Origin of the sequence: Bdellovibrio sp. HCB2-146 (genome assembly GCF_047345725.1) — a bacterium.
GTDB lineage: Bacteria > Bdellovibrionota > Bdellovibrionia > Bdellovibrionales > Bdellovibrionaceae > Bdellovibrio.
In genome coordinates this window covers 514,409-629,751 of record NZ_JBLEQP010000002.1, presented here as the reverse complement: position 1 = coordinate 629,751, position 115,343 = coordinate 514,409, and the positions used below count along the sequence as shown (strand labels likewise).

At 44.9% G+C, this 115,343-nt stretch carries 105 protein-coding genes (2 of these 105 running past the window's edge); 61 read left to right on the top strand and 44 right to left on the bottom strand.

The features are described from left to right. Nucleotides 1-549, top strand: partial view of an AgmX/PglI C-terminal domain-containing protein gene (locus ACLWOR_RS13930; protein ID WP_413941368.1) — the 3' portion only. It extends 147 nt beyond the left edge of the window; only the last 549 of its 696 coding nucleotides appear in the window; the start codon falls outside the window, past its left edge; it ends in the stop codon at nucleotides 547-549. A 59-nt stretch (nucleotides 550-608) separates the two neighbouring features. Here ACLWOR_RS13930 and ACLWOR_RS13925 read toward each other — a convergent pair whose 3' ends face one another. From ACLWOR_RS13925 to gspC, 11 genes are all read right to left on the bottom strand, one after another. Next, complete coding sequence (locus tag ACLWOR_RS13925) at nucleotides 609-1,895, bottom strand: beta-sandwich domain-containing protein (protein WP_413941367.1); 1,287 nt, start codon at nucleotides 1,893-1,895, stop codon at nucleotides 609-611. A 200-nt stretch (nucleotides 1,896-2,095) separates the two neighbouring features. After that, on the bottom strand, nucleotides 2,096-3,373 hold the full coding sequence (locus ACLWOR_RS13920) for a general secretion pathway protein GspK (protein WP_413941366.1): 1,278 nt from the start codon (nucleotides 3,371-3,373) through the stop codon (nucleotides 2,096-2,098). Continuing rightward, on the bottom strand, nucleotides 3,330-4,193 hold the full coding sequence (locus tag ACLWOR_RS13915; protein WP_413941365.1) for a type II secretion system protein GspJ: 864 nt from the start codon (nucleotides 4,191-4,193) through the stop codon (nucleotides 3,330-3,332). The genes ACLWOR_RS13920 and ACLWOR_RS13915 overlap by 44 nt, the downstream gene beginning before the upstream one ends. Further along, on the bottom strand, nucleotides 4,193-4,699 hold the full coding sequence (locus tag ACLWOR_RS13910) for a type II secretion system protein (protein ID WP_413941364.1): 507 nt from the start codon (nucleotides 4,697-4,699) through the stop codon (nucleotides 4,193-4,195). Before ACLWOR_RS13910 ends, ACLWOR_RS13915 begins: the two co-directional genes overlap by 1 nt. After that, on the bottom strand, nucleotides 4,696-5,283 hold the full coding sequence (locus tag ACLWOR_RS13905) for a Tfp pilus assembly protein FimT/FimU (protein ID WP_413941363.1): 588 nt from the start codon (nucleotides 5,281-5,283) through the stop codon (nucleotides 4,696-4,698). The genes ACLWOR_RS13910 and ACLWOR_RS13905 overlap by 4 nt, the downstream gene beginning before the upstream one ends. Before the next feature lie 5 nt (nucleotides 5,284-5,288). After that, a complete protein-coding gene (gspG, locus tag ACLWOR_RS13900) occupies nucleotides 5,289-5,702 on the bottom strand; it encodes a type II secretion system major pseudopilin GspG (RefSeq protein ID WP_413941361.1) in 414 nt (137 codons plus the stop codon). Nucleotides 5,703-5,973: 271 nt separating this feature from the next. Continuing rightward, nucleotides 5,974-6,921: an HNH endonuclease gene (locus ACLWOR_RS13895; RefSeq protein ID WP_413941360.1), complete on the bottom strand. Its 948-nt coding sequence runs from the start codon at nucleotides 6,919-6,921 to the stop codon at nucleotides 5,974-5,976. Nucleotides 6,922-7,221: 300 nt separating this feature from the next. After that, a complete protein-coding gene (gspF, locus tag ACLWOR_RS13890; RefSeq protein WP_413941358.1) occupies nucleotides 7,222-8,439 on the bottom strand; it encodes a type II secretion system inner membrane protein GspF in 1,218 nt (405 codons plus the stop codon). A gap of 3 nt (nucleotides 8,440-8,442) precedes the next feature. Further along, nucleotides 8,443-10,134, bottom strand: coding sequence for a type II secretion system ATPase GspE (gene gspE, locus ACLWOR_RS13885; protein WP_413941356.1), 1,692 nt, complete (start codon nucleotides 10,132-10,134; stop codon nucleotides 8,443-8,445). 5 nt (nucleotides 10,135-10,139) lie between these two features. Then, nucleotides 10,140-12,407 carry a type II secretion system secretin GspD gene (gspD, locus tag ACLWOR_RS13880; protein ID WP_413941355.1) on the bottom strand — a complete coding sequence of 756 codons (2,268 nt, stop codon included), beginning with the start codon at nucleotides 12,405-12,407 and terminating at the stop codon, nucleotides 10,140-10,142. Nucleotides 12,408-12,429: 22 nt separating this feature from the next. Continuing rightward, a complete protein-coding gene (gene gspC / locus ACLWOR_RS13875; RefSeq protein ID WP_413941354.1) occupies nucleotides 12,430-13,347 on the bottom strand; it encodes a type II secretion system protein GspC in 918 nt (305 codons plus the stop codon). 157 nt (nucleotides 13,348-13,504) lie between these two features. On the opposite strand from gspC, the gene ACLWOR_RS13870 reads away from it, so the two are divergent. Both ACLWOR_RS13870 and ACLWOR_RS13865 read left to right on the top strand, forming a co-directional pair. Beyond that, complete coding sequence (locus ACLWOR_RS13870; protein WP_413941353.1) at nucleotides 13,505-14,077, top strand: hypothetical protein; 573 nt, start codon at nucleotides 13,505-13,507, stop codon at nucleotides 14,075-14,077. A 33-nt stretch (nucleotides 14,078-14,110) separates the two neighbouring features. Next, nucleotides 14,111-14,932, top strand: a complete 822-nt coding sequence (locus ACLWOR_RS13865) for a class II glutamine amidotransferase (RefSeq protein WP_413941352.1) — start codon at nucleotides 14,111-14,113, stop codon at nucleotides 14,930-14,932. Here ACLWOR_RS13865 and ACLWOR_RS13860 read toward each other — a convergent pair. After that, nucleotides 14,929-15,681, bottom strand: coding sequence for a substrate-binding periplasmic protein (locus tag ACLWOR_RS13860; RefSeq protein ID WP_413941351.1), 753 nt, complete (start codon nucleotides 15,679-15,681; stop codon nucleotides 14,929-14,931). The two genes, ACLWOR_RS13865 and ACLWOR_RS13860, sit on opposite strands and share 4 nt — an antisense overlap. A 191-nt stretch (nucleotides 15,682-15,872) precedes the next feature. Between ACLWOR_RS13860 and ACLWOR_RS13855 the strand changes: the two genes are divergently transcribed. After that, entirely contained in the window at nucleotides 15,873-17,273 is a 1,401-nt protein-coding gene (locus tag ACLWOR_RS13855; protein ID WP_413941350.1) for a hypothetical protein, read from the top strand. An 87-nt stretch (nucleotides 17,274-17,360) separates the two neighbouring features. On the opposite strand, the gene ACLWOR_RS13850 is transcribed toward ACLWOR_RS13855, so the two are convergent. Beyond that, nucleotides 17,361-17,933, bottom strand: a complete 573-nt coding sequence (locus ACLWOR_RS13850) for a hemerythrin domain-containing protein (RefSeq protein ID WP_413941349.1) — start codon at nucleotides 17,931-17,933, stop codon at nucleotides 17,361-17,363. A gap of 331 nt (nucleotides 17,934-18,264) precedes the next feature. Here ACLWOR_RS13850 and ACLWOR_RS13845 point away from each other — a divergent pair, with 331 nt between their 5' ends. The 3 genes from ACLWOR_RS13845 to ACLWOR_RS13835 are packed head-to-tail and all read left to right on the top strand — an operon-like array spanning nucleotide 18,265 to nucleotide 22,248. Then, nucleotides 18,265-18,675, top strand: a complete 411-nt coding sequence (locus ACLWOR_RS13845) for a hypothetical protein (RefSeq protein ID WP_413941348.1) — start codon at nucleotides 18,265-18,267, stop codon at nucleotides 18,673-18,675. A 37-nt stretch (nucleotides 18,676-18,712) separates the two neighbouring features. Further along, nucleotides 18,713-21,400 (top strand): cyanophycin synthetase, encoded by a 2,688-nt coding sequence (gene cphA, locus ACLWOR_RS13840; protein ID WP_413941347.1) that lies wholly within the window; start codon nucleotides 18,713-18,715, stop codon nucleotides 21,398-21,400. Beyond that, nucleotides 21,397-22,248 (top strand): cyanophycinase, encoded by an 852-nt coding sequence (locus tag ACLWOR_RS13835; RefSeq protein WP_413941345.1) that lies wholly within the window; start codon nucleotides 21,397-21,399, stop codon nucleotides 22,246-22,248. Before cphA ends, ACLWOR_RS13835 begins: the two co-directional genes overlap by 4 nt. Here the strand turns inward: ACLWOR_RS13835 and ACLWOR_RS13830 are convergent. The 3 genes from ACLWOR_RS13830 to ACLWOR_RS13820 form a co-directional block, all read right to left on the bottom strand. Beyond that, a complete protein-coding gene (locus ACLWOR_RS13830) occupies nucleotides 22,219-23,103 on the bottom strand; it encodes an MBL fold metallo-hydrolase (protein WP_413941344.1) in 885 nt (294 codons plus the stop codon). The two genes, ACLWOR_RS13835 and ACLWOR_RS13830, sit on opposite strands and share 30 nt — an antisense overlap. A gap of 133 nt (nucleotides 23,104-23,236) precedes the next feature. Beyond that, nucleotides 23,237-24,364 carry a hypothetical protein gene (locus tag ACLWOR_RS13825; RefSeq protein ID WP_413941343.1) on the bottom strand — a complete coding sequence of 376 codons (1,128 nt, stop codon included), beginning with the start codon at nucleotides 24,362-24,364 and terminating at the stop codon, nucleotides 23,237-23,239. Further along, the gene (locus tag ACLWOR_RS13820) at nucleotides 24,361-24,942 is read right to left on the bottom strand and encodes a cob(I)yrinic acid a,c-diamide adenosyltransferase (RefSeq protein WP_413941341.1); all 582 of its coding nucleotides are present in this window, start codon (nucleotides 24,940-24,942) and stop codon (nucleotides 24,361-24,363) included. The genes ACLWOR_RS13825 and ACLWOR_RS13820 overlap by 4 nt, the downstream gene beginning before the upstream one ends. Before the next feature lie 59 nt (nucleotides 24,943-25,001). Here ACLWOR_RS13820 and ACLWOR_RS13815 point away from each other — a divergent pair, with 59 nt between their 5' ends. From ACLWOR_RS13815 to ACLWOR_RS13765, 11 genes are all read left to right on the top strand, one after another. After that, the gene (locus tag ACLWOR_RS13815) at nucleotides 25,002-25,811 is read left to right on the top strand and encodes an N-formylglutamate amidohydrolase (protein ID WP_413941340.1); all 810 of its coding nucleotides are present in this window, start codon (nucleotides 25,002-25,004) and stop codon (nucleotides 25,809-25,811) included. 83 nt (nucleotides 25,812-25,894) lie between these two features. After that, nucleotides 25,895-27,292, top strand: coding sequence for a cytochrome c biogenesis protein ResB (locus ACLWOR_RS13810; protein ID WP_413941339.1), 1,398 nt, complete (start codon nucleotides 25,895-25,897; stop codon nucleotides 27,290-27,292). Beyond that, nucleotides 27,289-28,920 carry a cytochrome c biogenesis protein gene (locus ACLWOR_RS13805; RefSeq protein WP_413941338.1) on the top strand — a complete coding sequence of 544 codons (1,632 nt, stop codon included), beginning with the start codon at nucleotides 27,289-27,291 and terminating at the stop codon, nucleotides 28,918-28,920. The genes ACLWOR_RS13810 and ACLWOR_RS13805 overlap by 4 nt, the downstream gene beginning before the upstream one ends. A gap of 193 nt (nucleotides 28,921-29,113) precedes the next feature. After that, nucleotides 29,114-29,653, top strand: a complete 540-nt coding sequence (locus tag ACLWOR_RS13800) for a cytochrome c3 family protein (RefSeq protein WP_413941337.1) — start codon at nucleotides 29,114-29,116, stop codon at nucleotides 29,651-29,653. Between the two features lie 18 nt (nucleotides 29,654-29,671). Next, nucleotides 29,672-32,806, top strand: a complete 3,135-nt coding sequence (locus ACLWOR_RS13795) for a TAT-variant-translocated molybdopterin oxidoreductase (RefSeq protein WP_413941336.1) — start codon at nucleotides 29,672-29,674, stop codon at nucleotides 32,804-32,806. Beyond that, nucleotides 32,803-34,164 (top strand): NrfD/PsrC family molybdoenzyme membrane anchor subunit, encoded by a 1,362-nt coding sequence (nrfD, locus tag ACLWOR_RS13790; RefSeq protein ID WP_413941335.1) that lies wholly within the window; start codon nucleotides 32,803-32,805, stop codon nucleotides 34,162-34,164. Before ACLWOR_RS13795 ends, nrfD begins: the two co-directional genes overlap by 4 nt. Beyond that, nucleotides 34,164-34,685, top strand: coding sequence for a DUF3341 domain-containing protein (locus ACLWOR_RS13785; protein ID WP_413941334.1), 522 nt, complete (start codon nucleotides 34,164-34,166; stop codon nucleotides 34,683-34,685). Before nrfD ends, ACLWOR_RS13785 begins: the two co-directional genes overlap by 1 nt. Nucleotide 34,686: 1 nt before the next feature. After that, nucleotides 34,687-35,268: a c-type cytochrome gene (locus ACLWOR_RS13780; RefSeq protein ID WP_413941333.1), complete on the top strand. Its 582-nt coding sequence runs from the start codon at nucleotides 34,687-34,689 to the stop codon at nucleotides 35,266-35,268. A gap of 8 nt (nucleotides 35,269-35,276) precedes the next feature. After that, entirely contained in the window at nucleotides 35,277-36,479 is a 1,203-nt protein-coding gene (locus ACLWOR_RS13775) for a molybdopterin oxidoreductase (protein WP_413941332.1), read from the top strand. Nucleotides 36,480-36,663: 184 nt separating this feature from the next. Continuing rightward, a complete protein-coding gene (locus ACLWOR_RS13770) occupies nucleotides 36,664-37,629 on the top strand; it encodes a MerR family transcriptional regulator (RefSeq protein WP_413941331.1) in 966 nt (321 codons plus the stop codon). 168 nt (nucleotides 37,630-37,797) lie between these two features. Next, nucleotides 37,798-40,038 carry a DUF748 domain-containing protein gene (locus ACLWOR_RS13765; RefSeq protein ID WP_413941330.1) on the top strand — a complete coding sequence of 747 codons (2,241 nt, stop codon included), beginning with the start codon at nucleotides 37,798-37,800 and terminating at the stop codon, nucleotides 40,036-40,038. Nucleotides 40,039-40,041: 3 nt separating this feature from the next. Here the strand turns inward: ACLWOR_RS13765 and ACLWOR_RS13760 are convergent, their stop codons facing one another. The 3 genes from ACLWOR_RS13760 to ACLWOR_RS13750 all read right to left on the bottom strand — a co-directional run bounded on the left by ACLWOR_RS13760 (nucleotide 40,042) and on the right by ACLWOR_RS13750 (nucleotide 42,221). Next, the gene (locus ACLWOR_RS13760; protein ID WP_413941329.1) at nucleotides 40,042-40,725 is read right to left on the bottom strand and encodes a hypothetical protein; all 684 of its coding nucleotides are present in this window, start codon (nucleotides 40,723-40,725) and stop codon (nucleotides 40,042-40,044) included. 243 nt (nucleotides 40,726-40,968) lie between these two features. Continuing rightward, nucleotides 40,969-41,280, bottom strand: coding sequence for a hypothetical protein (locus ACLWOR_RS13755; protein WP_413941328.1), 312 nt, complete (start codon nucleotides 41,278-41,280; stop codon nucleotides 40,969-40,971). 113 nt (nucleotides 41,281-41,393) lie between these two features. Beyond that, on the bottom strand, nucleotides 41,394-42,221 hold the full coding sequence (locus ACLWOR_RS13750; protein ID WP_413941327.1) for a PPK2 family polyphosphate kinase: 828 nt from the start codon (nucleotides 42,219-42,221) through the stop codon (nucleotides 41,394-41,396). A gap of 137 nt (nucleotides 42,222-42,358) precedes the next feature. Between ACLWOR_RS13750 and ACLWOR_RS13745 the strand changes: the two genes are divergently transcribed. The 5 genes from ACLWOR_RS13745 to katG all read left to right on the top strand — a co-directional run bounded on the left by ACLWOR_RS13745 (nucleotide 42,359) and on the right by katG (nucleotide 48,894). Further along, entirely contained in the window at nucleotides 42,359-42,940 is a 582-nt protein-coding gene (locus ACLWOR_RS13745) for a hypothetical protein (protein ID WP_413941326.1), read from the top strand. Nucleotides 42,941-43,097: 157 nt separating this feature from the next. Further along, the gene (locus ACLWOR_RS13740; RefSeq protein ID WP_413941325.1) at nucleotides 43,098-43,778 is read left to right on the top strand and encodes a PilZ domain-containing protein; all 681 of its coding nucleotides are present in this window, start codon (nucleotides 43,098-43,100) and stop codon (nucleotides 43,776-43,778) included. A gap of 109 nt (nucleotides 43,779-43,887) precedes the next feature. Beyond that, nucleotides 43,888-45,852 carry a threonine--tRNA ligase gene (gene thrS / locus ACLWOR_RS13735; RefSeq protein ID WP_413941324.1) on the top strand — a complete coding sequence of 655 codons (1,965 nt, stop codon included), beginning with the start codon at nucleotides 43,888-43,890 and terminating at the stop codon, nucleotides 45,850-45,852. Between the two features lie 106 nt (nucleotides 45,853-45,958). Further along, nucleotides 45,959-46,549: a translation initiation factor IF-3 gene (gene infC / locus ACLWOR_RS13730; protein WP_413941323.1), complete on the top strand. Its 591-nt coding sequence runs from the start codon at nucleotides 45,959-45,961 to the stop codon at nucleotides 46,547-46,549. Between the two features lie 143 nt (nucleotides 46,550-46,692). Beyond that, complete coding sequence (katG, locus tag ACLWOR_RS13725) at nucleotides 46,693-48,894, top strand: catalase/peroxidase HPI (RefSeq protein WP_413941322.1); 2,202 nt, start codon at nucleotides 46,693-46,695, stop codon at nucleotides 48,892-48,894. 59 nt (nucleotides 48,895-48,953) lie between these two features. Here katG and ACLWOR_RS13720 read toward each other — a convergent pair whose 3' ends face one another. The 3 genes from ACLWOR_RS13720 to ACLWOR_RS13710 form a co-directional block, all read right to left on the bottom strand. After that, entirely contained in the window at nucleotides 48,954-49,550 is a 597-nt protein-coding gene (locus tag ACLWOR_RS13720) for a hypothetical protein (protein ID WP_413941321.1), read from the bottom strand. 414 nt (nucleotides 49,551-49,964) lie between these two features. After that, nucleotides 49,965-51,200, bottom strand: a complete 1,236-nt coding sequence (locus tag ACLWOR_RS13715) for a beta-sandwich domain-containing protein (RefSeq protein ID WP_413941320.1) — start codon at nucleotides 51,198-51,200, stop codon at nucleotides 49,965-49,967. A 112-nt stretch (nucleotides 51,201-51,312) separates the two neighbouring features. Beyond that, nucleotides 51,313-51,714: a hypothetical protein gene (locus ACLWOR_RS13710; RefSeq protein ID WP_413941319.1), complete on the bottom strand. Its 402-nt coding sequence runs from the start codon at nucleotides 51,712-51,714 to the stop codon at nucleotides 51,313-51,315. Nucleotides 51,715-51,891: 177 nt separating this feature from the next. On the opposite strand from ACLWOR_RS13710, the gene ACLWOR_RS13705 reads away from it, so the two are divergent. The 10 genes from ACLWOR_RS13705 to ACLWOR_RS13660 all read left to right on the top strand — a co-directional run bounded on the left by ACLWOR_RS13705 (nucleotide 51,892) and on the right by ACLWOR_RS13660 (nucleotide 60,485). Next, a complete protein-coding gene (locus ACLWOR_RS13705; protein WP_413941318.1) occupies nucleotides 51,892-52,635 on the top strand; it encodes a hypothetical protein in 744 nt (247 codons plus the stop codon). Nucleotides 52,636-52,645: 10 nt separating this feature from the next. Beyond that, the gene (locus ACLWOR_RS13700; protein WP_413941317.1) at nucleotides 52,646-53,719 is read left to right on the top strand and encodes a hypothetical protein; all 1,074 of its coding nucleotides are present in this window, start codon (nucleotides 52,646-52,648) and stop codon (nucleotides 53,717-53,719) included. Between the two features lie 189 nt (nucleotides 53,720-53,908). Further along, entirely contained in the window at nucleotides 53,909-54,100 is a 192-nt protein-coding gene (rpmI, locus tag ACLWOR_RS13695; protein ID WP_011164102.1) for a 50S ribosomal protein L35, read from the top strand. A 35-nt stretch (nucleotides 54,101-54,135) separates the two neighbouring features. Then, nucleotides 54,136-54,483 (top strand): 50S ribosomal protein L20, encoded by a 348-nt coding sequence (gene rplT / locus ACLWOR_RS13690; protein WP_413941315.1) that lies wholly within the window; start codon nucleotides 54,136-54,138, stop codon nucleotides 54,481-54,483. Nucleotides 54,484-54,528: 45 nt separating this feature from the next. Next, entirely contained in the window at nucleotides 54,529-55,572 is a 1,044-nt protein-coding gene (gene fni / locus ACLWOR_RS13685) for a type 2 isopentenyl-diphosphate Delta-isomerase (RefSeq protein WP_413941314.1), read from the top strand. Next, nucleotides 55,569-56,864: a hydroxymethylglutaryl-CoA reductase, degradative gene (locus tag ACLWOR_RS13680; protein WP_413941313.1), complete on the top strand. Its 1,296-nt coding sequence runs from the start codon at nucleotides 55,569-55,571 to the stop codon at nucleotides 56,862-56,864. Before fni ends, ACLWOR_RS13680 begins: the two co-directional genes overlap by 4 nt. Nucleotides 56,865-56,876: 12 nt before the next feature. Next, complete coding sequence (locus ACLWOR_RS13675) at nucleotides 56,877-57,782, top strand: hypothetical protein (protein ID WP_413941312.1); 906 nt, start codon at nucleotides 56,877-56,879, stop codon at nucleotides 57,780-57,782. Continuing rightward, nucleotides 57,779-58,759: a diphosphomevalonate decarboxylase gene (gene mvaD / locus ACLWOR_RS13670; protein ID WP_413941311.1), complete on the top strand. Its 981-nt coding sequence runs from the start codon at nucleotides 57,779-57,781 to the stop codon at nucleotides 58,757-58,759. The genes ACLWOR_RS13675 and mvaD overlap by 4 nt, the downstream gene beginning before the upstream one ends. Continuing rightward, entirely contained in the window at nucleotides 58,749-59,630 is an 882-nt protein-coding gene (locus tag ACLWOR_RS13665; RefSeq protein WP_413941310.1) for a mevalonate kinase, read from the top strand. Before mvaD ends, ACLWOR_RS13665 begins: the two co-directional genes overlap by 11 nt. A gap of 12 nt (nucleotides 59,631-59,642) precedes the next feature. Further along, nucleotides 59,643-60,485: a trypsin-like serine protease gene (locus ACLWOR_RS13660; protein WP_413941309.1), complete on the top strand. Its 843-nt coding sequence runs from the start codon at nucleotides 59,643-59,645 to the stop codon at nucleotides 60,483-60,485. A 61-nt stretch (nucleotides 60,486-60,546) separates the two neighbouring features. Here the strand turns inward: ACLWOR_RS13660 and ACLWOR_RS13655 are convergent, their stop codons facing one another. The 6 genes from ACLWOR_RS13655 to rsmG all read right to left on the bottom strand — a co-directional run bounded on the left by ACLWOR_RS13655 (nucleotide 60,547) and on the right by rsmG (nucleotide 66,314). Then, complete coding sequence (locus ACLWOR_RS13655; RefSeq protein WP_413941308.1) at nucleotides 60,547-61,236, bottom strand: DNA alkylation repair protein; 690 nt, start codon at nucleotides 61,234-61,236, stop codon at nucleotides 60,547-60,549. Between the two features lies 1 nt (nucleotide 61,237). Next, the gene (locus ACLWOR_RS13650) at nucleotides 61,238-61,987 is read right to left on the bottom strand and encodes a TrmH family RNA methyltransferase (RefSeq protein WP_413941307.1); all 750 of its coding nucleotides are present in this window, start codon (nucleotides 61,985-61,987) and stop codon (nucleotides 61,238-61,240) included. 65 nt (nucleotides 61,988-62,052) lie between these two features. Next, nucleotides 62,053-62,460: a hypothetical protein gene (locus ACLWOR_RS13645; RefSeq protein WP_413941306.1), complete on the bottom strand. Its 408-nt coding sequence runs from the start codon at nucleotides 62,458-62,460 to the stop codon at nucleotides 62,053-62,055. Continuing rightward, nucleotides 62,457-63,581 carry a winged helix-turn-helix domain-containing protein gene (locus ACLWOR_RS13640; RefSeq protein ID WP_413941305.1) on the bottom strand — a complete coding sequence of 375 codons (1,125 nt, stop codon included), beginning with the start codon at nucleotides 63,579-63,581 and terminating at the stop codon, nucleotides 62,457-62,459. The genes ACLWOR_RS13645 and ACLWOR_RS13640 overlap by 4 nt, the downstream gene beginning before the upstream one ends. An 80-nt stretch (nucleotides 63,582-63,661) precedes the next feature. Continuing rightward, nucleotides 63,662-65,350: a HEAT repeat domain-containing protein gene (locus ACLWOR_RS13635; protein ID WP_413941304.1), complete on the bottom strand. Its 1,689-nt coding sequence runs from the start codon at nucleotides 65,348-65,350 to the stop codon at nucleotides 63,662-63,664. Nucleotides 65,351-65,438: 88 nt separating this feature from the next. Beyond that, complete coding sequence (rsmG, locus tag ACLWOR_RS13630) at nucleotides 65,439-66,314, bottom strand: 16S rRNA (guanine(527)-N(7))-methyltransferase RsmG (protein WP_413941303.1); 876 nt, start codon at nucleotides 66,312-66,314, stop codon at nucleotides 65,439-65,441. 112 nt (nucleotides 66,315-66,426) lie between these two features. Between rsmG and pheS the strand changes: the two genes are divergently transcribed. The 5 genes from pheS to ACLWOR_RS13605 all read left to right on the top strand — a co-directional run bounded on the left by pheS (nucleotide 66,427) and on the right by ACLWOR_RS13605 (nucleotide 71,312). After that, on the top strand, nucleotides 66,427-67,452 hold the full coding sequence (pheS, locus tag ACLWOR_RS13625) for a phenylalanine--tRNA ligase subunit alpha (protein ID WP_413941302.1): 1,026 nt from the start codon (nucleotides 66,427-66,429) through the stop codon (nucleotides 67,450-67,452). Next, nucleotides 67,449-69,890, top strand: a complete 2,442-nt coding sequence (gene pheT, locus ACLWOR_RS13620; RefSeq protein WP_413941301.1) for a phenylalanine--tRNA ligase subunit beta — start codon at nucleotides 67,449-67,451, stop codon at nucleotides 69,888-69,890. Before pheS ends, pheT begins: the two co-directional genes overlap by 4 nt. A 104-nt stretch (nucleotides 69,891-69,994) precedes the next feature. Then, nucleotides 69,995-70,336 carry an integration host factor subunit alpha gene (locus ACLWOR_RS13615; RefSeq protein WP_413942173.1) on the top strand — a complete coding sequence of 114 codons (342 nt, stop codon included), beginning with the start codon at nucleotides 69,995-69,997 and terminating at the stop codon, nucleotides 70,334-70,336. Then, complete coding sequence (locus ACLWOR_RS13610; protein WP_413941300.1) at nucleotides 70,296-70,832, top strand: MerR family transcriptional regulator; 537 nt, start codon at nucleotides 70,296-70,298, stop codon at nucleotides 70,830-70,832. The genes ACLWOR_RS13615 and ACLWOR_RS13610 overlap by 41 nt, the downstream gene beginning before the upstream one ends. Before the next feature lie 186 nt (nucleotides 70,833-71,018). Next, on the top strand, nucleotides 71,019-71,312 hold the full coding sequence (locus ACLWOR_RS13605) for a hypothetical protein (protein ID WP_413941299.1): 294 nt from the start codon (nucleotides 71,019-71,021) through the stop codon (nucleotides 71,310-71,312). Nucleotides 71,313-71,371: 59 nt separating this feature from the next. Here ACLWOR_RS13605 and ACLWOR_RS13600 read toward each other — a convergent pair whose 3' ends face one another. From ACLWOR_RS13600 to ACLWOR_RS13590, 3 genes are all read right to left on the bottom strand, one after another. Further along, nucleotides 71,372-71,905, bottom strand: a complete 534-nt coding sequence (locus ACLWOR_RS13600; RefSeq protein WP_413941298.1) for a hypothetical protein — start codon at nucleotides 71,903-71,905, stop codon at nucleotides 71,372-71,374. A gap of 256 nt (nucleotides 71,906-72,161) precedes the next feature. Next, complete coding sequence (locus ACLWOR_RS13595; RefSeq protein ID WP_413941297.1) at nucleotides 72,162-72,689, bottom strand: adenylate kinase; 528 nt, start codon at nucleotides 72,687-72,689, stop codon at nucleotides 72,162-72,164. Between the two features lie 40 nt (nucleotides 72,690-72,729). Then, nucleotides 72,730-73,059, bottom strand: coding sequence for a TIGR00366 family protein (locus ACLWOR_RS13590; protein ID WP_413941296.1), 330 nt, complete (start codon nucleotides 73,057-73,059; stop codon nucleotides 72,730-72,732). Between the two features lie 251 nt (nucleotides 73,060-73,310). On the opposite strand from ACLWOR_RS13590, the gene ACLWOR_RS13585 reads away from it, so the two are divergent. Continuing rightward, nucleotides 73,311-74,051 carry a substrate-binding periplasmic protein gene (locus ACLWOR_RS13585; RefSeq protein ID WP_413941295.1) on the top strand — a complete coding sequence of 247 codons (741 nt, stop codon included), beginning with the start codon at nucleotides 73,311-73,313 and terminating at the stop codon, nucleotides 74,049-74,051. Here the strand turns inward: ACLWOR_RS13585 and ACLWOR_RS13580 are convergent. Beyond that, entirely contained in the window at nucleotides 74,048-74,794 is a 747-nt protein-coding gene (locus ACLWOR_RS13580; RefSeq protein WP_413941294.1) for a hypothetical protein, read from the bottom strand. The genes ACLWOR_RS13585 and ACLWOR_RS13580 overlap by 4 nt on opposite strands. A gap of 14 nt (nucleotides 74,795-74,808) precedes the next feature. Continuing rightward, entirely contained in the window at nucleotides 74,809-75,204 is a 396-nt protein-coding gene (locus ACLWOR_RS13575; RefSeq protein WP_413941293.1) for a hypothetical protein, read from the bottom strand. A 239-nt stretch (nucleotides 75,205-75,443) separates the two neighbouring features. On the opposite strand from ACLWOR_RS13575, the gene aspT (ACLWOR_RS13570) reads away from it, so the two are divergent. The 7 genes from aspT (ACLWOR_RS13570) to ACLWOR_RS13540 all read left to right on the top strand — a co-directional run bounded on the left by aspT (ACLWOR_RS13570) (nucleotide 75,444) and on the right by ACLWOR_RS13540 (nucleotide 87,264). After that, nucleotides 75,444-77,135 carry an aspartate-alanine antiporter gene (gene aspT, locus ACLWOR_RS13570; RefSeq protein ID WP_413942172.1) on the top strand — a complete coding sequence of 564 codons (1,692 nt, stop codon included), beginning with the start codon at nucleotides 75,444-75,446 and terminating at the stop codon, nucleotides 77,133-77,135. An 18-nt stretch (nucleotides 77,136-77,153) separates the two neighbouring features. After that, the gene (aspT, locus tag ACLWOR_RS13565; protein ID WP_413941292.1) at nucleotides 77,154-78,833 is read left to right on the top strand and encodes an aspartate-alanine antiporter; all 1,680 of its coding nucleotides are present in this window, start codon (nucleotides 77,154-77,156) and stop codon (nucleotides 78,831-78,833) included. Between the two features lie 31 nt (nucleotides 78,834-78,864). After that, the gene (locus ACLWOR_RS13560) at nucleotides 78,865-80,520 is read left to right on the top strand and encodes a bifunctional aspartate transaminase/aspartate 4-decarboxylase (RefSeq protein WP_413941291.1); all 1,656 of its coding nucleotides are present in this window, start codon (nucleotides 78,865-78,867) and stop codon (nucleotides 80,518-80,520) included. 36 nt (nucleotides 80,521-80,556) lie between these two features. Beyond that, complete coding sequence (locus ACLWOR_RS13555) at nucleotides 80,557-81,705, top strand: efflux RND transporter periplasmic adaptor subunit (RefSeq protein ID WP_413941290.1); 1,149 nt, start codon at nucleotides 80,557-80,559, stop codon at nucleotides 81,703-81,705. Between the two features lie 3 nt (nucleotides 81,706-81,708). Further along, nucleotides 81,709-84,861 (top strand): efflux RND transporter permease subunit, encoded by a 3,153-nt coding sequence (locus ACLWOR_RS13550; protein WP_413941289.1) that lies wholly within the window; start codon nucleotides 81,709-81,711, stop codon nucleotides 84,859-84,861. Then, entirely contained in the window at nucleotides 84,858-86,264 is a 1,407-nt protein-coding gene (locus ACLWOR_RS13545) for an efflux transporter outer membrane subunit (protein ID WP_413941288.1), read from the top strand. The genes ACLWOR_RS13550 and ACLWOR_RS13545 overlap by 4 nt, the downstream gene beginning before the upstream one ends. Nucleotides 86,265-86,388: 124 nt before the next feature. Then, nucleotides 86,389-87,264, top strand: a complete 876-nt coding sequence (locus tag ACLWOR_RS13540; RefSeq protein ID WP_413941287.1) for a hypothetical protein — start codon at nucleotides 86,389-86,391, stop codon at nucleotides 87,262-87,264. Nucleotides 87,265-87,485: 221 nt separating this feature from the next. Here the strand turns inward: ACLWOR_RS13540 and ACLWOR_RS13535 are convergent, their stop codons facing one another. The 3 genes from ACLWOR_RS13535 to ACLWOR_RS13525 all read right to left on the bottom strand — a co-directional run bounded on the left by ACLWOR_RS13535 (nucleotide 87,486) and on the right by ACLWOR_RS13525 (nucleotide 91,161). Then, nucleotides 87,486-88,541 (bottom strand): porin, encoded by a 1,056-nt coding sequence (locus ACLWOR_RS13535; protein WP_413941286.1) that lies wholly within the window; start codon nucleotides 88,539-88,541, stop codon nucleotides 87,486-87,488. 78 nt (nucleotides 88,542-88,619) lie between these two features. After that, nucleotides 88,620-89,366 (bottom strand): DUF5602 domain-containing protein, encoded by a 747-nt coding sequence (locus ACLWOR_RS13530; RefSeq protein ID WP_413941285.1) that lies wholly within the window; start codon nucleotides 89,364-89,366, stop codon nucleotides 88,620-88,622. Between the two features lie 97 nt (nucleotides 89,367-89,463). Further along, on the bottom strand, nucleotides 89,464-91,161 hold the full coding sequence (locus ACLWOR_RS13525) for a serine/threonine protein kinase (RefSeq protein ID WP_413941284.1): 1,698 nt from the start codon (nucleotides 91,159-91,161) through the stop codon (nucleotides 89,464-89,466). 219 nt (nucleotides 91,162-91,380) lie between these two features. Here ACLWOR_RS13525 and ACLWOR_RS13520 point away from each other — a divergent pair, with 219 nt between their 5' ends. From ACLWOR_RS13520 to ACLWOR_RS13505, 4 genes are all read left to right on the top strand, one after another. Further along, nucleotides 91,381-93,447 (top strand): site-specific recombinase, encoded by a 2,067-nt coding sequence (locus tag ACLWOR_RS13520; protein WP_413941283.1) that lies wholly within the window; start codon nucleotides 91,381-91,383, stop codon nucleotides 93,445-93,447. Further along, nucleotides 93,447-94,163: a dolichyl-phosphate beta-glucosyltransferase gene (locus ACLWOR_RS13515; protein ID WP_413941282.1), complete on the top strand. Its 717-nt coding sequence runs from the start codon at nucleotides 93,447-93,449 to the stop codon at nucleotides 94,161-94,163. Before ACLWOR_RS13520 ends, ACLWOR_RS13515 begins: the two co-directional genes overlap by 1 nt. A gap of 285 nt (nucleotides 94,164-94,448) precedes the next feature. Next, on the top strand, nucleotides 94,449-96,083 hold the full coding sequence (locus ACLWOR_RS13510; RefSeq protein WP_413941281.1) for a S8 family serine peptidase: 1,635 nt from the start codon (nucleotides 94,449-94,451) through the stop codon (nucleotides 96,081-96,083). 91 nt (nucleotides 96,084-96,174) lie between these two features. Continuing rightward, nucleotides 96,175-98,391 (top strand): cation:proton antiporter, encoded by a 2,217-nt coding sequence (locus ACLWOR_RS13505; protein WP_413941280.1) that lies wholly within the window; start codon nucleotides 96,175-96,177, stop codon nucleotides 98,389-98,391. A gap of 21 nt (nucleotides 98,392-98,412) precedes the next feature. Here ACLWOR_RS13505 and ACLWOR_RS13500 read toward each other — a convergent pair whose 3' ends face one another. Together ACLWOR_RS13500 and ACLWOR_RS13495 are read right to left on the bottom strand one after the other, a co-directional pair. Next, the gene (locus tag ACLWOR_RS13500) at nucleotides 98,413-99,816 is read right to left on the bottom strand and encodes an aldehyde dehydrogenase family protein (protein WP_413941279.1); all 1,404 of its coding nucleotides are present in this window, start codon (nucleotides 99,814-99,816) and stop codon (nucleotides 98,413-98,415) included. 54 nt (nucleotides 99,817-99,870) lie between these two features. Further along, on the bottom strand, nucleotides 99,871-100,890 hold the full coding sequence (locus tag ACLWOR_RS13495) for a gamma-glutamyl-gamma-aminobutyrate hydrolase family protein (protein ID WP_413941278.1): 1,020 nt from the start codon (nucleotides 100,888-100,890) through the stop codon (nucleotides 99,871-99,873). A 293-nt stretch (nucleotides 100,891-101,183) separates the two neighbouring features. Here ACLWOR_RS13495 and ACLWOR_RS13490 point away from each other — a divergent pair, with 293 nt between their 5' ends. Further along, entirely contained in the window at nucleotides 101,184-101,774 is a 591-nt protein-coding gene (locus ACLWOR_RS13490; RefSeq protein ID WP_413941276.1) for a YceI family protein, read from the top strand. 58 nt (nucleotides 101,775-101,832) lie between these two features. Here the strand turns inward: ACLWOR_RS13490 and ACLWOR_RS13485 are convergent, their stop codons facing one another. Continuing rightward, nucleotides 101,833-102,270, bottom strand: a complete 438-nt coding sequence (locus tag ACLWOR_RS13485; protein ID WP_413941275.1) for a MarR family winged helix-turn-helix transcriptional regulator — start codon at nucleotides 102,268-102,270, stop codon at nucleotides 101,833-101,835. 240 nt (nucleotides 102,271-102,510) lie between these two features. Here ACLWOR_RS13485 and ACLWOR_RS13480 point away from each other — a divergent pair, with 240 nt between their 5' ends. Together ACLWOR_RS13480 and ACLWOR_RS13475 are read left to right on the top strand one after the other, a co-directional pair. Then, entirely contained in the window at nucleotides 102,511-103,668 is a 1,158-nt protein-coding gene (locus ACLWOR_RS13480) for an NAD(P)H-dependent oxidoreductase (protein ID WP_413941274.1), read from the top strand. A gap of 36 nt (nucleotides 103,669-103,704) precedes the next feature. Then, nucleotides 103,705-104,772, top strand: coding sequence for a branched-chain amino acid aminotransferase (locus ACLWOR_RS13475; protein ID WP_413941273.1), 1,068 nt, complete (start codon nucleotides 103,705-103,707; stop codon nucleotides 104,770-104,772). A 3-nt stretch (nucleotides 104,773-104,775) separates the two neighbouring features. Here ACLWOR_RS13475 and ACLWOR_RS13470 read toward each other — a convergent pair whose 3' ends face one another. Together ACLWOR_RS13470 and ACLWOR_RS13465 are read right to left on the bottom strand one after the other, a co-directional pair. After that, a complete protein-coding gene (locus ACLWOR_RS13470; RefSeq protein WP_413941272.1) occupies nucleotides 104,776-105,528 on the bottom strand; it encodes a substrate-binding periplasmic protein in 753 nt (250 codons plus the stop codon). Between the two features lie 103 nt (nucleotides 105,529-105,631). Further along, nucleotides 105,632-106,726 carry a DUF2914 domain-containing protein gene (locus ACLWOR_RS13465; protein WP_413941271.1) on the bottom strand — a complete coding sequence of 365 codons (1,095 nt, stop codon included), beginning with the start codon at nucleotides 106,724-106,726 and terminating at the stop codon, nucleotides 105,632-105,634. 223 nt (nucleotides 106,727-106,949) lie between these two features. Between ACLWOR_RS13465 and ACLWOR_RS13460 the strand changes: the two genes are divergently transcribed. The 4 genes from ACLWOR_RS13460 (at nucleotide 106,950) to ACLWOR_RS13445 (ending at nucleotide 111,216) form a co-directional block, all read left to right on the top strand. Beyond that, on the top strand, nucleotides 106,950-107,150 hold the full coding sequence (locus tag ACLWOR_RS13460) for a hypothetical protein (protein ID WP_413941270.1): 201 nt from the start codon (nucleotides 106,950-106,952) through the stop codon (nucleotides 107,148-107,150). Between the two features lie 141 nt (nucleotides 107,151-107,291). Further along, a complete protein-coding gene (locus ACLWOR_RS13455) occupies nucleotides 107,292-108,359 on the top strand; it encodes a hypothetical protein (RefSeq protein WP_413941269.1) in 1,068 nt (355 codons plus the stop codon). A gap of 8 nt (nucleotides 108,360-108,367) precedes the next feature. Then, complete coding sequence (locus tag ACLWOR_RS13450) at nucleotides 108,368-110,743, top strand: hypothetical protein (protein WP_413941268.1); 2,376 nt, start codon at nucleotides 108,368-108,370, stop codon at nucleotides 110,741-110,743. 8 nt (nucleotides 110,744-110,751) lie between these two features. Further along, nucleotides 110,752-111,216, top strand: coding sequence for a hypothetical protein (locus ACLWOR_RS13445; RefSeq protein WP_413941267.1), 465 nt, complete (start codon nucleotides 110,752-110,754; stop codon nucleotides 111,214-111,216). A 103-nt stretch (nucleotides 111,217-111,319) separates the two neighbouring features. On the opposite strand, the gene tpx is transcribed toward ACLWOR_RS13445, so the two are convergent. After that, entirely contained in the window at nucleotides 111,320-111,820 is a 501-nt protein-coding gene (gene tpx / locus ACLWOR_RS13440) for a thiol peroxidase (RefSeq protein WP_413941266.1), read from the bottom strand. Between the two features lie 149 nt (nucleotides 111,821-111,969). Here tpx and ACLWOR_RS13435 point away from each other — a divergent pair, with 149 nt between their 5' ends. Further along, the gene (locus ACLWOR_RS13435; protein ID WP_413941265.1) at nucleotides 111,970-112,278 is read left to right on the top strand and encodes a hypothetical protein; all 309 of its coding nucleotides are present in this window, start codon (nucleotides 111,970-111,972) and stop codon (nucleotides 112,276-112,278) included. Between the two features lie 32 nt (nucleotides 112,279-112,310). Here ACLWOR_RS13435 and ACLWOR_RS13430 read toward each other — a convergent pair whose 3' ends face one another. Together ACLWOR_RS13430 and ACLWOR_RS13425 are read right to left on the bottom strand one after the other, a co-directional pair. Beyond that, nucleotides 112,311-112,700: a hypothetical protein gene (locus ACLWOR_RS13430; protein ID WP_413941264.1), complete on the bottom strand. Its 390-nt coding sequence runs from the start codon at nucleotides 112,698-112,700 to the stop codon at nucleotides 112,311-112,313. A 170-nt stretch (nucleotides 112,701-112,870) separates the two neighbouring features. Next, on the bottom strand, nucleotides 112,871-113,719 hold the full coding sequence (locus ACLWOR_RS13425; protein ID WP_413941263.1) for a LysR family transcriptional regulator: 849 nt from the start codon (nucleotides 113,717-113,719) through the stop codon (nucleotides 112,871-112,873). A 92-nt stretch (nucleotides 113,720-113,811) separates the two neighbouring features. On the opposite strand from ACLWOR_RS13425, the gene ACLWOR_RS13420 reads away from it, so the two are divergent. The 3 genes from ACLWOR_RS13420 to ACLWOR_RS13410 form a co-directional block, all read left to right on the top strand. Beyond that, on the top strand, nucleotides 113,812-114,138 hold the full coding sequence (locus tag ACLWOR_RS13420; RefSeq protein ID WP_413941262.1) for a hypothetical protein: 327 nt from the start codon (nucleotides 113,812-113,814) through the stop codon (nucleotides 114,136-114,138). A 106-nt stretch (nucleotides 114,139-114,244) separates the two neighbouring features. After that, entirely contained in the window at nucleotides 114,245-114,550 is a 306-nt protein-coding gene (locus ACLWOR_RS13415; RefSeq protein ID WP_413941261.1) for a hypothetical protein, read from the top strand. Between the two features lie 197 nt (nucleotides 114,551-114,747). After that, nucleotides 114,748-115,343, top strand: the 5' portion of a protein-coding gene (locus ACLWOR_RS13410) for a lytic transglycosylase domain-containing protein (protein ID WP_413941260.1). 160 nt of this gene lie beyond the right edge of the window; 596 of the gene's 756 nt are visible here — the first part of the coding sequence; its start codon is at nucleotides 114,748-114,750; its stop codon lies off the right edge, out of view.

Here is a 115,343-nt window from a genome sequence, read left to right as displayed (position 1 = left end):
CACGATGAATTCGAGCTGTTGATTTCTAAAGAAGGGAAGCTTTTAGAGCTCACAGTGAATTCCAAAACTCCGGGTATGGAAACCTATGTGGCCTGTCTGAAGGAAGAATTCAAAAGCGTTCAATTTCCGATTTCCCCGAAAAAGAAAGACTACCGTCACAAAACGGCGATCGACTGGAATTTTCAAGAAGAAGGCACACCTGGCGCTGTTCCAGGGGATATGACTGTGCAAACCAATGATGAAGTCATCAAGCGCCAAGAAGAGGTTCAGAGTCATGTTTATAAATCGAAAGACTCACTGTGGGCTTGCTACAAGGACTACAAAGGACGTTATAAGCAGCAAGCAAAATCAGGAACTATCACTTTGAGTTGGACAGTTTATGGAACAGGTATGGCTTCAAAGGTTGTGGTGAACAATGATGAATTTGGCGATGCGAAGCTGTCTTCTTGCGTGCGAGAGGTCATCAATCGTATGAAGTTCCCAGCTCCTCCGGGAAGTGTGGTGGTTGAAATCGACAGATTTCCAATCTCATTCACGAAGAAAAAATAATTTGAAACTAGAATTAAAAAAGCCCGCTTTTCAGCGGGCTTTTTCTTTTTCAGAGAATACTATTTAAAGATTTTGAAAAGTGTTCCTTGCTCAGAAAGGATCAAGAGATACTTCATCATGGTCTCTTGATGGTACTGCGATGGATTGTTGTATTTTGCTTGGAACTCAACAATCAGTTCGTAGCGTTTTTCATTATCCATTTTTTGCACTTCCTTGATAAGTGATTGCTCTGCTGCGGCGTAGGCGGCAAGGCTCATTTCCAAGTGAGTGCCTTTCAAGAAGCTCTCAGGTTTACTTGAAGTGAACAACTTGTAGTATTTGTTTCCCTCTGTGTCGGCTTGACGGAAATCATAAGCCTTCGTCGTTAATTCACGACGATAGTGAGAAGGAATGATTTTTCCAATCTGTAAAACCATCATCTCATACAATTTTCCGGCGCGGCTGTCAGGCTTAACAGCTTCGTTCCTTTTTTGGAAATCAAGAGTGATGTTGATCAAGTTTTCACTTGAAACATTACGGCATGGTTGATCGCTTTGAATGGAAGCCAAGAATGAATTAAAGGTCTCTGTTGCGAGCGAACGATAAGCCGTTTCCGCAGCACTTTCAGAGCGGCTGGCGTTATAGCGTTCGGCAAAGAAGTTCAACAACGTCAGAGTGTATTCCGTTGATGCATAAGATGATTTGTCCACCTTAAGTGCGGCGATAAACTCTGCTACATATTTATTAAATTCTTTTGTCGCATATTTTTCTTGGATAGAACCCACAGCACTGCTTTCTACGCGTGCAGCCCATCTTTGAACGATGTCGAGTTTTTCTTTCAAGTAAGGATCAAGTTTGATCTTACAAGTCGCATCTTCTCGTAAAGTCAGTTGTGGAATTTCTTTATTCGAAAGTGCGTTGATTTCCAGAGCAGCGGCGCCGCCCATGGCTTCAGCCTGAATTTCAAGGGCTGAAATTCCCACATCGGCAGTAAGGATTTCGGAGGCCAAGGCCTCTTCGGTATCCGCGACCGTGATGTTTGAGAAGGCTTTCACTGAGATGCGTTCTTTTTTCTCTGTAATCAAATTGACGCCGATGATTTTCACTCGGCCTGTTTTTGATTTAGCTTTGAGCTGAGTCAGTGGGAGAGGGCGTGATAAATCTAGAACGTAGAGTTCGCCACCTCTCTGGCGAGTGACGTTAGAAATTCGGCCTGTGCCTTCATAGGGAGGGGCAGGTTGCGGAGCTGGTTGGGGATTTCCCGGCGCGGCCATCTCGTTGTAGTTGTGATACGTAACATCTGCATGAGCAATTCCTGTTGATAAGAGAATTGCCGTGAGTACTCGATAAATCAAATGGCGATTCATTTGAGTTCCTTTCTTTGAGTTATTTAAGTTAGCAGTTAATCTGAGGAGAGATTCTGAATCGTCATGACGAAAAACTCGTCGAAAAAAAGGGGACGTTGTTTAAAATCAGAAATAGGATGGCGCGCACGAGGATGCGCGGCGAATTAAATATCAAATCAATAAATGTTGATTACAGAGTCGAAAAAAATGCAGGCAGAAATTTATTCTTCTGCCCAGTAGATGATACGAGGAGGGCCTTTTGCGAGTTCTTCTTTTTTCTGATTATTGTTGCCGGAGTTGCCGCCGGATTTACCGCCACCGGGATTTCCACCGCCGGGATTGCCTTGGTTTTTATCTTTATCAGTGGCTTCTTTGATTTTAGTCGCCGCTTTATTGAGATCGGCTACGATCACCGTGATTTTACGAACGGCTCTGTCTGTGTATTGACCATAAGATTCGATACGGAAATTCATCACTCCATCACAGGTCAGCGGAATGTCTTGTGGGTTTCCGACTAGGCGAACACCTCGTTGTTGCACGAAGTCCCAAAAGTCTTGGCTGGTTCCGTTTTCGCATTTGAAAGGGCCGCCTTCATCTTTGTCGTCGCGTCGTTTGATAGCGGCGTTGACAGCTTCTTCAGTCATTCCTGGATCCAAAGATTTTAAAACCTCTTTGGTCGCCAGGTTTGGATTAATACCTTTCATTCCCGCTAGCGTAATACGAGGCGCGAGAAGATCATAAAAGGCATCTGTCATACCTGGAACCATATGCAGTTCCGCGACAGTTCTAAAAGGACGATTCGGCGGATAATAGTCGGATTGAGATTCTGCGTTCATTTCACCGTAAGCCGCGCGTTTGTCGCCGCCATTGGCAGATTGAGATTTTGCGCTCATCCAATCTGTGATGCTGTTGATGAGTTCTTCAAATCGAGTGTTGCTGTATTCGCGGGCAAAGGCTTCGTCTTCTGTTTTCTTTTGCTCAAAAACGTTGAGAAGTTGTTTTTTTGTGACTTCTTGCAAAGTTTTTGACGGAGACACCAAATCGTTCAAATCAATTTTGGAGCCTTCATCCGTGATGGTTGCAGAGTAAGACGCATCCATCGTGGATTCCTTGGCCATTTTTTTAAAGGCATCTTTGTCAACGGCATTGAGTTCATCTGGGATTGGCAGTGGCCACGCAAGTGGAAACTTCCAAATTTGATCTAGCATCGAAGCATTTGAGCCCAGCATGCTGCCGTATTGGCTTTGCACTTGCTGATAAATTTTAATGCGAAGGAGGCTGAGTTGCAGGCCGGATTTAGCGGCGTAGTAAGCTTTGATACGGTTGAGATTTTGCGAATTGACTTCGTACTCAACGCGCGAGTCGTAAATGACTTCCATCGCGATATAAGTGATCACCATGATACACGCAATGGCGAGCATCAAGGCCATTCCACGTTCATTACGCAGAGGCTTACTAAGTCCCGGCAGGCTGGTTATTTTGCTGGTTAGGTTGCGCATTGGGCTTATCCTCTGGGTTGTTCGGGAAATGAATCGGGGCGATCACTTGGACGGAATATTTTTTCTCGCGAGTGCCTTCCTTTTTTGTCATCGTCAACGACAACTCGACTGCAGTGGGGAATTTTCCCTTTGTGACGCCGTCACCTTGAGAGTCGCTTCTCCAGTTTTCGTTCCAGTCTTGTTTGCCTTTACCGATATAGCGGAATTTAAATTCTGTGACGTTTTCTAAAAGCACGATTTCGGTGCCACCTTTTTCGACATCAAGATCGACGTAAGGGGAGGTACGACGCCAGATACATTTTGAATTGCCGCCATTTTCTTTGAGGCTTTTACAGTCTTTGAGTTCGTATCCGACTTCGACAAAGTCTGCTTGGCGGGTGTCGCGCACGGTGCGGGCGTTGTTCATCGTGACGAAATTAAGTTTTTCGTTAGAGCCGACGAAATGAGTTTCCGGATCGCGGCGGGGAACTTCGCGGCGTTCGCCGGTGTTGGTTTGCGAGCCGATCGCGTCTGGATCCGTCGGGGGAACAAAGCCGCCCGGATTAGGGTTCGGGTTTTGTCCCTGATTAGGATTATTTTTCTTCTTTAAGATCTGTTCGAGTTCTTTTTCGATATCGCGATAGTGGTAAGCAAGATTGATATCGCGTTCAATAAGCCTGACGGCATCGCGCATGCGGGAAGCATCGTCGACTTGGCCTTGGACTTTTACTTTGGATTTGATCGCCTGTTGAATCGTTTGTGCGACTAATACTGTCAGCGTCCCCAGAATGGTGATCGTGATCATGACTTCAATAAGAGTAAAGCCGCGTTTATTTCTCATTATTGACCCATCCCTGGCATGCTTGGAGGTTGGATCGGGCGGTCATAGTCGACAAAATATTGAGTGGCAGATACTTCGAGTGGTTTTTTGCCACCTTTGTAGATCACGCTGACTTTGACTTCACGAACGGATTTAGACAAGTGCTCGGTGAGCGTTCGCATAATGGTCAGAGCCATTTCATCGGCACCGCCAGCTTGTGCGGTCATCGTTGCTGTGATGTTGGGGAATTCGAGTTCTTTTGAAGTCATTTTCCATGAGTACTGGGGGTACTCAGAGCCGAAGTCGTCTTCTTTTTCTTCGTCGATAGAATCAATTGGTTTTCCCGCGTACTCAATTTCAATTTCGACCATTTTTCGCTCGAGAAGAGCGGCGATTTCGGTGTTGAGTTGGGTTTTTCGCACAAACATGAAACTACCACTCCAGGAATTCGCCAATAATACGATTCCTGCAGAGAGGATGACCATCGCAAGGAGGGTCTCTAACAATGTGAATCCAGATTTTCTCACCTTTGAATATCCTTAAGAGCTTGTGCTTTCTCTATGATATCAGCTTGTCCTGTTAATGGGTTAAATACAAGGGTCCAGGTGACATTATTTGGGCCGGCGATTTGGACGGCAGCGGCTTCGACGAAACCTTCTGGGAAGAAGTAAATATAAGCTGTCCCGGTTGTTTGCGGGGCTTTCATATTCATGGTTTCAATGGAAGAGAAGCGAAGACCTTCCGGAAGTACCTTGTCTTTTTTAAAGAGGAAATTATCTTTTTTAAAGAGCGGTGGAGGTGCGTTTTCTTTGTCCTCTTCCTTCTCTTTTTCTTTTTCAGCGGCGTCAGGATCGATGGGTTGCAAACCGTTGGCTCTCTCGACCCAGTAAGTGTCGCCTTTATCATCGAGGACGATCACGATACGGAATGTTGAATTGGAGAGGCGAGCTTGGTTGCGAATTTCGCGGCTCATGGCAATAAACTGGCGCGCGACTTTGCGGATATTATTATCTTTTTTGAAGAGTCGGGGCACACCGAAAGCGACGAGAGCGGCGACGAGCGCTAATACAATCATCACTTCAATAAGGGTAAAGCCCCGAGTATTCTTCATCTCAACTATCTGTCTAGGTCCTCAGAAGAGATGTCGACATCATAGCCAGAACCACCTTCGCGGCCATCTTTTCCAAGACATTTCAAAGTGTAGTTAGAACCATCAACTTCATAAACGAAGTCGTGACCCCAAGGATCTTTTGGTGCTTTTTTCAAGTAAGGTTCTGGTCCCCAGCTTGGGCAGTTTGCATCAGCTGTGACAAGATTCTCAAGTCCTGCAGGGAACTTTGAACAGTCCGTGTAGTACATTTGAAGAGCGTTGATAATTTGAGTCATTTGGATGCGCGCTTCTTTTGTTTTCGCTTTATCCAATTGACCGGTAAGACGAGGAAGTAAGAGGGCGGCGATACCACCGATGATCGCCAAAACGATCATGATCTCGATCAAGGTCATACCTTTGCGGTTCTTAATAAGGGACATATCCACTCCTTGTTGCAGATGTAAAGAATAACAGAGCCCATTGCCCAGGTAAAGGAAGGCGCACTGCAGTCGCCAGACCATTGTCACATAATAATTCAAGTTAGGTGAGTCAGTTTCAGAGTGGCACCATCTCATGTTCGGATTTTAAGCTGTTTAGAAGGCAGTTCCGGTTGTGAGTGAGTTGATCCATCCGTGAGAACGCTCTTTCCCGACCTTCCTGGTCGGGAAAAATTTTGGTGCCATCTTATTTCCGATCATTCCAAGGAGGATTTTACTTTGAACCTTTGTAGGCATTATGAGTTCGACAAAGAGTTTGGATGTTATCGAGGTTAGATTGTCCGCCTTTGCTAAATGCTTTGATATGATCAAATTGAAGTTGAAAGGTAGAAGAGCAGCGCTTTCCGTCAGAATGAATGTACTCGCACTGATGTTGTGATCGTTTCAGCACGAAGGTTTTTACCGATCGAGAAATGTATCTAGAATTCTTGACGGAGAAGCTTTGCGTCGCAGGTTTTTGATCGGGAGCATCGCCTTCAAGTAATGCAAGAGACTGGATAGTTCTCTTTTGAAGTTTTGACGAAATTCCTCTTTTCTTCTCAATTTTTTCGATGGCCGCATCGAAAGCCATGTTCAATAGTTCATTGTGTGTAGGCGTTAGGTTTTCATGAGAAATTAAAGCTTTTAAATGTTCAATTTTATCAAGCAATGATTTTTCGATAGTTGAGTGAAGTTGAGCGTGCCTGGCATCAAGATAGTTAACTTTGTCCAAAGGCAATTCTTTGACGGGATTGATCTCAGCTAGAACTTGGTTCACTTCTTTAGTTGATTTATTTCTAATCGATTCCAAGAACTGAATCTTTTGTTCTTTAGAAACTTTTTCGCCCGTTTGCTTTTCTTGTTTGCGAATAAAACTTTGTGCCATGCTTAAGGTTGTTAAAGAGACTTCGCCAGAATTAAGCGCCTCGGCAACTTCAGGCACGGCATTGATAATTTTCAAAGCCGAAATTCGAGTGTAAGCAACAGGCTCGCTGTATTTGAAGTGCTTCACAAGACATTCAAATAAACTTGTATAACCCATCTGAATAAAAAGCTTTCTATCTTGAATTTCCTGCAAGTGCCAAATCATACATTCAACAATTTGTCTTTCACTGCGAACCATGCGCTCGACACGAGAAATAATTTCGTTATCAGTAAGTGATTTGATTTCTTCTTTATTCATAGAGTGCTCCTTTTTCGAGGAGATTATCACAGGTTTTAAGATAGAATTTTTCGCTCTATAATTGACGATAGAACGAAATAAATAAAATTTCGAGATCGGCCGAGTAAAGCACAAATAGGTCGTATGTTCAGGCTTGTGGCGAGTCAGGAGCTGCATTAGCAACAGAATGTAATGCGCAATTTCTCAAATGAAAAATCATCCAAAAAGCTGTCAAATTACTTCTTTCAAATATTCAAAACTAACGCAAAGTTTCTTTATCAAGAGTGAATTCCCAAAGGAGGAGGGAATCAAAGACGGGAATTACCCCGCCATGTTCGTCATTTCAAACATTGGAATCATAACTGCGAATACGATCATCGCAATTGCAATACCCATGATCACGATCACGACGGGACCCATCAAGCTCGTCATGCCTTCCAACTTATTTTTAACTTGGAAATCGTAAGCATCAGAGACTTGTGTCAGCATGTTTTCGAGTTCACCGGTTTTTTCACCGATGTTCACCATGTGAATAACCAGAGGAGGGAACTGGCCGGATTTTTTCAATGGACCGGCAATGGATTCACCCTCAGAGATATTGCTGCGGGCTTCGTCAATCGCGCTGGCGATGACTTTGTTGTCAACGACGTTACGAACGATATCAAGGGCAGCGAGCATTGGAACGCCACCGTTTAACAACGTAGCTGTTGTGCGAGTGAAACGAGCCACTGCAACCATGCGGACTGCTGGACCCATCACTGGAAGTTTCAAAGAAATTGCATCCCATTGATCGCGGCCAGCCGGAGAATTTTTCCAGTTTCTGAAAACCAGAACAGCGATCAAGATCGAACCAAAAATAAAGTACCAGTAATTCGTCGTAAATTGGCTGGCATCGATCAAAGCCACCGTGTACCAAGGCAACACCAGGTTGGGATTCGATTCAAACACTGTGACCATTTTAGGAATCAAAAACACAAAGAGGAATCCCAACAGACCCATCGTCACACAGAGCATGATCACTGGATACATCATCGCCGAAGAAACTTTGGCGCGAAGTTCCGCCGCGGCCTCTGTAAACTCCGCCAGTCGCATCAAAATTGTATCCAAACTACCTGACATCTCTCCGGCTTCCACCATTGAGATATAAATATTATTGAAAAGAGAAGGGTACTTTTGCAGAGCTTTATAAAAGGGCGAACCTTCATTGACCATGTTTTTACAGTCAGCGATAGCTTCAGCTAAAACCGGCTGTTCCACTTGTTCAGAAACGGCGGCAAGGGCATCGACAAGAGGGATATTGGCTTTGATCAGAGTCGCCAGCTGACGAGTCATCAGGGCCATGTCTTTAACAGCGACTTTTCCAGTTTTACGCGGGCCTTTGTTTTTCTTAGGATCGACTTTTTTCTTATCTCTGATATCGACAACGAAAATGCCATCTTTTTTGAGTTTGGCGCGCGCGGCACGTAAGTTCTCAGAGTCAATAATACCCTTCGTGTTACTGCCATCGCGTTTTAAACCTTTATACTCAAAAATAGGCATAAATTAGATATCCAATTGCGTATTTGAAGTTAGTTCTTCGATTGTCGTGATACCAGCAAGTACTTTTTGTACACCGTGATCACGGAAAGTCTTCATGCCATTTGCGACAGCTTGCTTTTTCAAAGTGTTACCGTCTTTACGTTGCATGATCAAAGAGCGAATATCATCCGTTACAACCATCAACTCGCTGATGACCGTACGACCTGAATAGCCCTTTTGCCCACAGTGATTGCAGCCCATAGCTTTGCAGATGTGGGCTTTTTTAGCTTGTTCTTTTGTGACACCAAGAAGTTGCAATTCAAAATCAGTTGCTTCGTGTGGAGCTTTACAGTGAGGGCAGAGAACACGCACAAGACGTTGAGCTACAACTCCTGAGATGGAAGTCGCAATCAAGAACGGTTCAACCCCGAAGTCAATCAAACGCGGAAAGGCACCAGCCGAGTCATTCGTATGCAGCGTTGAAAGAACCATGTGACCCGTAAGCGAAGCTTGGATCGCAAGTTCAGCTGTTTCCAAGTCACGAATCTCACCGACCATGATGATATCCGGGTCCTGACGAAGGAAAGAGCGAAGACCTTGAGCGAAAGTCAGGCCAATTTTAGAATTCACCTGCACCTGGCCAACACCGTGGATACGTTGCTCCACCGGATCTTCAACTGTCAGGATATTCACGTCAGGTTTATTTAATTTTGAAAGAGAACCGTACAGAGTCGTCGATTTACCAGATCCTGTAGGGCCTGTTACAAGCAAGATTCCATATGTACGAGTTAGAAGCTCATCAAGCTCTTCCAAGTTTTCTTTGGAGAAGCCCAGTTGCTCAAGTTCAAGGACGATATTCGATCTATCTTGAAGACGCATGACCAGACGCTCGCCGTGAGCAGTTGGCACTGTCGACAGACGGATATCGATATCTTTACCGCCGACTTTCAATGGAATACGACCGTCTTGTGGCAAACGTTTTTCCGCGATATTCAAGTTGGCCATAACTTTGATACGAGAGGTGATGGCGTTTTGCAGTTTTTTAGGTGGTTTAAACACGTCGGTCAAAATACCATCCGTGCGGAAGCGCACAGACATGTCTTTTTCATAGGGTTCAATATGGATATCGGAAGCTTTTTCTTTGACCGCGCGGAAGAGGAGGCTATTCACCATCTTGATCACCGGAGCATCATCTTCTCCGGCTTCAAGAAGATCCACGATCGGATCATCAAGGTCATAGTCTTCTTCGTCGATCTCATCGAGACCAGAAAGATTTGCGGTGCTTTTTTCGTAAACTTTATTGATGGCATCCTGAACACGGCTTGTTGTCGTGATCAAAGGGCGCACTTTCTTTCCAAACAGAACTTTTAAATCATCCAGAGTCTTCATGTTCACAGGGTTGCTGGTAAGAGCAACAAGAACATCAGCCTCGTCTTTGTAGGGGAGGATATTGTGTTGTTTGGCGTAGTTGATGGGGATATCGCGAACCAGATCGGCAGAGATCTCGCTCACAGGAATGTCGCGAATGAAATCAAGACCGAGTTCCTTACAAAGATCGCTCACCACTTCATCGGCCGAAGAAAATTCCTTGGACAGGAGTGCTTCTCCGACTGTGACAGGTCTAACAACCGAGGGACTGCTCATCACCGAACGGATTTGGTCCGGAGAAAGAGAAGTCGCCTTGGAAAGAATCGTTTGTACATCCACTGAAGCCATTCGCTTTAGTTCTCGCTTTCGTTACCAGCAGGAGCCTGTGAGCCGCCCATTGCTTTTCTGTAGATTTTATCCACGCGTTTGCCCCATGGGTCTTTTCCGCCTTGGTTCTTGATGAAATCAAGACGTTCATCAAGCTTTTCGCCGATGATTTTGTGATTATCACTCGGAGCACGGATCACTTTCGGAGTCAGGAATACAAGAAGATTCACTTTATCTTTCGTGATCTGACGAGATTTAAACAACCAACCCAGGATAGGGATGTCACCGAGAAGAGGAACTTTAGATACCGCTTCTACGTCTTGTTCTTTGATCAATCCACCCAGGATCGCCGTATCGCCGTTACCAACGTTGATGCTTGTTTTGATAGAACGTTTCGCAACAGTTGTTGAAGTATCAACAAGGGCTTTTGGAGGAAGAACAGTGGAAGGTTGCGCCACTTGTTGTTTGATCTCCATACGGATTGTATCTGAAGCCGGGCTGATAAATGGTTTGATTGTGAGTTTAATTGTCGCGTCTTCGAAAATCGGTGTTTTTGTTGTCACACCATTCACGCCCGTACTCTCATTCACACCCGTGATGATTTTATCACCCACTTCGATTTCACCCTCTTGGTTATCCAGAGTGAGGATCTGAGGAGTGGAGAGGATGTTCGCTTTTTTAACTGATTTTAGGAATGTCAAAAGACCGAGCAAGCTTGGGATGCTGATTTTTTGTTTCGTTGTTGGATCTGTCACTTCAACAGTTTTACCAGCACCGAAGCTGATCACAGCCCCCTGGCCACCCACTGGATTGATGAAGTCATTGATACTGATACCACCGTTGAAGCCGACTTTACCGTAACCGCTGTCGCCGTATTGGAAGTAGCCCAATTGCCAGTTGTCAGCATTAGAAGCACTCATCTCCATGATGATAGCTTCAACAAACACCTGGTCGCGGGCGATGTCGATTTTGCTTAAAAGGTTCATCACAACTTCGTAGTCTGTTTTGCTTGCAGTGATCACAAGGCTATTCGTGTTTTTGTCAGCTGTGATTTTCACGTCGCCGCCAAAGATGGACTCTTGTGGAGGTTGCATTGCGCCACCCATACCGATAGGGGATAGCAAGCTTCCACCTGTTGATGGTTTAGGAGCTGAATCTTTTGTGACACCTTGAAGAGTTTGCGCGATTTTTTCAGCTTCACCGTATTTTACGTAATAAACGAAAACACCGCCGGAATCTTCCGCGCGAATTTTAAAGTCTAATTGAGAGATCAATTTTTTAACGCGCGTGATGCCAGACTTGTTACCAACCACGATAATGGAGTTTGTACGGTCATCTGGGATCGCCATAAAGAAGCTCGCACCCTGTTGCGAAGAAGCGCCCGTAGAACGAGTGAATCTTGGCACGCCCGCGGTAAATGTACCTGGAGCGCTGGATTGAGATTTATTTCCTTTATTAACGATCTTATCAACGAGGTCTGCAAGGTCCTTAGCTTTCGCGAACTTAATAGGGATAACTTCAAGTTGTTCTTCAAATCCCGGAACGTCCAATTGAGAGATGATTTTCATCACGCGGTCAATATTTGCGCCGTAGTCAGAGATGATGATGGAGTTTGTTGGTTCGTAGATATTCATTTCACCGTCTTTAGACGGCAAGATACGAAGGTCACGATTCACTTGAGCTGCTGAAATATGTTTCAAGTGAATGATACGAGTGATCATTTGGTCCGTATTTGGATAATACGCACCAGAGAACGTCTCGATATTGTCACGTTGAGCATTTCTTGCAGATTTAACTTTAAGGAAGCTGCCAGAAGGAACAATTGTAAAACCATTGATCGCAAGAGCTGATAAGAAAGCCTTGTATGCTTCGGCCACTGTGATTTTCGATGGAGCTGTGATCGTGATTTTACCACGAACGCCTGGATCGATAATAAAGTTCTTACCAGTCAATTCACCAATTGCTTTGATCAAGTCTGTGATTTCCACATTCGGGAAGTCGAAAGATTCAATCGTCTCTGGGAAATTGGCGCTTGTGATGTCTTCAGCCGAAGCCTTCGAAAGTTTCTCTTTCGTTGCTTTACTTAAAACATCCGAACCTGAAGCTCCTGCTTTCGTTCCGCCGGCAGCAGGTCCTCCGGGATTAAAATCCGAAGTTGGAGAAGTGGCTCCAGAATCACCAAAATCCGGTGGCGGTGGTGGAGGTGGGAAGTCTTCAAATTGTGCATGAGCTGATGGCGCAATCAATTGCGCTGTCATCAATGAAGCAATTCCTATGCTGATGGTCTTTTTCATGCCCTTCTCCTACTGAAAAGTTCTAATTCGTGATGTTGTAATTCAGGCTTTCCGATTTTCCATTTCTTTCGATTTGGATGGAAACCTTCGGGTCATTCTTCAAAGTTTGGTAAAGCTCCATGGCTTTAGCCGGGCTGTCGACCGGAGTGCCGTTCACAGCTTTGATGACGTCCATTCTTTGAAGACCCAATTGCTCATAAATACTGCCTGGTTGCATATCAAGAAGGCGGAAGCCGTTGATATTTCCAGTGCCTGGTTCGCGATTTGGAACCGCACGCGCCTGCATCAAAATACTTGAAAGATCGTTTGTATATTTCAAAAGATCAGCACGTTTCAGAGTGAAATTGTTCTCACCAACTTTTTGAACTTCTTTGCCAGTAGTTCCTGGAATAGCTGGCTTGCTGCCTCCGAAAGCTAACTTTTGATCTTTCTTCATCTCGATATACTCCAAACGATTGGAGTTGAGATTTCTAAAGATCACTTTTTGTCTTTCAACTTTCAGAATAGAAGCCATGTTCTCGATTTCTTTGCCGGGGCTGTAAGAAATCACTTGGTTTTTGCCTTTTACTTCAATCGCCGCAATGGATTTAGCAGGGTTGGAGTGAACAAGAGTTCCGATTAATGTCAGCGGTAATTGTGAAGGAACAGGATCGGCTTCTTTTTGTGCGTCAGGTTTATTTTTATCAACGAGTGCATCAGGAATAACACCGTTTGCTGCAAAGATATTGCGACCTGAAACAGTATTGTAAGCGCCACGACTCACAGAGGTGTCGACTTGCATGTGACGAGGACGAGCTGCTGGAGCTGATTGCGGAAGCATCAGATCGCGATAGGCAAGAATCGATAAGTCGGCGATGCAAAAACCGATAAAAATAAAAAGAAGGTAAGGATACCACTTTTCAAATGGAGGTCGTTGATTCTTTGAGTTACGTAAAATCACCGGTGTACAATCCTTTGTAATTCGTCGCCTAGTCCTATGGCCTTACGAAATCCTACCAAAAAGGCGGGGGGACTGCATCAAAAAATACATACTAGACCACAGGCTAGGTCTGTGAATTTTTCGCCCAATTTTCCAAAAGATAGGTGATGATGAGGATATGAAGATTCTCTACTTCACGGATGGAGCAGGAATTGATCTTCAGGTTATTCGCGAATCAGTTTTGCGGATCCCTGAAGTCCTCACCTCTCTACGTCGAGGCCAGGAACAGGCACGATACGTAGATCTAATGCAGGTGATGGGATTGCCGGACGATGAATTTCGTCTGGTCCCTACTGTATTGCGCACGCTCTTAATAAATTTAGTTCAAAGAGGTTTGCACCAACGTTGGGTCAATCGTGACCATCGCGCAGATCTTGTTCTTCGTCGTATCAACTATCGCAACTACCATGAGATCAAAGCAGAAGTGCTCAATTTCATCCGCGGTAAAATCGAAGGCCGTGAAGTTCGCACTGAGAATCTGCATCTTTTGCATTTCCTCAGCCAAGTGGAGATCACTATCATTGGTCCAGGTTATGACGAAGTGGAGTTGTGGCTGAGAAAAGAAGTCCTGACTCGCTCGGATATGAAAGTTCTGATCAAAGATGTGATCGGTTCTGATCCCCAGTTGGATTGGTTCTGGCCACAAGTTCAAGAAACGTTTCACTCCAATCAGCAAACGGCTTTGATTTAGTTTTCCCTCGAAAAATCCGATATAATTCCCATTATGTGCCAATTATTGGGAATGAGTTGTAACACTCCAACAGACATTTGCTTTTCTTTTACAGGCTTTCAAAAGCGCGGCGGTCTGACGGACGTTCATAAAGACGGTTGGGGGATTGCCTTCTTCGAAGGTAAAGGTGTGCGCCAGTTTTTAGATCCGCAACCTTCGGCTCATTCGCCTCTGGCAGAACTTGTTAAAAATTATCCGATTAAATCAACCAATGTAATAGCGCATATTCGCAAAGCGACGCAGGGGCGTGTGGCTTTAGAAAATACCCATCCTTTTATGCGTGAGCTTTGGGGTTCTTACTGGATATTCGCGCACAATGGAAATGTGCCTGATTTTCAACCTTCCTTGCAAAAGACTTTTTTGCCCGTCGGCGACACCGATAGTGAGCGTGCTTTTTGTTGGATGATGCAAGAGCTGAAGGCAAAATACGGCGATCAAAAGCCATCTTCGAGTGATTTGCTGCAAACTTTGTCAGAGCTTTCCAAAGTGGTCGGTGCGCAGGGAGAATTTAATTTCCTGCTTTCTAATGGCGAAGTTTTATATGCGCATTGTTCTACCAAGTTGTTTTACATCGTACGTAAAGCTCCATTCACGACGGCGACGTTGAAGGACCACGAAGTGACAGTGGATTTTAGTTCCGTGACGACGGCGAAAGATTGTGTGGCGATTATCGCCACCGCTCCTCTTACAGACAATGAAGTTTGGACGGAGATGGCCCCGGGAAATTTATGGATGTTTGAAAACGGCGAGCCCGTCGCAACTGTCGTGACTATTCCTGGGGTCAAAAAAATCCTTTCTCCAGAAACCTGCTCTTAAAAGCGGAATATTTTAATCCCGCGTTTTTGTGCTTCCATGCGAAGAGGCTTGAGTTTTCCGTTTTGTTCTAGTTTTTTGAGAATTTTTGGGGTTTCAATGGCAGCAGCGCGCCCCATTAAACTGTTTTTAGAAAATCCGATATGAAGATTCTGAATGGCAATAGCAGGCTCTAGCATTTTTACTTTGATTTTGGTGTGGGGATCTTGTTGTTGAAGCAAATAGTAAGCAACTCCACGATCGACGAGCACAAAGTCAATTCTCTCGCCAAGAAGTTTTTTGATGTTCACGTTTTCAGTCAATTCGTACTCCATAACGGCATTAAAGAGTCTTAAATCCGGATAGGCATATCCAAGGACTAAACCTAATTTTTTACCCTTTAGAATGGGTGAGTTTTTACAGAAAGATTTTTTTTCAAGGCAAATAAGCACCAATGAGTTTTCGATGAGGGGAGGAGAAAAATCGTAAATGATTCGTCGACCTGGATTTTCCCACATGCCGAGAATGGCATCCGCGTCGCCTTCTTCTGATTCTTTAAGGGCTCGTTTCCAAGGGCGATAGACCAAATCAACATTGTATCCTGCTTCTTTTAAGATTAGCAGTGCAAGGTTGTCGAAAATTCCGCCGTCAGGAAGGCCTTGCCCCTGATAAGGAGGATAGTCCGACGTCACGACCCTGAGTCTTTTGTATTCCTGGGCAAAGGAGTGCGAAGACAGCAGTGTCAGTAAAAGAGTCCAAAGTATAGCACCCATGATCGGTTTATATGCCCACTTGATGATCAGGTGTACGAAGAATTGGTGGGCTTGTTAAAGCACACTTGCAAAATGAACCGGCTCATTTTACCTGTTCGCTAGCAGCGAACAGATAAGGGTTGGGAAAATTGAGAAGTCTTTGAAATATACCTAATCTCCTGCTGTCGGCAACATACGGCAAGGAGATTTCAATGGATAGACGTGGCTTTCTTAAAGGGACTTCGCTTGTAACGAGTTTTTACTTTCTCTCTGGTCTGGCTCATCAGGCGACTCGCGGAGGGAAGGCCTTTGCGATCACCAAAGACGGGGCAGCTCTTCCACTCGGTTCGTGGACTTCAAACCTCATAAATGAATGGGCAGCTTTACCGGCTCGTACACCATCAACCCTTTGGAAAGTTTATCCCGAGTCAACACGTGATCAAAACAATCAAGAGCTTCGAGCCTTTGCTTTTGAATTCCGCCGTCAAATTCAAATAATTCCAGAAACGGGACCTCAGCGCCGAGAAAAACTCAAAGAAATGTCAGAGATCGCGAAAAAAAGAATCTCGGGTGTCGTGGATATCAGCGATCAAGATCCAAGATTGATGCAGGCAGCGTCACTCTTTATGCATCAGGCGCTGGATTTTGATTCAAGCATTTCGGGAGCTGACGTTTATCAGGCCCTTAGAAATGTGATCACAGCGTTATTTTTGCAGCAAACATTCCAAGTAACGACTGTCCTGACTCCTAGTATCACGGCCTACAGCTTATTGTATCCATACACCGATAACTATCTCGATGAAACTTTGAAAAGCACGAAAGAGAAAGTCAGCTTCGCGGAGCGTTTCCGACGTCGTCTTTCGGGTGAGTCTGTTAAGGCCCTCAATTCCCAAGAGTATAAAATCTTTAGCCTCGTCGAGTTCATTGAAAATGAATACGATCGTTTGGCATATCCAGAGGTTTATAAGGCCCTGTTACTTATTCATGATCGCCAAATTCAAAGCTTAGCTCGTCAACAGCAAAAAGATCTCTCTAAATTCTCAACGGCGGAAGTTTTGGACATGTCGATTCAAAAAGGTGGCGCGTCGGTACTAGCAGATGCGATTCTGGTTCATCCGTCGGCGAAAGAAACAGATCTGCAGTTTGCTTATCGTTTGGGCTTTGTTCTGCAATTGATCGATGATCTTCAAGATACAGTTCAGGATTATCTGAACGGCGACGTGACGATCTTTACTCAGGCTCTTTCTCGCCAAGAATCTCTCGAACCCATAATCCTTAAGGTCATGCAAGCTGTTGAGGCAACACCAGTTGAAAATAAACTCTTTAAACAGTTCTGCTATTACTTGATTGCAGAGGGAGCAATGAATTTAAAACACCACCCAGCAGTGTATCCGGGAATGGGCCGTCGTGAATACGAGCAAAGACTAAAAAAATTAGAACTGGAGATGCCACGTCGTTTGCGCTCTCGTTTCTTGCAAGATCTTGGTTCTCGTTTTGAAGTTTCAGTTGCGAGATTGGACGAAGAACGCATCGAAAGGCTATTTGCAGCGGAGTTTGATAAAAGTCCGCGCAAATTTGCTTCTCAATTGCAAGAGGCTCTCGAGGTTCAATAGACCTTAGGTTCAGTAATGAGGTGGCTTCAAAACTGATCCAAAAGTATATGCGCAACTCTTGGATCAGAGTTTAAGAGTTTTATGGAATTAACGATTAGGTCGCTTTTCGCTTCCGGTTCTTTCTTTAAGACCTTGCGGAATATGGTATTCACTAAGAGCGTCGGCTAGACGCGGTGGCATCATGTTTTTGACCATTTCGATGGTGTTCATCATAAAGCCTTCTTCTCGCACTTCGGGTTTCATTTTTTGAAATGCATTATTGATGGCTTCTGCTTCTTGATCGGTAATGAGGCCTTGCGCCGCTGTAAACATTTCGCCTTCTTCGTCTTCAATATGATGTTCCAAAGCATTTTTAAATTTCATGGCTGTGGATTTCCAGTCAGCATTGATAACATCGCCGGCCTGTAAAGTTCTAAGGAGAGTTTCTGCTTCGAGGTGTTCGCGGTACCCGTGCATAGCGATACTTTTTGTTTCGTCCAGTAGACGTAATGAGTTGTAGAAGACGGCTTCTTCGGCTCGGGCATGAGGAATCAGTTCATCGCGGATTTGGTCCAACAGTTCTGATTTTTCATCATTCTGATCTTCATTGAGACTCACGAGTCGGTTGAGTAAAGCTTTGACGGTTTCGTGATCCTGCTTGAGTGCTTCATATATTCTCATTTGATTCTCCTTTAGTTGATCGGAAGATTAGTGAAGATCGAACGGCTTCGTATATCTTTTGTAATCGCAGTTGTTGAAAAAAATAATTAGAGACAGGTTTGTGACCAGCGCGATGCTATCTGTCAGTCACGAGTTTAAATGATAAGTTTGTCATTCCAGGAGCGTAATAAATAGACACGTTGTTTCCGATATATTTTTTTTTAATTTAGACGAAGAGACTTGAAAAAAATGATCTGAGACAAGTAGATAAATTGATTTTCTAAATGTTTGGGGTCCGCTTCTGTCGGCCAGTACTAAGTTCATTCACGATGAATTTAACTGAGGAGGAAGTATGAGCAAAATGTTTTTGATCACTCTAATTTTGGTTGGATTTGTTTCTGAAATTGGTGCCGCAGCGACAGGCACAAGTGGAAGTGTGAATGGCACAACGGGTAGTACCGGCAGTTCTGGTACAGGCACAAGCGGCACAGGTAGTACGAGCGGTGGCACGACGGGCAGTCGCTCGGGTATGAATCAAGATGAAGATACCAATTTATCAACTGAAGAAATTCGCAGACGATCTTCGGAAAACACCACAACCACAAATCGTAATACACGCCAAAGTAGATCAGGCACCACAGATACAACAAGTGACACCGATAGAACGAGAACCAACAACAGAGGCGATAGCAACCGAAGTGGTTCGGGCACATCTTCAGGTTCAGGTACATCAGATTCATCTGGTACTTCGGACGGTCAATAAAATGGATAAATAAAACGCGACATCGCGGGGGTTGGTAATGAAAATTTCTAGGATCAAGGCTATTTACGGGCCGAATGTATATCACTCATTACCAGTCCTTGTGACGCGACTGCATTTAGAAGAATGGACGGATATTGCGAGTAATCAAATCGAAGGCTTTACTGATAATCTCATAGCACTATTGCCGGGGCTTGATGAGCATCATTGCTCACCACAAAAGCAAGGAGGCTTCGTCGAACGTCTTCGGCGAGGCACTTACTTCGCACATATTATTGAGCATGTTTCGCTTGAGCTCTCGTCTTTAAGTGGAATCCGCGTGAATTATGGAAAAAGCCGATATGCTGGCGCTCCGGGCGTTTATGACATCATCACATGCTTTCAAAGTGAAGAGGGAATGCAAGGTTGTGTCGAGTTGGCGGTAAACGTGGTGCTTGGCGTTTTGTCAAATAAGCCCGTTGATCTGGCAACAGAAATTGAAAAGATCAAAAAAATCGTCGCGAACAATGAAATGGGACCGACCACTGAGGCGCTTTATCGTGCTGCCAGGAAAAGAAATATCCCGATTCGAAGAATTGGCAATCAAAGCGTGTATCAATTAGGTTATGGAAAATACATCCGTAAGATTCAGACTGCCATTTCATCTAAAACATCACTGATTGCCGCAGAAATGGTGCAAGACAAGGATTTAACCAAGCGAATTTTGGCTGAGCATTTTATCGATGTTCCGGAAGGATTTGTTATTTCCGATGAAGCAGCAATACCGGGTATTTTACAAAAATTGCGCCCACCCTTGGTTGTAAAACCCCTTGATGGAAATCATGGCAATGGTGTGACCTTACAACTCGAAACTGAATGGCAGGTTTTAGAGGCCTTCCGACATGCCTCTCAATTTTCAAAAAATATTTTAATCGAAGAGTACTGTCCAGGTCTTGATTATCGCGTTCTGATTGTAGATGGACGCTTTTTGGCTGCTGCGGAGCGAATGCCGCCCAGTGTGATGGGACATGATAATTTAACTATCCTGCAGTTAATCGAGGAGCTCAATCAAGATCCCCGTCGGGGGGATGGCCACAGCTCGGTTTTATCTAAGGTTAAAATCGATGTCGGAGTGCTGGAAAAGCTGGGACGACAAGGTTTTACGCCGGATAGTGTGCCTCATGAGGGGCAGCTGGTTTATTTGCGAGGCAATGCCAATATATCCGGTGGTGGCACAGCTAAAGATGTGACAGAACTCGTTCATAAAGATGTTAAATCCCTCTGCGAAAAAATATCTCGCGTGATGGACCTCGATATTTGCGGAATTGATCTCATTCACAGCGATATTTCAAAACCACCTCACGAAGGCATGCGAGTTATCGAAGTCAATGCAGGGCCTGGAATTCGCATGCATGTTTCGCCTTCAGAGGGAGACTCGCAGGATGTGGATGATAAAATCATCTCTTATATGTTCCCAGAAAATAAACCTGTGCGAATTCCGATAGTCGCTTTGACGGGCACAAATGGAAAAACGACGGTTGCACGCATGCTGTATAAGATCTTCTCACAAGACGCCTGCGGAGGATTGACGTCCACAGATGGGGTCTGGGTTGGCGATCAGCAAGTAGCCTGGGGAGATACATCCGGCCCTTCTTCCGCTTGGAGTGTATTAGCAGATCCAAAAGTCGAATTTGCAATCTTGGAGCTTGCTCGAGGAGGACTGTTGCGCGGCGGACTAGCCTATGAAGAAAGCGATGTTGGAATTATCACCAATATTCGCGAGGACCACCTGGGACAAGATGGAATCGAAGATTTGGATGACCTCGTCTGGATTAAGTCCTTAGTCGCTGAAGGTGTAAAAGAAAATGGGACTCTGGTCATTAATGCCGATGATGAGGGGGCTTTGCGTGTGTTAGAGCGGCCGCAAGTTCAGCGGATCCCGCGAAAACTGGTTTTGTTTTCGATCTTTGAAGACAATCCTCTTGTTAAAGATCATCTTCGTAATTTCGGAAAAGCCATTTGGATCAAAGGTGATTGGATTTTCTTAGGGGAAGGTTCTGTTAAAACACGTCTTTGCCGTGTGCAAGATATTCCAATCACGATGCAGGGGCGAGCTCTCTTTCAGGTGTCCAATACCTTGGCTGCCATCGGCGGCGCCTACGGAGCTGGTCTGAATATGATGAAAATCATCAATGGACTTAAAGCATTCAAGATGTCGGATAATCCAGGTCGCATGAATCTGTTTCGAGTGAATCAAGGAACTGTCATTTTGGATTATGGGCATAATTCTGATGCCATCGAATCCATAGGTCAGTTCGTCAATAGTATGAAAACAGGTCGCAAAACTGCGGTCTTGGGATTGCCAGGAGATAGGCATTTAGAGCTTATAGAAAATTCGGCAAAAATAACTTCGGTCTTTTTTGATCGGGTGGTGATTCGTGAAGATGATGATCTTCGCGGCAGACCTGCGGGAGAGATCTCAGGAATTATTCAAAAGGCGATTCAGGAAGAAAATAGGTCCGTTGAAACTCGGGTTGTCTTAGATGCATGCGAAGCATTCAAGCTGGCACTTCAAGAAATGAAACCACAGGAAGTGGTGGTGGTCTTTTATGAGAAAATGGAACCCATGATGCAAGTTTTGTCAGAGTACAATCCTATACCCATGGAGATAGTTCCCGAGTTTTTGCCGGAGTTCATCACACACCATCGTCATTTCGATGGTGTTGAGAGACGGGTTGAAATGCGATGAAACGTCATAGCGTAACTGGAAATAAAGCAGAGGTCATAGCTTCAAAAGGCTCGCTCATCATTGTCGGAGGCCGCGAAGATAAACAAAAGGATCGCGTGATTCTTCGTGAAATTGCACGAAGAACAGGGACGGGAAAACTGATCGTAGCAACTTTGGCAAGTGAAGTCTCGGGAGACTTGTGGAAAGACTATCGCGATGTCTTTACCGATCTCGGAGTGAAGCACATTGAGCATCTTCATTTTGAAAATCACGAAGAAGCACGACATCCCAAATACAAAGCCATGTTTCATAATGCCAAAACAGTTTTTTTCACTGGAGGAGATCAGCTGAAGATCACCACAAAAATCGGTGGCACGGATATCGTGGATTGGATTCAAGATATTTACCTCAATGGTGGAACCATCGCTGGCACATCAGCAGGTGCTTCGGTGATGGGAAAAATCATGTTGATGGGAGGAGAGAATCAGGAATCCCACAAAGTCGGTCAGTGGATGATGAGTCCGGGATTGGGGCTTTTGCCAGATATGATTATTGATCAACACTTTGCTCAACGAGGGAGAATTGGTCGTCTCTTAGGAGCTGTGGCGCCAAATCCGGGGCTTATAGGCGTGGGAATTGATGAAGACACGGCTATCATCGTTGAGAAGAATCATTTGCGGGTTATAGGAACAAATGCGGTTTATATCGTCGATGCTCGCAATGTCACTTATACCAATTTGTCCGAGGCGGCAGCCGAAAACACGATGGCGATGCACAATGTTCAGTTGCACATCTTGGCAGAAGATCATGTCTTTGATTTAAAGACGCATCGTCCGCGTTTAGATCAAGTCGAAAGGGTTCACGGATAAGCGTGGGGCTTCTTGGATTAATCGTTTTGACTCTCGCAATTCAAACTCAATCGGATCGTGAGAACAAAAAATATCAATAGAAGAATTGGCTTTTTTCAAATCGCGCAGACGCTGTTGATTTTCCAAGCGCTGCGGGCGACTTTTTTCCATCATAGTTTGGTAGAACTCAAGGCCGGGTGTGCACCACGGATTGGCAAAATCCATTTCATCGCGATAGAAGTACGCATCTCCGGCATTTAAAACCCAATGATGGCCGTTTTTAATCGCGACACCCGCATGTCCCCAGGTATGACCTATCAGTGGGATCAAGGCGATATCTTCGGAAAGATCTTCAATAACTTTGACTTTTTGAAAGCCGAAAAAATTCTCTCCCGCGGAGGCCGAAGGATAAGTGATCCAATTTTGCTTAAAATTCCATTGCTGTGGTCGGAAGCGCTGACGATCAAGCCAGGTTTTTTGCATTTCTGCGTAACGTTTTTCTGCATCCAGCATATGAACCCGGGCTTCAGGGAAATCATCAAGTCCCCCAGCATGATCAAAATCAAGATGAGTGAGGATGATATCGCGAACGTCACTCGCCTGAAAACCTAAGGCTTCAATTTGCCGAATAGCCGTAAGGGACTCGCGAAATTCCGGTTTCAGCATCTTGAGAAAAAAACCACTCAAACGAGATTCCGGGTCCTGCACATCGCGGAGCCCAAAACCTGTATCAACTAAGATTAAAGAGCGCGATGTTTCAATAAGAAGAGTGTGATTGCAAAGATGACCGCGCTGAAGCGAAGACGGAGAAACACCGTCCATCAAATGGCCGCCTAAGGGGCAAGAGGAAATGCAATTAAGATGATGTATCTTCATAAGAAATCCTTTTTGGAATTCTTATGAGTATAGGGTTCTCATTCAGATACCGAAACAAAAGACCCAAGTCTTTGAAGTTTATCAAAAGGGGAGTTCAAGAAAGTGTCGCTCGTGCCAAGCAAGCGACACTTGTTTAAAATGCAAAGAACGGTTCGATCTCAAGAGACTTTTCATTGCGCGGATTTAAGAACGAGGGAGTCGTTTGATCAGGAGGCAATAGCAAGTAAACTCCGTAAGGCATTTTTGCTGAAATCCAGTTCAAAGGGCTGCGGTACATGATGTCGGCACGTGGTTGCGTGTAGAGCAGGAATTCATTTTCTTCTGCATCGTCGTAAGCGCGCCACAACAAGCTAGCAAAGATATCTTCATTATCCGCAAATAAGAAATTTAAATATTTAAAATTCAGCGTGCCTTCAATTTTTACCCGCGAATAAGGTTTTGTGAGAGTGCGTGTCCAGCCAAAGGTTTTTCCGAACTTCAAAAACTGACGGAAATTGTGCGCACGCAGAGAGTATTCCATCGGAATAAAATCTTGCAGTCCACCTGACGACCAAGGAGCCACGCAGCCGATGATATTGTCTTTGCTATCAAGAGCGATCAAAAAGTCTTCGAGTTTGAGACCTTTCCAGCGCTCGAGTTTTTCATTAAAACTCGTCGTATCCCAAACGGTTGCGAGTTCTTTGGAGGCGGATTGTTGAGAGATATAATAAATCAAAGCATCCAAGTGAGCCGGTGTCGCTCGACGAATACGCAAATGCGGCAATGGGTTTTGCGCCCACGGCATTCTTCCGTGAAGAGAAACCACATTAAAACGTCTGAACAGGTAGTAGCGCGGCAGTGGACGTTTCATATTGCGAGGGCGAACAAAGGCGTTCAGGGCCTGGGCATCGCTCATGCTCATCACCGAAAAGAAATATTGAGCGCCTAAAGTGCGACCCACCTCTTGCATCACCGGTAAAAAGTGCTGCGACCACTCCAAAATCACTTTACGATTGGAGCTGATACGCAAATCGCGACCAAACGCCACCGAAGTGGGACGGCCATCCAACATCACGTCACGGACGACAAAGCTCGCTGTCCCTTCAAGCTGTCCGTCTTCTTTCAACATGTAGGTGAGATGTTTGTCTGATTGAATGGAATAAGGAGCGAAGAAATCTCCATCGCGATCCACTTTCAGTTCTACAAGTCCTTTAAGTGGGAATCCTTTGTAAAATTCGACCAATTGGCGAGAATGTTCGGGCGAGGCAATTTCTAAATTCATTCTTCAGTTTTCTTCCACAAAACTTCGTTAAAGCCTGCTTTAAGGTTGGCCCAACGAGCGGCCACGAACAAGTAATCACTCAAGCGGTTCAAGTATTGCAGAGATAATGAATAGCGATCGTCTTTCATCGCAATCTCAGCTGAGCGACGTTCGCTGCGGCGACAGCAAGTGCGCGCCACATGTAAGTGGGAAGCAACGATATGTCCCGCGGGTAAAATAAAATTGCGGAGTTCAGGCAATTCAACTGTCAGTTCATCAATTTGCTTTTCTAGATATTGAATTTGCGATTCTTTGATGGCCGGAAGCATTTTGAAAACTTCATCTTTTTCGGTCGCAAGCAAACTGCCGATATTGAAAAGTTCATTCTGAATTTTCTCAAGAACCGGGTCCAAAGCTTGAACAGCAGGAAAGCTTTGCAGGCTGGAACGAACCACACCCAAATAAGAATTCAACTCGTCAACAGTTCCATAAGCCTCTACACGAGGATTGAATTTTTCGACGCAAGAACCATCGACCAATCGAGTGTTTCCTTTGTCACCAGTGCGTGTGTAGATTTTTGCTTTGGGGGCGGATGTCATATTTCACCTTCAATGATTAAAGTCTTGCTTTTTCCTCTTAAGAGGTCAAGTGTTAGGGTATGGTCAATAAGCTTCCTTTGATTGTGACAATCCCGCATTCGGGAGAAAAAGTTCCACCACAAACTCCATGGCTCAACACTTTGCCGGAAGAAGTTCTTATGTGCGATGTCGATCGCTATGTGGACTTTTTGTATGAGCCCAGTTTGCATAAACTTGAGATTCCTTACGTGAAAACAGAGTGGCATCGTTACGCTGCCGATTTGAATCGTATTCCGGAGGACGTGGACGCATCTTCGGTTGAAGGAAATGCAACGGCGGCTGGCACTCACAATCGTGGCTTTCATTGGGTTATTACGACCTACAAACATCAACTCATGACACAACCCATGAGCAAAAAAGCTCATGATGAATTGGTAAATCTGATTTACGAACCTTTCCATGGATCGATCAAAAAACTTTATGCGGATATGCATGCGCAAGGTTTTACCAAAACTTTTCATATTGATGCGCACAGTATGCCTTCAGTTGGAACCAGCGAGCATCGCGATCCAGGTGAACGGCGAGCCGATATTGTTGTCAGTGACAGCAAAGGAAAAAGCTGTGACCCGCGCTTCAAGGATCTGGTGATTGCAGCTTATGCAACTGCGGGATTCAAAGTGGGTTACAACTGGCCTTACTTTGGCGGTCGCGTCACAGAACAGTATGGCGACCCGAGAAGAGAACAACATACTCTTCAAGTAGAAATGAACCGCTCTTTGTACATGGATGAGCAAACAAAAAAGCTCAAACCCCAAGATGCGAAGGCGATTCAGGAAAAAGTGGAAAAAGCTCTCGGCTATATCTGCAACAATTTGCGGCACCTAATGTAGGGCGTCGAAAGCCAAAAAGCATAGTCAGATCAGGGTCTTTCATTTAATGATAGGCCATTTCTTTATATTAAAAGGACCGTGCTTTGAATACAGATCTCCGCAATACTTGGTGGAAGCGCCTGAATCGCCCTTTGGCGTCAGTCAAATTGGCTGTTTTTATTATCATTGCAATTGCGGTGATCACAGCTGTTGGAACTTTTGTTGAAGCCAAATACGACGCTCTTGCTGCTAAAAAACTCGTTTATGACACTTGGTTTATGTACGCGATCATGGGCGCGCTTGCGATCAATTTGATCGGTGTGATGATTGATCGTTGGCCGTGGAAAAAACGTCATGCTGCTTTCGTTTGTGCGCACATCGGTATTTTAATTATTCTTTTAGGTTCTCTTTTCACAATGAAATGGGGACTTGACGGCTCTATGAGAGTGGAGATCGGTCAAAAAAATAATCTAGTTCAGACGGCTGAAACAGATATCACGGTTTACAGTTCTTTTGACGGTGATCGCTACACCAAAAGCTTTGAGCAAGAAGTGGACTTCTTTAGAAAACCACCGACGAAAGAAAAACCTTATAGCATTCCCGCTTTTGACGATATCAAAGTCGTTGATTACCAAAAATACGTTCTGCCTTCTCGGAAAGTCGTTGAAGGCGAAGTCGGAAAGTCAGGCGCGGGAATTCGTTTGCAGTTGCAAAATCCCAACGTGAATCAGATCGAATGGTTGGTGCAGCGTAAGCCCAATGCGATGGCGTCACAAAACTTGGGTCCTGCGACAATTAACTTAGGCGAGATTCCACCGCACGGCCAAGGAAAGAATGAAATCTACTTTGCTCCGGATAAAGACGGTCTTCGTTATGCGGTTTTTCATAAAGACGCCGTAAAGGCGATTAAAACAGGAACGATCAAAGAAGGTGGTTCTTTCGATCCTGGTTTTAAAATGGCTTTGGAAGTGCGCGTGCTTCGCTATCTTCCTTATGCTCTTGAGGATTGGGATTTACAACCGGTTGAGCGTCCTACGCCGCTAACGACGTCGGCGATCAAAATCATCTTCAACAACAAAGAGCACTGGGTGCTGTTGAACGATATGGTGAAGCTTTTCACCAATGATGCTGTTTATCTTCTTACTTACGGAAATCGCCGTATTGATATTGGCTTTCCTCTTATGCTGAAAAACTTTGAGGTGAACCACTACCAGGGGACAATGCGTGCGATGGCCTATAAAAGTCTCGTGGAAGTTCCTGAGGTTGGGGATGCTTTGATTTCAATGAACGAGCCTTTAAAGCATAAAGGTTTGACGTTCTATCAAGCGAGCTTCCAAGAGGAAAATGGCGTGCCTGTGGCTTCTATTTTCTCTGTCAATCATGACCCAGGTCGTTGGTTAAAGTATCTCGGATCTTTAATCATGTCTGTCGGTGTGATTTTGTTGATGTGGTTTAAACATTTGGATTTCAAGCGTCTTAAAAAGCAAAAGGAAAACTCATGAAACAAGTTTTGCTCCTTCTTACAGTTGTTCTGATGGCCCTTCCTGGTTTCGCTAAGCCAGGTGATGCTCTTAAATACATGCCAGTCCAAGATGGCGGACGAGTAAAGCCTTATGACAGCTTTGCGCGCGAAATGCTTGAGATCATCTATGGAAAATCCAAGTTCGAAGGTCGTAATGCGACTGAGATCGTGATGACTTGGATGCTCGCGCCGCAAACCTGGCAGAGTAAAAAGATTTTCGAAGTTCGCAATCATCAAATTTTGGAAGCTTTAGGTCTTCCGAAAGATCAACGTCACTTTACTGGTGATGAAATTTTCGCGAATGAAAAGTTCACACTTCTACGTCAAGAGCTGCAAGCAAAGCGTGAAACAAAAGAAAAACTCAATCCGTATTTCCAAGCTTTGCAGCGTCTTGAGAATCAGTACTTTATTTTCCAAGAAATCGCTGCGGGCCGTATGTTTAAAGTCGTGCCTGCGAAGGAAGGCGATGCTTGGATTTCGGTTGCTGATTTAACTCCGGAATTTCAAGAAAAGTTCATGAATGTGACAAAAACCTTTGTGACTTACATTGGAGCGTTGGCACAAGGATCCGATGGTAAAGCTTTGGACGAAGCGGGAACAGCGATGGATGAGGCCATCGTGAAGTTTGAAGAAGCCGCTCGCGCGGAAAATCCAGCTGCTTACTCTCACGATGCGCGTATCAAAGCAGAAGTTCACTACAATGACTTCCATCCCTTCCGTTGGGCTTATATTTTCTATTTCTTGGCCTTTATCGTTTTGGCCTTGATCTGGACACTCAATAAAGAATCGTGGATGAAAATCGCGTGGCCTTTGTTGGCAATTGGTTTTGCGCTGAACACGTATGGCTTTGCTCTTCGTATGTATATTATGGAGAGAGCTCCGGTCTCTAATATGTATGAGACTGTGATCTGGGTGGCGTGGGGAACAGTTTTGTTCGCTACCATTCTGGAACTTATCTATAAGTATCGTATTATTTTGGTGGCGGGAACGTTGGTGGCGGCGTTTGCGCTCGTTATCGCGGATTTTGCTCCAGCGGTTTTGGATCCCTCGCTGCAACCACTTGAAGCGGTTTTGCGTAGTAACTACTGGCTGACGATTCACGTGATGACTATCACTATCAGTTACGCGGCGTTTTTCTTGGCGTTCGGTTTGGGCGACGTGGGCCTTTACTATTATTTGCGCGGCGAGAAAAAGAACCAAGAAAAGATCCGTGCGATCACGACGGGAATTTACCGTTCGATGCAAATCGGTGTCGCGTTCTTGGGCCCGGGAATTATTTTGGGCGGGATCTGGGCGGATTATTCTTGGGGACGTTTCTGGGGTTGGGATCCGAAGGAAACTTGGGCTTTGATTGCTCTGCTTGGATATTTGGCGGTTCTTCATGCTCGATACGCGGGTATGATTCGCAATTTCGGATTAGTAGCCACAGCTGTTGTGACTTTTTCACTCGTGATCATGGCTTGGTACGGTGTGAACTTTGTGCTTGGCGCAGGGCTTCATTCATACGGATTCGGAGCTGGTGGTATCGAATATGTGTCTGCTTTTGTGGCAGCTCACATGCTTCTGGTGGTCTACGTAGCAGTGGTACGCCGAGGGAAAGAAGCTTAAATTCTCTGCTGAGAATTTAAGCGAAGCGCGGGAGTCTCTCTCTTTTTCAATATACTTGCAAAAAGAATATGGACAACTGGACTTTTCCGCTTTTAAATAGGGACAAACTAAAATTAGGACAATCTCGTGACATTTTAATGACACGGGAAAGTTTATTGAACCGACATCATTAGTGATTTAGCGAAGGATGATTATGCATCGGGTAGTCAGAAGAAGGTTGGGGAGTGCGGTTGCAATCGTAGCAGCACTTATTGTGTCAACGATCCTAGCAGGTTGTAAGTTTCAACCGGGCTTTGGATACAACAAAGGATATGCGCCAGAGCAGCCAATTCCTTTCGATCACTCGCTTCATGCGGGTACAAACAAGATCGCGTGTCAGTATTGCCACAACCAAGTGGAAAGAACGAAGCACTCGAATATTCCGGCTCTTTCAACTTGTATGAATTGCCACTTGCAAGTTGCTACCGACAAACCAGCAATTCAAAAATTGCGTGAAGCGTATGACAGCGGCGGCTCTGTTGAGTGGGTTCGCGTTCACATGCTTCCTGATTTCGTTCACTTTAACCATAACGCCCACGTGTCTAAAGGCGTGAACTGCCAAACATGCCATGGTCAAGTTGAGACTATGAAAAAAGTAGAACAGTTCTCTGACCTTTCTATGGGTTGGTGTGTGAACTGTCATCGTCAGCCTGAAAACAAGGCGCCTCTTAACTGTTCAACTTGTCACTACTAAAGGATTTCGGAAAAAGTTATGTCTGAAATGCATCACGATCACGAGTTAGAAATGAAGAAAGCTCTCCGCCCGAAAGTGGAGCGCGATAACAATCACTGGCTAAGCCTTGAACAGTGGAAAAATGATCCTGAGTTCATGAAGCTTGCTGAAACTGAATTCCAATCATCACCACTTCGTGGCGATGATAAAGAAGACGGTTGGGCCCGTCGTGAGTTCTTGAAACTCATGGGTGCTTCCTTGGCAATGGCGACGGCTTCTTGCGTACGCCGTCCAGTGCAAAAAATCGTTCCTTACAACAAGCAACCAGAAGAAGTAACTTTGGGTGTAGCTAACTACTACTCATCTGCTTACGCTGATGGGACTGATGGCTTGGGTATGCTTATTAAAACTCGCGAAGGACGCCCAATTAAAATTGAAGCAAATCCTTCTCATCCATTCAGCCAATCAGGTTTGAACATTCGTTCTCAAGCTCTTGTTTGGAATATGTATGATCCAGAGCGTATTCAAGGTCCAAAACGCAACTTGTTCAATGAGAAAAAATCAAATGCACAAGTGATCGACGTTAAATGGGAAGACCTAGATAAAAAAGTTGTTGAGCAATTGAAAAAAGGCGACGTTGTTCTTTTGACGGGCGCTGTTTCTTCTCCTGCAACTCGTGCTTTGATCGGTGATTTCCAACAAGGTTTCAAAGCGAAACACGTTGTTTGGGAACCGATTGCTCACGAAGAAATCCGTGACGGTCAAAAAGCTTCTTACGGTGAAGCTGTTGTTCCGTTGTACCGCTTCGACAAAGCAAAAATGATCGTTTCTATCGACGCTGACTTCTTGGGAACTTGGATTGCTCCAACAGCATTCACAAACCAATTCGTTAACGGCCGTAAAGATATCAAAAACATGAATCGTATGGTGTCTTTCGACTCTACGTATTCATTGACAGCTTCAAATGCGGATATCCGCATGAGAATCAAACCTTCGCAACAGCTTGATGTGGTGATGGGCCTTCTTCACGAAATCATCGTGAACAAAGGTGCAAGTTCTCACGCTGGAAACTCATCAGTAAAAGCAGCTTTGGCTCCTTACGCTGATACAGCTAAAAAATTAAACATCGAACCAGCATTGTTCGCGAAAGTGGCAGCAGACTTGTTGGCAAACAAAGGTCAATCTTTGGTTGTAGCAGGTGGTTTGCAAACTTTGACTAGCAGATCTCAAGATTTGCAAGTAGCTGTGAACTTCTTGAACTCTGTTCTTGAAAATGACGGTAAGACAGTTGACCACAAAGGTGGCAACGAAGCCTTGAAAGCTTCTTACTCTGATTTGGCTGAACTTATTAAAGATATGAACGCGGGCAAAGTTCAAACTTTGATCATCCACCGCGCAAATCCTGCTTTCTCTTTGCCTGCTGAAATGGGCTTTGCAGATGCGGTTAAAAAAGTAAAAATGGTTCTTTACACGGGCGACCGTGTAGACGAGACGGGTGTTCACGCGGATTACATCATCCCAGACAACCATGCTCTTGAATCATGGAACGACATGGAGCTTGCAAATGGCGTGATCTCGATCTGCCAACCTGCAATCCGTCCAATGTATGACACTCGTTCATTCCAATTGTCTCTTATGACTTGGGCATTCATGGCGAACATGGGTCCAGCTCGTATGCGTGACTATGAAACGTTCTACGACTACCTCCGTGTTTACTGGAGATCAGACGTTCATCCTAAATTCGGTAAAGGCCAAGACTTCGAAGATTTCTGGCAAGCTGCTCTTCAAAAAGGTTCAGTGGGTGAGTTGAGCAATGGTTCATCTGCTCGCTCATTCAGAACAGATGCTTTCACAAGCATCAAAGCTCCAGTAGCTTCTGAAGGTTTTGAGTTGGCTCTTTACTTGACGTCTCAAATGGGCGACGGCTCTTTGAACAACGTTTCTTGGTTGCATGAGCTTCCAGATCCTGTGACTAAAATCGTATGGGACAACTACTTGAGCGTGTCTTTGGCGACAGCTGAAAAACACGGTCTTAAAGAAGGTTCTGTTGTTGAGTTGAAAGTCGGCGACAAGAAAATGGAAATCCCAGTTCATATCCAACCAGGTCTTCACGATGAAGTTGTGACTTTGGCTGTTGGTTACGGACGTACTCGCGTAGGTAAAGTAGGTAATGGTATCGGCCAAAACGCATTCGGTTTGGCGACTGTTAAAGACGGTAAAGTGGTATTCGCAGGTCAACCTGCTACATTCACAAAAACTTCTAAAAAGTATGAGCTTGCATGCACGCAAGGTCACCACTCAATGGAAGGCCGCGCGCTTGCTATCGAAGCGACTCTTAAAGATTACAATGCAAACAAGGCAGCTAACGTTAACAAGCCCCACACATGGAACATTTGGTCTGGTCACGAATACAGTGGTCACAAATGGGGTATGGCTGTGGATCTTCACTCTTGCACAGGCTGCTCTGCTTGCGTGATCTCTTGCCAATCTGAAAATAACGGACCTGTTGTTGGTAAACGCTACGTTCTTGAGGGACGTGAAATGCATTGGTTGCGTATCGATCGTTACTACATCGGTACTCCAGAAAATCCAGAAGCAATCTTCCAACCAGTTATGTGTCAACACTGTGACAACGCTCCTTGCGAAACAGTGTGCCCAGTACTTGCGACTGTTCACAGTGACGAAGGTTTGAATGACATGGTTTACAACCGTTGCGTTGGTACTCGTTACTGCGCGAATAACTGTCCGTACAAAGTACGTCGCTTCAACTGGTTCAACTTTGCGAAACAAATCGAAAAACCAATGCACATGGCTTTGAATCCATCTGTTGGTGTTCGTACTCGCGGGGTCATGGAAAAATGTACGTTCTGCGTACAACGTATCCAAGACGCGAAAACAGTTGCACGTAACGAAAAACGCGCAGTGAAAGACGGCGATGTTAAAACAGCATGTCAAACAGCTTGCCCTGCTGGCGGTATCATCTTCGGTGACTTGAATGATCCAAACTCTGAAGTAGCGAAGATCTTCAAATCAGAAGAAAGAGCTTACGGATTGCTTGAAGAATGGCATGCGAAACCTTCAGTTCGCTACATGTCTAAAATCCGTAACAACGATAAAGAAACAACTGGCGGCCAAAAAGGCCATGGCACAGAAAAACAAGGTGAACACTCATGATGAAGAGAAGCCCTTTAGTTCTTGGAAATAAATCATTGAAAGATGTAACGGATGACATCTGTGCTCCGGTGGAGCGCTTCCCATCTAAAGAATGGGTGGGGATGTTCCTCGGTGCTAAAACACTTTTGTTGTTCTACATCGCAATTCTTGCCTGCGTAGTGGGTATCGGTATCGGTCTACTGGGTGTTAACAGCCCGGTAGCTTGGGGTACGATGATCGTTACGTTCGTATTCTGGATCGGTATCGGTCACGCCGGTACATTGATCTCTGCGATCTTGTTCTTATTCCGTCAAAAATGGAGAACTTCGGTTGCTCGTACTGCGGAAGCGATGACAGTTTTCGCGGTTATGACAGCGGGTCTTTTCCCATTGTTGCATACAGGTCGTCCTTGGTTGGATTACTGGTTGTTCCCGTATCCGAATCAACGTGGACCATTGTGGGTGAACTTCCGTTCGCCACTTCTTTGGGACGTTTTCGCCGTATCAACATACGCGACGGTTTCAATGGTATTCTGGTACATCGGTTTGGTGCCTGACTTCGCTACGATCAAAGATCGCGCGAAAAACAAACTTCGTAGAACAATCTACGGTGCTTTGTCTTTGGGCTGGCGCGGAACTGCGAAGAACTGGTCACACTATGAAATGGTGTACTTGATCCTTGCAGGTCTTTCGACTCCACTCGTTCTTTCAGTACATACGATCGTATCCTTCGACTTCGCGGTTTCTAACTTGCCAGGTTGGCATACAACGATCTTCCCTCCATACTTCGTTGCCGGTGCGATCTTCTCCGGTTTCGCGATGGTTGTGACGTTGATGACTTTGGTTCGTTTGGGTTTCAAAGAATTCCAAAACTACATCACACTTGATCATATGGAAGTGATGAACAAAATCATCATGGCGACAGGTTTGATGGTTGGTTACGCATACGCATCTGAGTTCTTCATTGCTTGGTACTCAGGAAATGCTTACGAGCGTTTCGTATTCGTGAACCGTGCATTCGGTCCATACGGCTGGTCTTACTGGACGATGGTTTCATGTAACGTTTTGATCCCACAAGTTTTCTGGTTTAAGTCGCTTCGTCGTTCTATCCCAGTGATGTTCGTGGTTTCTATCTTCGTTAACATCGGTATGTGGTTCGAGCGTTTCGTGATCACGGTGACTTCTTTGCACCGCGATTTCTTACCTTCTTCTTGGGGTATGTACGCGTGGTCATGGTTCGATACAGGCGTCCTAGTCGGATCGTTCGGTATGTTCCTGACACTGTTCTTATTGTACTTGCGTTTGTTCCCTGCGATTTCTATCGCGGAAGTGAAGCCCGTATTGCACGTGGGTTATGATGATAAAGGAGGGCACCACTAATGGCTAACTATACAAAAGGTATTGCTGGTATCTGGGAAGAAGAGCATTTGGTGCTTAAAGCGGCTGCAAAAACCCGCGACTCAGGTTACAAAAAATTTGAAGCGATTTCTGCTTACCCTGTCCACGGCATGGAAGAAGCTTGCGGTATCAAACGTTCATGGATCCCTTATGTGACATTCGCAGCCGGGACGACAGGTTTGATTCTTGGTTTGCTTTTGACTTGGTGGACTTCAGCAGTGAACTGGGCGATCAACGTCGGCGGTAAACCTTTCTTCTCTTTGCCTGCGTTTATTCCAATCATGTTCGAATTGACGATCTTGTTTGCGGCTCTTTGCTCTGTAGGCGCTTTGTTCTACGCGTGCAAAATTCCGCGCATTGATCCTCCAAGCATCGATCCAGACCTGACATCGCACAAGTTCGCGATCTTCATTCCTCATAACGACATCGGTTATGACGAAGCGAAAATCGAAAAAATGTTCAAAGAACACGGCGCTGTAGAAGTGAAGAGAACGGAGTACTAAGATGAGAAGCCTTGTGAATTTATCTATGGGTATTGCAGCAGCGGGCTTGGCGGCGATCGCTTTGTCGAGCTGTGGTCCTCGTGGCAACAAACCAAATGTTGAGGTTATCCAAGACATGATGGAATCTCCTGCGATCAAAGCGCAAGAGTACGACGAAAACTCTCCACACCACAGCGGTATGCGCGTACCACCAGAGCACACAGCTCCAGTTGGTTTCACTCCATACCGTTACGCAACGGACGTAGAAGGTGCAGCGAAGAATCTTAAAAACCCACTTGCTGGCAAGATGGATGAAGAGACTCTTTTGGTTGGTCAAAAATACTACGAAACACAATGTGCGGTTTGCCACGGTTACAAAGGTGAAGGCGGCGTTGCTGCTAAATCTGTTGTTTCGGAAAAAATGGCTTTGAAACCACCAGCATTGTTGTCTGATAAAGTAAAAGGTTGGCCAGATGGCCACTTGTACCATGTTATCACGATGGGACAAGGTGTGATGGGCCCTTACGCTTCTCACGTACCGCAATCAGTTCGTTGGCAAGTTGTTAACTACATTCGCTTCCTTGAGAAGCAAGATGCTAAGTAGGTTTTAGTATGGCTGGAAATAATCACGCACAACAACTACACGTTTCTAAATTTGAAGCGCCAGCAAAGCTTAAAACATTGAGCTTTGCTTTGATCGCGATCGGTCTTTTGACTTTCATCGTTGGTTTGATGAAAAACCAAGATCGTCTTTGGACTTCATACCTAGTAGCTTTCTTCTTCTTCTCAGCGATGGGTCTAAGCGGAATGTTCTGGGTTGCGATTAACAACATCGCGAAAGCGGGTTGGTCAGTGACTCTTCGTCGTTATGCTGAAGCGACAACTTCTTTCATGCCAGTGATCCTTGTGGGTGGCTTGGTATTGTTAGCAGGTTTCAAACATCTTTACCCTTGGGCAAATGCTGACGTTGTTGAACACAACCCAGTTATTGCTGCGAAAACAGCTTACTTGAACACAGGTTTCTTTGTTGTTCGTTTGTTGATCTTCACTTTGGGTTGGATGGGTTTCCGTTACATGATCGTTGGAAACTCTTTGAAACAAGACCAAACTGGCGATAACAAGTTCACAGTTAAAAACGTGGGCCTTTCTATTGCTTACATCTTGTTCTTCGCATTAAGCTTCTCGTTCTTCTCTGTAGACTTGTTGATGTCATTGTTGCCGACTTGGTACTCAACGATCTTCGGGATCTATACTTTTGCAGGTATGTTCCAAGCAGGTCTTGCGTTCTTGTCGATCGTTATTATCTTGATGAGACGCCATGGTTACGTAAAAGGTTATGTGACTGAAGAGCATCAACATGACGTTGTGAAATACATGAAAGGTTTCACAGTATTCTGGGCTTACATTGCGTTCTCTCAATTCATGTTGATCTGGTACGCAAACTTGCCAGAGGAAACTGAATACTACATCATGCGTTCACAAAACGGTTGGATGGGAGTATCAATGATCTTGTTGATCTTCCGTTTCATCGTTCCATTTTTGGCATTGTTGCCTCGTGGTTTGAAACGTAATGACAATCACGTTCTTTTGATCTCGACGCTTGTTTTGGTTATGCAATACGTAGACATCTACTGGATGGTTTACCCGAACTTCTTCGACGGTAAAGTCGTGTTTGGTTTCTGGGAAATTGGTCTTTTCGCCGGCTTCGCAGGTATCTTCCTTCTTTGCATCATGAGCTTCTGGTCAAAACACAGCCTAGTGCCGTTGAAAGACCCAAGAATTCACGAAGCTTTGAATCATCACGTCAGCTACTAATAGTCGGTTGAAATGCAAAAATAAAAAAGGCTGCCCTCCCGGGTGGCCTTTTTTTTTGGAGGTACGCCGTACCTTTTTGGCGTGCACCGCAGAAAATCCCCTCTATTTGAAACACTCCGGAATTCTTCAAAAAGTCCTTTGACCTTGACCCTAGGGGAATCCTTAGGCTCTTGTTGAGGGTAGGATGAAGAACTGGCTTTCTATTGGACAATTTGCTGACAAGGTTTCTTTGACGGAAAAAGCGCTGCGCCTTTATGAGGAGAAGGGGATTCTTATTCCCTCTCAGCGTGGGGAGAATAACTATCGTTATTATACCGTTGAGCAAATCGAAGTTGCAGGGCGAATCAAACAGTTTAAGGATTTAGGTTTCTCACTGGGGGAAGTTAAATCGTTACTTGAAGTGGATCGTGACATGACTTCCGAAAAACTCAAGGAGTACTTGAAGGCGCGTCTACAGAAAATTCACCTTGAGATGGCAAGATCCAAGGACCAAGAACAGCAGATTCAAAACATTCTATCCTCTCTAAAGAACAACCAAGCGGGCTTAGCCCCTGAAGAGAGGAGATTCATTATGACTCAGTTTGAAAAATTATCTGTGGTGGTCGCCGGGACTCGTGATTTGGAAAAGACTGCGACGTTTATCCAAGATCACTTTGAAAAGAACGGGAAGAAGATTCCTGTTATCGTCTGGGATGGAAAATCCGCATTTCCACAAAGCAAGCCTTACATTGTCGTGATTCAGGAGTCGCTTCTGAAGGAAGAAATCGTTCAATCCCTTTCACCGGATTTTGTTGTAATCAAGGAACTGAGTCATTTCTCTGAAGAGGTTGTCGCTAATTATATGAATCTTTATGCATTCGCGGGACCGCATATGTCGACAATCATGAACGCCGATGATCGTGCGGTTATTGAATTGGCGGCCAACGAAGAGATTCGCAAGGGAAGAACATATTATTTTTCAAAGAACTCAGGCTTACGTGATCAAATCAGCCGTATTGGTGGCGTGATCAGTGATGGAGAAAAAGTGGAGGTCTTTAGCGCAAGACCTCATGAAATCAAACTCGAAAAAGTCTGGGGAATTGATGAAGAGATGGCTTATCTGGCCTCTCTTGCATCGGTGATGAATTTCCAGCTCACGGTCGTTGATTAACAAGTCGGTCGAGAAAGGGGTGATGCCGTCACCCTCGGGGATTGAGGTCAATGGTCAGAGCATGCACTAGTCAGCAAAGCACTAGTAATTAGCAAAGCTACGAATTACTTTGTAAGAAGTCATAGCCGGGGCCCTTGAACTTTCAAACGCATATTCGATTATAAAGAGATGACGAAAACTGTTCGTAATCTGATCCTAGCCTGTGCCGGGGTGTTGGCGCTCTATACGCTGGCGGGATTTTTTTTAGTGCCTTACATAGCGAAGCAGCAAGGCAAAAAAATCATTGCCGAGAAACTGGGAGCTAGGCCCAAGATAGACAAAATCTCCTTCAATCCATTTACCTTTAAGGCCACGGTTGAAGGGTTTGATTTGCCAGAGGTGGATTCTCGGGCTGGAGAAGGAAGCCGACTTAAGTTTAAAGAATTCACTCTGCAACTCGTTCTTCATCCACTGTTTAAAAAAGAACTGCGTTTTAAAATGGTGGCGATCAAAGACCTGCAAGGAAAGGCCGTCATTTTCCAGGATGAAACCACCAATTGGGCCGTTAAAAAAGAACTTGAAGAAGAAAAGAAAAAGGACGAGGGGAAGCCTTGGATTCTGACTCTTGAGCGATTGGAAATTGATCGCAGTGGTTTGACGGTTATCGATAAAACCCATGTGCGACCTATGGATCTTCCGCTGGGTCCGTTTACTTTGAGGGCGAATCACTTAAGCACGTCTCTCGGATCTGAGACCTCGCTTCGCAGTTTGGATATTTTAGTCGGAGAGGCGGGCCATCTAAAAATTCATGGCACATTCAGTCCTTCGCCATTAACGGCAGATCTCGATTTAGATTTTACGGATCTCCCGTTGTATTTTTTGTCGGCCTATTTGTCTGACGCGACGATCTTAGCTTTGAAAAGAGGCAGCGGTGATCTGAAAGGAAAATTGAAATACGGAAATGGCAATTTGACGATTGTCGGCGAGTCCGCGTTTAAAAATTTAGCGATTGGCCCGGCAGAAGGGGAAGGCGAAGACGCTGTTGCATGGTCGTTGATGTCGGTTCATGGAATTGATTTTAGCACCAAACCATTACGTCTGCTTGTCGATGAAATTAATCTGAAAGAACTTAAGACTCGAATTGTTTTGGAAAAAGATGGACGCCTGAATGTACGAAAATATATGCGCCAAACTTCGACCTCAGAGACGGCCGCTGAAACTCCTGCAGCTTCCGCAGAGCAGGCGAGTCCCCCAATAGAGACGGCTTCCAAAGAAAAATCGAAATTCGACTATTTAGTTAAAAAACTAACTGTTGAAAAAGGAATTTTGGACTACGCCGATGAAACGATCCAGCCGCGATTTTCCGTTCATATTCACAACGTGAACGGGACCGTGTTGCCGATTTCGCCGCAGACCAACCAAAAAATCAATGTGAACTTAAATGGACAAATTGAAGCCTACGGAAAATTCAAGGGCAAAGGATTTTATATACCCGCTGATTTACAGGCCCTTCTGAATTTCGATATGAACTTTCACAATATTGAATTGACGACATTCACGCCTTACTCGGGAAAATTTGCGGGTTATGAAATCAGTAAGGGAAAGCTGTTCCTTGATATCAACTACAGTTTGGCAGGTACTCGTATTAAAGGAAAAAATAAGGTTCTCCTCGATCAATTCACTTTAGGTGACAAAGTTGATAGTGAAAAGGCCGGACACTGGCCATTGAAATTCGCCTTGGCCCTAGCAAAAGATCGAAAAGGTCAGATTCAGTTTCAGCTCCCAGTTCAGGGTGATATCAAAGATCCCTCTTTTTCTTGGGGGAGTTTGATTTGGACCGCACTGAAAAATCTTGTCGTAAAAATCGTAGCTTCTCCATTTGATTTTATCGCAAGTTTGGTTGGCGGTGGCAAAGACATGCAATGGGTCTATTTCGAACCCGGCACAGCCGACCTCGCTGCCGGGGAAGAAGCGAAAATTGAAAAGTTAGCTGAAGCCCTTAAAGAACGGCCAAGTCTCGCTCTTGAGATTCGTGGCGAGTTCCAAACTGAAGACATCGACAAGATGAAGAGTGAGATATTAGACAAGCAGCTAGAGCCCTACATGAAAAGAACCAAAGGCAACCGCGAAGAGGCGATTGTGGCCCTCGCCAAACGAGAAACACGCAGTTCAGATTTCAAAAGATTCGAGATTTCTCAGGGGCGTCCCGATGTTTCAAAACTTAGCCAAGAGATTGAAAAAGAATTTTATAAGACCGCACAAGTTCCGGAAGATCGTCTGCGTGACTTAGGACTTAAAAGAGGCAATGTCGTCATGGCCGCGTTGGCTCAGCAAAAAATAGAAAATGAGCGGATGTATTTGTTGGCGACGGCAAAAGGTGAGGCCGGTAAACAGCCTCACGTCTTTTTAAATTTGAAAGAAATAAAATAGAGATTAGCGGCGCTCGGAGCTGATGCCGCGATAGGCGTTGCGAGTCTTTTCGTATTCGGCTTTGTATTGGGCTTCGCGTTTACGAGCGATCTCAGCACGTTGTTGTGCGCTGGCGCGAGCGCGGTCGTTTTTAAGGCGACGTTCTTTCAGGAACTGCTCAGCTTTGCGCGCTTCCAGTTGGGCTTTATCTGCGTCAGCAGTGGCTTCACGAACGTATTGTTCATACTTCGCAGCTTCTTGATCTAACAGGCGCATTTCTTTTTCAGAGCCTTCTTTTTTACTGCGGAATTCTTCGCGCACTTGTTTTGCTTGCGCCATTTCGTTTTGTGCTAAGTTGATATTTTTCTTAGCTGTTGCCATACGGGCTTCAAAACCTTTGATTTGTTTTTCGTACTCACGGATTTGTGCTTGAGTTTGTTCACGCTCGTTGCGTGCATGTTCTGCCTCACGGCGAGCATCCGCCTCAAGGCGTTCCGCTTCACGGCGTGATTGTTCAGAGCGTACTTTCAGTTGTTCTTTACGCTTCTTATCTTCTTTGGCCATGCGTTTTAATTCTTCAGCTTCAGCTCGGGCTTCTTCGGAAACACCGAAAGCAGTTTCTGCTTCAATAGATATTTCAGAATCAAAATCGGCATGCGCAATTGAATATGAAGAGAACACAACAAGTAATGTAATCAGACGTTTCATAAAAGCTCCTCACGACAGTGATCTATTTGAACTTCAAAAGACGTACCAGAGCTTACAATGTAACTATCGGATTTAATTATAAAAAATGAACTTCTCTTTTGAGACAAAGTGCAAATTATGATCACTTTTCATACTTGAAATGTAGCTAAAATCGCGAATATGCAGGGGAATGTGAGAGACGATTAAAATCTATTCGTGTCTAGAAGCTCGTCGTCTTAGAGTGAGACGAGCTTAAAACGATCTTTATTCTCGCTCGATAACGTAGCCAACATCGAAGTACACGCCTGGATCAAGAGTGATCTCAGAATATTTTTTATCGAAGACGCGAGACACACGACCGCCGCCAACAAGCTCCTTGTTGCAAACAGCAAAGCGGCATTCTTGACGATAAATATTAAGACGTTGTCCTGCTGTCACATGTTGAGTGCCTAAATTAATTTGCGCGATATTCGGTGCCACTTTCATCGTGATATCACCTTGCACAGTTTTTTTGCCGATGCAGAAACCGCTCACAGCCCACAAGACGACTGCAAGGAGAGGTAAGAAGAACAACATGCTGACTCCTGATAAAAATATTTTTCAATAACCTTACTGTATCAAAAAAGTGCAATCAACCATTCGTACAGAATTAAAAAAACTTCTCCCTTACTTTGAACTCCAAATGAAAATTAGAAGCGCAAAATTTTTGCTGCTTCCGATTTGATTTTTCGAATGACGTTGTGATCCATCATTGGAAATTCGGGTTTTAGTTTTTCTAAACGCTGCACCAGGATATTTGATATTTCGTAGTTTCTGATTTTTTTGTCGTCAGCAGGAATGATATCCCAAGGACGATCTTTGTGGTGCGTAGCTTTTAAGATTGTGTCGTACGCTTTCTGATATTGATCCCAGAACTGGCGTTCATTCAGATCACTTAATGAAAATTTCCAATGTTTCTTGGGATTATTCAAGCGTTCTTGAATTCGCTGAGCTTGCTCTTTGCGGCTGATATGCAGGAAAAATTTAAAAAGCGTAACCCCTTCAGAGAGCAACATGTCTTCAAAGTGATTGATCTCTTTGATTCGTCGTTCGATTTTTTTAGGTGGCAAGGTTTTATGAACTGCAGGGATGATATAATCTTCGTAGTGCGAACGATTAAAGATCACCATTTCACCGAGTGCAGGCGTTTGTTGGTGAATGCGCCAAAGATAGTCATGTCGTTTTTCGATATCGGTCGGCTGCTTAAAAGAAACAACGCGGACCCCTTGTGGATTGGTTTCAGAAAAAACGTGTTTTACAGTTCCATCTTTTCCGGAAGTATCCAATCCCTGCAAAACAATCAGAACTTTTTGTTTGGATTCTGCATAGATCAACTCTTGCAGTTCGCCCAAGCGTACGCCCAGTTCGTGAGTTTCTTCTTCAAGTTCTTTGTCATTCAACTTGCAGAGCTTTTTTCCCGCAGTAGGGAATTTATGAAGAGGCTTTTTCCCAGGATGAAATTTGTTTTCTTTGATCATCCCACAATTTGATGACGATTTAGGGGTCCTCGCAAGAGGAAAAGCTCCCTGCGCTGCAGAGATCTTTCATATGTATTTTATCGGGCTCACTTGTGGATTGATTTAAAAGTTGGGGAAATAGATCCATCGGAGGATCTATGAAGTTAGCGCTTATCGGGATCGTTTTGTTTTTGCTAACGGGCGGGGCTCACGCCAAAGAATCATCAGCAACACCAGAAAAAATCCAGAAACTGGTTCAACAGTTTGATGCCGTTCAAACTTTTAAATACATCATGGCGGGAAATGCGGACCCTCGACCCCTACCTCCAGAAAATCCTGATAATCCAAATCCCCCCGATGAGCCAAGCTACCCACCACCCAATAATCCCCCGAACCGACCTCGCCCACCAAACTGTGATCCGGATTGGGGAGACGGAGGTAGTCCAGGATCTTGTATCGAAGCCGTCTGCAATCACTTAAGTTACTTTGAATGTAATAATCGTGAGCGCCTGATGGAAATCACGCGCATGTGTCGCAATGTCCGCGGGTCATGTGTGAAAGCCGTTTGCTCCCGAGTGGGAAGTTTTGAGTGTGATGATCGAAATGAGTTAGGGACGGTCACGCAAATTTGTCGAGGAATGTACGATACGGGATGTATAGATTATGTGTGTTCACGACTGCCTCGGTGGGATTGCGATGAGTTGATTGAAATTCGCAAAATCGCGGATCAATGTCGATAGATCCTCGTGACAAACTCTCAGTATGAGAAAAGCTGCTGCAATTCCGGCAGCTTAGTTTTGATGTTTAAAGCCTTCTATGCAGGTGCCCATTCTCTAGTCGCTCAAATCTAAAAGAGCTGCATTACAGGTGGGCCCTATCTTGCAATACATCCCTTATATGCAATTAACCGCCGGAAAAGATCTGATTTATCTCAGTTCGAGTCAGTCGCTACCATCTTACTTAGGAAATATTTCCGGAGTTCGATGGCATCACATGAAGAGTACGGAGGAACTTAAAGCTTTTCTTCAAGGTCGAACGGGAGATGTCACAGTGGTAGTAAAGACAGATCAACTCAATAGTCGCACGATTCAGGCGTTCCTTAGTTGGACTCAGATGAAGTTCCGTTGGAGCTTTATCTTTATTGCGCAAACTATTGAAAAGGCTGCCTATCAGCTCACTAATATGGGGCATCCTATTCTTTTGATTCGCGAGTCAGAAGGTGCTCGTATTACAGATATTATAACTCGCCGCATCCTTGGTGGAATTGTGAAGAGTCGTCGCCAGGAGCGTCTGCATGTGGCTTCACCAGTCATGATTAAAAAATCAGCATTTATGAAAAACTCCCCAACCGGCGCTGCGGTCCAGTTGCTTCGAGAAGGGTCCATGGTTGATTTTTCTCAAGGTGGGGCTCAAGTGACCGTTCATCAAAATGGGGTCAAGGTAAAGGACTTTGTCAGCCTCATGTATCGGGACAAAAAAGGATTGTGGGTTTCCGTCGAATCCCAGGTGCGCTGGGTTCGCTCACTTTCCGAAGGAATTCAGGTTGTCGGAGTTCAATTTCTTGCGGTGAGTACTTGACCCCTCTCGCAGGTCAGATTACTAATGTTTAGATGCAATTAGTGCTGAATTTTTCATCAACGCTTTCTATTTCTATTGGCGGTTCAACAACCGCGACAATTCTTTCATAATGTCACAAGTTCATATTGTTCTACCGGATAACTCGACTAAGGTTTTCGACCACGAACCCACAGCGCTCGAAGTAGCGGCTGCTATCGGCCCTCGTTTGGCTAAAGAAACATTGGGTGTGAAACTCAATGGCTCAAACGAAGTCGTGGATTTCCGAACTCCTTTAAAAGATAACACCAAAATCGCATTGATCACGACAAAGTCTCCTGAGGCCGTCGAAGTGATCCGTCACTCCTGTGCGCATATCATGGCTCAAGCCGTTCAAGATATCTGGCCAGAGGTGAAGGTTACTATCGGTCCTGTGATCGAAAATGGTTTTTACTATGATTTCGATTCTCCGTTCGCGTTTACCGAAGAACACTTCGAAAAAATCGAAAAGAAAATGGCGGAAATCGTTGCGAAGGATCTGCCGATCCGTCGTGAAAACTGGCCGATCGCCAAAGCTATCGAAACTTTCAAAGGTATGGGTGAGCGTTTTAAAGTTGAGTTGATTGAAGACTTGGCTGCCAAAGGCGAAACAGTTGTCGGTATCTACTTCAATGGCGAAGGTTGGTTTGACCTTTGCCGTGGCCCTCATATCCAAAGCACAGGCCAGATTAAAGCGTTTAAACTTTTGAGCGTGGCGGGTGCTTACTGGCGTGGTGACGAGAAGAATGCACAATTGCAACGTGTCTACGCGACGGCATTCAACGATAAAAAAGATCTCGATCTTTACCTTCACAATATCGAGGAAGCGAAAAAACGCGACCACAGAAAGCTGGGTAAAGAGTTGGGCATGTTCTACTTCAATGAACTTGCTCCAGGTTCTCCGTTCTTCACGGGTAAGGGCGCAACTGTATATACAGCTTTGCAAACTTACTTGCGCGAACTTTATTTTGAAACAGGTTACCAAGAAGTGATCACGCCGCAAATCTTCGACGTGAACTTGTTCCATACTTCTGGTCACTATCAGAACTACAAAGAAAACATGTTCTTCACGAAAGTAGATGAGCGTGATTTCGCATCAAAACCAATGAACTGTCCTTCTCACTGTTTGCTTTATAACTCTGAGAAGTATTCTTACCGTGATTTGCCAATCAAAATGGCGGACTTCGGTCGTTTGCATCGCTATGAAAAATCAGGCGCGATGCACGGCTTGACTCGCGTTCGTACTTTCTGTCAGGACGATGCGCACATTTTCTGTCGCATGGATCAATTGCAGGAAGAAATCGCGAAGTTCATGAATTTGTTGAATCGCGTTTACGACAAATTGGGAATGAGCAATTACAAGATCTATCTTTCCACTCGTCCAGACAACCGTATGGGCAGTGAAGAGTACTGGGATATGGCTGAAGGAGCTTTAGCTGAAGCTTTGAAGTCCTTGAATTTGCCGTTTGAGCTGAACCCAGGTGATGGCGCATTCTACGGTCCGAAATTGGATATCATGTTCGTAGATGCTTTGAATCGCCCTTGGCAGTTGGGAACTTTGCAAGTGGATCCGAATTTGCCACAAGCTTTTGATTTGAAATACACAGGCGAAGACAACAAAGAACATCGTCCTGTCATGTTACACAGAGCGATCTTAGGATCACTTGAGCGCTTTATCGGCGTTTATTTGGAGCACACGGCTGGACATCTTCCGCCTTGGATGGCACCGACTCAAGTTGCGATTCTGAATGTCACAGACCGTGTGAATACATTCTGTGAAGAGTTGCAAAATCTGTTGAAAGAAAACAAAGTTCGTGTGGAGTTCGATCGTCGTAACGAGAAATTGAACTACAAGATCCGCGAAGCCCAGTTGATGAAGGTTCCATATATGATCATCGTGGGTGATAAAGAAGCCGAATCCCGCACAGTTTCATTGCGCTTGCGTGATGGATCTGAGCACAAGGGTTTGACTGTGGATCAAGTGATGAATTTGATTAATAAAGATATTAAGGAAAGATTGTTGCAGTCATCATTAGCTAAAGCTGCAACAACGAACTAAAAGAAACCATTGGAGGTTTACCATTAGCAAGTTTGAAGGAAATTTTAGAGGCGGTGGGGGTCGTTTTGACCGTGATCGTAAAAAGGACTCTAAAGACTCACTTCGCGTGAATCGCGAGATTCGTGCGCAACAAATTCGTGTTATCGATGATGAAGGTAACATGTTGGGAGTAATGACTGTTCCTGAGGCGTTAAGAATTGCAGAAGAAAAAGGCCTCGATCTTCTTGAGATTGCTCCAACAGCACAGCCGCCGACATGTAAAATCATGGACTACGGCAAGTGGAAGTATGAGAACAAAAAGAAAGCCACAGCTGCTCGTAAAAAACAGCAAGTTGTGACGATCAAAGAAATCCAAATGCGTCCTCGTACGGATCAACATGACTTTGAAACTAAGATGAACCATGCTCGTCGTTTCCTTTTGGATGGCGACAAAGTGAAAGTTTCATTGCGTTTCATGGGTCGTGAAATGGCCCATCAAGAGCTTGGTTTCGAAGTGATGCAAAAAGCGATCGCTTTCGTAAACGACTTGGCTCTTGTGGAAGCTCAGCCCAAAATGGAAGGCAAAAACATGTTCCTGATGCTGGGTCCAGACCCATTGAAGATCAAGGAATATCAAAAAGCTCATCCTAATAAGTCGAAGCAAGATACGAAAGAGCTTGCGGAGCTTGAAGAGCTTGAGGAAGAAGACGAAGAGTAGAATCTTTAAAAATTCGAAATTAAAAAGGGAGCTGCAAGGCTCCCTTTTTTTGTGATCTAGCAAGCTTTGTGCTCCAAGCTTCCGTGGCACCACGTGTTCAAAGTAATCTAATGCCTCTCTTATTTATTAACGAGGAGCTTAGTATGTCTAAACCACACAGTGAGAGTGAAAATCCCGCCATACCTTCGCCACAACCTAAAACCGGAGCACGGCCCCGCCGCAACAGTGATTGGTGGCCGGATCAGTTGGATCTTTCAATTCTTGCGCAGAATTCGCCTCACTACAATCCGATGGAGAGCACCTACAAATATTCAGAAGAGTTTAAAAAGCTCGATGTGGAAGCTCTTAAGCAAGATATCTTCAAACTGATGCTCGATTCCCAAGAATGGTGGCCTGCGGATTACGGTCACTATGGTCCGCTCTTTATTCGTATGAGTTGGCATGCGGCTGGAACGTATCGTATCGAAGACGGTCGCGGTGGAGCTGGCGACGGAGCCCAACGTTTTGCGCCCCTCAACTCGTGGCCAGACAATGCCAATCTTGATAAGGCGCGCAGACTTTTATGGCCGATCAAAAAGAAGTACGGGCGTAAAATTTCCTGGGCGGACCTTTTGGTTTTTGCCGGAAATTGTGCCCTCGAGTCGATGGGATTTAAAACTTTTGGTTTTGCCTTTGGCCGTGAGGACGTGTGGGAACCGGTAGAAGTTTTTTGGGGACCTGAAGACACGTGGTTAGGGGACGAACGCTACAGTGGCGATCGAGATCTTTCAAACCCTCTGGGGGCTGTGCAAATGGGTTTGATTTACGTGAACCCCGAGGGACCGAACGGAAAACCGGATCCGAAAGCGGCTGCTCGCGACATTCGTGAAACTTTTGCCCGTATGGCGATGAATGACGAAGAAACAGTGGCATTGATTGCCGGAGGCCACACCTTCGGAAAAACCCATGGGGCCGCAAAATCAGATCATGTCGGGAAAGAACCTGAAGGTTGTCCTTTCCACGCGCAAGGATTGGGTTGGAAGAACTCTTATAAAACAGGAAAAGGTGGCGATACCATCACCAGCGGTCTTGAAGGGGCTTGGACAACTCAACCCACACGATGGAGTCATAACTTTTTTGAAAACTTGCACAAGTACGAATGGGAATTAACAAAAAGTCCCGCAGGCGCTCATCAATGGAAACCAAAAAATAAAGAAGCACAAAACACCGTACCCGATGCGCATGACCCGACGAAGAAGCATGCTCCGACAATGCTCACAACAGATCTCTCATTAAAGGTGGATCCGACGTACGAAAAAATCTCAAAAAGATTTTATGAAAACCCACAAGAGTTTGCTGATACGTTTGCTAAGGCTTGGTACAAACTTCTTCACCGCGACATGGGACCGGTGTCTCGCTATTGGGGACCTTGGGTACCACCAGCACAGCTTTGGCAAGATCCGGTGCCCCCAGTTCGAGGTCAACTTATTGATGCGGCTGACATCAAAGTTTTAAAAGAAAAAATCTTGGCGGCAGGCTTCAGTGACTCAAGATTGATTGCCACGGCCTGGGCCGCGGCATCTTCATTCCGCGGGACGGACAGACGTGGAGGCGCAAATGGAGGCCGCCTTCGCCTCTCGCCGCAAAGAAGTTGGGAAGTCAATGAACCAAAAGAATTGGAAAAGGTTCTAGCGGCACTTGAAAAAATCCAAGCGGGCTTTAATAAATCTGCCTCGGGAAAAGAAGTTTCATTAGCGGATCTTATCGTCTTGGGCGGGTGCGTAGCGATTGAAAATGCAGCGAAGAAAGCGGGTGCGAACATCGAAGTTCCGTTCTCTCCTGGTCGTACAGATGCTTCTCAAGATCAGACCGACGTTCATTCATTCGCGGTTCTTGAACCGAAAGCCGATGGCTTTAGAAACTATGTCGGCCCCAAAGCAAACTTGCCACCAGAGACTTTGTTATTAGATCGCGCCAATCTTTTAAGGATGACGGCACCGGAAATGACGGTGCTTGTTGGAGGCTTGCGAGTTTTGGGAGTCAATCACGAGGGATCTGAGCATGGTGTGTTTACTGAGAAGCCCGGAACTCTGACGAATGACTTCTTTACGAATCTTTTGGATATGGGAACCGTGTGGGATGAGCCTTCTAAAGCAGGTGTTTACGTCGGGAAGGATCGTAAAACTGGAAAGAAAAAATGGACGGCGACAGCGGTCGATCTCGTATTTGGTTCTCATGCGCAGCTTCGTGCATTTGCGGAAGTCTATGCGAGTGACGATGCGAAAGAAAAGTTCCGCCGCGATTTTGTGTCGGCGTGGAATAAAGTGATGAATCTAGATCGTTTTGATTTAGTGGAAAATCGTTAATTTCCCTAGGTGTCGTAAGGCCGACTTTTCGTCGGCCTTAACGATTTTGCGTTCTGGATTTACATCGGAGCTAAAATAACTTCCAGGGATGGGTTTAAGATCGAAATACTTGCGCCACCCAGACGAATAAAACGATAGGGAGTGATATATCGAATATCTGTTGCAGACAGACTTGAGTTCAGTGTCACGCGAACTGAAGCGCGCGGAGCTTCAAATTGCGCCGTGCTGACTTTACTTCCCGGAGTCAGTGCTGAAACAGTTTGTTTGGCTCCATCAACGGTCCAAGTAATATTAGAACTGTAAGAGCCTTCGCGGGATTTAAAAGCCGCGATGTCTTGGCGATAAATTATTTGTACAATTCCATATCCTGCAGGAGCCACAATATCGACATTTAATGAATCTGTCACAGATCGAGAGTGAAAACCTGCGGTCGAAGCGATAAACGCCGTGTTCTGCCAGGTCACTGGGTCATACCCAGAATGAATTCCGATAAGAAGTTTGTTGGAATTTGTGGAGTCGACAACTGTGCTTGCAGGATCATAGTTTCTTCCTGAGACACTGTCCGAGATGTTTTGAAACGAGACGCTTTGGGCATTTGCGATTGAAGCAATGAGAGTAACCAAAGCAGCGATCTTAAATTGATTCCAGAATTTCATGAAGTCTCCTTGTTGTTTCTATTGTTGTACAAGGAGCTATTGCAAATACATGGCCCGCCGAAACACTCTCTAAGTCTTTGATTCGTGGAGAACAGAAGTTCGACAGCTGGAAATGCCGTGAGCAGAGCCAGACGAATAGCATTCGTTCGATAGGATCTATCCTCTTAAAATGCCTCGGTTAATCCAGTGACTGTCAAAGCTTCATCGTGCCTGCAAGATCCATTGTCGTTACAGATTGAGAGGGATTGTCATCGCAATCGCCTTGACTGAAGAAACAGGCAGTCCCAAGCGTGCTGCCATCCAGTCATAGAATCCATTTCTGCCACAGCGATGAGTTCCTATCAACGAGAGTTGGAACGAAGGAAAGTTCCAAAATCTCCAGGAAAATAAAAAGGGAGCTTGGCTCCCTTTCTATTATTTCGCTTTTGAAATCGAGCTGGCAGGTACAAATAACGTGGTGCCCTCATCGGATTTAAATTGGACGAGTTTATTGTCCCAGATTTTTTGCACTATTCCCGTGTAGTAGTAGTAACCGGAGCCACTGATAAAGAGGCCGCGATTTCCAACGCACAACGATTCCGCACAAAGCGTCTCTTTATCCCGATAAAGTTCATTGCCTCTGAAATTGAGTGAGTATCCTTCCTGCTGCACGTCGAAAGTATCGTTGGGAAGAACTCGTGTTACACGTCCTTTGCGAAGAAGCTCATTCGATGCTGTCGAAAGTACGCGAGCACCCACACAGAGATTGTATTTGGATGAGCAATCCGTCTTTGGATAAACTTTGTTAGGGGCTATGAAGTATATATAGTTCTCTTCAGTAGAGCTTCTGACAATTACATACTTGCTGCCAAAGTGACCAAAAACTTTACCGTCTTCAAATGAATAATTGCCTTTATAATAGATGGCCGAGTCCGTGCAGAGCTGTTTTTCAGCGTTGCATCTTGTGATCAGTGTGAGGTCTTGTTTAGCTAATACTCTCTTATCATCAGCAGACGCTTCAACGAGATACTTGTCGTTTTCGTAAATTTCTCTAATTCGACCGATATCGATTTGGCCGTAGTACGTGGAAAAACCCACGACGTCATCGACTTTAAAGGCTCTCTCTGTGGGAGGAGCTGGCTTTGGTTTCGGCCGAGGCTTTGGCTGAGAAGGCTTTGCTTCCTGCACTGGTTTTTGAGGGACGGGCTGGCGATTGATCGAAAGCACAGGCAGTCCAGTGTTTGCATAAGCCATAAACTGAATTTCTGCATTACTGCCGAAGGCCTCGATCTCAAGCTCAATAGAGGCAACCACATCTTTGCTATTCAAAACTTCCGAAGTATAGAGAGACTTGGGTTCGAGTTTTCCGGTTTCGGAAAATGCACGTACCGGAATCTTTTGTCCCTCCGTCGTTGAAAAGTGTGCTGAATAGATTTTTACCGATTCGTTTGAAACGTAAATTTCAAAGTTCGCAATTGGGAGAGGATTCTTCAGAGTGATTTGGACTTTTTCGCCACCTGTTTTACGCGAGATATTTTGAATGACCAAACTTCCACGTTGTGTCGAGGTGTAAGTTTCTGTCACTTGCCCGGGATCTGGTAAATCGGTGATGTCGGCAAAGGCGGGTGAAAGACTATTTAACAAAATAAGACCGGTGATAAGGCGCTTCATATATACTCCCTTAGTACATGTGTTTAGATGGCGCCAAATATAAAAGGGAAAGGATAAGTTCAGTATGAACTTCGCTGAACTAATTTTGTCTAAGAGTTCGACGGACGATTAATTACGGCTGGCAATTCTGTTTTGCCCAAGAACGTACCTCGGGTGATTTGGAGTCCACGGGATCAAAAGAACCGATGCGACTAAAGGCCCACACAAAACGGCCCGCATAGGCATTGTATTCATTTACGTAAACCAGTCCTTCACAAAGACCCCAAAGCCCGTCATCTTCGCCAACGTACCAGTCCTTATGATTTCCGCGAAATTCAGATTTTAAGCCGGAGGAGTTTTCACACGTGTAGAGACAAGACCAAGCACGCTTGCCCCCGTACCAGGTGTTCTTGACTCCATCCGCGGTATAAATTTTCGTATAAGGATCTGACGAACAAGTGCAGTCCGATGCCAAGCTCACGCTCGAAAGTGTTGAAATATTGAACAACAAGGTAAAAAGGATCAGGGTTTTCACAAGGCCTCGGCTGTATTTGTTTAGAAGAACGAAAAAACCGCTGAGCAAAGAGCGTGCTGGGCGTGCATCGGCCAGAGAGACAATCTTGGGCTTTCGGGGAAATCTTTACCAGAGCCCTTTCGGTCCCGGAATAAGGGGATTAGTATGCGAGGGATTTTTAAAAGTAGGTCTTAATACATGTTGAAAAGTCTTGTACTCTTTATTCTACTCCTTGCTCCAGCGGCCTTTGCTGGCGAGGCTTTCGTGACGTGTCGCCAAGTCGCTTGGCGATATCTTGCGGATCAAAATGTATATTCCTTAAAAACTTCAAGCTGTGTCCGTATCAGAACAAACTTTTTCGAAACCGTGGATGGAAAAACGCGCAGCTATTGTGAATCCTGGAGTAAAGAAGCCGGTGTTGGAGAAGAGATTTATTCCATTCAGTCCTTCCGCGATCAGATTTCTTGTGTTCAGAATGACAATGAGTTTCGCCAACGTGAATTAGGTCCCGTACGCCCGGTGGAAAAAACCGACCTTGTCGGCACTGAATACCTGTGGTTCCAAGACTCGGATAAGCCTTATTTTGACGTTGATGTGAATCGCGAGCGAGCACGTTGGGCAAAAATCGACGATGAATGGTATTGCGGTTTGCCGGGACAAAAATTTTACGCTCGCTATGATTTCCAAAATGGAAACAAGGATGTGTATGTCTCCGGGCTTAGTTTAAATACGCAAAAATTTATCTGGCAGACATCTGTCGGAGGTACTGTGTTTTGGAGAAATCCAGATGGGCATTCACCGTTTGTCTATCTGGAAAGCTCGGTCAACATTGAAGGCCTGAATACATTTACTTTCAAGGATAAAGACGGCAACACCATCAGCGAGTTTCGTTTGACGTATCTAATCGACGTCTTCCGAGACCCTTTAAAGTCTTGTTACTAGGAGTGGCCCCGTGAAAGTATGGAGTGGATTGCTGATATTCGTATTCATTCTCATGGGTGTTCAAACTCACGCCGCTCCCTCCCTGAAAATTGAGATGGATCAAAGTGTTCTATCGGACCTGAACAAGGATTCATTCGCGAAAGTTTTGAGATTCGTTTACTCTCGCGGAGTCAAAGAAATCACCTTTGTGAAAAACTCTTCTTACTCTCTGAAGGTTGGTACAACGGCACTGGATGAGAACTACGCAGGTGGCGATGCGTTTATCATGCACGGTTTAGCTCCGGAACAAGATAAACAGATGCGCCAGGACGAGTATCGTGCACTTTTTCCGATCGTTGATTATCTATCCCGTCGTCGTATGCGTGTGACGGTGAACTTACATGCAGGAACCGCCGATCTTCGCACGGTTTTACAAAACATTCGGCCAACTGTGATCATCTGGTCGTCTCACGGAAACGATGAGTTCTTTTATGGTTCAAACGGGGAGGCGATCCCGCATGGCATTTTCAAAAATGCATCTCCGTCTGTTTATCAGTTCATCTTGTCAGCCTGCTACGGTCGTTTGGCCATGGACAATTTCTATCTAAAAGATCTCCCGCCAGGGAATGACATGCTCACAGTGGGTTGGAGTGGTTTAACAAACTCAGGTGAAATGATGTCCTATCTGATGAGTGACCGCTGGGATATGTATGAAAGACGTCCTGATTTCACGAATCAGGGACTGACCTGCAAGGATAAAGAGATGATTCGTGTTGCCGATGGAGCGCGTATTTTTGATTATGCGGATAGATCCAGCTGCGGTTCTGCGGTCATTCAAGCACGTGAAAACATGGCGTGCATTTCGGTCTCCGATAAAAAGTCCGTGATCAGCTCCATCAGTCATAATTTGGTTTTGCCAGCAGATTCATTTGATAATTTTTTTGAATGCGCCGACCGTTTAAGCCGGGCCTTTAATAAGAAGCTCTGCCTTCGCAATGGGACTGAGATTCGCATTGTCGATTCAGTTTCAGCTCAGGCCGGGGAGCAGGTTTTTAAAAGTATGCGCGATTGTGAGCAAAGCTTGATCACGGAAGTAGCGCTCTAATTGCTGCTAAGTATCGAAAATGACTCGTAAATGGTCCAATTTTGACCGCAGAGTAGGCTAAGCCCTTAAAAAGCTTGATTTTCCACCTGCTTCGACCTAAAACCATGAGTCCGTGATTACAACTGACTAAGGCATTGTTAAGAGCTGACCCCATCGGGACAGACGCCTTACCGGCGAAAGGTATTTATCATGAAAATGCGCACTCATTCTGGCGCTAAAAAACGTTTGAAAGTTCTTTCAAGCGGCAAAGTTAAGAAAAAAAGCACTCGCATGCGTCACTTGAACTCCCACATGAGCTCAAAAACTAAAAGACAACTAGGCAAAACTTCTTACGTAGAAGACGCAAACATGCTTCAAGTAAGACGTTGTCTTGTATTTTAATTAATCCCTAGCTCAATAGATAATCGGAGTAAAAAATGGCTCGTGTAAAATCAGGTAAAACAAATCGTGCTCGTCACAAAAAAGTTCTTAAAAGAGCAAAAGGCTATTACGCAGCAAATGGCCGTGCATACATCCACGCGGTTGAGAAAAATGACCGTGCAATGGTTTACGCATACCGTGACCGTAAAGTTAACAAACGTAATTTCCGCACTTTGTGGAACCAACGTATCAATGCAGCAGCTCGTTTGAACGGGACTACATACTCTCGTTTGATCGGTGGCTTGATTAAAGCTGGCATCCAAGTTGATCGTAAAGTTATGGCTGACATGGCTATCACTGACGCAGCTGGATTCGCAGCTCTTTGCAAACACGCTTTGGCGTAGTTTTCAGAACCTACAGCAGCGAAGCTGATGGGTAGACAGGGTCTTATGCAAGAATCCCACTCGCAATTTGAGCAGAGAAAGCGCGATCATATTCGTATCGCGCTGGATCCTCGGTCCCAAACTGAGGGCCAAAGCGGGTTGGATTCAATAGAATTAGTGCATGAGGCCTTACCAGATCTGAATTTGAAAGAGGTCGATATTTCGACCTCTTTTGTTTTTAAGGGCGAAGCTCTTTCTCTTAGTTCTCCTCTTTTTATTTCATCGATGACGGCCGGCCACGAAAATGGTCAGGAGATCAATGCCGCTTTAGCTCGTTTGAGTGATCGTCGTCAGATTTTGATGGGCGTTGGTTCGCAACGTCGTGAATTGGACGATTCCAATGCTGCCGAAGAATGGGCTCGCGTGCGCAAACAAGCGCCGAAGGCTTTGCTACTCGGAAATATTGGAATCGCTCAATTGATCAAAACGCCAATCGATAAGATTCGCCGCTTGATTGATTCAACACAAGCAAAGGCCTTGTTCGTACATCTGAACCCTTTGCAAGAAGCTTTGCAACCAGAAGGCACGACTGAATTTAAAAGTGGTCTGGTCGCGATCGAAAACCTTGTGCAGCTTGCGGGGGTTCCGATTGTGGTGAAAGAAGTGGGTTGCGGTTTTTCTGTTGAGACTTTGAAGCGTCTCGCGAATACCGGTGTATTTGCAGTGGATGTTAGCGGTAAAGGCGGCACTCACTGGGGACGTGTGGAAGGTTACCGTTCGCAAGAAACAGATTTGCTCCATCAAGTGGCGCAGACCTTTGCGAACTGGGGTGTGAGCACAGTTCAGTCGGTGAAAAACGCCAAGGAAGCACGTGTGCCTTACGAGGTGTGGGCTTCCGGTGGAGTTCGTAACGGTTTGGACGTGGCAAAACTTTGTGCTCTTGGAGCAGCGAAAGTAGGGGTGGCAAAGCCATTCTTGCAGGCCGCTCTTGAAGGGGATGAAGCACTTGAAAATTTACTTAATCGCTTCGAGATGGAACTTAAAATTTCTCTTTTCTGTACGGGTTCTAAAAATCTCAAAGATCTGCAAACGAAGAAGGTGATAGTATGACAAAACAACTTCGTGACATCTTCCAAGGCTTCTCAAAACTTTCTCGCGAAGAGCGTCTTCAGGCGTTGAAAGACGTCGGCGTTCTTCATGATAGTGACGTGGATTATCTGGCTAAAGGTGGTCTTCGCGATACATCTTTGGGTGAGAAATTTATCGAAAATGTGATCGGTTACTTCCAGATCCCATTGGGAGTGGCGACAAATTTCCGGATCGACGGTAAGGACTTTGTGATCCCGATGGCGGTTGAAGAAACCTCCATCGTGGCAGCCGCTTCTAAAACTGCAAAATGGATTCGTGAATCGGGCACGATCACGACTGAAGTTGTAGGTGCTGAAATCATCGGACAAATTCAATGCGCGAAAGTTCAAGACTTTGCGACATTTGAAAAGCAATTACTGGCTCAAAAAAACTACATGATTGAAATTTCCAACCGCGAAGTGGCTTTTGGCTTGGTTCGTCGCGGTGGTGGTGTTCGTGATATCGTTGTTCGCCGTGTGCCTCGTGGTGACGGTTCGGACATGGCGGTTGTGCATGTGATGATGGATCCGTGCGATGCCATGGGTGCGAATATCATGAACCAGGTTTGTGAGTTCTTAAAAGAACCGATTGAACAATTCACCGGCGAAAAGGTCACAATGTGCATCCTTTCAAACCTGGTGGACTCTAAAATCACTCGTGCCACCGTTCATATCACGGATATCGATGCTGACTTGGCTGAAAAAATTGCGGAAGCTTCTTTGTTTGCGCAGCAAGATCCTTATCGTGCAGCGACCAACAACAAAGGTGTGCTGAATGGTATTGATCCGATTTTAGTGGCAACTGGTAACGACTGGCGTGCGGTGGAAGCCGGTATTCACGCTTATGCTTCTCGCACAGGTCAATATCGCTCGATCACTCGTTGGTACCGTGATGGTAAAGGTCTTACGGGTGTATTTGAAGCGCCTCTTATCGTCGGAACTGTGGGTGGGGTGACAACACTTCATCCGACGGCGATGATGTGTATGAAGATGTTGGGAACAACATCAGCAAATGATCTTTCTCGCGTGATTGCGGCCGTCGGTCTGGTGCAAAACTTGGGTGCTTTAAAAGCCCTCACGACAGTTGGAATCATTGAAGGTCATATGAAGCTTCATACGAAAAATCTCGCTTTGGGTGCAGGTGCGGAAGAGCGTGAGATTCCTTTAGTACAAAAGAAATTGGAAGAAATCTTGGCGATCCGTAAACGCATTTCATTAAGCAATGCGATCGACGTTCTGAAAGAACTTCGTAGCCAAGCCTCGCAAAAACTGTAAGCGGAGTTTTAAGTGGCACTGGCCTTTTCTATCCCCGGAAAAACATTTCTTGCCGGAGAGTATCTGGCTTTGCAGGAAGGACCGACTTTGGTTTTCCTGTCTCAGCCGTGCTTTGAGGTTGGGGTTAAAAAGGGAACAGGCCAACTTGAGGGTATTCACCCGAATTCTCCCGCGGGTCTTTTTATCAAAAAACATTCTGAGATCTTCAGTAAGTTTGATGTAAGCTTTCGTGACCCTTATCAAGGGCGCGGCGGCTTTGGCGCTTCAACGGCGCAGTTCTTGGGTGTGTATGCAATGAGTTTGGTACAAGAGCATTCTCACCAGGACATGGAAAAGCTTTTTGATATCAAACATCTCTTGGAGAGCTACTATGAAGTGGCTTGGACGGGAGAGGGACAGCGCCCGAGTGGAGCAGATCTCGTTGGGCAACTTAAAGGCTCTTTGACGTTTTTTGAGAAACGTCGCTCGGCTGTTTCAGTGACGGGATGGCCCTTTTCTAATTTAGATTTTTATATTGTGCATACGGGAAATAAAGTGCCAACGCATGAGCATTTGAAAACTTTAAAAGAGTTTGATGCCTCAGCGCTTGAAAAAGCTTTTGCGCGTATTCGTGGATCTTTCGAGCAGCATCTTGAAGAAGAGTTTGTTAACGGAATTCAGGATTATGCAAAGGCCTTGGCGGATTTGCAGTTTACTTGCGAGCCGACGTTGAAATTGTTGGCGGAACTAAAAAACTGCAAAGGTGTTTTGGCAGCAAAAGGCTGTGGTGCTTTAGGGGCGGACGTCTTGTTGGTGGTGACTTCGAAAGGTCAGAAGTCTTCGCTGGAAGAATTCAGCCAAGCTAAGGGACTCACAATCACGGCTTCGCAAAAAGATCTCGCTCCCGGTTTGCAGTTTCAGGTAAGGGAAAATTTATGAATTCAGTAACGGTGTCGGCACCTTCAAATATCGCTTTAATTAAATACATGGGTAAAATTGAAGGCTCTGGTAACAAACCGACGAATGGTTCGTTGTCTTATACACTTGAGAACCTGCGCACCTTTGTTCGTTTGACTGAAATTTCAGGTCCTGTTGATCAATGGAAGGCATTTGTCAGAGAAGATCTCACTCCAATTGAATTATCTGAAAAAGGCCAACAACGCTTCATTAAGCATTTGGGATTCCTTAAAATGAAATGGGGAGTGACCCAGAATTATTTGATCGAATCAGCGAATAATTTCCCATCCGACTGTGGGCTGGCGAGTTCAGCTTCAAGCTTTGCTGCTTTGACTTTGGCAGCAGCTGAAATGTTCCAAAAGACTCATCCTCAATCTTGGGGCACGGATAAGAAAACTTTGTCAGAGCTTTCTCGTCAGGGATCCGGTTCTTCATGTCGTTCTTTGTACAGCCCTTGGGCTTTATGGCAGCACGAATATGCAGAGAACATGGCTTTGCCATTTGAAAACTTGCATCACTTGGTTGTGATTGTTGAAGATTCTAAAAAAGAAGTTTCAAGTTCAGAGGCACACAAATTGGTGACGACAAGCCCGCGTTTCGAAGGACGTGTAGATCGTGCGGAAATGCGTTTGCGTGATTTGACGAATGCATTGCGCTTTAATGATTGGCACCTGGCTCGTCAGATTGTTTGGGATGAATTCATCGACATGCATAAATTGTTCGAAACTAGCACGCCGAGTTTTTCTTATATGACGGATGGTTCTCGCCAGGTTTTGGAAGAGTGCCAAAAACTTTGGAATAAGTGGCAAGACGGTCCATTGGTGACAATGGATGCCGGTGCCAACGTGCATATGTTGTTCCGTAACGATCAGTTGAAATCGTTTGCGAGTTACCGTGAGCAATTTGCTGCAAACTTTAAGGTCATGGCCTTTGAAGGTGTGAAAAGCAATGTCCATTAATTTTTCTTGTAAAGCATTTGGCAAATGGATCCTAGCAGGAGAGCATGCGGTTTTGCGTGGTGTTCCGGCTTTGGTTTTCCCTCTGAAATCTCGAGTTCTTGAACTGTCTTATGCTCGCAGTGAATCCCCATTGGAGTTGAAACTGCAAGGTGATCACGGGAAAGAATTGCAGCTCCTAGTTTGGGGCGTTTTAGAAAAAGCCTGTGAAGCAAAAAATATCAAACGCACAGACCTTAAAGGCACCTTGCTTTTGGAGTCGACGATTCCTGTCGGTGCGGGGATGGGTGCTTCTGCTGCACTTTGTGTGGCGTTGACTCGTTGGTTGGGATTCTTGGGATATGTAAAAGAATCTGAATACTATGAGTTCGCTCGTTCTTTAGAAAATCTTTTCCACGGTGAATCCAGCGGCGTTGATATCGCGGTGGCTTTAACGGGCGAAGGCTTGCGCTTTGTTCGCGATGGTGAACGCACGTCTTTAGAGACAAAATGGCAGCCGAATTGGTTTATTTCTTATTCTGGAAAACGTGGTGTCACCGTCGATGCCGTGAATAAGGTGAAAGAACTGATTGCGGCGGATCCTGTGCTTGGAAAAAAAATCGACGACGAAATGGCGAAAGCTGTGCAATTGGCTGAACAAGCTCTGCAGCTCCCAGAGTCCGAGGGTAAGACGTTGTTAATCAAAGCTTTGGACCTTGCAGGACAATGTTTTGAACAATGGGGACTGAACGAAGGCGCACCAGCGAAGCATTTAGCTTTGTTGCGTGAAAACGGCGCTATCGCAGTCAAACCCACAGGTTCCGGCGGCGGCGGCTACGTATTATCCCTCTGGGAAAAACAACCTGCAAAAGATCTTCAACTGATTCCTTGCTAAGAGGTACATGCCGTGAAATTCGCAGTGTTGGTCGTAGTGACGTTATTTTCATTGTCAACGTTCGCATTGAGTAATGCCGTGCCAGCAGTGGAGTCTCAGTTCGATTCCACGGTATTTTATTCAGTTACTCAATATGATGAATCGGCGAAAGAAGAAGGTCTGGGGTTTTGCAATGGCCAGTTGATTTCTCCGCGCGTGATGGTGACAGCTGCCCACTGTGTGGCTCATGCCTTTGTCCTGAAGAAACCCACGCTGGAAATTCAATTAGGGGAATATCTCTATCGTGACCGAAACGGCGAGATTGTGCGTATTGGTTATGCTTATAAGAAAAAAGAAATCATCGATGCAGATTTTTATTTTATTACCTCACTTAAGAACAAACTGATCAGCCAGGGGCTTCGGACGCGTTTAGGTCCCAATGATGATATCGCAGTTGTTGTTTTTAAGAGAGATCTTGAAGTAAAGCCAGAAATGCAGTTTCCACAAGTTGTCACCCAGGCCGAGTTAAAAGGACTTTTACCACGACTCATGCAGTATCGTCCGCAAGTCGTGACAGTGAATCCATTTGAAGAAATCAGAACAAACGACACTCGCCGAAGGGCCCTGCTGGATAAAGTCAGTTTCAATTCTGGCGGACACCTTGAATCAAAGTCTATCGCAAGGCTTGCGCCAGGGGACAGTGGCGGCCCGCTATTTATTCAAATCGGAGATCAGTTAAAACTTGCGGCGGTTGTGAAGGGTCGCGCGGAAACGATCTTTTCGAACTGGGATGTTTATGGTCTTCTGGACAATAAGATCTGCGATATTTTCCGCCAAATTTCAGATAAATCAATCCAGCCGCAACTTTGTATTTAGGAAAAGTATCCGTACCTTTTTGAAATGCGAAATGTCATTGCAATTGTGCACCTAGGAGCTCTTATTTTCTGAGATAGAAAAGGCGCTTTTTCTCGGGGAATTTTTCAATGGCGTAGCGGAGCATGGTTCGTGGCATTTCTGACGAATACTTGTCTAAGAACGCCATTTCAATTTTGCTATCGCGTTCTCCGATTTCTCGCAACATCCAGCCCACGGCTTTGTGAATCAAATCATGGTCATCTTTTAAAAGTAACTTCGCCAGTTTTAAAGTCTCATCGAATTCACCCTGACGAATAAAATGGAACGTCGTCATAACGGCAATACGGCGATCCCAAACAGATTTGGACTTCACAAGTTTATAGAGAATCTTGCGATCTTGTTCGAAGAGATACCTTCCCATGATGTATTCCGCAGAGCTGTCGACCAAATCCCAGTTATTCACAAATTTTTTATGCTTCACGTAGGTTTGATAGATTTTCTTGCGAACGGCTGGTGTGCCTTTCTGAAATTGATAATTCAAAATCAACAAAGCGATCAGACGTTCTTCATGGTATTTGGATTTTAAGAGAGCTGTGACTTCACTGAGTGGCAAATCACGATACTTGCGAACAATGCCCCGGCTTTGTGGAACGGTGAGACCTAAAAAAATATCACCTTCGCCATATTCACCGGGACCGGTTTTAAAAAAGCGCAGCATGAATTTTGCTTTCTCTGGATTGCGCAGTTTTGAAATGTCCTGGTGAATTCCCATTTTACTTCTTTCGATTGGCGTAACAGAAAAGTGCGATACTTGCTGCGACCGTTGCATTCAGGGACTCTACTCCTTCTGACGGGACAGAAAGTTTTTTAAGTCCTTTGATGCCACTAAACCCTGGGCCTTCTTCGCCAATGACCAGACGTAGATCATTGGGCCACGGAAACTTCGCGACATTTTCGCCTTTCATATCCAAGACGAAATCCTGGTCGTTACCTTGAAGAAAATCTGCAAGTTTTCCGATTTTAAAAATAGGAAGCTTTAACATTGCACCAGCGGATGCTTTAATGGCTTTAGGATGATAGGGATTACAACTTTCTTCAGTGAGAAGAATTTTGCTTGCTCCAAATGCCATTGCCGAACGAGCCAGCGCACCTAAGTTTGAAGGATCACCAAGAGGGCAAACCACTTCCAAACCTTTTGGTGACTTATCAGTACTCAAGACTTCAATTTCTTTGGGCTCTAAAACCAAAAGATTGTAGTGAGTTCCCACGACATCGATTTCATTAAACAACGCTTTGGGAAGTTTGAATAATGGGACGCGAGTGCCCTTCAAAGAAGTTGTCAGCGGTTTTAAATCTTCATGAATGATCTCAGCTTTGATTTTAAAACTGGGATTGGCCAAAAATTCCGAAATCAGCTTTTCGCCCATCAAAATAAACTCTTGATGCTTTTTAATACCACGCGCACTGGAAAGGTCACTCCAGCGGCGGAAATGTTCATTTGTTTTTGAAGAAATATCGATCAAAGCCTACGTCCCTTAAAGTCGGTTGTAGGCTTGATTCTAATATGGGGCGGGGAAAGTCGCAATTCTTACTTGTTCTTGTAAAGTCGCAAATCGAAATAGCTGTGTTTGCTACGGAAGACACGGATTTTATAACCTTCTTTATCCAAGTACAAGCTGCCAACATAATAACGGTCGTCTTCGTTTTTAAGTGTTCCGACGTAAAGCTTTTCCCCAAGAACCATATAACCTTCTACGTGATGGGTACGGATCCCATTAGAACGAAGGTCGATGTGGATCATATCTGCGTTTTCGTCGTCTGGTTGGATTTCGACGAACCAAATCGTATTGTGGTCATAGGCTACCCAAGAGCCAGGAAGCTCGCCTTGGTCAATTGGCAGTACGTTGGTAGCGAGTGGCCAGGGAAGAGGAGTGTCCTTTGCATATGAAAAAGGGACAGCGAGGATTAAGCAAAAAATAAGACTCAAGAATTTCATATGTTAGTCTCCGGTTGTAATTCAAAGTTAATGCTGCAAGCGGGGCTGAGGTAGTACCCACGGCGATCGCGAAGGATATATCGAGGGTTTTCAATATCGGGTTCTATAAGTGTACGAAGTCGCTTGATCGAAACATAGATCAAGTTATCGTGCATACTTGGGTCGTAAGCTTGCTTCCAGATGTTCTCAAGGACTTCTTCTTTACTAAAGCGCACCCCTGGGTTTTTCATAAACATCAAAGCCAGGTCCAATAGTAAGTGTTGGTTTTTAAAGTCGATGTGGCCGCGCGTGCGTTCTCTTATAAGACGAGATTCGATATTCACGATAAAATCAAACTGCAAAAGGCCCGGCGTTTTTTTCGACAAGGCATCTTTTGAATAAATGCGATACTGGCGCGGATGTTTCTTAGGATCGATTCCTGCCATGCAGAGATCAAAATAAATCTGCGCTTGAGTTCTTTGACCGATCTCATTATGAATTCGCCCTAAAAGAAGCAACAATCCTGGCATTGTCAGGTGGTTGCCTTTATTTTGCGCCATTTGATAGGCCTTCCATACGAGGGCAGAGGCCTGTTCAAATAAAGAATTTTGGCTTGCGATATGGGCCCGTGTAACAAGAGCCCAGATCTCAACTTCAGGTAGATCAATTGACTGCAAAATCGTTTCAAGTTTTTCAAGACTGCGGTTTGCAAAATCCCAGTCGCGGGCGAGGCTCGCATAGATATGAACTTCCAATGTCAGTGAACGCGCCAAATATTCCAAGTCTTGCGACTGTGTCGCAAAGGCGATGGTTTGACTTAAGTATGTTTTAGCTTCTTCAATTTGATTCTGCTGCAAGTTGTGAAACGTCAAAAGGTAAGAAGCACGGGCTTTCAAAGAGGCATCAAATTCATCTGCAAGAAAAGGACTTATTTTTTCAAGAAACTGATACGTTTCCTGGCTGCGTTCCAATTCAGCCAAACACTGCATTTGAATGCGTATGCAATCGAGATAAGAAGAAAATTCTTTTTGTGCTAGTGCGAGTGCCTGAGCTTTTTCAAACGCGGCAAGAGCTTCCAAAAAGTCGCCTTTTTGGTACAGCAGTCTTGCGAGTTGGAGGGAATTTGTCAGGGTCTCATTCATGCCGGGACATTGAATAGTGCCTTTGTCAGGACTTCGTCAATGTCTGACACGATCTTAAATATTAAAATTAATGTACTGCTTTATTCCTGTGCAGTTCCCATGTTGGCAAGGGCTTTATCGATAGCACGAGCCACTTCCAAATCTTTCTGTCTTGCCATCCAGCCGGAGTTGGCTGCGCGAACTTTCAGCAATTCTTGTTTGGCCTCAGGGTCTTTTAGTAAAGACAACGCATGAGTCGCTGCCGATTTGAGCTCTGGATCGTGCGACATCAAAAGCTCTAAGATGCCAGGAACTGCCGGCGCGCCAGCTTTACCCAAAGCTTCACTGCACCAATGGCGAACTTCTTTTTCAGAGTCACGAACGCAAGTCGATGCGGTTTCAAGAACCGCTTGTTCTTCTTTCCAGCTGGCTTGTGCAAAGGCGCGAGCCGCGATGTCTTTTTGAAGTTTCGTCGGAGTTGCAATTTCTTTGCGTAAAGCTTCAAGTCCCGGATGGCCCAAGCACTCCAAAGCTTTTACTGCTGGATCTGAAGTGTCGCCTGTTTTAATGCTGGAAACAATCGCATCAATATGAGGTTCTGCAATCTTACGACCTTGTTCAGAAAGCGAGCACACCATGCTGATCGCGCGACGGCGATTTGTGCCTTCTTGTGCTAGATTTTTTGCAACAAACTCGCTGACCAAATCTTCACGTTTTAATTTTTGTGCCAATATTTTAGAAGCCAAGGCGCTGGTTTTCGGATTGTCGAGCAGAGATGTCAGGCGTTTGCTGACCCACGCGCGCTCTTCATCACCGAGTTTTAGCAAAACACCCGCTGCCGCTTCCGAGACCTGAAGATCTTCTGATTCACTTAAGCGTTTAACCAAAAGATAGCCAATGCGCTTTACGTTTTCGGTTCCAAACTTTGGCATGGCATCGATAGCGGCCGCACGAACTGTTGGATCTTTATGTTTAAGCATAATGTCGGCAAGTTTTGGTAAGCCTACGACTGCTTTCATGTCAGAACATTTCACCGCGCGAACGGCCCAATAGACAACGTCGGAGTCTCCGTTTGTTGTGAGGTTTGCCAGAATCAGTTTGTTTTTGTCGTTACAAGCTTGACCAGTGGCCACAGCTTCTTGCAGCTCCACGGCGACTTTATTTTTTGCGGTGATCGTCACAGCTTCAGTTGGAGCCGCGGTGACTTCTTCAGGAGCTTCAACAGTTGTCACAGCTCCACGCGTGAGAGCAAAATCAGGACGGCTTTCATTATATGCCGTTACAATCGTGCGCCCCAAAAACACGGCGGTGATTGGAACGAGAATAAAAATTGGCCAACTCAAAACAAATGCAGACAAACGGCTAAAGGCAACGCGGGAGCAAAATGACAGCAAGGGGCCCATCAAACTCCACACGACGACAAAAAGACAGATTGTAAAGGCGACTGGAATCACAGCCCCTTGCCAAATAAGGGGAGCCCAACTCATTTTGCCGACTTCGTAAAATCCATAGGCAATCAAAGCCGCAACAAGGGCGCGAGCAAACCAACCCCAAGGGTTGTGGCGCAATTTACTTGGAAGTGAATGAGCAAGCCAGATGCCGGCTTTGGTAAGTGTTTGCAAGTTTGAAAACAAGCACATGAAAACGCCGACAGCCAAAACGTAGACGTAGTAATCGTGATAAACGGGATCAAGGTGTAAAACTGTGCCTTCAACAATCATCGACGCAATAATCGCGCAGAACAGAAGAAACCATGGCAGAACAAGATATCGAAGTGTGTTGAATTTCACGAGATGCATCCTCCTTTATCGCTTTACCAGAGGAGAATAGACGCAACTCTGCCGAAAGGTCTAGCATTCAGCACAAAGAATGACGCAATTACCGCGCAGAGTTGGGATATTTTTCGGCCCAACGGCGCTTCTCTTCAGGAGAGAGTTCTTCGAGGAGAAGGTGTTCTCCATCGTCTTCTTCTGGGAGCGGTTGGTGTTTGATTTTTTCGTAAACCACGAGGCGACGCTCGTGCGGTGTGTGCGGTAAAGTGTACGCCACGTCTTCAACAAGTTTATAGAACTCGCCCCAATTTTCTTTCGCAGCCTTGATCTCGGGATCAACGCCGGGGCCCTTCATAAAGTAAACGCGACCACCGATTTGCAAGCAGCTGATCACATTTCCAAGAGTGTTGCCGATGTCTTCAACAGCACGTGTTATGGCGCCATTTACCGGGTAAACGAAGTGCTTATTGATGTTACGGCCGACGATATCAAGATTTGGTAAATTCATTTCTGAGCGCACGTGTTTTAAGAATTCCACGCGACGTTGCACGCCTTCACCTAAAAGAATTTTTTCTTTCGGGAACATGATTTTAAGAGGAATTCCCGGGAAACCGGGACCGGTGCCGACGTCGATCAGTGGAAATTGCAACTTGGTATATTTCGTAATGATGATGCTATCGATAAAGTGCTTAATGGCGATGTCGCGAAGTTTTAAGAGGCGGGTAAAGTTCTCTTTTTCTTGGTTCAGCATCAAAAGGCGATAAAAGTGCGCCAATTGATGACGCTGCTCGTGGCTAACCAAGTTGAACTCGTGATTGCGGAAAATATCGGCAAGTCGGTCGTTGGCCTCATTGAGTTCAAAGATATGTTCCGGCTTTTTATGGCGACCCATAAGGGCTTTGGGGCTTTTATCGGCAGGATTTGCACGGGCTTCTTGACGAGCCTTATAGGGACTGTAGTTCGTTTTGTTCTTATGCGCCATAGAGTGGGGCCGAGAATAGGGGCAAAACCCTTAAACCTCAAGGCTTTTCTGCACTGTGTGTAAAACCTAAATCCTTGAAAAATCGCGGGTTTAAAGGGAATATCAGAAACCTATGTCATTAGCGAAACTTGATTCTATTAAAGATGCAGCGCTAGCAGCCTTTAAAGCGGCTCCTAGCTCCAAAGACCTCTACGACCTCAAAGTTCAATACTTGGGGAAAAGTGGTTCCCTCACTGAGATTATGAAAGAGATGGCGACTCTTCCAAAAGAAGAAAAACCGCTCTTTGGTAAGAGAGTCAACGAGGTGAAACAAATTCTTGAGACGGCTTATTCAGAAGCAGAAAACGCTCTGAAAAATGCCGAGATCTCGAGCAAAATGGCCGCTGAAGAATTGGATATGACGCTGCCAGCGTTTACTCGTCCTAAAGGCACCCAACATCCAGCTGCCATCGTTGTCGACGAGATTTTTACGATCATGTCTCGCTTGGGTTACAGCCTGCGCACAGGTCCTGTGATCGAAAAAGATTATTATAATTTCGAAGCTCTCAACATTCCGGCAGACCATCCCGCGCGCGAGATGCAAGACACGTTCTTCATTGATAAAACGCATGTTCTTAGAACTCATACATCTCCGATTCAAATTCATTCACTTGAAAATGAAGAGTTGCCATTGCGTGTGATCGGAACAGGTCCTGTGTTCCGTTGCGATAGTGATATTTCGCATTTGCCAAACTTCCATCAAATCGAAGCACTTTGCGTTGATGAGAAAGTTTCAATGGCGGATTTGAAAGGCACGATCAGCTTCTTCGTACGTGAGTTCTTCGGTGCAGGCCTTAAAACCCGTTTCCGTCCAAGCTTCTTCCCATTCACAGAACCTTCGGCAGAAGTGGATTGCTCATGCCCGATTTGTAAAGGCAAAGGCTGCAGTCTTTGTAAGCATACAGGTTGGATTGAGATCGGTGGTTGCGGCCTTGTGAATCCGAAAGTTTTCCAAGCAGCAAAAATTGAGTATCCGAAATGGCAAGGTTTCGCATTCGGATTTGGTGTTGAGCGTATGGCCATCATTAAATACGGAATCGAAGATATTCGCTTGTTCCCTGAAAATGACGTTCGTTTCTTAAGGCAGTTTGTAAAATGAAAATAAGTCTAAAGTGGCTCCAAGAGTATGTTGATGTAAAAGAATTCTTCACTAAACCGGAAGACCTTGCCGAGATTTTGACTCGTGCAGGATTGGAAGTTGAAGAGATCACAAACCGCGCAAAAGATTTCAATCACGTGGTGATCGGTAAAATCCTAGAAAAAGACAAGCATCCGAACGCGGATAAATTGTCTTTGTGCCGTGTTTCGACAGGCGAAGGACTCGTTCATCAAATCGTGTGTGGTGCGCAAAACCACAAAGCGGGTGATGTTGTGATCGTGGCACTTCCAGGTGCTGTATTGCCAGGTAATTTTGCGATTAAAAAATCAGCAGTTCGTGGTGTGGATTCAGCAGGTATGCTGTGTTCGCTTAAAGAATTGGGCTTGGCGAAAGAATCAGAAGGCATTGCGATTTTGCCTCCAGATGCTCCGATCGGTAAAGCTTACGCTGAATACGGTGGTTATGACGATATCACTTTCGAATTAAAGGTGACTCCAAATCGTGCGGACTGCTTAAGCCACTTTGGTTTAGCTCGTGAAGTGGGCTGCCTGCTCTCAAAAGAAGTAAAAGCGCCAAAAGCAGAACCCGTCACAGTTTCTAAATCGACGAAAAGCGAAATTGCACTCGAAGTGCGCACTCCCGATATGTGTCCTCGGTACACGGGTCGCTTTATCAAAGGAGTGAAAGTGGGACCAAGCCCGGCTTGGTTAAAACAGCGCTTAGAAGCTCTGGGCATGAACTCGATCAATAACGTTGTGGACGTGACAAACTTTGTGATGTTGGAACTTGGTCAGCCTTTGCATGCATTTGATGCGGGCTTTATCGGTGGTAAAAAAATCATCGTGGATCGTGCTGTTGCTGGTGAGAAATTTATCACTCTTGATGGCACTGAGAAAACTCTGACGGGCATTGAACTCACAATCCGTGATGCCAGCCATCCGGTTTGTTTGGCAGGTGTTGTCGGTGGTAAAAATTCCGGCGTTTCTGAAGCGACGAAAGACATCTTCCTTGAGAGTGCTTACTTTATGCCAATGGCTGTGCGTAAATCAGCACGCGCTCACGGTATTGAAACAGACTCAGCTTATCGTTTCTCTCGCGGAGTGGATCCTGATGGAGCTTTGCGTGGGTTGAATCGTGCAACAGCTTTGATTTTGGAAGTTGCTGGTGGTGAAGCTTATAGTGATCACCATGACTTCTATCCAAATCCAGTTAAAAAATCTCCAGTGACATTGTCAGTACAAACAGTTTCAGACCGTTTGGGTTATGAAGCTGAAGAACATAAATTTGTCGATTTCATGAAGCGCTTAGGTTGCCATGTTGAGAAGTCAGGCACAGCTTACAAAGTTTTGCCTCCGACATTCCGTTTTGATATCGAGCAAGACATGGATTTGGTGGAAGAGTATGCGCGTCTGAATGGTTACGATCATATTCCAGAGTCATTGCCGGTTTTTGCAAAAATGCCGACATTCCAGGATAAGACGTTCATGTTGAATCGCGCAACCAGCGAACTTTTGCGTGCGGAAGGTTACTCACAAGCTGTGAACTTCGCCTTTGTCGGTTCAAAAGCAGAGCGTGCTTTCTTGGGCTCTCTTGAGACGTTGAAAGCAGCGGGGTTGGTGGCTTCTGAAAAAGCCATTCATGTGATGAATCCTCTGAACGAAGAGATGGATGTCATGCGTTCGTCTTTGAGTTTTGGTTTGTTCAGAAACCTGAATTCAAATTTCCATGCTGGCAATATGCAAGGGAAGCTTTTTGAAACAGGTAGCACTTTTGCGGTGAAAGAAGATGGTTCTTATTCTGAAAGCACGCATTTGGGTCTTGCGATCTGGGGACGCACGCAGAATCTTTGGAACAAATCATTGGATTACCCAGTGGTTTATGAAGCCAAAGCTGCAGTTGAAGCGTTACTTAAAGTTCTCAATATTTCTTCGTACACGTGGGTGACGCCTGCAAATAAAGCAGAAGTGCCGGCGTTCTTACATTTGGGTCAATATGCTCAATTGTTAGTTGAAGGCAAAAAAGTTGGCTTTATCGGAACTGTTCATCCAGTTTTACTTGAAGAAGCAAAAATTCGTGTTCCTGCTGCATTGGCAGAGTTGGATTTGGATCTGCTTTATAAAACACAGCCTCGTCCTTACCGTATCCAAAGCATTTCGAAGTTCCCTATCGTGGAGCGTGACTTTGCCTTTGTGATGCCGAAGACGTTGAAGGTGGGTGACGTCTTGAAAGACATCCGTAAGGCGGCGGGAGCTTTGTTGCTGAATGTGGACGTTTTTGACCTTTATGAAGGCGACAAAATGGAAGCAGGGAAGAAGTCTGTCGCGCTGAGACTGTGGTTGCAAGATAAGAATGCCACACTGCAAGAAGCGCAGATTTCAGAGGTAACTACGAAGGTACTTGAAAGTTTGAAAAAGAATTTTGATCTTTCAGTGAGATAAACTCTTGATATGTTTCAGTAACTTGTTAGGCTGAAGGTGCATGACTAAGTACGAAAAGGGAGTGAAGGACTACTATGGCAGGCCAGAACTTAGGCAAATCAACTGTGACGAAGGCCGATATCGTCGAGAACGTGTACCAAAAGATTGGATTTTCCAAGAAGGAAGCATCTGAATTGGTCGAAATGGTTTTCGATACCTTGAAGGATGTTTTGCAAAACGGGGAAAAGGTTAAGATTTCCGGTTTTGGTAATTTTCTTGTTCGCGGAAAAAACGAGCGCATTGGTCGCAACCCACAAACGGGTGAGCAGATCAAAATTTCAGCTCGTCGTGTTTTGACCTTCCGTCCCTCACAAGTACTTAAAGCTATGTTGAATGGTGAAGAGTACGCTCACTTGAAGGATGACGATGATGATGACGACGATGACAACTACGACGATCACGAGTAGTGACGCCTCCGAGCTCGCGTTGGAAGATCAACACGTGGGCTTGGCGCAAGAAATCGAAAACGCCGATGTCCCTGTGACATCGAGCGAGCCTATCTCTATTCCGGCGATGCTTTGTGATGACAAGCTCTTGGAAGAGATCAATTCTATTCCGGACAGAATGGGATTTAAAATCGGCGATGTTGCCGATATCTTGGGAATTAAACAATACGTTCTCCGTTACTGGGAAACTGAGTTTGATATCTTAAAGCCTAAAAAAGCGTCTAACAATCAGCGTATGTATACACGTAAAGATGTTGAGAATGCTTTGTTGATCAGAAAGCTTCTTCACCGCGATCGTTTCTCTATCGAGGGAGCAAGAAACGCGATGAAAGAACTCAAAGCGCATGTTCGTAAAGAAAAAGACATGAGTCAGGTTTATCACAAACTTGAGAATGTCACAGAAGGCGTAGAGGAGTTGATCCTTGATATCCGCCGCTTGCGCCAACTATTTAAATAAATATTTTCACGAATTGTGAATAAAGAGGCCGGTCAGGGGATCGGCCTTTTTTTTTGATTTAACGGTGTATAAAATTTTCAAGACATCTGTTGATGAATAATTTCATGCTTTTCTGTGACCACTTGTGAGTCGCGACCCTTGGTTTTATCATTCACCTCAGTTTTAAAAACTGACATGGAGATTTTCATGAAAAAACTAATTTTGTCTCTGACTTTGGTTCTCGCAAGTGTACAGGTTTCAGCCGCTTCTAAATATTGCAATGCCAGCAAAAAAACGACAGCGAAAATTGATCAATTGCGTATCGTAGAGTTGCCCTTCCAAATTGTGCAAAGTGAAGTGGTAAAGGCTTTGCTTGTCGATAAATGTGTAAGCAAGAGATTGTCGACAGAAGAGGTCGCAACGCTTGCAGAAATGCTTTTAAACTACGAATACAGTGAAGATACAGCCGCGCAAATCATCGGCGAGTTCTTAGCTCAATAAGAAAAAGCCAGGCTTCTTCAGCCTGGCTTTTTTTTCGTGTGTGATCTTGGTTAATAATTTTAGTCTTTGATTTTTAGATCTGGATTTGCACAAGTTCCTGGAACTGCACCACCACCGTAGTTAGGCACTTCATCGAACTTTTTCACGAAGTAATTTCTTGCTTCGCTTTTGTGCATCACATAGTCCACACCCTTGTAACAGAACATTGGACATTTTTGCTTACCTTCGTCCTTTGAGCCCACAGGGCAAATTGCCACAGAACTCATTGGCACGTGTCCGCGTCCGCCAGGGATATAAAGCCAATCGCTATCCTCATCTTCATCAATGCTATTCACACCTTCGTCGTCACCTGGATCACGTGGATCTTGTTCTCCTTCGTCATCACCTGGATCGCGTTCATCAGCGTCTGGATCGTCTCCGGGATCGCGACCGTTAACACCTAACGGGTCATCTCCGGGATTGCGTCCGTCACCAGTATTTTTCAGTGAGGCGATTTGTGATTCGGTAAAGCCAACCTTAGAACAGTTTTGGAAGGCGATTATAAGAACGAAACTACTGCAGAGAAGAAATGCTGTCGATAATTTTGCTTTCACTTGATACCACCTTAGTTGCTTAATCTCGATAACTCTAGCTATTGCATTCCAAGTGCCATCGTAAGCTGTCAGTAAAATGCTTATGGGGGTGGGTGAGTGTCAGTATGATATTTTATTTTTCATTAATACAGGTGGAAGTCGGCGAATTGTCTTAAGAAAAATCGCCCTGGCTAAGCACTAGGCAAAATCAAATTCGTAGACAGGGGAATTTCTCACAGTGAGACGCTAGTTCGGTGAAGCCTTGTCTTAATTCTCTTTAAGGAATTAAGCCTTTTTGAAAGACTTTATTCCACGTCTGCATATCGCGAATAAGCACAGTTTTATTTTTATAATGAGGACGTTCTAAAATACGGAGCATTTCAGGGCGCATTTTCGTGTGAATCTGGCGCATTGTTTTATACAGCTTTTGCGTATGTTCCCAACTGCGCTCGTGGCAGCCCGCTGGAAGTTCGGCGCGAACACTCCAAAGATTTTGAATTTGTCTTTTCGTAAGCCACCAATAGTGACGCCAAATCGGAAGATCAATAAAGACAATTTGGTCAGCCATTTTTAAACGCGGTTCTAACAGATCAAGTGGACCAAAGCCATCCACGATCCATTTATCTTGCGCCGTCACCTCGGTTAAAGATTTTCTGGTTTCATCCAGAGGCCGCATCTTCATGCCCGGCAAAAACTGCAAGCGATCAATATGCGTAAGAGGTAATGAGTACCGCGCAGCCAAGCTTTGACTGAGACGAGTTTTACCTCCGGCAATATTTCCAATCACGGCGATTTTTTGAAACATAAAGATATATTAAGGAGAAGAAGAAATTTCGCAAGCTGGTTTATGGAGTCAACCAGCTTGCTATGGGAACGGCTAAGGAATCATAGGCGGCAGAGAAAGTATCTTTCGTGGAAATTGATACGAAGAAATCAAAGATATGATGCGACAAAGTTTGTCCTTCCGCTCCGGGAGCTTTCGTCAATGTATACGCGATACTTACATAGAGAGGAAATTGAATTAAAATTCCGGCGATTGAAGGTACGGCTTTAGAAATAGATTTTAAAAATCTTTTTGGTCTCCAAGTCAGGAGCATTCCCAGCATCAACATCCGGAGTGATATCAATCTGTAAATCATGAGCGGCAAGTGCGCCGCTTTTCTTGATGGATCCATTCGTGGAATTCATTCTAATCACCTCAATTAAAATAGTAGATACCTAACATTGTGATACTTAGGAGGCTAACTGCATAGTTTTTTATGTTTAGAACTACAAAATGAAGCGCGAGATGTGAGGTTCATCATTATTTAAATGTGAGGAGGAGATACCAGAGATCGTGTGAAAAAAGAAAATTCTGCGCTGCTATGCAGTCGATTTTTTGTTTATGGAGATTGAAAAAACAATTCTCTGCTTCAATAATAACCCGATGAACTTCCTATTGAACTTTCTTATTGTGTTCATATCACCTGTTCTTGCTTTCGCCGTCGTCGAAGCAGTTCCTCATTTAACGATTCGTTACAATGCTCGGCCGCCGTTTATATATGAAGAAGCTGGTAAGGTTCAGGGCGAAGTCGCAACGTTTGCTTTAAAGGTTATAGAAGAATCAGGTGTGCCTTATGAAGTCGTGCACACGCCCGTGAATCGTCAGCTTATGTTGATTTTTGCGGGGCAAGGTTTTGATTGTTCGATGGGATGGTTCCGTACACCAGAGCGTGAAAAAAACGCGAAGTTCACCGATGCGACTTACGATGATGGTCCTTGGGTTGCAATTGGGCATAAGGGAACTTTGGATCCACAGCTCAAGACCGCGCGTGAAATTTTGCAAAACAGAAAATGGCGCTTTCTGTATCAAGAACGTTTCTCGAATGGCCCTGTACTTGATCAGATAATAGCAGACCTAAAGCCGCCAAGTGTGTTGATGGAAGGCGATATGGAGAAAATGCTCCTCATGGTCAAATCCGGTCGCGCAGATTATTTCTTTCTTTCTGATATCGAATTTAGACATTTGTTAGAAACAACGAAAAGTCAGCGCAATGAATTCGTTGTGATTAAAGTTTCGGATCTTCCAGAAACTCCAAAGCGTCATATTATGTGCAGTAAAAAAGTTCCTGACTTTGTTATTGAACGTCTGAATAAAGCTATTCAAAAAGTCCGCAGCAAAAGTTAGTATTTATCCCCGCATGAGCAATTAGGAACGCCCGTTTTAGTAGGGCGCTGACAACTATAGACTTTGTCGCCCTGAGAGAGCTTGTAGGAATAAATTTTTCCGTCGATCTCTTGCAGGGTCAGTTGTTGGCCATAAGCATAGTTCACCACGCGAGCACGCGCTCTTCCTGTCACCTGACCATCTGATTCAAGGCTTGCAATTAAAGCTTCGGAAGGCTCGTTCGACTGTTCAGGAGTCAGCTCAATATTTTTCTGACTACCATCGGGTTGGACCACTACATAACGAAGCGCAGGCTGGCCTTCACGGAAATCAATCAACAGACGGCGATGCTCTCCTGAAGGGGTTTTAAGTTCGGTTGAGGCCCACAAGTCATCTTCATCTCGATAACCGCCAAATTTTTCCGCCAAGGCTGAATTTAACGAAAAGAAGTCCATATCCGTGGAATCTTCATCCGGTTTACCGGGTTTGATTTTCAAACAATCGGCAATTTCTTGAAGGCGATTTTCAAAAGGTACGGCAAGGGCGCCGGGGTCGTTTTCCGTGGATGGGGTTTGCGCTAATTCATGACTGGGAAAGGATGAGTTTGGAGCGGCGCCGGTTGTTGCTAAGTTTGAAGTCTGGGCATCCGCGGAGACCTCTTCCTGAGGGATGTTATCTGTTGTGGGATCTTTTTTTGTAAGAACCCACAACAAGCAAAGACCTAAAAGGCTAACCAGGATCAGGAAGGGCCAACGAGATTTCATACAGCGTGAGTCGACTACTCAATCGTTTGAATAGTAGCGATCATGTCTTCATTGCCTTTAAGAGCATTTTGAAGGCAACGTTTTGCATCTTCCAAAGTCGCGTCTTTGCTCAATGCACGGTATGTGATCAACATCTTGCCGTTGCCGAAGTCGCTCTCAACAGAACAAGTTGGAGTTTTGTAGCGAAGACCGCCACCTTTGTTCAAAAGAACCTCACCCGCGTTTTTTGTGATCTGAATTGGGCAAAAGATATATTCACCAGCTTTAGTTTCTGGATTTAAGGAAGCAACACAACGGTCATAAACATTCTCGATGTCGCGTTCAATCATGATCACATTGCCGATTTTTCTATCAGCGGCGTGAGCAGAGAAAGCTCCCATCAAGGCGATAAGTGCAATAACAGTTTTCACAGACACTCCTTTGCATTTGAGTCTTAAGTGTTCCCGACCAAAGCGGGGCTCGGCAAGTGATTTATGTTCGATAGCTCTGCGTCGTACTGTCATTCGCCGTTCTCGCTGCTGCCAATGCTCACAATAACGCGATGTATGTTTGCAATTTAATCGGGTCCTTTTGTCTCACAGAGTTGTTTTTCTTAACATCAATTACAACAAGTTTGATGTCTTTAACAGACTCGTAAGGGGATTGTATGGTGTCGTGGTTGATCGAACAAATGCGTGCTCATCCTGAACTTGCCTTCTTTCTCACTATTGGAATCGGCTATTTCGCCGGTAAGCTTAAAATCGGTTATTTTCAGTTGGGCTCGGTCACGGGTACTTTGATTGCTGGTGTCATCATTGGTCAGCTGGGAATTAAGATTGGTGCTGACACGAAAGCCATTTTCTTTCTGATGTTCTTATTTGCTGTTGGTTACAAAGTAGGACCGCAGTTTATTCAAGGTTTGAAAAAAGACGGTTTGCCTCAGGTGTTCTTCTCTGCCGTTGTTTGTGTCGCGGGTTTGCTCGTCGCTTATCTTGGCGCCCGCATTATGGGATATGATCTTGGGTTTTCTACCGGGTTGCTTGCGGGGGCGCTGACCCAATCGGCGGTGATCGGGGTGGGACAAGATGCCATCAACAGTTTGCCGGGCCTTTCTCAGGAACTCAAAACTCAATACAACAATTCAATCCCTATCGCGTATGCAGTGACTTACATTTTCGGGACCATTGTGTTTGCTTGGGTGTTCGCAAGCTTTGGTCCTAAGATATTAAAAATCGATCTCGCCAAAGAATGTAAGGACTATGAAGAAAAGCTGGGTGCCAAGATGGATGAGCCTGGCATGATGGCAGCTGTGAGTCGTGACGTCGTTCGTACCTATAAAGTCACTGGCGCAACCTATGTGAATCGTAAAGTCTCTGATGTAGAAAAATCATTCGGCACAGATCCTCTCTTTGTGACTCGTATGCGCCACGAAGGCAAGGTGATCGATCCGAATGGCAATGTGGTGATCAATGAAGGAGATATCGTTGCCTTAAGCTCACGTCGTAAAGCGCTTGTTGAACACGAAAAAGAAATCGGTGAAGAGGTCGACGACGAGGAATTAACCAATTTCAAAATGGAAGCTTTGGATGTTGTTGTCACCAATGAGGAAGTGACAGGAAAAACATTGGTTGAGTTGATTGCGGTGAAGGGGCATGAGTTCCGTCGCAATGTGATGGTACGTAAAATTACGCGTATCGAGCATGATGTACCTATTCATGAAAACACCAAACTGCAACAGGGTGACGTCGTCACATTGATTGGCCGGGTTGAAGATGTTGAGCGCGTTGCAAGGGATATCGGTGTTGCCACGCGACCTACGATTATGTCGGACATGGTCTTTATCGGACTGGGTATTCTGATCGGGGGTTTGGTTGGACTTCTTTCCTTTAATGTCGGGAAAATTCCTCTCAGTCTGAGCACCAGTGGTGGCGCTTTGATTGCGGGTTTATTGATGTCGTATTGGAGAGCGACAAAACCAACATTCGGGCAAATTCCTCCAGCGGCTCTCTGGGTTTTTGACTCCGTTGGTTTAGGAGCGTTCGTTGCCATCGTCGGACTGGTTTCAGGCCCAGGTTTTGTAGCAGGTATTAAGGCGGTTGGTATCAGCTTATTATTTGTTGGTATTGCAGTGACCTTCTTTACTTCGATCATTGCGGTTCTTATCGGTCGCTATGTCTTTAAATTTCATCCTGCTATTTTGTTCGGAGCGTGTGCTGGGTCGATGACGACAACAGCGGCATTGGGAGCCATTCAAGAATCGGCGAAAAGCCGCGTTCCTGTTTTAGGTTACACAGTGACTTACGCTGTTGCGAATACGCTGAAAACCATTTGGGGTGCCGTCATTGTCTTTATGCTGGTTTAGCCAGGAGCTTATGCACGTATGGAGATCATCGTAAAACACCTTCAGGCGCATCCGGAGCTGACTTTTTTTCTGACACTGGGACTTGGCTACCTGATTGGTAAAATCAAAATTCTAGGAATGCCCCTGGGCGCTGTCACAGGGGTTTTGATTGCCGGTGTTGGTGTCGGACAATTAAAAATCGCAATTGGTGCTGAATTCAAATCAGCACTTTTATTGCTTTTCCTGTTTTCCATTGGCTACAAAGTAGGGCCGCAATTTTTTAAAGGACTTAAATCCACGGGACTTGTGCAAGCGGCGCTCACAGCTGTTCTCTGTGTCACGGGATTAATCGTCGTCTACATTTTTGCAAAGATGTTTAATTTAGATCCAGGAACGGCTGGTGGATTAATTGGCGGAGCCTTAACCGAATCTGCGACTTTAGGTTCTGCTAGTGAAGCGCTTTCTAAATTAGACATTTCTCCTGAAAAGTTAAAAGAACTTACGGGCAATGCGACTGTGGCTTTTGCGGTGACTTACTTTTTAGGAGTTTTAGCTGTCGTATTTTATCTGTCTCGTTTAGGTCCAAAAATTTTGGGTGTTGATATTGCCGAGGAATGCCGAAAGCTTGAAGAAGAAATGGGGTCCAAAGAAGAGAACCCTGCCGTTTACATGGCTTATCAAGAAATTTCGGTGCGCGCCTATCGTGTTCCGGAAGGTTTGCATAAAACAAAGGTCAGCGATTTGGAAAAACAATTTTTACCCAATCGCGTCTTTGTGGACCGTATTCGACGGGGTAAAGAGCTTTTGTTAGGAAATTCTTTACAGGAAGTTTTAACTGGGGATGTCCTGGCGCTCAGCGGGCGTACATTTGTTTTTTCCGATGCCAAAAGTCCTTTAAAAGGTTTGGAAGTAGAAGATCGAGAGCTGCTGGATTATTCGGGAGAGACTCTTGAAGTTATTGTTACGAATAAGGCTCTCGACCAACAGACCATCGAAGATCTTGCCAAGCGTGTGGACGCCAGAGGTGTTTTTCTTTTAAGCATCAAACGTTTTGGTCAAGATGTTCCAATAATGCCGAAAACAAAAATTGAAGTCGGAGACACCCTAGAGATGACCGGAGCCCGCTGGCACGTAGAGCGAGTCGCAGCGCAAGTTGGATTTGCCATTCGCCCATCAGAGAGCAGTGAAATGGTTTCGGTGATGGCCGCTATTTTGTTTGGTGCCATCATTGGTCTGCCTGCGGTTTTGGTGAGCGGTGTGCAAATCGGACTCAGTCTTGCTGTCGGAGTTTTGGTTGGTGGATTGATTGTCGGTTGGTTGCACTCCACACGTCCCCAGTTGGGACAAATTCCGAAACCTGCTCTCTGGATTTTCGACTCCTTAGGATTATGTGGGTTTTTGGCGATCACGGCTATTGGTGCCGGACCTGATTTCGTTCGAGGTTTGCAGGAGTCGGGGCTGATGCTTGTGGGCTTAGGCATTGTCACAGTGATCATTCCACACACCGTGACTTTGTTATTAGGAAAATACGTTTTCAAAATTCATCCGGGAATTTTATTAGGAATTTGCGCCGGTGCGGGAACTTCAGCTCCTGCACTAGCAGCTATTCAAGAAGTGGCAAAAAGTAAAATTCCCACATTAGGTTATGGTGTGACGTATGCCATTGGCAATGTGCTCTTGGCGCTGTGGGGTTCGGTGATCGTAGTTTTGTTAGCTTAATTTTAAAAGTTCTAAACTAAGGAGAACATATATGTCTACAAAGTACACGAAGTTGAAAGTGTCTCGGGCCGCACAGAAAAAACTCGAGCAACTAAGTCCCTTTGAAATGAAAAACACGCTGATCTCTCTCGCAGCAGAAACGTCACAAAAAAGTGCCACGGCGATGCTGAATGCCGGTCGCGGGAATCCGAACTGGGTGGCGACAACACCACGGCAAGCGTTTTTTACTCTTGGCGACTTTGCTATTCGTGAATCAAAACGAGTGTGGGACGATAAAGACCTTGGGGGTATGCCGCAAAAGCAGGGGATCGCCACACGACTCAGTCAGTACATCGAGAAGCACAGCAAAGATGAAGGTGCTCAGTTTCTTAAAAAAGCCGTCAAGTACTCTGTTGAAAGATTTAAGTTTCAACCTGATGCCTTCGTGCATGAATTGGTCGACAGTATCATTGGCGACAACTATCCAGTGCCAGATCGTATGCTGAAACATAACGAAGCTATTGTTCATGCCTATCTTGAACAAGAAATGTGCGGCAATAAACCGCCTAAAGGACACTTTGACTTGTTTGCCGTTGAAGGCGGTACAGCGGCAATGTGTTACATCTTTGATTCCTTGATGGAAAATCATCTGATGAAGCAAGGTGATACAATCGCTCTTGCAACACCGACCTTCACTCCGTACATCGAAATCCCAGAATTGAAGCGTTTTGATTTTAAAACTGTTCATATCAATGCCGATGAAATGACGAAAGACGGCGTCTATCACACGTGGCAGTACAGCGAGAAAGAAATCGACAAATTGCTCAATCCTAAAGTGAAAGCTTTCTTCCTGGTGAACCCGAGCAATCCACCAAGTGTTTCGATGTCGCCGAAATCAATGAAGCAAATCGTGAATATTGTAAAAACAAAACGTCCTGATTTGATTATTATTACCGATGACGTTTACGGAACTTTTGTTCCCGGCTTCCGTTCTTTGATGGCGGATCTCCCGCAAAATACGATCGGTGTATATTCTTATTCGAAATTCTTTGGTTGCACAGGCTGGCGTTTGGGCGTTGTCGCGGTTCATGAGAAAAATATCTTTGACGACATGATCAAAAAACAGTCAGCAGCAAAAAGAAAAGAACTGGCAGAACGCTATGCTTCTATCACGCTTGAACCGGAAAAATTGAAATTTATTGATCGCATGGTGGCTGACAGTCGCGAGGTCGCTCTTAATCACACGGCGGGCTTGTCATTACCACAGCAAGTGATGATGACACTTTTCTCGTTGCAGTCACTGATGGATAAAAACGATGAATATAAAAAACTCACTCAGGATATCTGTCGTCGTCGTCTCAAGGCATTGTTTGACGGCATGAAAATTCCGTTGCCAGAAAATGCTTTGCGCACAGCCTACTATACAGAACTTGACCTGATGCAATGGGCGGAAGTGAACTATGGTAAGGACTTTGCGGCATTCTTAAAGAAAAACTACGAACCAACAGATATTTTGTTCCGCTTAGCTCAACTTTCTTCGACGGTCTTGATGGCCGGTGGGGGCTTTGCTGGACCTGAATGGTCTGTGCGGGTGTCGCTCGCGAATTTGGACGAAAATGCGTACCCGCAAATCGGTGCGAACTTAAGAGAAGCTGCTCAAGTGTACGTGGATGAATGGGAAGATAAAAGAAACCACAAATCTCACTAATGCAATTAATGAGGAACCCCAAGGAAGGAGTTCTCCATGACGAAGCGTTCTTTATATTTGTTAGTTTTTGTGATGCTCGGGCTTTCTTGCTCTAAAAAGGAAGCCCCTAAGCCCACAGCGATGGTCCCCGAAGTCACAGTTCTTAAGGTGGAGTCAAAAGACATACCAGTTACCAAAGAATTCGTGGGACAGGTAGCAGGTATAAAGGACGTTGAAGTCCGTGCCCGCGTTGGTGGAATTTTATTAAAACGTTATTACACAGAGGGGTCCCGTGTGAAAGAAGGGGACCTTCTCTTTCTCATCGATCCCGAACCTTTTAAAGTTCGCGTGAGCCAAGCCCAAAGTGTCGTGCGCATTGAAGCTGCAAAGTTTGAAAATGCGCGACGTTCGTTGAATCGAATTTTACCACTGTATAAGCAAAATGCTGTCAGTCAAAAAGATCGCGATGATGCCGTGGCTGAATACCAGTCTTCGCAGTCTGCTTTGGAAACTGCGAAGGCTCGCTTAAAAGACGCACAAATTGATTTGGGTTACACGACGGTGCGTGCGCCCATTAGTGGGTTTACCAGTAAAGAAACTGTCTCTGAGGGCAGCTTAATTGTGGCTGACACCGACAGGTCCCTGTTAACCGTAATTTCACAAATCAATCCCGCCTATGTAAACTTCACCTATTCGGAAAGCGATCTCTATGATTTGCGTCGCCGCCGAGATGCGGGAACACTGATTGGTGACGCTACAAATTTACGTGTACGGTTGAAGTTGAACGACGGTTCTTTTTATCCCGTCATCGGTAAATTAAATTTTACCGATATCCTAGTTGATACGAGCACGGGAACAATCCGTGCCCGCGCTCTGTTTGACAATCCTGATAGTCTTTTAAAAGCGGGACAATTCGCTCGTGTTCTGGTTGAAGGTTTTCAACTCAAAAACAGTATCATGATTCCACAGAAAGCCGTGATTCTTGCGCAAAAAGGACCTGTGGCCTTTATCGTCGACAAACAAAGCGTTGCTCAGCAAGTGATGCTGGAGTTAGGTGAAGAAATCGGGAACGACGTTGTCGTTCAAAAAGGTCTTAAATCTGGAGATCTTTTGATCGTCGACGGTGCGATCAAGGTTCACCAAGGTCAAAAAGTAAAAGTGATTACAAAAAGTGGTTCCATCGCGCAAAGCAAACGAATGGAGTAGCACATGTTTTCTAAATTCTTTATTGAGCGGCCCGTTTTTGCCACTGTCCTCTCCATCGTGATTATTATTGCCGGATATGCTTCGATTATGGCGTTGCCAATTGAGCAGTATCCACCCATCGTTCCGCCGCAAGTTTCGGTCACTACCAAGTATCCAGGAGCTTCTGCCGAAGTTATTTCTGAAACTGTTGCCGCACCATTAGAGCAAAAAATTAACGGTGTGGAAAATATGATCTATATGCAGTCCTATAACTCCTCAAACGGAGATATGATTCTCACGGCGACTTTTGCGATTGGAACAGATCCAGATCTCAATACTATTAACGTCAACAACCGCGTGCAAGCGGCAATCGCTACCTTGCCAGAGGAAGTTCGCCGTCAAGGTGTGACGGTGCAAAAAAAATCATCCGCTATCTTGCAAATCATCACTTTGACTTCACCGGATGGCCGTTACGATCAAACCTTTATCAGTAACTACGCCTTGATTAACGTCCTTGATGATATCAAACGTATTCCAGGCGTGGGGGATGCTAGTATCATCGGAGCTCGCGACTACTCCATCCGTATTTGGCAACGCCCCGATCGCATGGCGCAATTAGGAGTGACATCATCAGATATTATTTCTGCGATTCGGGAACAAAACAGTCAGTTCGCAGCGGGTAAAGTCGGCGCGGAACCGGTGAGTTCGCCGGTGGACTTTACTATGACAGTCACAACGCAAGGGCGTTTGGAGGACCCTAAACAGTTTGCCGATATCATTGTCAGATCTAATCCGGATGGATCGAAGCTTCGCTTAAGCGATGTTGCTCGTATCGACTTGGGCTCTCTTGACTATAATATTGAAACCAAATGGAACGGGAAAACGGCTATCGGTCTTGCTGTGTATTTGGCTCCGGGTGCCAATCAAATTCAAACGGCCACGGCTGTTATTGAGCGCATGGAGGAATTAAAAGGAAAATTCCCGACCGGTATTACGTATTCTATTCCCTATGACACAACAACTTTCGTCAAAGTGTCGATCACAGAAGTTTTGCACACTCTTTTAGAAGCGATGATTTTAGTTTTCATTGTCGTGTATTTATTTTTGCAAAACTGGCGTGCCACTTTGATTCCGTGCCTGGCTGTTCCGGTTTCGATCGTGGGAACTTTTGCCGGAATGTACGCCTTGGGATTTTCTATCAATACGTTGACTTTATTCGGTCTGGTTTTGGCAATTGGTCTGGTGGTCGATGATGCCATCGTCGTTCTGGAAAACGTCGAACGGATTATGCATGAAAAAAATCTGCCGCCGAAAGAAGCCACCATCGCTGCTATGGAAGAAGTCAGCAGTCCGGTGATTGCCATCGTCTTTGTTCTTTGTGCCGTGTTTATTCCGGTTGCTTTTGCCGGAGGACTTGCGGGGCAAATGTACAAACAATTTGCGATCACCATTGCGATCTCGGTCGCTATTTCCGGATTGGTCGCCTTAACACTGACGCCAGCTCTATGTGCCATCATGCTAAAACCAAAACATGGTGAGCCGTTTATTTTCTTCCGTTGGTTTAATACTTTCTTTGATAAGATGACTAATGGTTATTCATCAGGTGTTGGACTTTTTATTCGCAGAGGTATTTTAGGCGCCGCCATTTTAGTGGCGACCGGTATTGCAACCGTTATCCTTTTTGGCAAAGTTCCCGGCAGCTTGGTGCCTGATGAAGATCAGGGTTATGTCTTTGCCACTCCGGTTTTACAAGATGGGGCATCTTTATCGAGAACGCGTGCGGTGGGTGATCGAGTCGACGCCTTTGCTATGACTCATCCAGATGTGCGAGATACGGTGACGTTTTCTGGTTTTGATCTTTTAACAGGGACCGCCAAAACCAACATGGTCACTAGCTTTATTGTTCTGAAAGATTGGAAGGAGCGAAAAGGGGACGAGCACAGCTCCAAACATTTGGTCGCGCAGTTATTAGGGCTGAATGCCGTTATTCCAGAGGCGAAAGTGATCGCCTACAATCCGCCGCCCATCACCGGTATGAGTTCTACCGGGGGGATTGAGTTTTACATACAAAATAAAGGTGGGGAGTCGCTGAAAAAAATGGGCGAAATCACGAATCAGTTCTTAGAAAAGTTAAATAAGGACCCTATGATTGCGGCCGCTCAAACAACCTACAGTGCGAACATTCCGCAGGTGTATGCCCGTTTAGACCGTGAGCGCAGTAAAGCTTATGGTGTTCCGATTAACAGTGTCTTTGACACCATGTCAGCGACCTTTGGTGCATACTACGTCAATGACTTTAATAAATTTGGTCGTACGTTTAAAGTCGAACTGCAATCTGAACCTGATTTCCGCGCTTATCCTGGAGATATTAGCAACGTGTATGTGCGATCTAATGGAGGTGCGATGTTGCCATTGACCTCGATTATGGACGTACAAAAAATCACCGGTCCCGAGTTGGTTGAGCGTTTGAACGTATTCCCCGCGACTCGTATTATCGCAAATCCCCAAGCGGGTGTGAGCTCCGGGCAGGTGATCAAGCTTATCGAGGATTTGGCTAAAAAAGAACTTCCGTCCACCTATGACGTTTCATTCACGGGACCTGCTTATCAAGAGAAACAGACGGGCGGAACGTCGATGATGGTTTTCATTTACGGTATGATTTTCGTCTTCTTGATCTTAGCTGCACAATATGAAAAATGGTCTTTGCCGGTTTCAGTATTGCTGTCAGTGCCGTATGCGATGTTAGGAGCGATTCTGGCAAACTTCTTGCGGGGTCTTTCAAACGACGTGTATTTCCAAGTCGCTCTGGTTACGCTGATTGGTCTTTCAGCGAAAAATGCCATCTTGATTGTTGAGTTTGCGGTAGAAGAAAAAGAATCCGGAAAGTCACTCCGTGAGGCTGCGATGAGTGCCGCAAAACTTCGCTTCCGTCCGATCATCATGACATCACTGGCATTTGTGTTTGGCGCATTGCCGCTGGCCATTGCTTCAGGTGCGGGCTCGGCCAGTCGTCACTCTTTAGGCACGGGAATTATCGGGGGGATGCTTGCCAGTACCTTTATGGCTGTTTTCTTTATTCCCATGTTTTATGTGTGGGTGATTTCAGTAACGGAGAGAAAAAAGGCCACGCAATTGCCACCAGCCCAAGTCAAACCTTTGCACGGAGGAGCCACATGAATAAAGCCCTTCCACTTATAGTGCTCGCAACGGTCACAGGTTGTAAGACGGGACCTGATTATAAACGACCGGCGGTGGAATTGCCGCCAGCGGAAAAATCCACAAGCGCCACAGTCGCACAAATTCCCACAGACTGGTGGAATCTTTTTGGCGATAAACAGTTGCAAGCGTTGGTGCAAGAAGCTTTAGTAAAGAATCAAGACCTAGCCTTGGCGATGGCAAAATTGGACGAGGCACGGGCCTTAGCGGGTGTTTCGCGTGCTGACTACTATCCGACTCTTGATTTAGGAGGCCGATTTGGTGAGAGCAAAATCAGTGAAGTGGGATCGAGTGCATTTATTCCAGGAATGAATCGCACGTCCAATACGAATATTGTCGGTTTGATTGCGAACTATGAATTGGATCTATGGGGCAAAGTTCGTCGTGCCAACGAAGCATCTCGTGCACGACTTTTTGAGGCTGACTACAATCGCGTTAACGTGCAATTGCAAATCGCTTCGCTTGTGGCATTTAACTATATTCATTTGCGAGCTTTAGACTCGCAACTCCAAATTTCGCAAGAAACCTATCGTTCACGCCAGGACTCCTACGATTTGATTTCAAAAAGATTTAAAGGTGGAATGAGTTCCGAACTCGACGCACGTCAGTCGGAAGCGGAAATGCATGAGTCTCGAGGGCAGATCTCAAAATTCGAACAAGAGATCAGTGCAGCAGAAAACTCTTTGGCGGTATTATTAGGACGAACGCCGAAAGAAATATACATGACGACGGTTGCTCGAGGAAAACAACTTTCGGAATTTTTAAAGCCACCAGAACTGCCGAAAGAACTTTCCTCGCAGATCTTAGAGCGTCGCCCCGATATTATGGCGGCAGAACAAAACCTCATCGGCGCCAATGCGCAAATCGGAGTAGCGAAGTCCTATTATTTTCCTTCGATTAGTTTATTTGCAGGAATTGGTTCGGACTCTTCGGATCTCAGCAACCTGTTTAAGGGACAATCCGAAACTTGGAGCTACGGAATTAATTTAAGTATGCCGATTTTCAATGCGGGTAAAATTGGTTATCTAGTGGAAGCGACAACGGCTCGGCAACAGCAGGCCTTGGCCGCCTATCAAAAGTCCATTCAGATTGCCTTTACAGAAGTCCGAGATGCTCTGAAGGCGTATGAAAAACAAGGGGAGTTGGTTGAATCAAAAACGGCAGAGGTTACGGCTTTACAGCGAAACGTGCATCTGGCAAAACTTCGCTACAACAATGGTCAATCACCGTATCTTGAGGTGCTCGATGCAGAACGCCGCTTGTTTCAAGCTGATTTAAGTCGAGTCAATGCCGTAGAAGGACATCTGGCCGCCGTGGTCAGTTTATACAAATCCCTCGGCGGCGGTTGGACACTGAACAAATAGAAACTGATCCCGTATTGTGTGCATAACACCATCTGAAGGTGTCCGGATCAATTTAAAACCGGATACCTAGATTTAAAATCAGACGCCTTAAACTAAGTACCGTTATTGCTGTCCTAATCATTTGATGGCGCAGTTTCCAATTCACCATAAAAAATGCCCTTATTGTGGCTACAAAGACTTTTCTAAACGTGGCTACTTTTATAAAAAGAGTACTAAAACCTATATCCCGCGTTTTCATTGCAATCACTGCAATAAGAACTTTTCCACCAGAACTTTGTCGCCAGCTTTTAAACAAAAGAAAAGCTTTCTGAATAGAACCCTGTGCAAGCTTTTTGCTGGTGGAGTCAGTCTCAGAGAGGCCGCTAGAATTGTGGGATGCAACTATAAAACAGCCTACACCAGATGGGTTTGGCTCGGTACACTTGCTAAGGACGATGTCTTAAGTAGAAAACTTCGAGGTCAAGAACTTGAGTTTGATGAACTTTTATCTATTGAACATACTAAGTTAAAACCATTATCCGTCATCGTTGCGGTTAATGAGCACTATGAGATTGCCGGAGTTAAAGTGGCAAAGATTAAAGCCTTTGGACATTTATCTTCAGTTTCTCTCCAAAAATACGGACCTCGTCCTGATGAAATCAAAGCGAAACTTCCTGAGTTATTACAAGAAATCTCCTCTCGTAATCCCAATATCCAGATCATTAAGTCAGACAAAAAACTCAGCTACATAAAAGCCGTGAAAAAAGCTTTTCCCAAAGCTCAACACTTAATATTCTTAGCGGACGATAAAAAAGAAAAGACGAGAGAACAAAGATATCTCAACCACAACAAACGTAAATTCGATCCATTATTTAAAATCAATCACACCTGCGCCAAACTTCGAGATCACATTAAAAGACTTACAAGAAGAAGTTGGTGCACGACTAAAAAGTCCGAGCACTTAGAGTTAGGTCTTTATCTATATATTGCGAAGAGTAACAACTTTGCGTTTTTAAAATAGAAAATTGTATCCGAGCTATGAGGTTCAGCAAATTTGGGGGCTGGGTTTTGGAGATTTTCAAGACGTAGCGACCTCTGTTGGTGCCTGGATGGCACGAACCCACCGAAGGTGGGCAACAGCAGAGGCCGGATGCCGTGTCGCGAAGCCTTGGAAACCTCCAAAACCCAGCCACCAAACCCCGCTCGAAGCACACACTCATGGATCAGTTCCGAACAAATAAACTATTTAAGAAAGTCTGCTAACAAGCGCGTACCGACGATCACTTCGGTTTTGGTTTTATCGCCGCCAGTTTCAGGTTCCTCTGTGTAGTTGGTCACGGCTGCATGATAGCGAAAAACAGAGTCTTTATACGGAACGTATTCAATCACGCCACCAATACCGTGAAACTTATTTGTTTCACTGGCACCAATTTCACGTTTTTCTTCTGATCCTGTAAATTCTAGACGTGGAATCCAGTTTTCCCATCCTGTATAGGCAAATTTCAGGATTAAAGAAGTCAGACGGTCTTTGTCGCTGGTCGCACCTTCTTTAAACTCGGTGAGAAGATAATCAAAGGTGATTAAGATTGGTTGTGAGTTCCATTGCAGACCCGCGCCGACAAAAGTGTTCATGTCATCCTCAGAAGGACCTGCCAACTGACCGTAATTCACTCGAACAGCAAGTGCCTTATCAACGAAATTTCCCAGCCAAGTTAAGTTGTAAAGGCTGTAGTTCTGATCAAAATCTGTTCCATTGCTCGTGTGGTCAGTTTCCGCATTTGTCACGACAGCATAAAGCTTTTGTTCACCGAAACTAAAAATACCTTTAAGGCCCGTCATATAATACACATCACCTGTGGCTAAGTTTCGCCCCGCGAGTTCGCCGCCAGGCCCGGAGTGATTGTACGACTCGGAAGCCAGATAGATATCGGCTCCGCTTGTCGCCTGCTCAAAGCCTCCGATTTCGGTGTTATTCTTACCGATTGAAAGTGAAAACATATCCGAGAATTTATTTTGGATATAGGCGTATTCAACGGCTGCACCTGTGCTGTCGCGAACGGAAGGCTGAGGATTTTTATTAAAAGCAATACGAGCACGATAGACTAAGTTTTCGTTCAGCTGACCTTGATAGTCCAGTCGACCGGTTTTTATATAGAACTTCGTAAAGTTCGGTAATCCTGCATCATCGTTATAGGTCGTTGAGTTGTAATCGACGCGCGTGTCGAATAAAAGTGAACCGGCCCAGAGAGGTTCTGAAAAAACACAAAGAGCCAAAGACCAAAGAGCCATTTTTTTCATTTAACACTCCTTATCTGTGAATAGCGCAGAGGTTAAAATAAAAATGTGAGGCCTCGCAAATCCCCGCGATTCTAAGTGCTAAAAATCAGATGTCGCACGCAGCTGAAGTTTTTGCAGTCGAAGAGAATAAAGATCGCGGACAGAATCGTACTTCAGAGAGTAAGAACGTGGATAATAACCCGTTAACTTGATTTTCGGAGGTGTTTCGATGTCAGACTCGAATTGCGGTTTGGTAAGTAAAAATGAATGGGACATCATGGGTTCTACAAAAATGAATTCGCTTCGATAGTAACCATAGATAAATGTTGTCGTGAAAGCTTTGCCGTTGAGTTCGGGCGAACGAGAATCCACCCAGTGCCATCCCATATTTGAAACTCCTTCAGGTGCAGGAACGTAAAAAGGCGGGGTGTACTCTTCAAGTGGTAAACGTGTGCAAGGATCATTGTTGTTGTCACTACAACGGATTTTCTGACGAGCTTTCTCAGTTATAAAATAAAAATGAAAATCAAAGTGCGAAACACCATAAACTTCATCTGGAAAATGCCCGTGCGGGTTCCAATTCATCGTCAGATGATTATAAGGCGCTAAAATAGTTCCGGCTGGGAACGGCAGAGTGAATTCTCTATCGTGTGCTGGTAAGCCGCTCAAGGCTTTGCCGTTGAATTCCATGCCAATTGAGAGAGGCATGTTTTGATTGTCGAATTCGACAAAGGAGTAAGCAACACCAGCTCCCACACGAACTTCCGCACCTTTTGAAATGGAGTTGCCTTTAGCGCTGAGCGCGCAAAGAAAACAGATAGAAAAGAACCACAGATTAAAACGCATAAGATCCTCCCCATGAATTTATGGTGAAACTAAAATTCACAGGGACCTAGACAAGAAATAATTTTACATGATGATTAAAGCCAGTGTGGAGCTGCAGTTATTTATGCTTTTTCGCTGGAACTTGACGAGGGGCCTTGTTTGATTTTTTTGTCACTTTGCTCGGTGTGGCCTTTGCAATCTGTGGCACCACTGTTGAAGCGACTTGACGTTTGCTGACTGGAGGTGGCAGGCGATCCATCGTGATCACATATTGGGCGTCTCTTGCAGGAATAAAGCTAAAACGGCGAGACTTATAGCCGGGGCTATTCAGTTCGATTTGATAAGGGCGATTTTTTAAAAGTTTTAATGTCAGAGGAGTTGGCGTGTTTTGCATTTGTCCATTCACAAGAACTTGCGAATAGCCAGAAGACGACGAAAGTGTGACGTCAACATAGTCACTGGCAAAACTATTGCGCACCTCTGGTAAAGACAACAAAGAAGCCGCGCGAACTGGGTTCTTTGATTGCCATTGATAACCAAAGAATGAAAAGAGACCAAAACCTAAGAACAACAATACATAAATAGGCCACGACACTTGATGTTCGGGCTCTACGTCGCGAACCACCGTGACACCCCGAACTTGCACAATCGGACGCTTCGGTGGCGGTTGAGCCGGCAGCGGTTGCAACTGAGGAGGCATCACCGGAATAGGTTGAGGTTTTGCAGCTGTAGCAGCCACAGAAGTAGGCGTTGCCTTTGGCTGAATCACATTAAAGAGACGAATGCTGTTGTGAGTAAGAACGGTTTTTTCAGTTTTTTCACTGCCAGCGGCAATGCGCTCTGTCTTCAAGTCTTCGCCGACAAGAAGTTGTTTCATCTCGCGCATTGAGCGTTCGTACTTTTCAAAAAAGAGATTTTTGATATAAACAGCAAATTCCAGCGAAGAAAAATGCGGGAAATTTTTATTCAGTGTCAATTGTAGATCCTGACACAGATCTTTCGCTCGCATATAGCGTTTTGTTTTGTCGTGATGAAGCAATTTAGACAGAATCGGCTCCATCAAAAGCAAGTTTTCAGATTCAGAGAAGTTTAAAGTGTGAAAGCGGTATTCACGCACCAAGTGTTTAACTTCCGTTGTCGTGCGCCCCGCAAAGAAGCGGCGATTTGCTAAAAGCTCCCAGAAGATAATTCCTAATGAAAATAAATCAGAGCGATGATCGATAGGTTCGCGCGACGCTTGCTCAGGACTCATGTAAGCAAGCTTTCCTTTGATCGTTCCGTGTTGGGTGTTGCCAGAAATCGCAGCGGCCTTGGCAATACCAAAATCAATCACCTTCACTTCGCCTTCGTAAGTGACCATGATGTTTTGCGGACTGATATCTCGGTGGATCAGGTGCATAGGCTCACCCGTTGTTGGATCCTGGGCGTTGTATGCATACTCCAAAGCCTCCGCGACTTTTTTAATCACGTAAAGCACAAATGGAAGCGGCAGATTTTCGGATCTATCACGAAGCGTGGCAATCAATTCACGAAGCGGAATACCGTGGATATATTCCATCACCAGGAACGCTTGATTCTCGGTCTGACCAAAATCACAAACTTGCACGATGTTTTGGTGATTTAAAGAAGCGCCGACACGAATTTCATCAAGGAACATTTGGCAGAGTTCTTGGCTATCGAGAAAGTCGGGCAGAGTGCGCTTGAGCGCGACGACTTTTCCATCGTTAAATGACGACGTGGAGCGAGCCAGAAATACTTCTGCCATACCCCCTGTTGCCAGCGGCTTTAATAGCTCATAAGGACCCACGCGCTTCATACATAAACAAACGGAATGATGAGAAATCTTCTAAAGATTATTTCATAAAAAACATCTTCAAATTGTGAGGACAACGTAAATTCATTTTGGGTTGCGATTTATTTTCACTCGACATTTGGTAATTTCTCGAGCTAGTCGAAGGTCCTGTTTCACTCTGAGACGGTATAGAACGACGCGCTGGGCCTCAAAAAGTCAGAGTGAGCTTGTTAGCATCACACTATGTTGAAAGATATAAATCAATTTTTTACTCGATTGAAAATTTACCGGAACCGAGGAAAAGTTCATAGCGAACTGGATGTGCTTTTAATTTCTGCTGCTGAACAAATTCAGTTGGAAGATCAGCTGAATTGGTTGGTAAAACTGCTGCAATGGATTCGCTATCAAGGCCAAGTGGCATCGCATCCCGTGGCGCGTTTGAAGTTCTTGTTAAATGTGTTGGATCGCAATCCTGAGTGGAAGAAAAATTGCGCGCGTATTTTACGTCGGGTGGTTCATGATGTCAGTGGTCTTGAACTCTACACAGAAACAGGTCTGCCGAAAGAATTAGGCGTGTGGGGAGAAGCTGTCGACCGTATGGTTATGAAGCTTTTGCCAACGCCACCACTTGATTCTGAACTCGGATATTTATTGTGGGCTCTTTTTCCCAAAGACACAGATCCTGAATGGATCACGGCCATTGATAACGAGACTTTTGAAAAACTCATTGCACTTTTCCACTATGAAGTGAAAACAGATGAACTAGATTGGAATCGTCTGGGGCCAGATATGGAAGACGCTCTGATGTATCTAGTTATTCAAGTTCGTGCGATTGGTTTGTCGCCAGCGATTCGTCATCGCCTGGATAAACCTCACTTCCGCGATTCTGCATTTTTCTCTCTTGTACGCGGGATGGAAGAATTTCTTACAAGTTACCAAGCTGGTGAACGAGATCTCTTTTTTGAAAAGGCATCGCGCTTTCGTATGATTGTGTGGGAGTGCCGTCGCGAGTTGACTCAAGTCCATAAACACTTGGACGAATATGGTGTGAGTATCAGCTTGGTCTTCCAGATGATGCGTATCAGAGCTTATCTTCAGCGTATTGAAAGTTTACTTGAAATTTTAATCACGGAAAAATTGGACTGCAAAAAAGTCACACGATTCGTTGCCAATCTTGTCGCGGAAAATCAAGATCTGCGCAGCGTGCGTTCGATTCTTTCGCAAAATGTGTCGTTCTTGGCGCGAAAATTAGTTGAGCGAGCTGCGGAAACCGGTGAGCACTATATCACCCGCACAAAAGCGGAATACCGTCGCATGCTTCAAGCGGCGGGTGGCGGAGGAGCTTTAACAGCTCTTACTGTGTATGCGAAGTTTGCGATCCTAGCATTGGGACTTTCAAGTTTTATGGAAGGTGCGTTTGCATCCATTAACTATGCCGTGAGTTTCGTGGCGATTCATTTGCTGGGTTTCACTCTCGGAACGAAACAGCCGGCGATGACAGCTCCTGCGTTGGCCGAAAAAATGCAAAATGTCGACAGCGAAGAGGGGATGAATGATCTGGTCACCGAGATTGTGCATTTGATCCGCTCGCAAGTCGCCTCGGTCTTCGGGAACGTGATGTTCGTCGTTCCGTGTGTTCTATTAATTGATACGATTTATTCGTTGTTATTTGGTGGACATATTTTAGGTGAAGCTAAAGCCCGTTATTCTTTTCACACCGTGGATATTTTGGGGCCGTCGATTCTCTATGCGGGCTTCACGGGAATTCTTTTGTGGCTCTCAAGTTTAGCAGCGGGTTGGGGCGATAACTGGTTTGCTCTTAATTCACTTCGCAAAACGTTGGCGCGCAGTCCGACTTTGATGACGATCTTTGGTCGTCGTGGAGCTCGTCGAATTGCAATGTTCTTTGAAAAAAATATTTCAGGACTGGTCGGGAATATCTCTCTGGGTATCTTCTTGGGAATGGTTCCGGAGATTATGAAGTTCCTGGGACTGCCATTAGATGTGCGCCACGTGACATTGTCCTCGGGAACTCTGGCGGCTTCTATTCCGACTTTGGGTATTGATTTCTTATCGACACCACTTTTCTGGCGTGCAGTGGCAGGCGTGATGTTCATTGGTGTGTTCAATATTCTTGTAAGCTTTGGTATGGCGTTCTTGTTGGCTATTAAAGCCCGTAATATCGATACCTCTCAACGTCGTGCCATTCGTAAAGCACTTCGTAAAAGATTTTTCTCTAATCCTTTGAGCTTCGTTCTTCCAGTGGGATCAACGATTCGCTCCAAGTCATCACATGAAGGTGGGCATTGATGCGTCTTTCGATCGTTATTCCGGCGTACAACGAAGCTTCACGTCTTCCGGCAACTCTTGAGGTCTTAAAAAACCTAATAGACGAAAGAGCATTGCAGTGGACAATTGGTGAAGTTCTTGTCGTCAATGACGGATCGACCGATGGAACCAAAGAGTATATTGAAAAAGTCAGCAAGCAGTGGACGTTGATTCGCCCGATCAGCTTGCCACAGAATCAAGGCAAAGGCGCAGCTGTGCATCGCGGACTTCGCGAAAGTCGTGAAGAGTTTGTATTGATCGCGGACGCGGACATGGCGACTCCTTGGCCAGAGATGAATAAATTTCTGCCGGATGTTTCGCAGTATGATTTGTTGATGGGGTCGCGAGCACTTCCACAAAGTGAAATCGTCGTGCGCCAACATTGGGTGCGACAAAATATGGGGCGCACTTTTAATAAAATTCTTAAAGGTATTGTGGGACTTAAATTTCACGATACGCAGTGTGGGTTTAAATTACTCAAAATCACAAACGTCGTTCGTGGAAAAGTCATTCCGCAATTGCGTGTGAACCGTTTTGCGTGGGATGTGGAGCTGATTCTACTGATGCAAGACGAGAAACTGCAGATCAAAGAAGTGCCTGTGCGCTGGGAGCACAAAGAAGAATCTCATGTCCGACTTTTCCGCGACAGCTGGGAAATGTTTTGCACAGTTTTAAAGTTGCGATTGGGCTTATTTTAACTAGCGCCGCGTCAATTTCACTGTTGTAATTTTAAGCATCAGCTGCGGTTCGAATTCATATTAAATATAAAGAATATTAATAGTTAACCATGAATCAGTTCTAATTTTGAGCTGAGGTTCCAAAACGGAACCACGGCTTCATGACAGAAAATTTCATTTTTTCGCGGCCAAAAATAATTTTAAGTGGTTCCAAAACAGTACTTGATAAAACTTTCAAACTAAAATGAAGTGCCTTTCAGCGAGGACGTCAATTGTTGATGTCCATGGAATTTGAGGGGGAGTTAAATGAAACTCAACGTATCTGCACTCATTTTGTCTTTAGTGTTTGCATCTGCAGCTCAAGCTGAGCGCGCGATCGTAATCATGAAAGACGCTCAGTCATTCAAGGAAGTTCACCAAGCGTATAAGGCGGGGGGCTCTTATGCACTTAAAGGTTTTAAAATCGACGGTGTAAAAGAAAACGCGCTATCTAAAATTGACGCTCAAGTTGAAGACACTTTGTCGAACTTGAACACAGTTATCGTGAACGTTAAAGACGAATCTGAGATCGCTAAATTGCAAGCGAACCCAGCTGTAGCATATGTTGAAAAAGAAGTTTTCCACGAAGGTCCTCGTCCAGTTAAAGGTTTCTTGGGTTCTGCAGTTGCAGGACGCGTAAAAACATCTAAAGGCACTCCATGGGGTATCTCTGCGGTAAAAGCTCCTGAAGCTTGGATCAAATCAAATCGCGGTCAAGGCGCTCGCGTACTTGTATTGGATACAGGTATCGATGCTGAACACCAATCAATCAAAGCGAACTTTGAACAAGGTCAAGACTTCACTGGCGAAAGCAACGGCGAAGATTTCTCAGACCACGTTGGTCACGGAACTCACTGTGCGGGTACAATCGCAGGTGTTCTTGATAAAAAAGGTTTCACTGGTGTTGCTCCAAGTGCAAAAATTTTGATGGGCCGTGTGTGCTCTGATCAAGGTTGCTCGAACGTAGCGATCGCTCAAGGTATCAACTGGGGTATCACTCAAAAAGTGGATGTGATCTCGATGTCTTTGGGTGGTATGTGGTCAACTCCTGCTGAAAGAGACGCTGTTTCTAAAGCAGATGCGGCTGGTATCACAGTTGTAGCGGCTTCTGGTAACGACGGTTCATCTCGCGTTTCTTACCCAGCAGCTCTTCCAACTGTTATCGCAGTTGGTGCAGTTGATAGCACACTTAAAAAAGCAGATTTCTCTCAATACGGTCCGCAATTGGCGATCGTTGCTCCAGGTGTTGCGGTTGTTTCGACTGTTCCACGCGGCACAGGTCGTGAAGCGGGTGTGACTATTAAAGTTGGTCAAAAAGCTAACAAAGTAAATGCATCTACTTTCCAAGGTGCTCGCGAAATCTTGACTGCTGAAACAAACTCTTTGGTTCACGTAGGTCTTGGTAAAGTTGAAGACTTCGCTCAAGCAAACGTTCAAGGTAAATACGCTTTGATCGCTCGTGGCGAAATCAAATTCACAGAAAAAGTTGAAAACGCGATCAAAGCGGGTGCAGCTGGTGTGGTTATCTACAACAACGCTCCTGGTTTGATCCAAGGTGCATTGACTGACGGAAGCACAACTTTGCCAGTAGGTGTGTTCATGATCGAACAAACGATGGGTGAAGAGATCGTGAAACAATTGGCAGCGGGCGTAACTGTTTCTGCGACTTTGCAAACGGTTGCAACTGACTACGCTTCTTTCGATGGTACTTCAATGGCAACTCCGCACGTTGCGGGTGTAGCCGCTCTTGTAAAAGCAGCTAACAAGTCATTGACTGGCGCTCAAGTAAAACAAATCTTGAGATCGACTGCGACTCCTTTGAACCCTAACACTCAAAATGAGTTCGGTTCTGGTCTTGTGAATGCTGAAGCCGCTGTTGAAGCCGCTCTTGCAACTCACTAGTTTTTAACAAAACGCATTAAGTTAAAGGGCCGACTGAAAAGTCGGCCTTTTATATTTGTAGTTCTGTCATTCGAAGCGCCATAATAATTCTATGCATGGTCTTCCTTCCGCAATCGCTGATTTAGCTCTTATTCTTGGTACCGCGGGTCTTGTGACTCTTTTATTTAAGCGCCTGAACCAACCGCTGGTGTTGGGATATCTGGTCGCTGGCTTTTTAGTCGGTCCGAAAACGTCATTCTTTCCCTCCATCGTCGCAACAGAAAGTATCAATCTCTGGGCTGAAATCGGAGTGATCTTCCTGCTTTTCGCTTTAGGTCTTGAGTTTTCCTTTAAGAAATTATTCCGTGTTGGTGGTCCTTCCAGTTTCACCGCTATTATTGAAATCGGGATGATGGTGACCTTGGGATATACGACCGGGCGCTTAATGGGTTGGGACTTTATGGACAGTCTTTTCCTAGGTGGAATTTTAAGTATTTCTTCAACTTCCATCATCATCCGGACTGTGGAGGAACTCGGAATTAAAAATTTCCGTTTCGTCGGAACTGTTTTTGGGATTTTAGTTATCGAAGATCTCGTGGCCGTTCTTTTGATGGTGATTTTGACAACGGTTGCTCTCACTCGAGAATTCTCGGGTGTCGAGATGATGGGTTCAATTTTGAAGCTGGGTTTCTTCTTGGCGATTTGGTTTGTTGCAGGGATTTTCTTGCTGCCAAGTTTCTTTAAACGCAATCAAAAGGTTCTCACGGAAGAAACCGTTCTAGTTGTCGGCGTGGGACTTTGCCTTTTGATGGTGGTGTTTGCTTCTAAGGTGGGATTCTCCTCAGCTTTGGGTGCATTTATTACAGGATCTATTTTAGCTGAAACCATTGAGGGTGAGCGAATGCATCACCTGATTCAACCGATTAAAAATCTTTTCTCGGCCGTATTCTTTATTTCTGTCGGGATGTTGATTGATCCGCACATGATCGCAATTTACTGGAAAGAAGTTTTGATTCTTTCCTTGGTTGTGATGTTTGGTAAAACTCTGAGCGTGACAATTGGTTCGGTTCTTTCGGGTCAAACTTTAAAAACGTCTTTGCAATCCGGAATGGCCTTGGCGCAAATCGGAGAGTTTTCGTTTATCATTGCGACTTTGGGATTAAGTCTGAAAGTCGTGAGTGAAAAACTTTATCCTCTGGCTGTGGCGGTTTCAGTTCTGACGGCCTTTATGACACCGTATATGTTGAAATCCTCTGAAAAGGTCTACAACTGGATCGAGAAGGTCTTGCCTCAGAAATTCGTGCAAACCATTGATGGCTATAGTGTGATTTCTTTTTCAATGGCCGGAAATCGTGAGTGGCGCGATCAAGTGCGTGCGTATCTACTTAAGATTCTTTTAAATGCAGTTGTGGTGATTGCGATTTTCCTGTTAGTCGCGCGGGTGTTTTTGCCATTCCTCTTAGAAAGACAAGTTGAAGAACGTTCGGCGAAGTTCTTTGCGCTTTCTTTGACTTTGATTTTAACAGCTCCCTTTTTGTGGGCTTTGGCTTTTGGACGTACAAAAAACTTTAGCCTTTTGATGATTGAGCAGGGAAAGGGTAGCCACAATTATATCTTCTTAATTTCTCGAATCATGCTGACGGTTGGTCTTTTAGGGGCCATGGTCGCGCAATTCGTGCCTCTGGCATGGGCTCTGGGAATTACGCTCTGGATGGTCGTCGTCGTTGGTTATGTGCTCTTTAAAAATCTTAAGGACATTTACCAATGGTTTGAAAATCGTTTTCTCTCAAATCTCAATGATGAGGTTCAGAAGAAACACGCTCAAAAACACAATCGAATGTTAGCGCCATGGGATGCACATATCACGGAATTCCAAATTCCACCGGAAGCTCCTTATGTCGGAATGCCATTGTTCACTTTAAGTATCCGCGAACGTTTCGGCGTGACAATTGCTCTGATTGAACGGGGAAAAAAACGTATCACAGCACCCGGTCGCCAAGAATCCCTGATGCCGAATGATCGTGTTTATGTGATCGGAACGGATGAACAGTTAGTTCTCTTTAAAAACTTTCTTGAAGCCGATGTGATTTCGGAATTGGTTGAAGCGCCATCTGAATACAGTCTGGAACAATACATGGTCGAAGAAGGATCGGAGTTCGTAACGAGATCCATTCGTGATTGTGGCATCCGCGAAAAAACCCATGGTCTCGTCGTTGGAATCGAGCGAGAAGGCCGCCGCATCCTCAATCCCGACTCCACAGAAATCATCCGCATCGGTGATCTTTTGTGGATAGTAGGGGATCGAGAGAAGATCTTGGCGTTAGATTAAATTACAATGCAAGAGGACCATTTAAATCCTCCACCTAATCAGCTTCTTTATGAATTTCATTTTGAATGGTGTATAAGGTGGGTAGGTTATTCGCATAAAGCGGCCCAAAGCCCCTTGGCGGAGAATGCTTTTGTCGTTTGAGAAGGTGCGGAAACCGTGGATGCCGTGGGAACGGCCCATGCCGCTTTCGCCAACGCCGCCAAACGGTAAATGAGTATTTGCTAGGTGAATGATGGAATCATTGATCACGGCTCCGCCGGAAGAAGTTTCGCGCAGCACTTGGTCGATATCCAATTTGCTATTGGAATACATGTAAAGGACCAATGGCTTTGGACGATCGTTGATAAAATGAATCACTTCAGAAAGTTCTTTGTAAGGAATGATTGGTAGGATAGGACCAAAGATTTCTTCCTTCATCAAATTGGCCTGTGGCGGAATTTTAGTGATCAGAGTCGGCCCAATAAAATGTTTTTCGCTGTCAGAATCGCCGCCGAAAATAATCTGAGCTCCGGCATCGACGGCTTCTTTCACAAGACCAATCAGTCGATCCGTGTGGTGCCGTGAAATCATACGAGCATAATCCGGGGATGATTGAAGTTCACCAGAGTTCAGATGCAAAGCTGCTTTGATTTTTTCTTGTAGCAAGTTTGAAAATTTCGCCTGAATATCTTGGTGCACAAAAAGATAATCGGGAGCAACACAAGTTTGCCCCGCATTCAGGCACTTCGCCCAAGCAAGTTTTTCAGCCGCAACCTCGAGATCAGCCGATTTATCGACAATCGTGGGACTTTTTCCACCTAATTCCAAAGTGACAGGAGTCAGATGTTTCGCAGCCGCTTCCATAATCAAACGACCGACCCGGGAGCTACCTGTATAGAAAATATGATCGAACGGAAATTGCAAAAGTGCTTGCGTTGTTTCCGGTCCACCTTGCACAAAGTGAATATGTTCGGGAGAAAAATATTTTTCTATCAACTGTCCCATTAAGGAACTGGTATGACGGCTGTATTCAGAAGGTTTAATAATAACACAGTTCCCCGCCGCCACAGCGGAAACCAAGGGAGCCATCGTTAAGTAAAAAGGATAATTCCATGGCGAGATCAACAGGCACACGCCACGAGGTTCGTAAGCAATTTCGCTTTTCGTACCCAACATCATCAGGGGAGTAGAAACACGCTGTGGCTTCATCCAAGTGCGCAAGTGCTTCAAGGCAAACTTGATTTCATGCACAACAGAATAAATTTCCGTCATCAAGGTTTCAAACTGAGGTTTCTGAAAATCAAGTTCGAGAGCGCGGCAGATCTCGGTTTGATGATTCTCCACCAGCTTCTGCAACGTCAACAGATGTTCGCGGCGAGTCTCATAGGGCTCTTTGCGAAGTTGCAAACTGTATTGGCGTTGATGAAGATAGATTTGCTCAAGCATGACTCTATCATAGGGGAGTCAGCTTGAAGAGCAATGGCTTTTCGCAATTACCTGTTAAAAAGAGAACTGTTGCGCGCAAAGACCCGCACGGAACAGCTTTCGCGTTTGTTTTACGACTTTGTTTAAGACAGCATCACCTTGAGGAGTGTCCATAAGTTCAGGGTGATATTGAGTTAAAAGGATGCGTCCATTTTTTCCTTCTAAGGCTTCAGTGATACCGTCAGGTCCGACACCCGCCAATTCAAGAGGGCCACCTTCTTTAAAGATAATTGCTTGGTGGTGAATTGAATTGATTTTGATGGTTTTGAAATAAGAAAGCGCGTCACCTAATAAATTGTTTTTCGTTTTCAACAGCGTCATTGAGTGCCAGTTGTTCGCGTGCTCAATCGCGCCCTTGATGTGAAATGGAATGTCTTGGATCAATTTATAACCTAATGCGACTGATGTAATCTGAGCGCCACGGCAAACGGCGAAAAGAAAACCTTTCTCAGCTGAGGTGTAGGCCTTGATCAACGCAATTTCGAATCGATCTCTGGCGGGAATCGTGTTTTTTGCATGGAAGTTTTCTTTTTTATATGTACTTGGGTCTACGTCATCACCACCCAAATGCACCAGCATTGGAAATTCATTTACGATATGGTTAAAAAGAACGCGTGTTTCACTATTCGAAAGACCTAGATTTGCCATGATCGGGAGCAAAAAACTTTTTTGACCATTACGAGTAAAGCTTCCGGCAAAGTTTTCCAAGCGTTGCGAGTTTTTCGTATAGTCTTTCGGTGCATTGGCCATAATCAAAGTACGGGACGTGCTATCTCCGCTGAGCGGTTTAAATTCAGACAACGTAAGATCAGGTGTTCGTCCTTCAAATAACTCCATCAAGTCTGCTGAGCGCTCCATATTTAAGAGATATCGTTGGGCTGCTTGCTCTGGCGTCTCGCTGCTGCGGACGGGGATAATGAGAGGAATAAGCGTTTGCTGAGCATGCCATTCATACAGGCGAATAGATGCGTCAGCTTTCGCAAAAGAGAAAGCCAATGAGAAAATAGCGGCAATAAGATAACAATATGGTTTCATAGCTAGAGATAGAGCAATACAAGATCAATGCCACGGGGCTCTTTGTATTTAGTTTCACTAAGAGTAAATAATCTCAATTTGAGACGGCTAAGATCCGCGCGGCTGTGTGCCGGAAATTGGCCCCGAGATCCTAAGTCCTGCGAATTTTTAACCCAGACTGAAGTCTTAAAACCTTTGGTATTCATCTATGTCATTCGGCGAAAATCTCTTGAGTCTCTCCCTCATTTCGTGAAACATTCTGTAACTGTGATTGTATCAATTAACGATCAAACGACATCATGAAGGGAGTCAAAATGATCAAAACACTATTGGCAGCATTGGTTGTAACTTTTGCTGTTCATGCACAAGCGGAAACTTTGAAACTCGACACAAAAGCCAGCACGGTTGCTTGGAAGGGTTTCAAAAAAATGGGAAGCACACACAATGGTGGCATCTCTGTTAAAGAAGGTAATATCGAAACAAATAAAAAAGGCGAGATCACAGCTGGTCTGGTCACTATCGATATGGCGACGATCACAAATGAAGATTTGAAAGACAGCGCTGACTACCAAAAGAAATTGATCGGTCACTTGTCTAATGAAGATTTCTTCAACGTGACAAAGTTCCCAACATCAACTTTTAAAATCACAAGCGTAACTAAGAAATCAGGTGACGAGTACACTGTAAAAGGTGACTTCACAATGATCGGTCAAACAAATCCAATCGAATTCCCAGCGAAAATCAAAACTGATAAAGGTGTGACAACTGGTGAAGCGACTGTGAAAATCGACCGCACAAAATGGGGTCTTAAATACGGTTCTGGTAACTTCTTTAAAGAACTTGCTGGCGACAAAATCATCAGTGACGAGTTTGAATTGACTTTGAAGCTTGTAGCTAAAAAGTAATAAAAAGCCTTAAAGCCTGGTGCGCGATCAAGCGCGCATCTGGGCCGGCTCATTAAACCTATTCTCCCGAAAACTTTTTCTCCAGGCTATTTCCCACTTTTTCCAACAAAGCCGAAAACTGCTCTTGCTCTGACTTACTTAAGCCTTCAATAAAAATCTTAGCGACATCTTCATATACTTTTTTGATAGCTGGTGTGTACTTCTGTCCCTTTTTAGATAAGCGAACCATCCACTGGCGGCCATCGTCCTTAGATTTAACTTTTTCCACCAACCCCTGACGAATCATCTGTTGTACGGAGCGCGTGATTGTCGCTGGATCGGTGTACGTATAAAGTGCCAAGGTTTTAAGATTCATTTCGCCATTGCGATCTAGCCAGCGCATGATGGTGAGTTGGCGATGTCCTAAGGGCATATCCTTAATCATCGTATTGATATGCAGGCTCAGGCTGCGGCGAACGAACATATAGTTTTCAAGAGTTTCAATTGCTCGGCTCATAGTTTTTTACTGTACCAGTAAAGAATTGTTTGAGGAGGCTTTTCTTTTGTTGCGGGTGCGTCGGGTCTTATGATTTTTGGGACGCAAATCTGTCACCGACGTGTTTAGAAATTAACATCGCTATTTGTCTCAAGTTGAGACAAATCACAGCGAGCAGCAATCTGTCGGTGTTGGTTCGTTGGATCAGTTATTGTAAGAACCTCTCTTGAACATCCTGTTTTTAAGGGAGAAGTGTATCTTATGAAGGTCTCTAACATTGCGGCTCTTTCTGTCGTTTTTTTTATTTCTGTAAATGCGATCGCCGCCGGGCCCATGTGCGCAGATCTCTTTTCCAAGCGCTCCAATAAATCGAATGCTCCATCTGTCGTGGTTATTTCCGGAACCAATCGTGAAGGGGCAAATTCTTTAAAAGTGGCAGAGACAATGCGTGAACTTTTATTGGATGAAGGTGCTCAAGTCGAAGTTTTAGATTTAGCCAAAGTTCCGCCAACAACATACTCCTCACAAAACTATTCTCATACGCCTAAAACATTTCAAAAAAAATTTGATGAGCCTATTGCCAAAGCTGAAAGCATTGTTGTCGTGGTCCCTGAGTATTTCGGTTCCTTCCCTGGAATTTTAAAAACTTTCTTTGATTATGTTCAGGCGCCACTTGCTGGTAAATCCATAACTCTGGTTGGAATTTCCGCTGGAAAGTGGGGAGCTCGTAACGCTCTTGCCGGATTTGCTGAGACGCTGACGCACAGAAAAGCTTCTGTGTCTGGAACAAGTCGCATTAATATCGAAAATGTCGAATCAAAAGTAGATGAAACTCAAGTGATAGACGCGGATATTCGTAAACGCATGAAATCGGCGGCACAGGAAATCGTCGAGTCGATGGTGGCGCAAAGAGGCGAAGAAGTTCCCGTAGAAAAATTGCAAAAACTTGTGACGGCACAAATACACTCTGAAGTGTCACTCAACTCTGGTTTGACAGTGTCAGGCACTCTGTCAAATGTGATTTTGAATGAGAAAAATAATTCAGTGGCCTATATCCAAACATCTGGGCCAACCAGCTTGAAAGATCAGTACCGCACGCACGTGGGTCAAACTCCTGATATGCATAAAACTGGCTTTGGAACTCCTGTTGGAGTTCTTAAAAACGGCATTCGAATTTCTACTCTAAAAAATCCTGAAGATATTGGATTGATCGAAGGCGAGCGCGCTAAACTTGAGTTTAGTTCTGGTGTCGTTGTTGAGGGGACTTTTGTTAGGTCCCAGAAGTCTCGTCAAGGATACTTGCAAATTGTAACATTTATGGATTGCACCGTGACTCTGAATGGAAAATTTCTCTTCCGTCCTTCATGGGGAAGATTTGATATGGGAGTCGGTGAATCCGTGGTGCAAGTTAAACTCTAACTTGACCCCGGTCCTTATCTCCGTTACTTCCATAGCATGAAAATTCAAAAGACTTTGACCACGACTCCGAAAGCCCTTCCTCCATCTGACAAACTTGGATTTGGACAGTACTTTTCGGACCATATGTTCGTTGCGAAATATCGTGAGGGTCAAGGCTGGTATGAGGCGAAGATTGAGCCTTATGGACCGTTCTCGGTTGATCCAGGGGCTTCTGTATTTCATTATGGCCAAGCCCTTTTTGAAGGTATGAAGGCCTTCCGCCAACAAGATGGTAAAATCGTCTTTTTCAGACCTGAATTTAATTACCACCGCCTCGTGGAGGGCGCAGAGCGTATTTGTTTGCAACCACCTCCAATGGAACTTTTCATGAAAGCGATTCATGAACTTGTGGCCGTAGATGAAAAATGGATTCCTCAAGATCCAAGCACGTCACTCTATCTTCGTCCGACTTTGATCGGCACGGAAGCTTTCTTGGGTGTGCGTCCTTCCCATGAAACTGTGTTCTATGTTTTATTGTCGCCGGTGGGTTCTTACTACAGCGAGGGCACAAAGCCTGTTCGCATTTGGACAGAAGAAAAATACATTCGCGCAGCTCCTGGCGGCCTTGGTGCTGTCAAAGCAGGTGCGAACTATGCTGCTAGCCTGAAAGCCGCTTACGAGGCGAAGCAAAAGGGTTACGCGCAAGTTTTGTGGTTGGATGTTGATCACGAAGGAATCGAAGAAGTCGGCACAATGAATGTGTTCTTTGTTTTTGATAATGAGATCGTGACGCCTGCTTTGAATGGTAGCATTCTTGCCGGTGGGACTCGTGGCGCGGTGATTGATGTTTTGAAATCTAAAAATCTTCCAATCGTCGAGCGTCGTGTGACAATCACAGAAGTGATTGAAAAACTTCAGCAAGGTCGCTTGAAAGAAGCTTTCGGTACAGGAACGGCTGCGGTGATTTCACCAATTGGAACTTTGTCATATAAAGGCAAGGAATGGGTGATCAACAACAACGAAAATGGCCCTCTTAGCACCGAGCTTTATAAAGAGATCACATCCATCCAGCGTGGCACGGCTCCAGATCGTTTCAACTGGATTGTGCCTCTAGAAAAAATCTAAAAATCACTGATACGTTTTTAAAATTTTATCGAGGGTGCCATTTTTCTGAATGGCATCGATGGCCTTGTTTAATTTTTCCAGAGTGATTTTTTTGGATTTTTTAGACAAAGCACACTTCGTCATTATCGTATCCATTTCAATGGCAGCGCTGTCTAAATTGGAATAGATTTTCTTGTAGTAGTTGTATTCCAGATTCGACATGATAATGGCGCTGATTCGTCCATTTAAAAGCTTTTGTAGATTAGATTCATTGTTAGGTCCATCTTCGCGCAGAATACGCTTAGAAATGAAATGCGGTTCAAGGTCGCGATAGACAAAATTGAGAACAGTACCCACCCGCAAGCCATAAAGGTCTTTGATTTGATGCAGTGGTTTGTTGCCAATGTAAACGATAACATTTGAGCTCTCATAGACGTCACGACTCCAATAGACATCTTTTGCGATTTTTGTTTGCCAGATTTCGTTAAGGTGGCAGATCACGTTTGCGGAGCCTGAGAGAAGGCTTGGAGCCACTCGTTTTTTAGGCAATAACGTGATCGTTGGTACAAGATGCATTTCTTTAAAAAGAGCTTCGCCCAAATCTTTTAAGATTCCAGCGTCTAAGGTCTGCGTATTTTGAATGCGTTTGATATCAACCAGAGGCATGGCATAGTCGGAATTGACTCCATAGGTAGCTGAAGACAAATTTCCGGGCTCAGCCGCGTGTGCCGCCCAGGGGTTCCAGCTTAAGACCAGTGTTAAAAGCAGCATCCTCATAAAAACAAGTTTAGCCTGCATCTACGAGATGTCACCAACTTTCACTGAAACGGGGCGAATCGCAATGGCTTTCTGCTGCAATTCACCAGCAAAGGGTAGAACTTTAATAGATATCTTGCTTGAAGCTTCGCTCTGGATTCGGAGTTGCGACCTTGATCACGTCAAAATAGATTCGTCCAATCTCGCGCCCATCCGTTGTTTCGACACTGATCCGCCATTCGCCTTCGGAATAGTTTTGCTTGCTGGTGTAGCCGCGATAACCTTGTTTGCGTCCCCCGGCAATGCTCATCGGAATACGGTCTGTAGTTTGCCAACCACGGCGAGGGTCTTTGTAATACCAATGTAAAATCACTGAATCACTAAATCGCGCAGGAGAAAAGATTTGCGCAAAGAAATAAATTTTGTCCCCCGGTTCGGCCACGAATTGCTGATCACCTTTTCGCCAAAACATCCACGCTGGATTTTCATGGGACAGTAAGTACTTGCCATCTTGCTTTTCGATTCCGTGATAAATGCCCATGTTCGGGATAGAGAGAGGAACCGGCGGAATCCAACCGACAAAATAAAACAAAACAAAAAGCGCAAGAACGCCACCACCCGGAGCTAAAATACTGCGGATCAGCGTTTTGCGACTCTCGATCCTCTTCTGTAAAAGGTGAACGATGCCGTAAAGAACGCCAGCCGTCGCGAGAACCGAGAGTAAAAACGGCACATATCCCACGAACCCCAAAATGACTGGAATCGTCATAGAGAAAAACGAAAACACGCAGATTACATACAGACCGATTTTAATATCGACCTTGGATTCTTGGACGCGCTTGAGTTCATTGGCCACCATAATGACCAAAAGAAGCAAAACAAAAATAATTGAAGAAAAGATGGAAGCACTCTTAAGAAAGAACAACGAGTAAACGCTGAGCAGGCTCCCTAAGAGAAAATGCAAAATCAACTGGCGGTAATTCCAAATCTTTTCAAGACGCGGGGAGGGTTGAAAAAGATGATGTGTTCCCAAAAAATCGTAGAACAAAATAAATCCGAGAACAAGTAAGTACACGACTTGCTGAGCGATACTCAGAGGATCGTCGATGTCAGAAAGAGTGAAAATATCAAAGAAGAATCCACCCAAGAAGAAGGCGATATCGACTTTAGTTTCATTTTGTTCGTAATAATGAAGAACGCGGTTTTTTAGTTGTGTCATAGATGTGATATCAGGATAAAAGGAAGCACCGAGTTTATCAAGAAGCGTCTTAAAAAATGGAGTAATTGCTCTCTGAAAATCATGTTTTTTGTAGCGTCATTTTACGACTTTTTCACTCTGAAACCACTCTCATTTTGAGTAGAGAATTTTTTTAACCTTTTTGTTTGGTCGATGTGTCTATGCTTTGTTAGGGTTAATGTAGAACCTTTAACCAAGGAGAGACATGACTGTATCAACCTACGAATTCTCAAACAAAGAAGATAGAGAAACAGCATTTAATAACATCGTAAAGTGGTATGGGCCCACAGTTGTAAAAAAAGTTGAGATCCTCGATCTCAATGTCGAAGCCTCTGAAGAAATCTCGAGCGAAGCCCACAAGATCATCGAAAAGCATTGCGGCCGTTTAAAGGTCGATACCGTATAACTCGAGTGTAGAGCCAAAATTGGCAGCCACACAAAGGCGTCTCACAGTGAAACGCCCATAGATAATAAAACCCGGAACCAGTCGGAACATGCTTTGCAAATTCCTTCCATTGATGGTGTGCCATCAAAGTGAGGCTATTTTGTGAACCGCTGGTTCTTGGGTGCTTTTTCCATTCTTTTTCAAGTTTGCGCCGCTTATGCGCAAGAAGCCACATTTGGCCCTGAATTCAATTTTACAAACGAAAACCTCATACAGGCGGGACGCGCTCTTGGGCCGTCCGTCGTCAACTCTGACGCCAATACGGCTGCACAAAAAGCCTTCCTGGCAGAAGTCCGCAAAAAATGTCCTGATTGCCAAGCAAAGCGCATTCAAGACAAATATCGTATCGATGCTTTCAAGGTCCAGACGCCAGAAGGGTGGAGTTTCACAATCATGTTGGACCCATGGGTGGTGGAAGTGACAACGTCGCCTATGACGGCAAAGGAAGTAGCTCGCAATGCTCCGCGAATTCAAGAGTTGATCTTTAATTCTGCCACGGCTGTGGGTTTGTATCCGTCGCAAAAAACTTCGGGCCATCTGCATATTGGGATTTCTTCGGCATTTCAACGTGATCCCCATGCTGTTCGAAATTTTATTGTGGATTGGGTGAACCATTCGCTCGCAACCGCGCACGCCTTTCATTGGAGCCCTGCAAATGCAGCACCTATGGCGGCAATTTATACGACTGATAGTGAGAGTCTTCTGCATCGCTTTCATAAGTTTCTCGGCGAGTGGGATAAGGAATATCGGGAGTATCTGAAATTTCTCGGTCCCGAAACACTGCTTTCCAATTTATTTGAAGGAATGCGAAGTGAAGTTTACGTGAAGTCCTATTCGGGATTTGTTCCATTTACAAAATACCAAAATCTCAACGTCGATCATTTCGAAGGCTTCCCGAAAGAAGAACAGACATTGGAATTGCGTGGTATGCGCGAGTTTCAAGACGCAGAGGAATTTGCTCGCTATACGGAGATCATGCAAGGGCGTATTGATTACCTCAAGAATGTGGAGATTTTAATTCCAGTGGAACTTGAGACCAATCAAAAAAATCGATACCAAATATTTGATGAATATATTTATCAGGCCAAGGGCGATGTGGAGTACGCACGCCGTAAATCTACAATCGGAACAAATATTCCGATCCGTATTTCCTGTGAGGGCTTGTTTTAAGAAAAATTATGAAAAAGCATTTTGTATACTCGCTTTTGTTAGCTCTCAGTTTAAGTTCTCAGTCCTTCGCGGCTTCTTGGGACCAGAGTTTACCTTTGGTAGAAGGATCTGAAAAAGCAGAGGCGTTTTTGAAGATCCGCAATTTGATTCCTGCTTTGGGGGAAGGCGCTATCAACTACGCCATTGATCCCGTTACACTTTTCAGTCAACAACTGCAAATTCAATCAATGATGAACGCCAGTGCTGAGTACGAGAAATTGCGTTCTGGGCACGGAGAGTTGATGCAGTTTCAAGTTCTGGACGGCAAAACAAGTGGTGGCGAAAATCCTGAAAAGGTTCTGAATTGGAATCTATGGACCGAACGCTCTCATCAAATTGCGCAAAGCCGCGGATTAACGAATCCCGATGCGGTTGCTCAAGAAATTCTAAAAACGCTGTCGTCACAACTTTTAGGAAAAAGCCAAGGCATTGTTGTGGGACTTGCGCAAATCTTGCCCGGAACACTAAAAAAGGAATTCTTCTCTGCATCACCTGAAGCAAAAATTAAAATTCTCCAAGAGAATCTTCCCGCGGAGATTGTATCGCAAGGTTTTGCTCCAGATCGCCTCGGTTGGACCGATGCCAGTATCACAAAGGAAGAGATTATTTCTCGTTTTCAGCAGGCTCTGCAAGTGGAGCAGAATTTAACTGTTTTGATGGTTGAGCACTATGCATCCCTGCAAAGCCGTTTGTCTTCACCGAAAGACTACGCTCAAATCTGGAAAGTAGACGCCGCAACAAAGAAATCTCTCGAACAATGGTTTATCTCAAACGTAGCAAAAATGATTCCCCAAGAAAAAGCGGCCGCTGTGACAATGACGTTACGTGAAGTTCCTCCTGTGGTGGGGCTTTTCCGTGGTTTTGCTGGAAATGACTGCGCCACGAAATTCAGTTTTCCATTTGTGAATTCACCTAATGAATACACTTTCCTTGTCTATGATACGAAAGGCGCAGTAAAAGGGTATGTGCAGGGGACAAAAGTTGTAGCCGAAGGGAAAAATGTTTTCTATTTGCACACGATCACAGGACCTCGTCTCTCAAAAAAAGAAACGCACGAGATTCTTTCGCTCTTTCATCAAGAAAAAGCTCGCTTCGGTGCCTCTGAGATTCTTTTGCCAAATCCCGAAAAAATTACGACTCTCATAAATTTCCTCCCAGTGAGGGAGGCTATTCAGGAAGTTGTTTCGACTGAGTTCAAGGACCTGAGCTATCAGGATGCCGAGATCCGCAAAGAGTTTAAAGAAACTTTTAAAATCGGTCCGGATTACGACGATCCAAATGGAAACCTAAAAGGTCAAAGATTGCATGCCAACAAGCTCTCTCCAGTAAACATCAGTGTCAGTCAAGCTATGGGACTTGAAAGCGTGAGTACAGCTGTCGAAAAGAATGTACTTTTAGGTGTGCTCATGCAGCTCAGAAAACAAAACGTCGAAAACAATGCAGCGATTTTGAAGGCCTTAGTTCCGTATGCGGGTGTTTCTGTGGGCGATATCGCTGAACTGGTTCGGTATTCAAAAAATGGAAGTCCCAAAGAAGAGGGGCAACCAGTCAAAGAGTTTCTTGATACTTTCCACAAACAATTGGTGAAAACGGGCTTTGACGTTTCTGAAGATTATCTCCTAAAAAACATCGGTCTTGTGGCGCAGGGATTGTTGAGGGCGCCTGATCTCTTAAGCCATCCCAAGATTTTTAAAAGTGTGAGTGATTCCTTGCTTGATCTGGGGCAAGGGATTTTTCTCGCGGACTTCTTGTTGGAAAACGCCGATCCACTTATGAACAAAGAATACGCAGCAAAATTCTTTAGGTCTTTTTATAACGACATTCATGTATCGGAGTCTATCAGCAGCGGTAAGTTGATCAGTAAAATTCTTATTAAGAACCCGGGGCTTATTTTTTCGAATAAAGAAATTCTCGCGTCTATCGTTCGCTCAAAAAAAGCACGCCAGTCGATGATTTCTTTCTTCCGTGCGAATCCTCAATGGGCGTCTTCTCTTGCGCTTGTTCCTGAAGCTCAGGCTCTTTTAAAAGAGCGTCAGGCTTATATTATGGCGGTGCAGGAAAAAGTTCGCGAGCTTCAAGCCACGACAAGTGAAGCTGAATATATGAAACTCATCACGCGATTTAAAGACCGATGGGAACCCAAAAGTGATGGTCCCGAAATCGCCCGCGATCTTTTGTCGATGACCGCAGATCATTATCTATCACTTAAGCCAGACGTCACTCTTGAAAAAGCTAGGAATCTTTTAGCGGGGTCTGAAAAGTACGCCCGTACTTTGCGTCGTCTTGAAGCCTCGAAAGTTGATTGGAAAAGCCTCAAAGGCATTCGCTGCGAAAGTTTATTCTAGGGAATATTATGAAGATTAAAGACTTAACTCCAGAAGAGTATCAGCAAGTAGGTGAGCTTGAGATTATTAACATCTTACCTGTCTTAAAAAGTGTCGGGTTGCCACTAGAGGAAAAACACATGTGGGAGCAACTCGAGCATTTTGCGAATGCCGAGATTGTTCTTACTAAAACCGAAAACCGCATTGATGGATTCTTTATGTTCGTTATTGAGAATCGCCGCATTCAGCTAGTTTCTTTCAATATGGGGGCGAAACTTCAAGCGGATTCGCTCAGAGATCTCCTTAGACAGTTCCGCGATCAAGTTGCGACACTTGATGTAGATGAAGTGACAAGCCGTGCCCATCTCACCAATACGCGATCCATCAATTTTCATAAACGCATGGGGTTTACGATTCAAAGTTCAAATGAGCACCATCATGAGTTTCGTGCTTCAAAAGATGCGTTATTAGAAAAAGTAAAGCTTCGGGTTTAAGGCCCGCTTTGCAGGCCCACAAGGTAGTTGTGCGTTATCAAAAGCACAAAATAAAAAGGCGCGGTTTGACCAGCGCCTTTTTATTTCTGCAAAGCTCAAGAGCTTATTTACCTAAAGAAGCCAAAGCTGCATCGTAGTTGGGCTCGTTGACAATTTCAGAAACTTGTTCAACGTAAAGAACTTTGTTGTCAGCTGAAAGAGTCACAACTGCGCGCGAAAGAAGTCCCGCCAGAGGAGAGTCTATGATTTGCAATCCCCAGTCTTTGCCAAATGTGCTTCTGAAGCTAGAAAGAGATTCGCAGTTTTTAATGCCTTCAGCACCGCAGAAACGAGCTTGAGCAAATGGAAGGTCAGCTGAAATATTTAAAACAACAGTGTTGTCCAATTTAGCAGCTTCTTGGTTGAAGCGACGAACAGAAGCTGCACAAGTTCCGGTATCAACGCTTGGGAAGATATTCAAAACTTTCTTTTTGCCTGCATAAGATTGCAAGCTTGCTTCTGAAAGATCGGCTTTCACCAATTTAAAATCTTGTGCTGTCGTTCCTTTTTCAGGAAGAGAACCAGATGTTGTAACAGGATTTCCTTTAAGAGTAATTTTTGCCACGATTGGCTCCTTTGTTGCGAATAGAGAGATATCACCATAACAGTGACTCCTATCAGTCAGCAATATAATGACTTCGTAGGTCATATATCTTGCAGTCTGAATGCAATCTCCGTAGGCTTTTAGCTAGCTTTTAACATGAAGGATATTTTGTGCGCATCAGACAAGTGGGTTTCTCATCTCGACTTAAGGCTCATCGAAAAGTACTCACTCTTGAGACGTTGAAGTTTATCGTGGAGTACTTAAAAGACGGCGATGCTCGTCATGCAGCCTTGCGTTCAGGAGTTCCTGAGAACTATGCTTCACGCCAAGGTGCGTGGCTTAAAAAGCATGCGATTGTTTTAGCTGCGATGGATGCAGAGGTTGACGAGAGGGAGCAGCTTCGTTTGCAAAAGGCGATCGCAGAAATCGATCGCCAGATGGAGGTTTGCAAAGAAATTTTAAACTTGCAGGATTTCTAGAACGGATCTTAGATCCGTTCCAAATTTCTAGCCTATTTTACGAAGGTGCATTGCATTTCAATTGGGTCTTCCGGGTAAAACATTTTAATGCCGCTGTTTTCAAAAAAGCCCTTGGATTCGATAAACGCGCCGCCAGTGAAAGAGTTGCCAGAGTAGTCTTCAAAAAGAGCCGCTGACAGTACGCCCATTTTACCAAACTGAATCGAGAATTGCGCCATATCACCCACATATTTCAAGCCCAGATTCTGAATGCTGTCTTGAAAGCGAGAGTGAATTTTTCCGTTCAAATCACTGATGCTCACTTCAATTTTTTTATCCTGTGAATTGATCTGGAAATGAACTTCTTGGCTGTCACATTTCAGTACGCCCGCAAAGCTATTTAAGGAAAACAATGTGGCCATGGTTAAGATCATATATTTCATATTCAGGCTCCTCGGGTTACTTGCCGTAAATTGTAATACGATGCCCATATATCAGCCGGTGAGGGCCGCTATATTCAACTTAGGGCGTTCTTATTTCTCAGGATTTGTTATTAGCAAATTAAGGTCCACTTGGGAGGCCTCGCACGGAAATTCGAGGCTTTCCACAATACCTAAATTTCTTTTAGAAAGAGCTGGGCGTTCGGAGAGAGTTGATGATCTCCTTGATGCAAAAGAAACATGCGGTACTCAATCTTTTGCGCCCATGCCGTCATTGTATTTAAGACCTTCACGCCATTTTGGTTGCTAGCGATAAAGTCCGGCACGAAAGCCACTCCCAAATTCAGTTCCGCCATGCGCGCAATGACTTCCCAGCTTTCCACTTCCATTGCGATCTCGGCGTTTTTTCCGGTGTGCTTTTTATAAACTTTTGTCAGCTCATAGAGCCCCGGGCTTTCTTTTGTAACCAAGAAGCGGGGAGTTGGCGGAGTTGGCACATTCTCGGCTGTGATACAGCGAAAGCTGCCTTTGCGTAGAAGCTTACGTTCGAGTCCACTCAATCCGCCGTCATCAATAAGAAGACCTAATTCACACTGGCCACTTTTAACGAGGTGAATGATATCTTGAGCGTTCCCTAGTTGCAGGGAAGGGCGAATTTTCGGAAAAGAGTCGGTGAAATTTTTAAGCAGGGCCGGCAAGAAATAAAATGCAACGCTGGAAGAGGTTGCAATCGTAAGCGAACCGGAGGGTTCTTTCTTTAGGCCCTTGAGATCTCCTTTGAGTTCCGTCACCAGCTTCATCAGAGATTCGGATTTTTGAACAAGGAGTTTGCCTTCCTCGGTGAGCTTAAAGCGATTGCGAGTATGCACGAGAAGCTGGCACTCTAAAATTTCTTCTAATTTGCGGATGGCCTGACTGATAGCGGGCTGGCTCACGCCCAATTTTTTAGCAGCGGCTGCGATTCCACCTAGTTCGGCAGCAGTTTGAAAATAGCGCAGGTGATAGAGATTGGGCTCATTCATAATAACAATTCCTTATTATTAAAATGAAATTAATCCATTTTTCTTTTTTACGCAATGAGTATAGAACCCCATCATAACCAAAGGGGATCACTGTGAAGTATTTATTAGCTATCGTGTCAATGTTCGTAGGTACGTCTGCTTGGGCCACTCAAAAAGAATGCTCCATTAAGCACACCCTGGCAGGAAAACAAACGGAGTCGATCGTAAAGCTCGTTGTGGACGTTAAAGAAGGTACGGACCTGGCGTCTTACCTGTTTGACGGCGTTGTGGGTTCTATAAATGTATTTGTCCGCGAAGTGGATGGTAATTTCTTCGTTGTCCTGAAAGCTGGTAACAGCAAGGTTTCCACGCAAGCAGTCGATGAAGTGCATGTTTCCTTCCATCATGACAATGAGTCCATCGACATGACGTGCTATTAATGATTTGACTGCGCGTCACATTTGTTTGTCGCTTGCCTTTTTGTCCCTGGTGGATGAATGTTGGCCCGCTTAACAAAGAGATTTCAATAAGCCAATAGGAGGCCCTATGAAAGCATTGCTAGCTACACTTGTTACTTTGTCTGCATTCTCTGCACACGCGTTGGAAAGCCATTACGGTAAATTGTCTCAACGTGGTCACGTGTACACTTGCACATTGACTAACAAAACAAACAACACACTTGACATGAAATATGTTGAGTTCTCTTTCTTGCGCATCGGTGGTCACGGTGACCATGAGTTCACAGTAAGAAACCGTATCGATGAGCGCGTTCGCACTGGCGAAAAAATCTCTAACTCTGTAAGCCAATCTTTTGTTCAAACAGCTTACGGTTGCAAATACATCGCAAGATAGTTTTTTGCTAACTTGAGTTAGTGCCAAGCCACAGGTTGAAAGATCTGTGGCTTTTTTTATGCCTTTTTAACGGGCAAGTCTCTTCTTAGATCACTAAAAATTCAACAGATTGGCATTTGTTTGAAAGCCGCTGTTAAAAAGATCGACAGGCCAACTTATCTCTCAATTTTCGAGTGAAAATTCCGATAAGTTTCATAATGAAAAGGCCACTGGTAAGGCGCATTGCTATCTGGTACAGCTGGTTTTCACTCGGCATTCTTTTTCCGAGTGCCGTCTATTACAACTTCTCATCCGTCACCCTTTCTAAAGTCGATGAAAACCGAAGCCTCGCGCAAGCACGCGAAGTTTTAGGCAAGCGCTTCAGCGCAAACCTTGCGCGAAAAATGCAAGGCGATGCGGATTTAAATTATCGCATCCTCGAGAAAATCCGCGATGCGCTTCCCTGGCAATGGAAAGACAGTGCTGAGCAGTTAACCGAAGTTTTGATTGTTGAGTCTAAAAAAGCAAAGCTCGATCCCATCTTTATCATGGCTGTTATTCAAACAGAAAGTTCGTTCAATCCCGAAACTGTGGGAGCTGCTGGCGAGATCGGCTTGATGCAAATTCTTCCGGGAACCGGCGAGTGGATGTCACAAATCTATGGTCTGCCGTGGAAGGGCAAGTGGACGTTGTTTGATCCTGTGACGAATGTACGCTTTGGAATTACGTACTTTGCGCATTTGCGCGAAGAATTTGACGGGCGTTCGGGGCATTATATAAACGCCTACAATATGGGAACGGGGAATGTGCGCAA

What these genes read in the sequence shown, in the direction of transcription:
- thrS (WP_413941324.1), top strand. Translation starts at nt 43,888, where the DNA reads ATGTCACAAGTTCATATTGTTCTACCGGATAACTCGACTAAGGTTTTC.
- ACLWOR_RS13550 (WP_413941289.1), top strand. Translation starts at nt 81,709, where the DNA reads ATGTTTTCTAAATTCTTTATTGAGCGGCCCGTTTTTGCCACTGTCCTC.
- ACLWOR_RS13485 (WP_413941275.1), bottom strand. Translation starts at nt 102,270, where the DNA reads ATGAGCCGAGCAATTGAAACTCTTGAAAACTATATGTTCGTTCGCCGC.
- ACLWOR_RS13785 (WP_413941334.1), top strand. Translation starts at nt 34,164, where the DNA reads ATGGCTAACTATACAAAAGGTATTGCTGGTATCTGGGAAGAAGAGCAT.
- ACLWOR_RS13680 (WP_413941313.1), top strand. Translation starts at nt 55,569, where the DNA reads ATGACAAAACAACTTCGTGACATCTTCCAAGGCTTCTCAAAACTTTCT.
- ACLWOR_RS13505 (WP_413941280.1), top strand. Translation starts at nt 96,175, where the DNA reads ATGCATGGTCTTCCTTCCGCAATCGCTGATTTAGCTCTTATTCTTGGT.
- ACLWOR_RS13555 (WP_413941290.1), top strand. Translation starts at nt 80,557, where the DNA reads ATGACGAAGCGTTCTTTATATTTGTTAGTTTTTGTGATGCTCGGGCTT.
- ACLWOR_RS13475 (WP_413941273.1), top strand. Translation starts at nt 103,705, where the DNA reads ATGAAAATTCAAAAGACTTTGACCACGACTCCGAAAGCCCTTCCTCCA.
- ACLWOR_RS13640 (WP_413941305.1), bottom strand. Translation starts at nt 63,581, where the DNA reads ATGAATGAGACCCTGACAAATTCCCTCCAACTCGCAAGACTGCTGTAC.
- ACLWOR_RS13815 (WP_413941340.1), top strand. Translation starts at nt 25,002, where the DNA reads ATGGTCAATAAGCTTCCTTTGATTGTGACAATCCCGCATTCGGGAGAA.
- ACLWOR_RS13915 (WP_413941365.1), bottom strand. Translation starts at nt 4,193, where the DNA reads ATGAGAAATAAACGCGGCTTTACTCTTATTGAAGTCATGATCACGATC.
- ACLWOR_RS13795 (WP_413941336.1), top strand. Translation starts at nt 29,672, where the DNA reads ATGTCTGAAATGCATCACGATCACGAGTTAGAAATGAAGAAAGCTCTC.
- ACLWOR_RS13720 (WP_413941321.1), bottom strand. Translation starts at nt 49,550, where the DNA reads ATGAAATTCTGGAATCAATTTAAGATCGCTGCTTTGGTTACTCTCATT.
- ACLWOR_RS13830 (WP_413941344.1), bottom strand. Translation starts at nt 23,103, where the DNA reads ATGAAGATACATCATCTTAATTGCATTTCCTCTTGCCCCTTAGGCGGC.
- ACLWOR_RS13765 (WP_413941330.1), top strand. Translation starts at nt 37,798, where the DNA reads ATGACGAAAACTGTTCGTAATCTGATCCTAGCCTGTGCCGGGGTGTTG.
- ACLWOR_RS13470 (WP_413941272.1), bottom strand. Translation starts at nt 105,528, where the DNA reads ATGAGGATGCTGCTTTTAACACTGGTCTTAAGCTGGAACCCCTGGGCG.
- ACLWOR_RS13905 (WP_413941363.1), bottom strand. Translation starts at nt 5,283, where the DNA reads ATGAAGAATACTCGGGGCTTTACCCTTATTGAAGTGATGATTGTATTA.
- ACLWOR_RS13465 (WP_413941271.1), bottom strand. Translation starts at nt 106,726, where the DNA reads ATGACACAACTAAAAAACCGCGTTCTTCATTATTACGAACAAAATGAA.
- ACLWOR_RS13450 (WP_413941268.1), top strand. Translation starts at nt 108,368, where the DNA reads ATGAAAAAGCATTTTGTATACTCGCTTTTGTTAGCTCTCAGTTTAAGT.
- ACLWOR_RS13560 (WP_413941291.1), top strand. Translation starts at nt 78,865, where the DNA reads ATGTCTACAAAGTACACGAAGTTGAAAGTGTCTCGGGCCGCACAGAAA.
- aspT (WP_413941292.1), top strand. Translation starts at nt 77,154, where the DNA reads ATGGAGATCATCGTAAAACACCTTCAGGCGCATCCGGAGCTGACTTTT.
- ACLWOR_RS13665 (WP_413941310.1), top strand. Translation starts at nt 58,749, where the DNA reads ATGTCCATTAATTTTTCTTGTAAAGCATTTGGCAAATGGATCCTAGCA.
- ACLWOR_RS13480 (WP_413941274.1), top strand. Translation starts at nt 102,511, where the DNA reads ATGAAGGTCTCTAACATTGCGGCTCTTTCTGTCGTTTTTTTTATTTCT.
- ACLWOR_RS13780 (WP_413941333.1), top strand. Translation starts at nt 34,687, where the DNA reads ATGAGAAGCCTTGTGAATTTATCTATGGGTATTGCAGCAGCGGGCTTG.
- ACLWOR_RS13590 (WP_413941296.1), bottom strand. Translation starts at nt 73,059, where the DNA reads ATGGATCCATCAAGAAAAGCGGCGCACTTGCCGCTCATGATTTACAGA.
- ACLWOR_RS13580 (WP_413941294.1), bottom strand. Translation starts at nt 74,794, where the DNA reads ATGAAATCTCGTTGGCCCTTCCTGATCCTGGTTAGCCTTTTAGGTCTT.
- ACLWOR_RS13605 (WP_413941299.1), top strand. Translation starts at nt 71,019, where the DNA reads ATGAAAAAACTAATTTTGTCTCTGACTTTGGTTCTCGCAAGTGTACAG.
- gspD (WP_413941355.1), bottom strand. Translation starts at nt 12,407, where the DNA reads ATGAAAAAGACCATCAGCATAGGAATTGCTTCATTGATGACAGCGCAA.
- nrfD (WP_413941335.1), top strand. Translation starts at nt 32,803, where the DNA reads ATGATGAAGAGAAGCCCTTTAGTTCTTGGAAATAAATCATTGAAAGAT.
- mvaD (WP_413941311.1), top strand. Translation starts at nt 57,779, where the DNA reads ATGAATTCAGTAACGGTGTCGGCACCTTCAAATATCGCTTTAATTAAA.
- ACLWOR_RS13500 (WP_413941279.1), bottom strand. Translation starts at nt 99,816, where the DNA reads ATGCTTGAGCAAATCTATCTTCATCAACGCCAATACAGTTTGCAACTT.
- ACLWOR_RS13820 (WP_413941341.1), bottom strand. Translation starts at nt 24,942, where the DNA reads ATGACATCCGCCCCCAAAGCAAAAATCTACACACGCACTGGTGACAAA.
- ACLWOR_RS13745 (WP_413941326.1), top strand. Translation starts at nt 42,359, where the DNA reads ATGAAGTTAGCGCTTATCGGGATCGTTTTGTTTTTGCTAACGGGCGGG.
- ACLWOR_RS13610 (WP_413941300.1), top strand. Translation starts at nt 70,296, where the DNA reads ATGATGATGACGACGATGACAACTACGACGATCACGAGTAGTGACGCC.
- ACLWOR_RS13510 (WP_413941281.1), top strand. Translation starts at nt 94,449, where the DNA reads ATGAAACTCAACGTATCTGCACTCATTTTGTCTTTAGTGTTTGCATCT.
- gspG (WP_413941361.1), bottom strand. Translation starts at nt 5,702, where the DNA reads ATGTCCCTTATTAAGAACCGCAAAGGTATGACCTTGATCGAGATCATG.
- ACLWOR_RS13585 (WP_413941295.1), top strand. Translation starts at nt 73,311, where the DNA reads ATGAACTTCCTATTGAACTTTCTTATTGTGTTCATATCACCTGTTCTT.
- ACLWOR_RS13845 (WP_413941348.1), top strand. Translation starts at nt 18,265, where the DNA reads ATGAGCAAAATGTTTTTGATCACTCTAATTTTGGTTGGATTTGTTTCT.
- ACLWOR_RS13425 (WP_413941263.1), bottom strand. Translation starts at nt 113,719, where the DNA reads ATGAATGAGCCCAATCTCTATCACCTGCGCTATTTTCAAACTGCTGCC.
- ACLWOR_RS13800 (WP_413941337.1), top strand. Translation starts at nt 29,114, where the DNA reads ATGCATCGGGTAGTCAGAAGAAGGTTGGGGAGTGCGGTTGCAATCGTA.
- ACLWOR_RS13860 (WP_413941351.1), bottom strand. Translation starts at nt 15,681, where the DNA reads ATGGGTGCTATACTTTGGACTCTTTTACTGACACTGCTGTCTTCGCAC.
- ACLWOR_RS13770 (WP_413941331.1), top strand. Translation starts at nt 36,664, where the DNA reads ATGAAGAACTGGCTTTCTATTGGACAATTTGCTGACAAGGTTTCTTTG.
- ACLWOR_RS13865 (WP_413941352.1), top strand. Translation starts at nt 14,111, where the DNA reads ATGTGCCAATTATTGGGAATGAGTTGTAACACTCCAACAGACATTTGC.
- ACLWOR_RS13595 (WP_413941297.1), bottom strand. Translation starts at nt 72,689, where the DNA reads ATGTTTCAAAAAATCGCCGTGATTGGAAATATTGCCGGAGGTAAAACT.
- gspF (WP_413941358.1), bottom strand. Translation starts at nt 8,439, where the DNA reads ATGCCTATTTTTGAGTATAAAGGTTTAAAACGCGATGGCAGTAACACG.
- ACLWOR_RS13740 (WP_413941325.1), top strand. Translation starts at nt 43,098, where the DNA reads ATGCAATTAACCGCCGGAAAAGATCTGATTTATCTCAGTTCGAGTCAG.
- ACLWOR_RS13805 (WP_413941338.1), top strand. Translation starts at nt 27,289, where the DNA reads ATGAAACAAGTTTTGCTCCTTCTTACAGTTGTTCTGATGGCCCTTCCT.
- ACLWOR_RS13855 (WP_413941350.1), top strand. Translation starts at nt 15,873, where the DNA reads ATGGATAGACGTGGCTTTCTTAAAGGGACTTCGCTTGTAACGAGTTTT.
- ACLWOR_RS13705 (WP_413941318.1), top strand. Translation starts at nt 51,892, where the DNA reads ATGTTGAAAAGTCTTGTACTCTTTATTCTACTCCTTGCTCCAGCGGCC.
- ACLWOR_RS13925 (WP_413941367.1), bottom strand. Translation starts at nt 1,895, where the DNA reads ATGAATCGCCATTTGATTTATCGAGTACTCACGGCAATTCTCTTATCA.
- ACLWOR_RS13645 (WP_413941306.1), bottom strand. Translation starts at nt 62,460, where the DNA reads ATGAAATTCTTGAGTCTTATTTTTTGCTTAATCCTCGCTGTCCCTTTT.
- rplT (WP_413941315.1), top strand. Translation starts at nt 54,136, where the DNA reads ATGGCTCGTGTAAAATCAGGTAAAACAAATCGTGCTCGTCACAAAAAA.
- fni (WP_413941314.1), top strand. Translation starts at nt 54,529, where the DNA reads ATGCAAGAATCCCACTCGCAATTTGAGCAGAGAAAGCGCGATCATATT.
- cphA (WP_413941347.1), top strand. Translation starts at nt 18,713, where the DNA reads ATGAAAATTTCTAGGATCAAGGCTATTTACGGGCCGAATGTATATCAC.
- ACLWOR_RS13920 (WP_413941366.1), bottom strand. Translation starts at nt 3,373, where the DNA reads ATGCGCAACCTAACCAGCAAAATAACCAGCCTGCCGGGACTTAGTAAG.
- ACLWOR_RS13430 (WP_413941264.1), bottom strand. Translation starts at nt 112,700, where the DNA reads ATGAAATATATGATCTTAACCATGGCCACATTGTTTTCCTTAAATAGC.
- ACLWOR_RS13750 (WP_413941327.1), bottom strand. Translation starts at nt 42,221, where the DNA reads ATGATCAAAGAAAACAAATTTCATCCTGGGAAAAAGCCTCTTCATAAA.
- ACLWOR_RS13755 (WP_413941328.1), bottom strand. Translation starts at nt 41,280, where the DNA reads ATGTTGTTCTTCTTACCTCTCCTTGCAGTCGTCTTGTGGGCTGTGAGC.
- ACLWOR_RS13540 (WP_413941287.1), top strand. Translation starts at nt 86,389, where the DNA reads ATGGCGCAGTTTCCAATTCACCATAAAAAATGCCCTTATTGTGGCTAC.
- rpmI (WP_011164102.1), top strand. Translation starts at nt 53,909, where the DNA reads ATGAAAATGCGCACTCATTCTGGCGCTAAAAAACGTTTGAAAGTTCTT.
- ACLWOR_RS13825 (WP_413941343.1), bottom strand. Translation starts at nt 24,364, where the DNA reads ATGAATTTAGAAATTGCCTCGCCCGAACATTCTCGCCAATTGGTCGAA.
- pheS (WP_413941302.1), top strand. Translation starts at nt 66,427, where the DNA reads ATGTCATTAGCGAAACTTGATTCTATTAAAGATGCAGCGCTAGCAGCC.
- ACLWOR_RS13445 (WP_413941267.1), top strand. Translation starts at nt 110,752, where the DNA reads ATGAAGATTAAAGACTTAACTCCAGAAGAGTATCAGCAAGTAGGTGAG.
- ACLWOR_RS13530 (WP_413941285.1), bottom strand. Translation starts at nt 89,366, where the DNA reads ATGCGTTTTAATCTGTGGTTCTTTTCTATCTGTTTTCTTTGCGCGCTC.
- rsmG (WP_413941303.1), bottom strand. Translation starts at nt 66,314, where the DNA reads ATGGCGCATAAGAACAAAACGAACTACAGTCCCTATAAGGCTCGTCAA.
- ACLWOR_RS13460 (WP_413941270.1), top strand. Translation starts at nt 106,950, where the DNA reads ATGACTGTATCAACCTACGAATTCTCAAACAAAGAAGATAGAGAAACA.
- ACLWOR_RS13495 (WP_413941278.1), bottom strand. Translation starts at nt 100,890, where the DNA reads ATGAAACCATATTGTTATCTTATTGCCGCTATTTTCTCATTGGCTTTC.
- ACLWOR_RS13515 (WP_413941282.1), top strand. Translation starts at nt 93,447, where the DNA reads ATGCGTCTTTCGATCGTTATTCCGGCGTACAACGAAGCTTCACGTCTT.
- ACLWOR_RS13715 (WP_413941320.1), bottom strand. Translation starts at nt 51,200, where the DNA reads ATGAAGCGCCTTATCACCGGTCTTATTTTGTTAAATAGTCTTTCACCC.
- ACLWOR_RS13870 (WP_413941353.1), top strand. Translation starts at nt 13,505, where the DNA reads ATGAAGATTCTCTACTTCACGGATGGAGCAGGAATTGATCTTCAGGTT.
- ACLWOR_RS13415 (WP_413941261.1), top strand. Translation starts at nt 114,245, where the DNA reads ATGAAAGCATTGCTAGCTACACTTGTTACTTTGTCTGCATTCTCTGCA.
- ACLWOR_RS13895 (WP_413941360.1), bottom strand. Translation starts at nt 6,921, where the DNA reads ATGAATAAAGAAGAAATCAAATCACTTACTGATAACGAAATTATTTCT.
- ACLWOR_RS13525 (WP_413941284.1), bottom strand. Translation starts at nt 91,161, where the DNA reads ATGAAGCGCGTGGGTCCTTATGAGCTATTAAAGCCGCTGGCAACAGGG.
- ACLWOR_RS13850 (WP_413941349.1), bottom strand. Translation starts at nt 17,933, where the DNA reads ATGAGAATATATGAAGCACTCAAGCAGGATCACGAAACCGTCAAAGCT.
- gspE (WP_413941356.1), bottom strand. Translation starts at nt 10,134, where the DNA reads ATGGCTTCAGTGGATGTACAAACGATTCTTTCCAAGGCGACTTCTCTT.
- ACLWOR_RS13520 (WP_413941283.1), top strand. Translation starts at nt 91,381, where the DNA reads ATGTTGAAAGATATAAATCAATTTTTTACTCGATTGAAAATTTACCGG.
- ACLWOR_RS13775 (WP_413941332.1), top strand. Translation starts at nt 35,277, where the DNA reads ATGGCTGGAAATAATCACGCACAACAACTACACGTTTCTAAATTTGAA.
- katG (WP_413941322.1), top strand. Translation starts at nt 46,693, where the DNA reads ATGTCTAAACCACACAGTGAGAGTGAAAATCCCGCCATACCTTCGCCA.
- ACLWOR_RS13545 (WP_413941288.1), top strand. Translation starts at nt 84,858, where the DNA reads ATGAATAAAGCCCTTCCACTTATAGTGCTCGCAACGGTCACAGGTTGT.
- ACLWOR_RS13835 (WP_413941345.1), top strand. Translation starts at nt 21,397, where the DNA reads ATGAAACGTCATAGCGTAACTGGAAATAAAGCAGAGGTCATAGCTTCA.
- ACLWOR_RS13760 (WP_413941329.1), bottom strand. Translation starts at nt 40,725, where the DNA reads ATGAAACGTCTGATTACATTACTTGTTGTGTTCTCTTCATATTCAATT.
- pheT (WP_413941301.1), top strand. Translation starts at nt 67,449, where the DNA reads ATGAAAATAAGTCTAAAGTGGCTCCAAGAGTATGTTGATGTAAAAGAA.
- ACLWOR_RS13655 (WP_413941308.1), bottom strand. Translation starts at nt 61,236, where the DNA reads ATGGGAATTCACCAGGACATTTCAAAACTGCGCAATCCAGAGAAAGCA.
- ACLWOR_RS13490 (WP_413941276.1), top strand. Translation starts at nt 101,184, where the DNA reads ATGATCAAAACACTATTGGCAGCATTGGTTGTAACTTTTGCTGTTCAT.
- ACLWOR_RS13535 (WP_413941286.1), bottom strand. Translation starts at nt 88,541, where the DNA reads ATGAAAAAAATGGCTCTTTGGTCTTTGGCTCTTTGTGTTTTTTCAGAA.